The following is a 115,343-nucleotide window of genomic DNA, read 5'->3' on the forward strand; positions in this document are numbered from 1 at the left end:
CGGCTCGATATTGCCCTTGCTAATTAACAAGCCATGCATCAGGCCAAAGCCGGCGCCCAGGATCAGCGCCATGGCGATGCCCAGCACCAGCATGGTGATGGGCGCCAGGTCGCCGCCCGCCCCTTGCGCCAGCGCATTCATGAAATAAATCATGCAGCCGGCGATCAGGGCCGCCATGGAGCCGACGGACAGATCGATGCCGCCGGAAATGATGACGAAGGTCATGCCGACGGCGATGATGCCAATAAAAGCCGTGCGCGTGAGCACGTTCATCAGGTTGTCCAGGGTGGCGAAGTCGCCATTGAGCAAGGTGCCCGCGATGCACAGGGATAACAGGCCCAGCACGGGGCCGAAACCCTTGATGCGCGCGCCCAGTCTGGCGATGCTAGCGCCCGGGGCACCGGTGGAGACAGTGGTGTCAGTGCGTGCCGGTTGCATGGGCAATCAACTCCTCTTCGGTCAGGTGGTCAGCAGACAGGGTGGCTTGCAAGGTGCCGGCGCGCATCACGGCGACCCGGTGGCACAGGCCGATCAATTCGATCAGTTCGGATGAAATCACGATCACGGCGCGCCCTTCGGCGGCCAGGCGGTGGATCAAAAAGTAAATGTCGCGCTTGGCGCCCACGTCCACGCCGCGGCTCGGCTCATCGAGCACGACGACACGGGGGTCCGAATGCAGGTATTTCGCCAGCGCCAGCTTTTGCTGGTTGCCGCCCGACAGCATGCGCGCGCGGCTGTCCAGGTCGCCCGTGCGGATATTGAAGTCCAGCACCGCCTTGGCCAGCGCCTCCTTTTCCGCTTTCACGTCCAGCCACGGCCGCGCATAGCGCTCCATCGTCATCAGGGTGAGGTTTTCGCGCAAACCCAGATTCACATGTAGACCTTTTCCCTTGCGGTCTTCGCTCAAATACGTCATGCCATGCTGCATGGCCTGCTTGGGCGTGCGGATATCCACGGGCTGGCCATTGAGATAGATCAACCCCGCGCTGCGCGGACGCAAGCCCAGCAGCGCCTCGAACGATTCCGTGCGCCCCGCGCCCACCAGGCCCGCAAAGCCCAGCACTTCGCCGGCGCGCACCTCGAAGGACAAGTCCTTGGACCAACCCGGCACCGTCAGCCCCTCGACTTTCAGCAACACAGGAGCTTCTTTCGCCAGCGCCACTTTCGCGGGGAACATGTCCGACAATTCGCGCCCCACCATCAGGTTCGCCATCTGCTGGCGCGTCAGGCTGGCCGTCGGTTCGCGCGTGACGAAACGCCCGTCGCGCATGACGATGACCTCGTCCGTGTTGCGCTCCACTTCATCGAGCTTGTGGGAAATGTACAAAATCGTCACGCCGTCCGCTTTCAGCTGCGCCATCACGGCGAATAGGCGCTGGGTTTCCGACGACGTCAGGGTGGCCGTCGGTTCATCCATGATCAGGAAGCGGGCGCGGCGCGACAGGGCCTTGGCGATTTCCACAAGTTGCTTTTCAGCCACAATCAAATCGCGGATTTTCGTCTCGGGCGACACGTCCAGGCCCACCTGTTTCAAATAGCGCGACGCTTCTTCGCGCATGGCGCGCTCGTCGAGCAGCCAGCCGCGCGTCTGCTCGTGGCCGAGGAACATGTTTTGCGCCACCGTCAGGTGCTCGGCCAGGTTGAATTCCTGATGGATCAGCACGATGCCGGCGCTCTCCGCCGCGCGCGAACTGACAAAGCGCCGGGGCTGGCCATCGATCAGCAACTGGCCTTCGCTCACCGCCTCGTAGCCGGCGAGGATTTTCATCAGGGTCGACTTGCCGGCGCCATTTTCGCCCAGCAAACCATACACGCGCCCCGGCGCCAGGTTGAAACTGACGCCATGCAAGACGCGCACGGGGCCGAAATCCTTGCACACCCCCTCGAAACCGACGGCAACGCTCACTATGCACTCCCTCGCAAGACCAAGTTATGGTTAAGCAACACGCCCGGCACCTGCGCCGCCGGGTCCGCCAAGCGCTGCAGCAACAGTCTCGCCGCCGTCTCGCCCAGCTGGCGCATGGGCTGCGCGATGGTGGTGAGGCCCGGATCGATCTGCGCGGCGATGGCGATATCGTCGAAGCCGATCACGGCCACGTCTTCCGGCACGCGCTTGTTCAGCTGGCGCAGCGCGCTCAAGACGCCAATGGCCAGGGTGTCGGAGACGGCAAAGATGGCCGTGGGCGCGTCGGGCTGCGCCATCATCCGCAAGGTGGCGGCCGTGCCCGCTTCGTAATCGAGGCTTTGCACCGTGTGCACCCAGTGCGGCTGCACGGGCAGGCCGACCGCCGCCAGGGTGTCCAGATAGCCTTGCTGGCGTTGCCGCGCGTACAGATAGCGTTCATCCGAGTTGATCAGGCCGATGCGCGTATGGCCGCGCGCCAGCAGATGCGCGACGGCGTCGGAGGCGGCCCGGTGGTTGTCGATACCGACATAGGGCACGGCCACGGCGGGGTCGAATTCGCAGCAGGCCACCCACGGCAGGCTGACGGATTCATGCGACAAGGCATGCTGTACCGTGTCCGGATCGAGGCAGATGGCACCGTCGGCGCGGTGCATGCGCAGCAAGTCGAAATACGAGCGCTCGCGGCCCGCGTCGGCGCCCGTGTCGCACAGCAACACGAAATAGCCGTGTTCGCGCGCCACCGTGTCGATGCCGCGCACGATCTGCGCATAAAACGGGTTGCCCACGTCGGGCACCATGGTCAGCAGCATGCGGCTCTCGGCCGTGCGCAGGCTGCGCGCCAGATGGTTCATGCGGTAGCCCAGGGCCGCCACGGAAGCGAGCACCTTGTCGCGCGTGGGCGCCCGCACCCCGGCCTGCTCGTTCAGCACGCGCGACACGGTGGCCACCGACACGCCCGCATGCGCGGCGACGGCGCTGATGGAGACGGTTTCTGTCGGCAAAGGTGATGGAACGGCTGGCGGCATGAAGGTGCTCAATAAAATGTAATCGATTACATTTATAGGCCAGTCGCGCGCGCGATGCAAACATTATCGATGCTGCGATGCGCAAAAAAGAGGCAGGAATGCGGAGGAATGCGACAAAAAAAGGGCAAAAACGGCCCTGCCGGGCCGTCGGATACAGCTATTTCTGGGCTTGCAAGGCGCTTTGCTGCACGGCAAAACCGGCGCGCACGGCGGACAGGGCCGCCACCCACAGGATCAGGCCGGCACCGAGACAGCCGATGGGGTGCATGGGGCCATGGCGCACGGTCAGCGGATAGCCGATGGCCCACACGCACAGGGCCATGCCGATGGCCAGGTGGCGGCGCGCCTTGAACAGCCAGGCCAGCGGGAAGAAATGCAGGCCCACGATCAAAATGACGGCGGGAATGAACCACGCCTGCAAGCCCATGTTTTTCAGGACGTTGCCGACGATGAAGATGGCGATCCATTGCCCGGCGTTCACGATATTGAACAGCCGCCCCACGCGTTTCGCTTCCGGCGATTGTTCCGCCGCCGCATGCGCGGCGCGGTGGCGGCGGAACTGGCGCCACGCCAGCATGAACAGCAGGACGGTGACGCCGGCGACCGGCAGCAGCCTGAGCGGATGCGCGCCATACGTCTGCACGCACCAGGCGGCCACCCACAGGCCGCCAAACAGGGAAAAGAACATGGCGCCGATGGCGCTACGGGCCAGCGCGGCGGCGGGGTCGGGTTGCGGCAGGGTCATGGCATGGTCTCTCGGCAAGTAAAAATGCTTACTTCATCATCGCACAAAACGTCTCGGGATTGCCGTCAAGAATGACGCCGCTGGGCCAGCGGTGGCTGCGCTGCTGGGCGCGCAGCAGGGACGCGGCCAGGGCCGAGTCGCCATCGACGGCGTACACGAAGACGGGCATGTTCAGGCTGGCGGCATCAGCCAGCAGATTCGGATTGGCGTCCAGGCTGCGCGCATCCACATGCACGCCGGCGGGCATGCCGATCTGTTGCTGCACGCGCTGCAGCCATGGCTTGTCCAGCTTGGGCGGGCGGGCATTTTTCGCGATATAGCGGCTGACCCGGTTAGCGCCGGCCGCCTGCGCATTGCGCGCGTCAAACACGAGCAGGCCCAGGTAACCCTGCGGATCGGCGCGGCGCGCGCACGCCAGGTTGTTCGGCACGCCCGACGTCAAAAACCAGTTGCCGTGCTTGATGTTCGCGCGCAACTGTCCCACCAGGGTGGCGATCGGCGCGCACGACGACACCACATCCTTGATTTCCGCATTCAGGGTCTTGGCCGGGAAAGCCGTCGCCAGGTCGGCGACATCGGTGACGAACGGCGGCGTTTCCGGCGTGGCCACGCCGCGGTTCTTCATGCTGGCGGCGCGCCAGTCGTCGGCCGTCAATTGTTTCACGGTGCGGGGCGAGCCCGTGTCGACGACTCTTCCCGTCAGCAAGTCGTGGTGCACCACCCAGCTGCCATCGCCCAGCAGCTGCAAATCCGTCTCGACGCCGTCCCAAGTGCCGAAATACGTGTTGCGCAGCGCGCTCAGCGAGTTTTCCGGCGCATTGCCTGCGCCGCGGTGCGCATGCATCTTCATGCCCAGGCAATCGGCTTGCGCGACCGTGCTGGCCATGGAGAGCAGCAAGGCCAGCGCGGCCGCCTTATTTTTGTTGCGGGTGATAGCCATAGTGAATTCCCTGCAAAACATGGATGCGGATCGCTTCGTTGACGGGGTAGCTGTAGCCCTGCCCCACCGCCACGACGTGCGTGATATTGGCCAGGATGGCCTTGCCGGCGAGATTCCAGCGCGTGCTGTCGGGCTCGCCCTGGCGCGTCCAGTCCAGCATTTGCCGGAACAGCTCGCTACGCGTGACGTTGTTGTCCAGCACCGACAGCATGCCCCAGGTGCCCGCAAAGGCCGTCGCCAGCACGCCCGTGGCGATCCAGGCGGAGCGCCGGCTCAGCTGTCCATCGGCGCCCGCCTGCTCGCCACGGCGCATGGCCAGCAGCAATAGTACGACGGTCGCGATCAGATACAGCAATTTGGAAAAGTGGCCGATGGCGCCCAGCAGCGAGAAGAACAGGGCCACGGGCGGCACGATGGCGGCGCGCGCCGCTTCCTTGCCTTCGTGGAAGAACCTGCCGCCCGCTTCAAAATCCGTGCGGCTGGCACGGTATTCCACCAGTTTTTCCGCCGTCTGGCGATCCAGGAACTGGTCGAACAGGCGGCCGAACTCGGCCGGACTCGCATACGCGGCCTGCACCGTGGCGCTGGCCGGCAACTTCAACGCTTCGCGCAATTCCGCCTGCACGCCGGGGCGCGCGACAAAGGCGGCAAACGGCAAGCCCGGCGGGATGCGCTCGCCGCGCACGGAGACGCCCTTGCTGGCCGCCTCGGCCGCGTAACGGCGCTTGACGGCGGCGCGGAAGCCCTGCTCGTCGTCGGTACGCCAGTTGGCGGGCACGGGCACTTTCTTGCGCACATTGTTGACGACGGCAGCCTGGCGCCGCATCGGCACCGAATGCGGCTGCCAGCCGCGCCGCGACAGGCTGCTCACGTATTCCTGCCACGACGATTGCTGCTTGGCGCGCAAGCCGGCATCGCTGTCGGGGATGATGCCCGCATACAATTCCCACTTGCCGGCCAGCTCGCGCATGGCCTCTTGATATTTGTCATAGTAGCCGGACGGGCCGCCTGCCACCTGGCGCACATTGGCGCGCACCAGCTGCTCCTTGGCCGGTCCCATGCGCTCGTCGAGATGCCGCACCGAGACGGCCAGGAAGGGGAACAGGGCCAGGAAGGATTTCCCCTCGGGTTTGGCAAACAGGGTGGGATCGTCAACCAGGCCCTGCAGCTGCAAGCTGCCGCCTACCAGCGAACGCTGCAGCAGGGTGGTGTTGAAGGCCATGCGGCGAAATTCCGCGTCGCGCGTATTGACCAGCACATTCACCGTGGTTTTCAGCACGCCGAAGACGACGCCGGCCGTCACCACGCAGCAGACGAGGATCTTGGTCCAGCCCGGCCCGCTGCCATTGTTCTTCAGCCGGCGACGCCACATCAGCTGCAGCACCACCAGTGCGGCGGCGATGCCCGACAGGCTGCGGCCATAGAATTCCACCCCTTCCACGTCTTCCGGCTTGACGTTGCCTCCCACCACGTCGAGCAGGCGGGCATTGAAGCCCAGCTCGAAGCACAGATACATAATGGTAAGGACGATCAGGATCAAGGTCTGCCGGATTTGCAGACTGCGCAAGCTGGCGGCCATCCTATTTCCTCAAATCGATGACGACGGGCTTGATTTCTTCCGTCTGGAAACTCATGGCGGCCGGCACGCGCGAAGCGCTGTCGCCGGCACGCGCGGCCGGAGCTGCCGCTGCCGGGGCGCTTGGCACGGTGCGGGCTGGCGCGGGCGCTTCCTGCGCCACCTGGCGGCGGTTCCGGCTGGTGGCGCGCGTGGCGGGCTTGGTGGCGGCTGCCGGTGCGGCCGCCGGAGCGGCAGGAATCACGCGCCCGCTGTCGCTGCCCGGCACGGTGGCGATGACGGGGCCGGCGGCGCGCAAGGCATCGTCGGCAAACGGCTGCGCGCGCGTATCGACGCCGGGCGGCACGGGCACGCTGGCGTTGAGCAGCCGGCTGTCCGTGTAAATCATGCGCGCCAGGCGATTGTAATTGGGGAAGTCGATATTGAGCGATTTGCCATCGGCCGCCAGTTCCACGCGGGGGCGGTCGTTGCAATTGCCGACCGTCCACTGCAGCACGTCCGTGCCCTGGAACGCCAGCACTTCATAGCGGTAGGCGCAGCCGCGCTCCTGGGTTTCGACGATCACCACGGTGCGCTCGCCCACGTTTTCCACGCGCGCCACGCGGGCCGTGATGGCCTTGTCCAGCGGCACGACGCGAAACGCCTGCGACAGCTTGATCGAATACTTGCCCTTCGGATCCTTGCGCAAAGTGCCTTCCGTGCCATCGCGCAAGCGGAAGGTGGAAATCGGCGTGCCGAACAGCTCGGCCGTATCGAGGCCCATCAACACGCCGCCACGGCCATTCGGCGTCATGGCGCAGCCCGTCAACAGGACGCCGGCGGCCAGGCCCATGGCCAGTTTGCGCCAGTGCGCAGATGCAAAATTCTTATACGTTGCCATACTTGATAACTTTCTCTTATTTCGGGGTCAGGGATTGATCACGGCCAGCGGATTGCCCGGGCCTGGCGGCGGCAAGACTTTCTGGCGGTTGCGCGACAGCACGGTGAAGGCGCCCAGGGTGTCCGGTCCGGCGACGATTTCCAGCTGCTCGCGCTGCAGCCAGGTGCGGATTTCCGCCTCCGTGGCCTCGGCGCGGAACAGCACGCGCGTGCGCACGCCCGTCTCGACGCCGCTGCCCTGTGGAGCACCGTTGCGGAATTCCGCATTGCCGACGACGGCGCCCTCTTTCGGCAGGAACAGCCACGCCGACTGCACCACCATCACGCTGGCGGCCACGGCCGTGACAAGTTTGAGCCAGCGGCTGGAATTTGCCGCCTGCATTGGCACCTTCACCGGTGGCGCAGTAGCATCGGCCGGAGCGATCTGCAACTGCTGCAACCCCTGGCGCAGCAATTGCCGGTAGGCCACGCGGCCATCCTTGCCCAGCTCGCTCGACAAAGGCGTGCCCGTCAAGGCGTAATCGTCGCCCGGCAAGGCCACGCGGGCGATCACGCCCGGCGCGCTAGTGGCCCCGTTGGCGCGGCCATGCAGCTCCAGCCAGCGCGCCGCCTGCAGGCGCTCCTGGCTGAACACACCCAGGCAGGCGCCCAGGTCCGTCACGGCCAAGGTCACCGGCATGTCGCACAGCACCAGGCCCGCGCGCGGGTCGGCGGGCGCGTCGCGCTCTTCGACCACGAGGCCGCAGGCGTCCGCATACGATGTGTCCGGCGTGACGAGCCAGCCGCGCCAGCGCTGCCGCGTGCTGTCCCAGGCGTCGAGCAGCACGGCGCCGAAGCCGGGGCGGCGCGCCAGCAGGTGGATCTGTCCGCCCGCGATGGGCCGCCCGGCCAGCGGCGCGGCGTCGCTGCGGCGCGCGAAGCGTTGCATCAGGTGTTCCGGCACGGCGATGCCGCGCCAATCGGGGGTAGCGCCCGCCACCTCGTCGTCCAGCACGTCGATGGAAGACGGGGGCGACGGCAGGCGCGCGGCAACGATGGCCAGGGTGGGCGTCAATGCATTCATGCCGGTGGCCTTTCATCCGGGTTCGAAGGAGGGGACGCGGGGTCCAGGTGCAGGGATAACGCGGCCACGCACAAGATATCCAAAACTATTTGCGCCGCCTGCATGTCGCGCGCGGCCAGGGTATCGCCCACGCGCAACTTGAGCAGGCTCAAGACCCAGCTGCCCAGCAAGGTGGCGCGGTGGGCCGGCTCGACCACCTGGCGCCCCGCGCTGGCAGGCTCGCCCTTCTGCCTGTGGACCAGGCCCAGCTTGCCGCCGTGGTAGTGCGCGGAGGCAATCTGCTCGGCCAATTCCTTGACGGGCATGCCGCCGCAGCCGCAATGGCGCAGCAGCAAGATCAAGTCGCGGGGCAAGGTCGCGATAAAACTGTCGGCCGCCTCGCGCACTTGCTGCGGCGTGAGCTGGTAGTCGCGCAGCGGTTCCGCATAGGCGTCGGGCGCGCGCAACTCGCAGCCCTCTTGCGCATCGGCATCGTCGTCGTCACGCTGCTTGCGCAGCTGGTCGATGATGAAACGCTTGAAGTACAGAAACAGGGCACCGACGTGGTGGGGCGCGGCGTCGCTGTCGCTGTGCAAGACTTTTTCGATGAAGAACTGGTGGCGCAGATCGGCCAGGGAATCGCCCAGCGACGCCGCTTCGCGCGGGCGGCACGGGGTCAGCGCGGCGATGACGCGCTGGTAAAACTCGCCCAGTTCGCCTTGTGTCAGCTGCGGGCGGCGGGTCCAGAAAGCATGAATCCGTTCAAATTGTTCCGATTGCACAGCCGGTCCGATCGTGTGTTGGGCGCCACGCGCCACTGGCCGGCGGCGACGCGCACCGGCAAACAAGCAATACGCTGGCCAGACAAGAGAAACTTGTCAGTAAGGTAAAATGCATTTAAGCAATTTTCTCATATCACCGTCAAAATCGCTAACTTTTGTTACTTTCACGACAATTCCCGAGACGCCGATGCATCGCCTGATTTCCCTGTTTTTCAGCCTCATCTTTTTACTCTGCGGTAACGGCGTGCAAGCGGCCACGGGGAATGCCGCCAGCGGTCCCGGCAAGCGCATCGCGCTGGTGATCGGCAACGCGGCCTATCCGCAGCCCCTGTTAAATCCCGTGAATGACGCGCGCGCCATGGCCGAACGCCTGCGCCGCCTGGGCTTTGAAGTGCTGCTGCGCACGGACATCAATGCGGCGCAGCTGCAAAAGGCGTCGGCCGAGTTTTCCACGCAGGCGCGGGGCGCCGATATCGCCCTCGTGTTTTACGCGGGCCACGGCGCGCAGGCGGGCGAAGCCAATTATGTGTTGCCGCTGGGCGCCAACATGAATGCGCTGAGCGCGTCCGCCATCGCCGCGCAGGGTGTGTCCGTCTCCAGCCTGGCGGGCGACTTGCAGCGCACGGGCGCGCGCGGCGCCGTGCTGATCCTCGACGCTTGCCGCCAGGAATATACGCGCGGCGGCGCGGTGGTGGTTCCCGGCGGCAATGCGGCCAGCCACGGCTTTGCCGATACGGCCGCGCCGCGCGGCGTGGTGATCGCCTATTCGGCCGGTCCCGGCGCCCTGGCCCGCGATTTCTGGTCGCCCGATTCGCGCAACAGCCCCTACACGAGCGCCCTGCTCGACGCGCTGGACGCTCCGGGCCTGCCCATGGGCGACGTGTTTTCGCAAGTGGCGGCACGCGTCGCGGCCATGACGCACGACGTGCAAAAGCCCCGCGTGTCGTTCGGCGAAACGTCGGCGCGCCTGGTGCTGAACATGGGCAGCGGCAAGGGCGTCAGCCAGGCAACACCGGGCGTGCTGGCCTCGGGCAACAGCGGTATGCGCGCGCCAGCGCCAGCCATGGAAAAGCCGGCCGCACCGGGCGTCAAGATGTGGCCCGGCAACGTGCTGCAAGACATCAACTATGAAATCCGCATGCAGATCGCGGCCCGCCCGTTTCCCCGCCAGCAACTGGAAAAGCGCGCACGGGGCGGCGACCTGGTGGCGCTGACGGCCCTCGGCTATGGCATCGGCGGCGGCGACGCGGGCATCAAACAGCCGAAGGTGGGCATGCAGTGGCTGGAAAAGGCGGCCGCGAAAGATTTTCCGATTGCCCAGACCTATCTGGCCGAATTGCTGATGGTCAAGGGCGACCCTGCCTCGCTGAAACGGGCGGGCGCGCTGCTGGACGCCGCCTCGCAGGCGGGCTACACGGCCGCCCATGCGTATAAATTCGACCTGGCGCGGCGCACGGGCGCGCCGCCGCAGGATGCGGCCCGGCATTTGCAGGACGCGTTCATGGGCTTGATGAAGGATTACCAGGGCGCCGCCAAGGACATGATGCAGCCGCCCAAAAAATAATTTCAAATAATTTTGGATTTCCCTGAACTGCCCCCGTTATCCGTGGGTACATGCAATACAGCATGACAGTGACCAGGGAAATCCCATGCAAGCATCCAGCCCAGCAGCAATCACCACCGGCCAACGGGGCCGCATCCTCGCCTACCAAGCCAGCGGACAAGGTTCCGTCAGCGTGGCCGGCATTCAACATGCCTTCGACGTCGCCACCCACTGGCGCTCCGACGTGGCGCCCGCCATCAACGCCGTCGTCGACGTGCGCTTCAACGAGTCAGGCGGCCTCGACACGGTCAGCGCCGTGGCGACGCAGCAACTGGCGCAGGAAGAGATGGCCGGCGCGGCGAAACTGGCGCGCGACAAGGGCCAGCAGTTGTGGGGCCAGGCCGTCTCGGCGCTGGGCATCAAGGTGCTGGCCAGCCTGGGCGTGCTGATCGCCGGCGCCTTTGTCTTCAACACCATCGGCATCCGTTTGTTCGCCTCCGTCTCGCGCACTTACTGGCAGTTGCTGGGCCTGTCCGCGGACAGCCTGGAAAGCTTTGCCCGCGATGGCGGCGGCGGTTTTACCTCGGCACAATTTTTCTTCCTGCTGGCCATTGCCGCCTGCTGCGCCACCATGGCCAGCAATCACCCGAAAGCGGCGCTGGGCAAGTGCGCGCCGCTGCTGTTCGTCGTCCTCCACAGCAGTTTGCTGTTCATCAAGATCAAGGGCGCCGTCAGCGACGCGGGCAACGCCATGGGCGGCATCATGGGCAGCCGCGCGGCCCGCATGGCCGAGCAGATGGCCAGCGAAATGCTGGGCCAGGTGTGGCAAGGGCTCTCGTTCGGCATCGGCTTTTACCTCGTGCTGGCCGCCAGCATTGTCCTGGCCGCGTACGGCTATGGCGAATACAAGCGCAAAACCGTCGGCTAAGTCACCCCACACACTCACTAAAGGAAATATCATGCAACGTACCCTCCCCGCCCTGCTCGCCATCGCCGTGCTCCTGTCCGCCTGCGGCAAGACGGATAACGCCACACCAGCCACTTCTGCCCCCGTCGCCGCGAATGTCGCTGACCTGGCCGCCAAGGCGCAAGTGAAGGCGGCCGCCGCCAGCCTGCCGCAAGCGGACGCTGCCACACCAGCGTCCAGCTATGTCGACATCACCAGCGGCAACCAGTTGATGTACAGCTACATCGCCCTGTCCGGCGTGCCGCCCGACTACGCGGCCGTGGCGCAGCGCATCTCGCGCGAATATGCGGGCAGCAACGATGCCTTCCGCAAGCAGGAAGTGCTCGACGCCCTGAAACCGCAGATCGACGCCAAGGTCAGCGAAGCGAAAACCCGGCGCTACCTGCGCTACCAGATCAATGGCCAGGGCGCGCTGTCGCCGTACGCCATGAACAAGGCCGCCTTCCCGGCCAAGTTCGCCGACGCGGGCACGTATTACTACATGTACGACAATGGCGACTACAAGCTGGCGTTCACGAATGGCGATGGCTATTCGCTGCTGAAGGTGGACCAGGAGGCGGCCCGCAAGATCGAGGCGGCGCGCAGCGGCTACAAGGACTTCGCCATCGTCGTGTATGCCTACGCCCAGGAAGCGGACATGGCCAGCAACCAGGTCAAGGCGCAGATCGTCAAGGTGGCGATCAAGCTGAACGGGCAGGAAATTCCCGTCAGCCAGGCGCAGTAGAACGGGCTCGGTTACACTGTTCGCCACATTGCATCGGGATAGCGACATGGGCGAACAGACACTGGCGGAACAACATCTGGCAAACGGGCAACGGCTGCAACAGGCGGGCAAGCTGATCGAGGCGATCAATGCCTACCAGGCCGCGTACAAGCAAGACCCGGCCCTGGCCGAAGCGCAGCATTTCCAGGGCCTGGCCATGCTGGAATTGGGTCAGGGCGCCATCGGCCTGGGCCTGTTAAAACTGTCGCTCAAGCAACAGCCCGACAATGCCCTGTTCCACTACAACCTGGGCAACGTGCTGCGCGGCACGGATAGCGAGGCGGCGCTGGCCAGCTACGCCACGGCGGCGCGGCTGGCGCCGCACGAGCACGATTTCGCCATCAGCCATGCCGAACTGCTGATGGGAAAACAGCGTCTGCTGGAAACCATCGCCGAACTGGAACGGGCCCACGCCCTGCGTCCGCAGCGTTGGCAAACCCTGCAGGGACTGGCCGAGCTGTATTACCGCACGGGACAGCAGGAACTGGCGCTGGCGCGCTACGCGCAAGGCCTGGCGCTGCATCCGGCGCTGGCGCAAACGTGCTGCATCGGCTTTGCCAGTCCGCAAGCGGAACAGGCAGAAACATTGACGCCGCTCAATGTCGCGGACACCCTGCACGATTTTATCCGCGAAACGGACTTGCACATCCTCGACGATTTCCTGCCCGACCCGGCCGCCTGGCGCGCGCAGGCGCTGGCGTTGCCGTTCGAGCAACAGCGCTATGCGGGACAAAACTATCCGGGCAGCCAGACGGCGGGCCAGCCCAGTCAAGCCATCATGGAGCGCATCGCCACGGCCTTGGGCCGCCCCATCCGTTTCATTTCGCCCGACAATGGCTCGTACCGCCTCAGCTATGCGGACGCCATGGCGCGCACGGATATCCACGTGGACAATGAGACGGGCAACAATTTCAATTTCTATGCGGGCGTGCTGTATTTGAACCCGCCCGAGCAATGCCAGGGCGGCACCACCTTCTGGCGCCACCAGCCCAGCGGCTGGTACCGGAGACTGCCCGAGGCGGACGTCAAGGCGGGCGGCTACGCCAGCTTCAAGGATTTCCAGAAACGCTGGCTGCCGAACAGCAAAGTGCAGAAATTCAATGACTTGCAGGAACAACGCGACAGTTGGCAAGCCCTGCTGGAAGTGCCCATGCGCCACAACCGCCTGATCGTCTACAAGGGCCATTACTTTCACTCGATCAGCAATGTGTTTGGCGACACGCCGGAGAATGGGCGGCTGGTGCAGCTGTTTTTCTTTGAAGTGCCCGACTAGTACATATCCTGTGCCGTGGCGCGCACAGCTTTCAATAACATGTCCGCGCCCGGCGACAACAGATGATCCTGCTGGCGGATGATGCCGAACGCATCCATCTTGCACGGCAGCTCGATGGGTAAAATGCTCAGCACGTTCAACGATTCGTAGTAGTGCGCCACTTCCATCGGCATCACGTGCAGCGAGTCCGTTTGCTGCAGCAAGGACGTGATCAACAGCAAGGCCGTCGTATCGACCACGTCGACGGGCGGCTCCAGGCCCGCGCGGCGGAACATCATGTCGAAGCGGTGGCGCAGGATGCTGCCTTGCGGCGGCAAGATCCACGGCTGGCCCGCCAGGTCCTTCAACTGCAGATTCTTGCGCGACAGCAAAGGGTGGCCATTGCGCGCCACGGCGCTGGCCGGCTCTTCCGTCAATTCCTCGTAGATGAGACCGGCGCTGCTTTCCTTTTCCAGGATGCGCCCGATCATGAAGTCCAGGGTGCCATGCTGCAGCATGTCCATCAGGGTATTGCTGTGCTCCAGGTGCACGCCGATGCGCATCAAGGGCGCCTGCTGCTTGATGCGGGCAATCGCCCGCGGCAGCAAGGCCATGGCGGGCGTCATGATGACGCCCACTTCCACCTGGCCCGTCAGGCCCGACTTCAGGGCGACGATGTCGTCATGCGCCAGCGACAGGCTCGTCAAGGCCATGCGCGCGTGGCGTATCATCGTTTCGCCGTAGATGGTCGGCTCCATGCCGCGCGGCAGCCTGTCGAACAGGCGCACGTCCAGCATCTCTTCCAGGTCCTTGATTTGCTTGGACGCGGCCGGCTGCGTCATGTGCAATTCTTCCGCCGCGCGGTGGATGTTGCGCTGCTCGTCAAGGGCGATCAACAGCAGCAATTGCCGCGTCTTCAGGCGGGCTCGCAAGAACCAGTTGGGGTTGAGGGTATCCATGAATAAATCATATCATGATCGATATCGCTTTTAACTCAATATCGATGTTATAGATATCGGTGTGTCTCCTTTTTGTGTATCGTCAAGCAGTGTTCAGGATGCCTTGCAGACGGCGCTGGGGTTGGCCGCCGGACCGGCCGTTTGCGGGATGAAGTCGATGGTGCCGTCCGGCTTGTATTTCAGCTCTTCCACGGCGACGGAACGCCGGTATTCACCGCCGCCGGGCAATTTATCGTTGTGATAGAAGATATACGACTTGCCGTTGAATTCGATGATGGCCTGGTGAATGGTTTTTACGATGGCATTCTTGTCCATGATGGTGCCGCGGAAATGCCATGGCCCTGTCGGCGTGGGCCCCGTCGAATACGCCGTTTCCTCGGGGAAGTTGCGCGAGTACGACAGGTAATACGTGCCCGCATGCTTGTGCATATACGCCGCTTCCGTGAACGCATCCATGCCGAAGGTCAGGATCGGGCCGTCGAGCTCCGTCATATTCGCTTTCAGCTTGGCGTACTTCAAGACCGTGTTGCCCCAGTAAATGTAGGCTTGGCCATCCGTGTCGATGAAGACGGCCGGATCGATGTCGTCCCACGGGATCGCCGTCTGCTTCGTCATGTCGTTCGTGATCAGGGCGCTGCCGCGCGCGTCGACGAAGGGGCCCGTCGGGCTGTCGGACACGGCCACGCCGATGGCCTTGCCGGGGATGGTCTTGTGGTCGACGGTCGAATAGAAATAGTATTTATTGCCGCGCTTGACGATGTCGCCGGCCCACGCATCCTTGCCGGCCCAGGCGAAGGTGGAAAAGCGCACGGGCGAGCCGTGATCCGTCCAGTTCGCCATGTCGCACGAGGAATACACGCGCCACTCGTGCATGCGGTAATCCGTGTCCGTGGCGCTCGCTTCATCGTGGCCGACGTACAGGTACACCCTGCCATTGTCGACCAGCGCGGCCGGGTCGCCCGTGTAGATATCCTTGACGATGGGGTTGGCCGCCTGCGCGCCGAGTGGGGCGCAGGCGAGCGCCGCCGCCATGCCGATGGCTGCGGCACGTTTGTGTTGCTGGAACATCAGATTAACTCCCGTTGGTATTTTTCTGGCCCATGGCCATCAGTCTTTGCACGACGCAAAAGACGAACAGCAAGCCGCCGATGACGATCTTGGTCCACCACGAGCTGAGCGTGCCGTCGAAGGCGATCAGGGTCTGGATGGTGCCCAGCACCAGCACGCCCGACAGCGCGCCCGCCACGTAGCCGTAGCCGCCACTAAGCAGGGTGCCGCCGATGACGACGGCGGCAATCGCGTCCAGCTCCGTGCCTTGCGCATGCAAGCCATAGCCGGACAACATGTAGAACGAAAACAGCACGCCGCCCAGCGAGGCGCAAAAGCCGCTGAACGCATAGATCAAGACCTTGGTGCGGCCGACAGGCAACCCCATCATCAAAGCCGACTGTTCATTGCCGCCGATCGCATACACGGCGCGGCCGAATGGCGTCGCATGCGCCAGCCAGATGGCCAGCAGCAAGGTCGCCACGGCGATCACGACGCCGGGCGAGACGAAGCCGCCCAGGAATCCCAGCTGGGTCTGCGACATGGCCACGAACAGGGGGTCGGCTATGGTGATGGAATTGATGCTGATCAAATAGCACAGGCCCCGCGCCAGAAACATGCCGGCCAGGGTGACGATGAACGGCTGCAATTTGAAGTAATGGATCAGCGCGCCCATGCTGGCGCCGAATACGGTGCCCAGCGCCAGCACGGTGACGATCACCAGCAGCGGCGGCCAGTGCGCCACGTTGAGCAGCCAGGCGGCGATCATGGTCGACAGGGCCAGCACGGAACCGACGGACAGATCGATGCCGCCGGAAACGATGACGAAGGTCATGCCGACGGCGATCACCAGCAAAAAGGCGTTATCGATCAACAGGTTAAAGATCACTTGCGTCGACAGCAGGCCCGGATAGGCGGCGCCGCCCAGGCCCAGCATCACCACCAGCAGCAAGACCGTGACGAGCGAGGTGAAATACGGGGTGTGCAGCAAGCCCTTCATGCTTTTCTCCGATGCAGCAATTGCTTGAATTCCGACGATTGCGACAGGCAGACGAGGAAGACGACGACGGACTTGACGACCATGTTCACTTCCGGCGGCACGCCCAGCGAATAGATGGTGTACGTCAGGGTCTGGATGATGAGCGCGCCGATCATGCTGCCGACCAAGCTGAACTTGCCGCCAGCCAAGGAGGTGCCGCCCAGGGTGACGGCCAGGATGGCGTCCAGTTCCAGCATCAGGCCCGCATTGTTCGCGTCGGCGCTCTTGATGTTCGAGCTGATCATCAGCCCGGACAGGCCCGCGCAGGCGGCGCAAAAGACGTACACGAAGAAGATCAGGGTCGCCGTCCTGATGCCGGCCAGGCGCGCGGCGACGGGGTTGATGCCGACGGCCTGGATGAACAGGCCCAGGGCGGTCTTGCGCATCAGCACGGCCGTGATGAGGAACACGGCAGCGACGAGGAACAGCGAGAACGGCAAGCCGAACAAATAACCGCTGCCGATGAAGAAGAACGGTTGATAATAGACGGTGACGATCTGTCCATCCGTCAACAATTGCGCCAGGCCACGCCCCGCCACCATCAGGATCAGGGTGGCGACGATGGGCTGCAAGCCCAGGCCCGCCACCAGCACGCCATTCCAGGCGCCGCACAGCAGGGCCGCGCCCAGGGCGGCCGCCAGGGCCCAGCCCATGGGAATGTTGCTTACATAGGTCGGCACGCCATTGTCCATCACCATGGTACCGCCGATCAGCATGGCAGCCACGGTGCCGGACAGGGCCACGACGGCGCCCACGGAAATATCGATGCCGCGCGTGGCAATGACCAGGGTCATGCCCAGGGCCGCCAGCATCAGGGGAGCGGCGCGGTTGACGATGTCGATCACGCTGCCGTACAAATGACCGTCACGAATTTCCAGATGGAAAAATCCGGGGATGGCGAAGAAGTCGACCAGCAGCAGCAAGCACAGCGCGGCCAGGGGCCGGCTCAGAGGGTGATGTAAAACAGTATGCAAGGCGGACGTACCCGTAGTGGAAGCCGGACGCGCCAGCGGCGCGCTCGATGGCGTGGATAAACTCATGTGGCGTCTCCGGCGATCACTTGCAGCACGGAACTGTCGTCCAGCTCGCCACGCGCATAGTCGCCGCAGGCCTTGCGGTCGCGCATGACGACGATACGGTCGCTGCAGCGCAGCACTTCCGGCAGCTCGGAAGAGATGAACAGGATGGCCATGCCCTTGCGGCACAGCTTGCTTACATAGCTCATGATTTCCTGCTTGGCGCGCACGTCGATGCCGCGCGTCGGCTCGTCTAAAATCAGCATGGCGGGCGACGTCACCAGCCAGCGCGCCAGCAAGGCTTTCTGCTGATTCCCGCCCGACAGGCTGCCGATGGGGGTCTCGATGCTGGCCGTCTTGATGCCCAGCGCCTTCACATATTCGTCGGCCAGCGCCTGCTGGCGTTTGAACGGAATGGCGCGCAGCAATCCCGTGCGGGCCTGCAAGGCCAGGATGATGTTTTCGCGCACGGACAGCGACAGGATCGCGCCCTCGTGCTTGCGGTCTTCCGAGCAAAAACCGATATCGCGGGCAATCGCGTCGCGCGGCACGTGGAACTGGCGCGGCTTGCCTTGCATGGTGATGCTGCCGGAATCGGCCTTGTCGGCGCCGAACAGCAGGCGCGCCAGTTCCGTGCGGCCCGAGCCGAGCAAGCCGGCCAGGCCCAGCAATTCACCCTGGCGAATGTGGAAATCCATGGGCAGCAAGGCGCCCTTGCGGCCCAGTCCCGTCGCTTCCAGCACGGCGGGACCGAAACTGGCGGCGTCCGCTTCTTGCGCCAGATCAAGCTCTTGCGCCTGCGTGTCGGCCGCCACGCCGATCATCTTGTTCACCAGCGCCAGGCGCGACAGTTCGCTGCACGCGTATTCCCCTTCGCGCTCGCCGTTGCGCATGACGGTGATGCGGTCGGAAATGGCGTAGGTCTGGTCCAGGAAGTGGGTCACGAAAAGTATCGCCATGCCCTGCTCGCGCAGGCGGCGCAGCACGGAAAACAGCAGATTGACTTCCGCCTCGTCCAGGCTGGACGTGGGCTCGTCGAGGATCAGCACGCGGGCCGAAATGTTCAGTGCGCGCGAAATGGCCACCATTTGCTGGATGGCCAGCGGAAAGCTGGACAGTTGCGCCGTGACATCGATATCGATCTGCAATTGCTGCAGCAAGGCGCGCGCCTGTTGCTGCATGGAACGCCAGTCGATGGGGCCGAAGCGGCCGCCGAAGCGGCGCGGATAGCGGCCGATAAAAATGTTTTCCGCCACCGACAGGTTCGGGCACAGATTGACTTCCTGGTACACCGTGCTGATGCCCAGCAACTGCGCATCCGATGTGGAGGCGGGGGCGATGGGCTGGCCATCGAGCAAAATCTGGCCGCTGTCGGGCGTATAGACGCCCGTCAGCACCTTGATCAGGGTCGACTTCCCCGCGCCGTTTTGCCCCATCAGGGTGTGCACTTCGCCCGGATACAGGCGCAGGGCAACATCGCTGAGGGCTTTGACGCCGGGAAAGGACTTGCTGATGCCGCGCAACTCCAGCAAGGGAGCTGGCGCGGCATTGTGATGCGCTTGCGTCTTCATCATGCGGCAAGCTTAGTATTTACGGTTCGGGAATTCCTTGGCGGCCACCTCGGCAGGGAACACGCCTTCCACCGTCGTGATGCGCGCTGGCACGGGCTTGCCGGCCACCACGTCGCGGGCGATGGACATCAATTGCGGGCCCAGCAGCGGGCTGCATTCGACGGTCACGTTCAGCTTGCCGGCGATCATGGCCTCGAACGCGCCTTTGACGCCATCGATGGAGATGATGATGATGTCCTTGCCCGGTTTCATGCCCGCTTCTTCGATGGCCTGGATGGCGCCGATGGCCATGTCGTCATTGTGCGCATACAGCACGTTGATCTTCTTGCCTTCGGCCTTGAGGAACGCTTCCATCACTTCCTTGCCCTTGGCGCGCGTAAAGTCGCCCGTTTGCGAACGGATGATCTTCATCTTCGGATTCTTGCCCACCACTTCCAGGAAGCCCGCCTTGCGGTCGATGGCCGGCGCGGAGCCGACCGTGCCCTGCAGTTCGACGATGTTCAGCGTCGCATCCGGGGTTTTCTTGGCGTGTTCGAGCAGCCATTGCCCCGCGCGGCGGCCCTCTTCCACGAAGTCGGAACCGATGAAGGTGACGTACAGCGATTTGTCGGCCACGTTGACGGCGCGGTCCGTCAGAATGACGGGAATCTTGGCGGCCTTGGCTTCGCGCAAGACGGTATCCCAACCCGATTCGACGACGGGCGAGAAGGCGATCACGTCGACTTTTTGCGCGATGAACGAGCGCAGCGCCTTGACCTGGTTTTCCTGCTTTTGCTGGGCATCGGCAAATTTCAGGGTGACGCCATCTTTCTTGGCGGCATCCTTGATGGAGACGGTATTGGCGGTGCGCCATTCGCTTTCGGCGCCCACCTGCGAAAAGCCCATGACGAGGGGCTTGGCGGCGAAGGCGGAAGAAGTAGCCAAGGTGGTGGCAGAAGCGGCCAGCAGCATGGCGCTGGCGAGGAGGGTGCGGCGTGTCAATGTCATTCTTGTCTCCAGTTTTTTTTGGAATACCATCACAGCCGGATGCCGGATGGGCGGTTTTTTATGAACCCATGGTAGGAGAAAGCAACATAGCCATCCAATCAATTCTTTTTCGCTTGCGATACCGATTTGCGTATCGGTAGAACGAGCCGGGTCCTTCTGCCCTCAGCGCAACAGGCGCAGCCCGTACAGACCGCCCGCCACGGAATCCTTGCCGGCGACAAATTTCACGCTGAGTTTGCCGTTGCCAGCCGCCACCAGGGCCTGGGGAATGGCGATATCGAGCGTGTGCAGTTCCTGTGGCGCATCGGCCGCCACGGCGACCGTTTGCAGTTTCGTGCCGTTGAGCAAGACGTCAAATACGCGGCCCGCATCGAGGGTGGACAGGGTCAGGCGCAGGGTCTTCGCTTCGCCTTGCGGATCGCTCAGTACATAGCTGAACCAGCCCGTCGCATGGCGCCAGTGCCGGCCCTTGTTGACGCCGTTTTCTCCCCCTTCCGCCTGGAAGTTGTGGTCGGACTCCGGCTGCTGCTGTCCCGGCGCCACCTGGTCGATGGTGAGCGCGTCGAGCGCCAGACGCTCGGATTCCGCCTGGCGCGTGCTTTCCTGCAGCTGCGCCAGCCTGGCCGGCGTGGATACGGGCCAGTACAGCATGTAGCGAGAGTCATGCAGGCGGAAGAAGGGGATCAGTTTTATCTTCGCCGCATCCTTGCCCTGGATCAAGCCGGGCGCTGTAAACGTCAGCGGCTGGCCCTTCACGGGTTTGATCTTGCGCATGAAATCCTGCTCGTCGCTGACGAACAGCGGTGACGATTCCAGCGGACACACTTGCCCTTGGGCGATATGACCCATGCGGGTATCGTCGGCAAAATAGTTCAGTTGTTCATGGGCGAACGGCTGCGTCTTGGCGGCCAGCACGATGGGACCATGCAGCACGGCGTAATAATTCGACTGGTCCGGCATCTGTTCCAGGCGCGTCGTCATCGGCAGCACGACATCGACGCTGTCGCCGGTTTTCCACGCGCGCGTGATCGTCACGTACTCGCCCGGCACGCTATTCACGCGCAGCGCCTTGCCGTTGAGTTTGACGCGCAGCTTGCCCTTGGCTACCCATTGCGGGTAGCGGATCTTCAGGCTGAAGTTTGTATTGCCGCGCACCGTGATGCGCGTCGTGTCACGGTCGGGGAACTGGGTCGATTGGACGATCTTGACGCCCTGCTCTTTCCAGTCCAGCGTGGACGCCATGAACAGGTTCACGTACAGGGCGTCGCCGTCATGGGCGTAGATGAACTCGCCATACTTGGCCTGGCTTTCGATGCCGGAACCCACGCAGCACCACATGCCCTTGTCCACTTGCGAATACACGCGGTAGTGGTTCGGGCGCATGGGCGTAAAGTAGACAAAGCCGCCCGTGCCGGGGCGCTGCGACGACAAAATGTGGTTGTACAGGGCGCGCTCGTAGTAATCCGCGTAGCGCACCTGCTCGTCGCGCTGGAACAATTGCTCGGTGAGCTTGAGCATATTGTAGGTATTGCACGTTTCCGGCCCTTCGACCTCCTCCACCATCGAGGAAAAATCGTGCTCGTCGTGGAAATGTTCCTTGACGCTGTTGCCGCCGATGGCCACCGTGCGCTTGTCGTGCACGGTTTGCCAAAAGAATTGCGCCGCCTGCTGCCAGTCGCGCCGGCCCGTCAATGCACCGATGCGCTCGAAGCCGATCACCTTCGGGATTTGCGTATTCGCATGCAAGCCCGTCAATTTGTCCTGTTGCGCCACCAACGGTTGCAATATGGCCTGGTGCGAAAAGCGCACGGCCAGGTCCAGGTAGCGCTGCTCGCCCGTCATGGCGTAAACGTCGGCCAGCACTTCATTCATGCCGCCGTGCTCGGCGCGCAGCATCGCTTGCATCTGCGCATCCGTGAGCGAGGCCGACAGTTTCACGGCCCAGTCCGACAAGGCGATCAGCATGGTTTTTGCTTGCTCGCTGCCCGCCTGCTGATACGCGTCGCGCAAGCCGGCAAACACCTTGTGCAGGTTGTACCACGGCACCCAGCGCCCATTGACGGAAAAGGTGTCGGCCTGCATGTCTCCCTTGGCGATGGCTTGCCAGGCGGCGCTGCCGTCGGGAATGCCACCCAGGTAGCCGTTGCCATTGGCGTCCTGGCATTTTTTCAGCTCCGCCAGCATGTAGTCGAGCCGTTCGCGCGCCTGCGCATCGCCCGTGGACGCCACCATCAGCGCCAGCGCGGACAGATAATGCCCGCCCAGGTGGCCATCGAGGCCCGTCGATTCCCAGTTGCCATAGCTGGGCTGCACCTGCGGCAAGCCCGCCTCGCGGCGGAACGGCGCCAGCAATTTATCCGGCTCGAAGGCCAGCAGGTAGTGCAAGTCCGTCGTCTGCGCATCGAGGAACGGTCCCGCTCCCAGGCGCACGGACGAGAGGGGAAACAGCTCCGCTGCCTGCAGGACAGGCGTGGCCAGGCCGCCGGCGGCCAGCGCCAGCGTCAACACGGTTCTTTTCACGATGCGTCCTTACGGTTTGGCGGCCGGCAACTGGCGGCTGCGATAGCGGTTCAAGTCGCGGGGATCGACTTGCGGCCAGCCGTCCTTGTCCCACGTCATGGGCAGGATCTTGAGCTTCTGCAAGTAATTGTCCGCCGTTTCATACGCGTGCAGCACCAGGTAATCCTTGCCGTCAAACGTGTAGGCGCTGTTGTGGCCCAGGCCTTGCCAATCCTTGTCGCCTTTCAGTAGCACCGTGCCGCCGCCCTGCGCCATGTCGCGGCCATCCCTGTCCAGGTAAGGGCCCGTCACGCTGGTCGAGCGGCCCACGGCCAGGTGATACGTGCTTTTTTCCTTCTGGCAGCACAAGCCCCACGAGACGAACAAGAAGTAATCGTTGCCGCGCTGGAAGATGAACGGCGCTTCAATTTCCTCGGGTGCGGGCTTGAATTCGCCGGCCCTTGGCGGCAGCGGTGCGCGGCGCGCCAACGAGTGCCACTCTTGCGGTTCCGCAATACGGGTCCAGTCGGGCGTCAATTTCACCAGCTTGATGCCGTTCCAGAACGAGCCGAAGGACATCCACGGCGTGCCGTGCTTGTCCGTGATGATGTTCGAATCGATGGCGTTCCACTCGTCGCGCTCGGGCACGGATTGCAGCAGCATGCCCTGGTCCACCCAGCGGTAATCGGGCGAACGGGGATTCAAGGTGGTGTTGACGGTCACGCCGATGCCCGACGTATTCTTGCCGAAGCCGGACACCGAGTAGTACAGGTAATATTTTCCGTCATGAAATTGCACGTCGGGCGCCCAGATATGGTCGTCAAACGATGGCGCGGCCGTCCTGGCCCAGGTCGGCTGGCCCGCAAACACGCGCCCTTCCGGTTGCCAGTCGAGCATGTTTGTCGAGCTGTAAAAGGTAATGCCGGGACCCGTGCTGTACAGATAATACGTGTCGCCTTCCTTGGCCATCACGGGGTCGTGCACGCTGACCTGGGCCGCGTGCGCGGCAGCCATGATCGCCAGAGTGCTCAGGATGGCGGCCGCGCCGCGCGTCAACATGTGCATCGTCTTCTCCAAAATGGTCAGCCGGCCCATCATGCGGGCCGGCCGGATGAATGACAAGGGGTGAAGACTATTCGACAGCCACCACCACGACGGCCTTGGCGGGCACCGACACGGTCAGCTTGCCACCCTGCGCCTTGGCATTGAACGCCACCGGTTGTACGGCTTGCGGTTGCGCAAAGCTGTTGACGGCATCCATCTTGCCTGCGGTCAGCACGCGGCCCGTCACGCTGGCCACTTGCTTGCCGGCCAGCGCCACGCTCACGTCGACAGCCTTGTGCGGGTTGGTATTCACCAAGGACAAGTACACCTTGCCATCCTTGGCGCGCGCTGCCGAGGCGCTGACTTCAGGAATGCTGACCTTGCCCAGGCTGTACTTGCCATTGCCATTGATGGCGACCGGTAACGATGTGGCATCCTGGAACGGCACGTACATTTCAAACGCGTGATACGTGGGCGTGAGGAAATATTTATCCTTGTCGGTGATGATCATCGCCTGCAGCACGTTGACCATTTGCGCGATATTCGTCATGCGCACGCGGTCTGCATGGGAGTGGAAAATATTGAAGTTCAGGGCGGCGACGAGCGCATCGCGCAAGCTGTTTTGCTGGAACAAGAAACCCGTGTTGGTGCCCGGCTCCACGTCGTACCAGGTGCCCCATTCATCGACGTACAAGCCCGTCTTTTTCGATGGGTCGTTCTTGTCGATGGCGGCGATATTGTTCTTGATCAAGCTATCGATACGCAGGGTACGGCTCAGGGTGGAAATCCACTCATTTTCACCAAAGCCCGTGGCGGCGCCCTTCTTTTCCCACACGCCGGTCGGCACCGTGTAGTAGTGGAAACTGATGGCGTCCATCATGTTCGGCTTGATTTCGCGGCTCAGGGTGCTGGACCAGCTGGTGTCGTCGTCATTGCCGCCGCTGGCGATGAATTTCGGGCGCGCGCTTTCCGGCGTCTTCATGAAGGTGTGATAGTGCTTGTACAGATCGGCGTAGTACTGCGGGCGCATATTGCCGCCGCAACCCCAGGCTTCATTGCCGATGCCAAAGTAATCGACTTTATACGGCTGGGCGCGGCCATTCTTGCGGCGCAGTTCGGCCAGGGTGGACTTGCTGTCCGACGTCATGTATTCCAGCCATTCGGACATTTCCTGCGGCGTACCGGAACCGAGGTTGCCGTTGATATAGGTCTGTGCACCCAGCAACTCGGCCAGGTCGAAGAATTCGTGCGTGCCGACGGCGTTCGACTCTTCCACGCCGCCCCAGTTGGTATTGACCTTGGTCGGACGCTTCTCGCGCGCGCCGATGCCATCCTTCCAGTGGTATTCATCGGCAAAGCAGCCGCCCGGCCAGCGCACCAGGGGCACGTGCAACTGTTTCAGCGCGCCCAGCACGTCATTGCGCCAGCCTTTGGTGTTCGGAATGGACGATTCCGGCCCCACCCACATGCCTTCGTAGATGCCCGTGCCCAGGTGTTCGGCGAACTGGCCGTAGATGTTTTTATTGATCACGGAACCAGGCTTGGCCACGTCGATGGTGACGCTGACGGGCGCGGCAAAGGCGCTGCCGACGGCCATGGCCAGGCTGAGGGCCACGATGCTGGTGTTGATACATTTCATGCTGTCTCCTGTTTTTAAGTGAAAAGCAAGGGCCGGGATCGACCCGGCAATGGATGTGGCGATGCCTCTCCTGCCGCAGGGTTGGGGCGGCAAGAGCGGTATTTCAAAGGAGGGGGATGGCTGCGGGCAAACCCGCGGCCGACAAAACGCCCAGGGCTAGGCGCAGGGTCGCAGACAGTACGCTAGTACGGCAAGACCCTGCAACAACGCCCTGGACGTTTTGTCAGACCCAGCCGGCGTCGACGATGAATTCTTGACTGGAGCACATCGCGCCGTCATCGGAGGCGAGGAACAGCACCATGGCGGCAATGTCCTGTGGCATCAGCTTGCTTGGCAAGCATTGGCTTTTCTTGATTTCCACTTCCGCCGCATCGTCGACCCACAGGTCGATCTGGCGCTGCGTCATGACCCAGCCGGGCGTCACCGTGTTGACGCGGATATTGTGCGCGCCGTAATCGCGCGCCAGGCCCCGCGTGAGGCCCACGACGGCCGCCTTGGTGGTGGCATACACGGGGTAGCCGCCCGACTTCATGTGCCACGAGATCGAGCTGACGTTGATGATGGAACCGCCGCCCTGGCGCTTCATGCCCTCGAACACGGCCTGGCACGTGAAGAACATGGGACGTTGATTGATCGCAATGCGCTCGTTCCAGTATTCCAGGGTGACATCCTGCGCCTGGTGGCGCTGGTCGTTGGCGGCATTGTTGACGAGGATATCGAAGTCGCCCAGTTGATCGGCCAGTTCGGCCATGACAGCTTGCAGGGAGGCAATATCCGTGATGTCGCAATGGCGGAACACGGGTGCCGTCCAGCCCGCTTCAGCCAGTCGGCGGCACAGGGCCTCGCTCGCTTCCACGGCGATATCGACAAACGCCACCACGGCGCCCTGGGCGGCAAATTCCGCCACCAGGGATTCGCCGATGCCGCTGCCGCCACCCGTGATGAACACGCGCTTGCCCTGCAAGCTGCCATATTTCGCCAATTGCTTCATCTTGTCTCCACCTGTTTATTTTTTATGTACAACGTGCAACGCAAGCTGGCGCGGCAAGGCCATCGGCCCCGCCGCGCAGCAGGTTTTTACTCCTTGCCGAGAACGCCATCCTTGCGGCGCCAGATCCCCAGCGGATTATCGTCGCGCAGCGACTCCGGCAGCAAGTCCTGCAGCAGGTTCTGGTACGACACAGGGCGCAGGAAGCGGTTGATGGCCGCCGTGCCGACGGAGGTGCTGCGGCCGTCCGACGTGGCCGGGAACGGGCCGCCGTGCACCATGGCCGTCGACACTTCCACGCCCGTCGGGAAACCGTTGGCCAGGATGCGGCCCACGCGGCGTTCCAGCACGGGCAGCAAGCGGCGCGCGTCCGCCAGGTCGCCCGCATCCATCTGCAGGGTGGCCGTCAACTGGCCTTCCAGGCTTTCCGTAATCGCCAGCAATTGTTCCATGTCGCGGCAAGCCACCAGCAGCGAGGCGGGGCCGAAGACTTCGTCGCGCAAGTCGTGTTTGGCCAGGAAAGCCTCGCCCGACGTGACGAACAGGGCGGCGGCGCCCTTGCCCTCTTCTCCCGTATTCTGCACCAGCGGCGTCACGTCCGCGTGCTGCGCCAGGGCGGCGACGCCCTTGGCATAGCTGCTGGCGATGCCGGCCGTCAACATGGTGGCGGCCGGCGCGGGCGCCAGCGCTTCAGCGGCAGCGGCGGCAAAGGCCGTAAAGTCGGCGCCTTCCAAGCCCAGCACGAGGCCGGGATTGGTGCAGAACTGGCCCACGCCCATCGTCAGCGAGGCGGCAAAACCGCCGGCGATCGCCGCGCCACGGGCGGCCAAGGCTTGCGGCAGCACAAACACGGGGTTGATGCTGCTCATCTCCGCGTAGACAGGAATCGGTTGCGGACGCTCGGCCGCCACCTTCATCAGGGCGATGCCGCCCGAACGCGAGCCCGTGAAACCGACGGCCTGGATGGCCGGATGGGCGACCAACGCCTGGCCGATGCCATTGCCCGTGCCCGTCAGCAAGGCAAATACGCCGGCCGGCAGCTTGCAGATGGCAATCGCCTTGACGATGGCGCGCGCCACCAGTTCCGACGTGCCCGGATGGGCCGAATGGGCTTTCAGGACGACGGGGCAGCCGGCCGCCAGGGCCGAGGCCGTGTCGCCGCCAGCCACGGAAAAGGCCAGCGGGAAGTTACTGGCCGCAAACACGGCAACGGGACCCAGGCCGATCATGCGCAAGCGCAAGTCAGGACGGGGCGGCACGCGGTCCGGCAGCGGGCTGTCGATGCGCGCATCCGTCCACGAACCTTCGCGCAGCAAGCCGGCGAACAGTTTCAACTGGCCCACCGTGCGGCCGCGTTCGCCTTCCAGGCGCGCGCGCGGCAAGCCGCTTTCCGTCATGGCGCGCACGATCAGGTCGTCGCCCAGTTCGCCGATTTGCGCGGCGATGGTGTCCAGGAAGTCGGCGCGCTCCGCATCCGTGGTGGCGCGGAACGGATCGAACGCGGCTTGCGCCAGACGGCATGCTTCGTCGATTTGCGCTACGTCAACCATGTGGAAGGCGGGCGCGATGTGGGCGCGCGCGGCCGGGTCCCACGCTTCGAAGGAGCCGCCATTGCCCTTGACGGCCACGCCGCCGATCCATGCATCACCGGTGATATTCAAACTCATAATGTGCTCACTTTCGCAAATTCGGTTGGGAAGACGTCGAGGCGGTTGCGCAAGGCAGGGCCAAAGGCCGGCGCTTCGATTTCAAAGGTTTCGCCCGGCGCCACGCTGACGCCATCGGCAAAGCTCAGGGTAGCCGTGCCAAAGAAATGCACGTGCACGTCGCCGGGGCGCTTGAACAGCGGATACTTGAAGTGATGGTGTTCCAGGTTGGCAATCGTGTGCGACATATTCTCTTCGCCGCTGACGAAGGCCTTTTCCCAGCGCACATTACCCGCCGCGTCCAGCACGCGCGAAGTACCGGCGATGTGCGCGGGCAATTCGCCCACCAGCAGGGCCGGGCCCACGCTGCAGGCGCGCAGCTTCGAGTGGGCCAGATACAGATAGTTCTGGCGCTCCGTCACGTGATCCGAGAATTCATTGCCGATGGCGTAGCCGACCCGGTAGGGCTGGCCGTCATCGCCGATCACGTACAGGCCGGCGATTTCCGGCTCTTCGCCGCCATCGAGGGCAAAGTCCGGCATGCGCAGCGGCTGGCCGCCCGCGCGCACGATGGAGCCGTCGCCCTTGTAGAACCATTCCGGCTGCGCGCCGGCCGTGCCAGCGGCTGGCTTGCCGCCTTCCACGCCCAGGCGGAACATTTTCATGGAGTCGCTCAAAGACTCGGCGTCGCCGCCGATCTTCTTGTGCATGGCGTCGCGCGCGCCGGCGCTGCCCAGGTGGGTCAGGCCCGTGCCCGTCACGTAGCAGTGCGCCTCGTCCGCATGGTCGAGCGGTGGCAGCACGCGTCCGGCAGCGGCCACGTCCGCATAGGAATGCGTGGCGTTGCCGACGGTGGCGTTCACCAGCTCCGCCAGATTGACACGCTTGCGGATGGCGTCTTGCGCCAGCGCATATGTCGTGTTGTAGCCTTCGATGACGCGGATCACGTCGTCTTGCAGCAGGCCGACGAGGCGGCCGCCATGTTCATTCGTAAATTGCAGCAACAGCATGGAATTCTCCGCTTAGTGTGAATGGCGCGGCACGGCGGAACCGCGATTGCCGACCAGGAAGTCGAAATCGCAGCCTTCGTCGGCCTGCAACACGTGTTCGATGTACAGTTGCTGGTAGCCGCTCTTCGGTCCGGGCGCGCTGCCCAGTTCGCGGGCCGCCAGGCGCTCGGCGATTTCCGTGTCGCTGATGTCGATGTTCAGGCTGCCGTTGTGGCAATCGAGGGCGATCATGTCGCCATCGCGCACGATGCCCAGCGGGCCGCCCGCCATGGCTTCCGGCGCCACGTGCAAGACGACGGTGCCATAGGCCGTGCCGCTCATGCGCGCATCCGAGATGCGCACCATGTCGGTGATGCCTTGCGCCAGCAGTTTCGGCGGCAAGCCCATGTTGCCCACTTCCGCCATGCCCGGATAGCCTTTCGGGCCGCAGTTCTTCATGACCAGCACGGAGTTCGCGTCCACATCCAGGTCCGGGTCAAGAATGCGCGATTTATAGTGTTCGAAATCCTCGAACACGACGGCCTTGCCCCGGTGCTGCATCAAATGCGGCGAAGCGGCAGACGGTTTCAATACGGCGCCGCGTGGCGCCAGGTTACCGCGCAGCACGCAAATGCCGCCATCGGCCAGCAAGGGGTTGTCCAGCGTGCGCACCACTTCATCGTTGTAGATCGGCGCTTCGACGCAGTTGTCCCACAGCGACTTGCCGTTGACGGTCAAGGCATTCTTGTGCGGCAGCAAATCGCCTTCGCCCAGACGGCGTATGACGGCAGGCAAGCCGCCCGCATAGTAAAACTCTTCCATCAGGAAACGGCCCGACGGCAGCAAGTCGACGATGGTCGGCGTGCCGCGCCCTACACGGGTCCAGTCTTCCAGCTCCAGGGGCACGCCGATGCGGCCGGCAATCGCCTTCAGGTGGATCACGGCGTTGGTCGAACCGCCGATGGCGGCGTTGACCTTGATGGCGTTTTCAAACGCTTCGCGCGTCAGCACTTTCGACAGGCGCAAGTCTTCGTGCACCATTTCGACGATGCGGATGCCCGACATGTGCGCCAGCACGTAGCGGCGCGAATCGACGGCGGGGATGGCGGCATTGTGCGGCAGCGACGTGCCCAGCGCTTCAGCCATGCTGGCCATCGTCGAGGCCGTACCCATGGTGTTGCAGGTACCGGCCGAGCGCGACATGCCCGATTCGGCCGACATGAACTGGTGCAAGGTGATGGAACCGGCCTTCATCTGCTCGTGCAACTGCCATACGGCCGTGCCGGAACCGATGTCCTTGCCATTCAACTTGCCGTTCAGCATGGGGCCGCCGCTGACGACGATGGTGGGGATGTCGACGCTGGCCGCACCCATCAGCAGCGCCGGCGTCGTCTTGTCGCAGCCGACCAGCAGCACGACGGCGTCCATCGGGTTGCCGCGGATCGATTCTTCCACGTCCATCGAGGCCAGGTTGCGCGTCAGCATGGCCGTCGGGCGCAGATTCGATTCGCCGTTCGAGAAGACGGGGAATTCCACGGGGAAACCGCCCGCTTCCAGGATGCCGCGCTTGACGTGTTCGGCCAACTGGCGGAAATGGGCGTTGCAGGGAGTCAGTTCGGACCAGGTATTGCAGATGCCGATGATGGGCTTGCCGTGAAACTCGTGGTCAGGTATGCCCTGGTTTTTCATCCAGCTGCGGTACATGAAGCCGTTCTTGTCCTGCGAGCCGAACCACTCGGCAGAGCGCAGGGCAACCTTCTTTTTTGTCTCAGACATGCCATTCTCCTGGTTGTGCTATGCCGGATCTAATGTCGTCGGCCCGGGCAGCGATGTTGGAATACTAAAGAATCCTGCCATGCCTTTCCAATCAATTTTTAATGCGTTCCGATACCGAAAACGGTATCAACATGCCGTAATGAAAACGCCCTGCGGGCGCGTGGCGGCAGGGCGTGGGCTGTTTTCCCAGGGGTACTTACCCGGCGGAAAAGCGGTACACGGTGTGCGTCCGATATTCCTCGCCCGGACGCAAGATGCTGTTCGGGAAGTGGGACTGATTCGGCGAATCCGGGAAATGCTGGGTTTCCAGGCATAGCGCGCTGCGGTAGCCGTTGGCACGCAGCTTGCCGGGCTGGCTGCCGTCGAGGAAATTGCCGGAATAAAACTGAACGCCGGGCTCCTGCGTGTACACCTGCATCATCCTGCCCGATTGCGGATCGCGCACGGTGGTGGCCAGGCTGAGCAGCTGACCCGGCTGTTGATTCAGCACAAAGTTGTGATCGTAGCCACGGCCGATGCGGAGCTGCTCGTGCGGTAAATCGATACTGTCGCCGATGACGGTGCTCTGGCGCAAGTCGAACGGCGTGCCGGACACGTCCGCCAGTTCGCCCGTGGGAATCGAACCCGCGTCCACGGGCAGGTAGCGGTCCGCATTGATCGTCACCTCGTGGCCGAGGATATCGCCCTGCCCCGCCAGATTGAAATAGCTGTGATTCGTCAAGTTGACGGGCGTGGCCTGGTCCGTCACGGCGTGGTAGCGCAGGCTCAGGGCGTTGTCGTTGTCCAGTTCGTACACGACGGTCACGTCCAGCTTGCCCGGATAGCCGTCTTCGCCGTGCGGGCTGCTGCGCGTGAACGTGACGCCGACGGCATCGTCCCGGGTGAACGGCTCGGCCTGCCACATGACCTGGTGAAAGCCCTGGTTGCCGCCATGCAAGTGATTCGGTGCATTGTTGACGGCCAGCTGGTAATCCTTGCCGTCGAGGCTGAAGCGTCCCTCGGCAATGCGGTTGCCGAAACGCCCGATGACGGCGCCCAGGAAAGCGCCATTGGCCAGATAGGGTTCGAGGCGCTCGAAACCGAGCACCACGTCGGCCAACGTACCGTCGCGGTCCGGCACGTGGATTGCGCTGATGATGGCGCCAAAGTCGAGCACTTTGACTTGCATGCCCTGGCGGTTCGTCAGGGTAAACACGGTGACGTGCTGGCCACCGGGCAGGATGCCGAACGGCGCTTGCGTCACTGAAACAGAATCAACTGGGGTCATGGCGTCGGGTCCGAAACGTTACAGGGTCGATGAGCGGCCAAACACGGGCATGCCTTGCGCATCCCAGCGCAGCGGTTTGACGAACGTGTGGCGATCCGGGTTCCACAGCGGGTCGCCGACGATTTCCGTGTAGGTGCGGGCATGGTACACCAGCAATACGCCGTCGCCGTCCTCGGCCGTCGTGAAGCTGTTGTGGCCGGGGCCGTAGATGCCGTGCTCGTAGCAGGTGGCAAACACGGGCTCGGGCGACTTGCTCCACGAGAACGGGTCGAGCAAATCGGCTGACGCATCGGCCCACAGCAAGCCCATCGCATAATTTTCATCGGTGGCGCTGGCCGAATAGCTGATGAAGATCTTGCCATTGCGTTTCAACACGGACGGCCCCTCGTTGACCCAGAAGCCGCGGATTTCCCAGTCGAATTCCGGCTTGCTCAGCATCACGGGCGGACCGGCCAGCTGCCATGGCGTGGCCATCGGCGCGATATACAGGTTCGAATTGCCTTCGATGGCCACATCTTTCTGCGCCCACAGGTAGTACAGCACGCCGTCGTGCTCGAACGTGGTGGCGTCCAGGCAAAAGGTATCGATGCCCGTATCGATCTGTCCCATGAATTCCCACTCGCCTTCCAGCGGGTTGGCATTCGTATTGCGGATCGCATACATGCGGTGCTGGAACAATTTATGCTTGATTTCGCGGCTCGGCGCGGCGGCGAAATACACATACCAGGCGCCCTGGTTGAAGTGCAATTCCGGCGCCCACACCAGTTCGCTGTACGGCCCCGTGTCCGGCTTGTGCCACACGTCGACCGTGAGCGCATCGGCCAGGCCGGCGATACTGTCGGCGCGGCGCAGTTCGATGCGGTCGTACTGGGGCACGGAGGCCGTAAAGTAATAATAGCCGTCGCTGTGACGGTAGATATGCGGGTCGGCCCGTTGTTCGATCAGCGGTTTCAAGACGTCTGCCATGTTGCTTACTCCATTCAGTTATTCTTACGCGGCGACAAAACCGCGTTTGTGCATTTCCGACTTGACGCCGCTGTAGTACGCATCGCTGATGCGGTACTTGAACATCAGCAAGCCCATCAGCAAGTGGAAAAAGCCGGGGATGATCGACAGCATCAGGGCGATGCCGTTCAGGGCGAATTGCGTTTGCTCATGGTTGGGCTGGTAGTCGAAATACGCGAGCAGCACGCCCACCAGGCCGCCCGCCACCGCCATGCCCGCCTTCTGGCAGACGGAAATGCCGCCAAAGGCGAAGCCGGAGACGCGCTTGCCCGTCTTCACCTGTCCATAGTCGATGGTTTCCGCGATGGCCGACCAGAACACGGGCGCATGCAAGTCCACCACGAAGGACAGCAGGAAATACAGGGCGAAAGCCAGCACCGTATCGCTCGGTTTTACGAAGAAATAGATCGCCAGGCTGATCAGCGCGACGCCGATCTGCGTGTAGCGGAACAGTTTCACCTTGCAATAGAACTTGGTGATCCAGGTCGAGGCGATCATGGCCAGGATGGCGGCCACCACGCCCGTGGTCAAAAAGGCGGCCACCGTTTCCGTGCTGCCGCCCAGATAGTATTTCGCGTAATAAATGGCGACGGAACCGCGCACCACGTAGCCGATGGTACCCGTGACGCACACGCCGCACAGCACCAGCCACTGGTCGTTCTGCAACAGCACTTTCAATTGCGCCAGCAACGGTTGCTTTTCCACTACGTGCACGACCCGCTCGGTGGTGGAGAAATAGCAGAACAGGAACAGGGCCACGCCCATGACGGCCATCACGGCCATGGCTGCCTGGTAGCCGACGGCCGGGTTGCCGCCGCCCCAGCGCTGCGACAGGACCGGCACGACGATGGTCACCATGAAGGCGCCGATCTTGGCGAAGAACAAACGGTAGCCGTTGGCCGACAGGCGGTCCTGCGGGTCGCTCGTCAAGCCGCTGATCAGGGAAATATACGGGATGCCCACGCCGGCCGTCATGATCGTCATCAGGATATATGTGGAATATGCCCAGATCAGCTTGGCGTCATACTGCCACTCGGGCGTGCTGAAGACAAAGAAGACGCTGACGCCATACGGCACGGCCAGCCACAGCAGGTAGGGGCGGTAGCGGCCCGAGGCAAAGCTGTAGCGGTCCGTGATCTGGCCCATGACGAGATCGGCGATGGCGCCGATGACTTTCACGGCCACGAACAGCAGGGCCAGGTCCGTGGTTTTCAAGCCATAGATATCGGTATAGAAAAAGGTGATGATCAACATCATCGACGAAATGACGACATTGAGCGCCATGTCGCCGGCGCCGAAACCGACCTTTTCAACGGTGGATAATTTTTGCGTCTCCATGCTTTCCGTCCATTCTTTTTATGATGAATCGTGCGTGACTGTCCAACTGACAGGGGCGTTGCCGGCCGAAACCATGGCAACGCCCTTGATTTTTTACTGTGCGATCAACTTACATTTTCCAGCGTAAAGAGAGGCCAACTGTCCGGTCATAGCGGCGCGTATCGCGCGCATACACGCCAGGCTCGTTCCAGTAATCCTTGAACTTGGTATCGAGCAAGTTATTCCCATCGAAGGTCACGGTGAACTGCTCGTTGATCTTGTACGACAACGAACCGTCGAGCTGGGCCGTCGGCGCCACTTTCAAGTCCAGGCCAGGGCCGCCCTGGTTGTAGCTGTCGATGAATTTCGAGCGCCAGTTGTAGGCCAGGCGACCCGACCAGGCATCTTTTTCGTACAGCAACACCAGGTTGTAGGCATAGCGCGACACGCCCGTGATCGCATGGCTGCCCGTCTCGTCGTCGGTCGTGCCGCTCATGTAAGTGCCGTTCGCTTGCAAGCCCAGGCCGCTCAAGATGCCGGGCAAGCCGTCATAGAATTGCTGGTAGCCGATTTCCAGGCCTTGCAGCTTGCCGGCCGCCGTGTTGTACGGGCGGTCCACGTCATACGTCTTGCCGGCGATGGTTTCGCTGGAAATGCGTTGCTGGATATACCCGTCGAACTTGTGGTGGAACACGGTGGCGGTGACGGAACCGGCCGGCGCGAAATACCATTCCAGTGCCGCATCGACATTGTCGCCCACGACCGGTTTCAAATTCGGATTGCCGCCCGCGCCCGTCGCCTTCACCGTTTCCGTCGAGTTGACGAGGGCCACGCCCGGATTCAGCTGGGCAAAGCCGGGACGGCTGATGGTGCGGCCCGCCGCAAAGCGGCCGACCAGGTCGGCGCGCAGCTTGATTTTCAGGGCCACGCTCGGCAGCACATCGGTGCTGGACGTGTCGCTGATGACGGGCGTGTAGACGCCGTCCTGCGAGCTGTTGCCTTGCAAGCTTTGCTCCGTGCGCACGACGCGCACGCCCAGGGTGCCGTCGACGGGATAGTCAGCCAGCTTGAAGGCGACCTTTGCCTTGGTGTAGATGGAATACGTCTTTTCCGTGTCCTTGAAGAACGAACCCGGATCCATGGCGCGCGCCGCGCTGCTGCCCGTGACGGCCTGGCGCACGGTGCCCGTGTTATTGAGCAAGAAACTGGCGCATGGCGTGTACCACTGCTTCAAGCCGTAGTCGGGACCGCCGCTGGACATCGGTTCCGACAAGCAATTGAGGCCTGGAATCGACGTCACGCTCTGGCGGCCGAACGGAAATGCGGCGCCGGACACGTCCGGTGCTTCCGCATTGCCCTCGAAACTCTTGATCGATTCGGCTTCGCGCTTGACGCCGCGCAAGCCGACGCTGATTTCCTTGAAGATGCCGCCGGCACTCGGCGTGTACGCCAGGTCGGCGCGCACATCGTTCGAGCTGCCCTGGTCCTGGCCGTAGCGGTCGAAAAAGCCCTTCAAATAGTAATTCGACGGGTCTTGCAAGTCGATGCCCGTGTAATCGACGTGCAAGGTGCCGTTCTGGTTGGTATTGATAGTGGCGTTCGGCACTTGCGTGATGGCGTCGAGGATGGGGTTGCGCCATTTGAAGGTACTTTTGGTGCTGGCCACTTCCGACGTGAAACGCCATTCCGTGTTGATATCCCACAAACCACCGACGGCAAACTGGTGCGTTTTCGTCTCGTTCTTGTTCGCCTGCGTCGACATGATGGTGTTGACGTTGGTCGAGGTCAATGTTTGCAGCTGGTTGGTACCGGGAATTTTGGTGGCGGACACGGGCGTGCCCCACCATGGCAAGCCGACGAAGTAATCGGACTCGGCATCGAGCAGGAAGCGCGTGGCCATGCCTTCCGCGTACAGCTCGACGTCGGCGTTCGGACGCCATTGCAGCACGGCATTGGCGGTGCTGCGGCGGCGGTCGCCCTTGATCGGCAGCAAACCCACCTGGTCCGGCCCCGTCAAACCGGGCGACAGGAAACTTTTATCCACGGGCGCCGTGTTGAATGCGCGTTCCTCATGGTAACGGTGCTGCTGCTGCGACAAGCCCAGCAGCGCGCCCACTTCGCCGATGCCCGTCTTCCAGCGGTTCGCCACCATGCCGCTGATGTTCGGGTCGGTGGCTTTCGATTTGTCGCTGTAGACGGCGCGCGTATTCACGCTGGCCGTAAATTCCTTGAAGTCGAACGGGCGGTTCGTGCGCACGTCGATGATGCCGGCCACGCCGCCTTCGACCTGGTCCGCGCCCTGCGATTTGTACACGTCCACGCGCTGCAGCATGGTGGCGGGAATGTCGGCCAGGTTGACGTAGCGGCCCGTGGTGGTGAACAGTTCGCGGCCATTGAGCAGGGTCGTGACGTCGCGCAAGCCGCGGATCATGACGGCGCTGGCCTCGCCCGAATCGCGGCGGATCTGGATGCCGGAAATGCGCGCCAGGGTTTCGGCAACATTATTATCAGGGAATTTGCCGATGTCGTCGGCCACGATGGAATCGATGACCTGGTCCGAGCGCATCTTGATCTGCTGCGAATTTTGCGCCGAGCGGCGCACGCCGCTGACGGTCACGACCGACACTTCCGCAGCGGGCTCGGCACTGGCATCGGCCACCACCTCCTCCTGCGCCCATACCGAAGCCATGCTCAGCAAGCCAATACCGGCCAATGCCGCAACGGCTGCCTTCAAGGTGAATGGACGAGGGGAAGTGGCCGCGAGCGGACCGGTGGCGTTGCGCATCATGAATCTCCAGATATTGTATTGATATTTTTACACTGCTTGCATGTCGTTCGCATGCTCGGCGTTTATCTTAGGGGCTGGGCGATAATCTCTCCAATCAATTTTTCCACTGTTTCGATATCAATTTTGATATCGGTGGCTGGAGGACTTTGGAGGTTGTAAACAGACAACGGCAGAGGTGTCAGGGGCGTTTTCGGGTGTGCGACGCACATGGCATCCCCCGCAAGCTGGCAAGCAGCGATACAGACCTTGTCAGGCTTGCTGAAGTAATAGTGGGGATACAGCATGCAGCCGCATGGCAATGCCGGCTGGATAGAACGGGGGTCTTGAGTTGTCTGGTGCGGCTGGCGGGGATCGAACCCACGACCCTTGGCTTCGGAGGCCAACCTAAAATTTGTCAGTTGGCCTCGTTCAAGCGACAACTCCTTGATTTTACAGAATATGCCAATGAGCAACGTCAGACAACTAGCGGCGACAATGCAAAAAATTCATCGTTTTTCCCCCATTCCTCCCAGAAATTCAGTTCAGTATTTAAGGATACCGGTGTGCTACGAAACAAGGGTTGCCAATTTTCTACAGATGCTTTGCTTGGTCGCGGGGCGTGTAGGCAGCAGCAAATCTCGCTGCGGAGCCAAATGACGCTTCTAGATTGGTCAACTCCAGCTTACCCTCTGCCAAGGCGCAGTTTGCTTTTGACAACAACTCAGCCAGAGATATCCCGTCCGGCCCCCCCCTAGTATGCGCTACCTTTAATTTTTCAAAATCGTCGAGAATAACTACCAAATCTAACTCATTTACACCGTAGAGTTTCATTACGACAACATCAATTGCTGCGCGAATGAGCGCCCGCCTCCCTAACCAGACTGCCGTGTCTTTTGCCCCGTCTGAAGGGGATGACAGCATCCGCGCGGCCTCGACAAGCAGAGCTTCCTCCGTAGGATTCGCACCTCGGGTCGGCAACGGCATATTTTGCCAATAGAAATGGTTCACCGTCGTCGAGACGAAACGACGCATTAGCCAATCGACTACCAGAGAATTGGCCAGTGCAAGCCACAATAACTCGCCGTCAGGCCCACCCGAGTTAAGTTTAAGCACTGGAACTTTATTTCCACAAACACAATTTTTCGGCAATAACGCAGCCAAAAGAGTACGTTCATTCGCATGCCCGCTAATCTCACAGTACCCGACTCGAACTGTTGGCGTCCATCCACGTTTAACCAGGTAATCTTCAGGTATGAGGTAGTGTGGCCGAACATGACGCTCAGATATTGTTGGCACCCTCCAGGTCGCTGATCGCCCCTGTCCCGAAACGTGAATCTTCGCCACGCTATCAAACTGATGAACCATGCGTCCTTCATATACCGGTAAAAGCGCAACGATGGATCGACTTGACAACCAGCGGCCGTCCTCTTGAAGTGAGTAACCGCTCTTCCGCGCCGCTTCCACAGGAATGAAGGCGTCGGAGTCGTTAGTCATATCAACTTCTCTCCTGAAGCCGAAATCCCATCCGCTAGTCGGTTGAGCAACCACGGGATATCTTTGATAAATTCGTTTTATCATGTCACGCTCTCGAACCGAGCGAACCTCTGGAACTAGCAAATCAGGGCCACCAACTAGTTCGAGAAAATCCAGACTTAGTTCTACTGGGGCCGTTTCGTTACCTTCAACGGCCTCTCTACCAAAACTCGCTGCGTCAATTCCGCCTGCTTTTCCCTTTTCGAACAGGACGGTACAAAAACGGTACATCGAATGGATATCAAACAGTTTTTTTCGGTTTATATATTCGATAAGTTGCGTGACAGTACCTTGGGTGCGAAATAGACCTCGTAAGGCTGCTGAGCCTTGGGCACGTAGGACACCCGATGGTAGTAATAGCGCCGCGATTCCTTTGTCCGATAATAACGCTAACGAACGTTCGGTAAAATATTTGTAGAGGTCGGCGTCGCCGGCGCCGTCACGATTAAGCGAGTACTCGGCAGACTCACGGAGTGTGCGCGACAATTCGAGCGTTCTCTCAGCGTGCTCCACCCACGCCCCGCTCACAAGTTCGTCAAGATGCGCATCCAAATAGCGGCCGAGTTCAGTACCTTGATAAAGTCGAACTCGAGCGTCCATATGCTCAAAGAACTCGTGACGCAGTGGCCGGAGTTTGCTCCACGGCGGGTTGGTAATCACGGCAGTGAATCCGGCAGGGAAGACCTGAGGGAACCAGGCGTGGAAGTCCGACAAAGGTACACTAATGGAATCGGCTACACGAAGGTGCCGATCGAGCTCGTGCCCATCCCATTCGGGAAGCCCAACTTCTGCACGCAGCAACGCTCGCGTCGTCGCAATTGCGAGTGGGTCTATATCCACTCCGAAAATGCAATGTGACGCAATCGCCGCACGGATTTCCGGACGTGACATTTTGTTGAACCCTTTACGAACACACAAGATTTCAGATCCAATTCGCACAGCTGCTAACAAAAACGCACCGCATCCCACAGCAGGATCAATGACGGAAATATCGGCAAGGTCCTCTGCCGTGCGAACGTTTTTTAAAACCTTTGACAAGGCTTGTCTGACAATCGCCTCCGCCAGCGCGACCGGCGTGAAATAGATACCTTTCCCCCTACGCTCGGGCGATGTCTCAATGACAACTTCTCCATCGCTGTTGATCAGGAGGCGGGTTCCTCGAATCGTCTCAAACGCAGTGCCGAGATGCGCCGCGATTTGGTCGGCACCGCCGACCATTCCTCCGAGCGCTTCGTCAAACTGCGTCGACGCGTGCGAAGTTTGTTGTGTCGCTGCAGGGCTCGCCGGCAAGCCCAGTCTTCGAAAAACTCTGGACAACGCGGTGTCCATTGCTCGCGCGATTGCCAGCTCATGCAGGTCTGGAGGCTCTAAGACGTCCACTGCCATAGCCTGCTTCGCGTAATACACTACTAAGTTACCGACTGCTTCTTGTAGAGAAATCATTTCACTATTCATTCTTAAATTCTTAAAACTAGGGAGCTAATAGCGACTCAAGCGCCCTAGCCAGAGTCCTATCAATCTTTTCTAAATCTGCGTGAACGCGCAACTCGCTCAAGTCCAGCGCAAGCGCCCCAACTCGAAGCGTCGTGCCGAACGAGCTAATGGTCCAAGTATGAAGCTCGTGGTCGTTGAGGACGGAGTCACCAAGTACTCGAGGGTACACGAGTAGTCCACAACGACAATTGTGAGCGGTCATTGCCGCCACTAGCTCGTATACGTCCGCATTTACCGGCTTCCGATTTCGCATCCCCTCCGCGTCCGAGAGTCGCTTGTACTTTGCGTCGACTACAACTGAGGGCACCCCGTCTCTCAACACGAGGTTATCTGGGCGGGAAAAGAACCGTATTCTTGTTCCTGGCTGGGGCTCGGCGTAGGCCGTGGAAACTTGAGTTTGAGCACTATGACCTTGCTGAGCTAACTTCGAAACTGCGCGTGCGAGGGTGAGTTCAACAAAATGCTCGAACAGGCGCTCCATATTAAACACGAATGAATAACCTTGGGCAATCCCACGGCCTGTTGAATGCGACAAGCCGGATGATAGAAGCGCTGAAATTTCGAGCGCTTCCGTCCAGACCCGAAACTGCGGCGGCGGCTGTATGCGCCCCCCCTGTAGTGCTATTCTCCGGCTGGGCTTCCCCGGAATTCTCACCGCCAGGTCGGCCAACCTGCGGCGAAGGCTAGGCGCTCTAACGGCCGCTGCGAACGCCAACGCCGCCCATTTGAGCAGCCCGTTATATCCATTGTCAGAATCGAGTTCATCAACGTCGCATTCGAGCAAATGAGGTCTCGCGAAGACGGATTTCATCTGTCGAGGGAGGTTCAAGCGTCCGCGTAGAACAGGCAAACATTGGGGGCTTGTTCGGTAGGTCTGGATGGCTTGATCAGCCAGTCCGGCTTCGGTTGCGTCCGAAAAGGCCATAGCAAGCAAGTCGACGAAACTATGGCGCTCAACAGCCAAATGTCTAGCACGGTTAAGAGCCAAATCACGTTTCCTCGCATACTGCATGAGCAGTAACATACTTGCGGTCCAGTCTTGCAAACCGTTCCCGAGTGGCGTGAATTTGGGGGCGATATCAAACACCAGATCACCGACGCTCACAGTCCCCGCTATGCCTGAGGTACGAACTTCAATCGCACCGCCCATTCCACTTCGAAATGTGAACGGGTTCGCGCGTAATCCCAACTGTTTTCGGAATTTTTTCCCTAACGCTTCCAACGAAACTCGTAGCTTGTCCGGGTCCCCGCGATCTGCGGAAAAGCCGCAGTCCCAGGGTTCCCAGTCACCGTTTTCGAGAAGAAGGCGGTCTACCGATTTCACGACGAGAGCCTCCGACCTAAGGGAATCATGGGGCAATGCTTTCCGTTTCCGGAGCTCCAGCGAACCGTTGTAGAAATTTCAGGACGTCCCCCACCTGCGGCGCCGGCTCGGCGGACGCCAAGTATGCTATCGCCCCGGCCTCAGATTCATCAGAGTCAGGTTCATAAACCTGTACACCAGACCCTGTATCACTAGAATCAAGGCCCAGGAGTGCAATAAGAACCTCGGTGCGGCCATGAAAAAGTTCAATGAGCTGCGGAAGAATTCGAAACCGCCAAGTCTCGACCAGCGCACCCGGATTCGCGCTGCCCAGGTTTGCTTGTACCGATTGCAGATACCAATGACCCAGCATAAAGTCTTGTCCCAGATGAAGCCCGATTCCGCGGTTGAGCTTCTCCATGATGCGCACCGCCAGACGGGCGACACCTTCATTAGTTTTGATACTTCCGATTGAGTCAAGCGGGACATTGTCGTCGGCCGCCAGGCCGACCGCTGAACGAAGATCATCAGTGGATGGAAACAGATTGATCGTGTGGAATCTGCGTCGCAAGGCGGTATCAATCGGTGCAATGGACTTATCCACCGAGTTCATGCTTGCTAGCGTATAAACCCGCTCAGGCATAGCGAAATTTCGAGGAACTTCACGTTCCTCGCCGCTCGTGATTTGAATTTTGACACTCTCACCCGGCGCCAAATAAGGCAACGTCAGGGTAATAGTTTCCTGCGTCTCCTGGCCCGCAGCATCCAATCGCTTACTCGGCTCCATCAACGTTATGAATTCCCCGAAAATACGTGAAGTGTTCCCTCGATTTATCTCATCGATAAGCAGAAGACCAGCGCCTTCTTGGGCCTCAGCAGCAAGTTCCAACAGAACACCCGGACGCGGTAATAGCGAAAACCCACTGCCAGGCTCGGCATGAGGTCTAAGTCCCAAGATGAAATCTTCGTAAGAATAGCCCTGATGGAAAGTGACCCATCGACTAGGGGTCCGGGCAGCAGTACCTACGACTAACGGAACATCTTCTGCGTCAGTGTCGACGAAAATGCCCTGATCGACTGCCGCGCCATCGCTCTCGACATTAAATCGGCGAGCAACTTCGTTCATTAGATGCGATTTGCCAGTTCCGGGGGGACCGTATAGGAGGACGTTCTTGTGGCGACGAAGCGCATTGATAATCTCAGCAACTGTAACGCTCAATTTAAATTCTCCCATCCCACTTCGCTCTGATTGAGGATATTTTGAATATCCTGTGGAAGCGCACTAAAATCGGCATGATGTATCCATCGCGCGTGGAATTTCCCATTAGCGTCTCGAATTAGCAACATGAACTCGTTTGCATCATTTTTGAATACTTTGCTCGCCCCTCGTCCCGGACGCCACAACGGGTATGCCGTGCCCTTGCGTTGCGAGGGAATGTTCCAATCTTTTCGTCCGGAGGATTCGCCCATAAACCTAACCTTAATTGAGGTTCGCTCCACTGGGGATGGGCCCGTGAACGGTTCAAGTACCACTTTCAAAGTATAGCCCCCGAGTTCGGTAACGTCCTCCATGGCCACGCCAAGAAAGAAATTTTCGTAATCACGTTTAGTGAGTCGAATATCGTACTGCCCGGCAGATAAATCGTTGAGCGAATCGAAGGTAGCCTTATTGCATTTTCGCCATAGTATGGCACTCACACGCTTTAGCATTGACTTTTCCTAGCTCACGGCAAGATGGTAAATACGCTCGGCCACATTCGGCCCTTTATGAGGAAGTGCACTGCTCTTATATCGACGAAGAGACATTTCACGGAAGCCCACACTGCCATACCCCCCGAGCACGTCGAGAATCTGATCGTGCTCCATTTGGCCATCTTCATTGTAGCTTAAGAAGAAATGCTCACAGTCCATAACGCTCAAGAGGGCGTCCAATGCGCCGATAGCACGGCGCTTATAGCAGAAATCAGAGGCATGGGTTTCCCAGTTACGGAGGCCGGTAGAACCTATTAAAACCGGCTTATCATTGCGAACAATGGTTTCTAAAACGTGATAATAGGCTGCGTATTGTCGTTTCGTGTAAGGAGGGTCCGCATAAATGATTCGTGCCTTTGCTTGCGGAACGGCGTCATGGGCCTCCATCGATAATACCGAATGGCCGTTGCGACGACCATCAACAAACCCGCTCGGCCTCAGAACCAAGGGATTTAAAGCCCTCACCTTCCACTGCTTTAGGTAGCATCCAAAAGTGCCGGCGACGTTGCTGACTGCGCTGACCGCACGGACAAGGTCACTGATCAGTAAAGCATGTTCTGCATCTGTGAGCACTGGTCTCCAGGACTCGATTTGATCACGAACTACGTCAATTTTTTGGGCATTGATCTCTGTAAAATAACGACGCTCGGTCTCGATTTCGATCGCAGATGCAGGGGAAAAATTCTTATGGGCGAACCCCCCTGGTCTCAAGGGTAAATTATTGAGATGATCAAGAATTGCTTCATAGGGGCCCACGGCCGAATTCCTGCCGACAAGCGACGAGGAGAGACCCGCGAAGCTCGGCTCGGTATGGTTTAGTAGAACCGCAGATGTAAGGTTAAAGCATGTGGATAGATGGTCATTGGCAGTGACGGCGTAACCTAAGGTCTTGAATGCGGCTGAAACCACGCCCGTACCCGAAAAGAGGTCCAAAATCTCCTTCTCGCCACTACCACTCTCGTCCACGATAGTCCCAGCCACAAAATCGAGTAAAGCACGCTTGTTACCGATATATTCGGTGGCTAACGACGGCAGGGAGGATATTGCTTCGGCTAGATTAGACATCAATTCACTTAAAAAACGTTCGAGCATCTCCTTGCCAGTTTCGCTGCAGACCTTGGCCAAGATTGACAATGCATAGGGCGCGCCAATATGTTACGGCGCGGCTGGTCAGTGTATCAGATCAGTACTGTTTGCGAAGGATCTAGCAATCCAGTTTAGCTAGCTGTCAGGGGTCTCGAACTGCTAACGATGAAGTGACTAATTGGCATTACATCGCAAACGAATGAAACGAAGAAATACCTGATTTGTATAGAGGAAACTGGTGCGGCTGGCGGGGATCGAACCCACGACCCTTGGCTTCGGAGGCCAATACTCTATCCACTGAGCTACAGCCGCGTAGGGGGAATTTCTGAAGTGATGCGAAGGATACCGTTTTTCTTTACCTACGTCTACGGAAACTGTCGTATCGCTGGCAATTGCATGTCGCTGCTCAATTTTTGTGCCTATAATTGTGGGTTTCATAAAGGTTTACATACAAGCATGTAAAAATGCTACCTTACACGGCCATCAGTTTCAAATCTGGACTAAGGACATCATGAGCGACGCACATAACGAACAACAATCAGCGATCAAAACGCCTAAACAATTGCTTGCCGCCGTAGCTGGCTTCTTCCTCATCACCGTCATCGGCATCATCCTGCTGGTGCAGTTCGTCACGGCGCAAAAACTGACGGGCGCCGGTACGGACAGCCAGTCGCCGGAAGCCATCGCCGAGCGCCTGAGCCCAGTGGCCAACGCCGGCTTTACCTTCAAGGATGCCAGCGGTCCGAAAGTGCTGCAAAGCGGCGAAGCCGTCTACACGGCCACCTGCGTGGCTTGCCATGGCGCCGGCGTGGCCGGTGCACCGAAGTTTGGCGATGCAGGCAGTTGGTCGGCCCGCCTGGCCCAGGGCTACGATACGGTCCTGAAACACGCGATCGAAGGCTTGCGCGCGATGCCGGCCAAGGGCGGCAATCCCGACCTCGACGATGTGGAAGTGGCGCGCGCCGTGGTCTACATCGCCAACGCGTCGGGCGGCAAGTTCAAGGAACCGGAAGTGCCGGCACCGGCCGCTGCCGCTGACGGCGCCGCCGCGCCAGCCGCGGAACCTGCCAAGTAAGCAGCGCTGCAGTAGCAAGGAACCGCCCGCCAGGGCGGTTTTTTTTTACCCATCGTTTGCGCCAGATCACACGACGTAAAAAAGCCGCCCGGCTTGCGCGGGGCGGCTCGGTACTAGCGCGTCAGAACGGCTGTTACCACATGATGACGCGGTCTTTCGGCGGCAGATACATCTTGTCGCCCGGTTTCACGTCAAACGCCTGGTAGAAGCCGGGCTGGTTGCGCATGGTGCCGTTGGCGCGGAACTGGCCTGGCGAGTGCGGGTCCGTTTTCAGCAAGACCAGTTGCTGCGCTTCGCGCATCTTCATGCGCCAAACCTGGGCAAAGCCCGCATAGAAGCGCTGCTCGCCCGTGAAACCGTCGATGACGGGGGCTTTCTTGCCATTGAGCGACAATTTGTACGCTTTATACGCGATCGCCACGCCGGAATTGTCGGCGATGTTCTCGCCCAGGGTCAGTTCGCCGTTGACGAAGTGGCCCTTGACGGGGCTGAAACTGTTGTACTGCGCCACCAGCTGCTTGGTTTTCTTGGCGAAGTTTTTATGGTCGGCCTTGGTCCACCAGTCGCGCAAGTTGCCGTCGCCGTCGTACTGGGCGCCCTGGTCGTCGAAGCCGTGGCTGATTTCATGGCCGATCACGCCGCCGATGGCGCCGTAGTTGACGGCGTCGTCCGCGTTGGCGTCGAAGAACGGCGCTTGCAGGATGGCGGCCGGGAAGACGATTTCATTCAGTTCCGGGTTGTAATAGGCATTCACGGTCTGCGGCGTCATGCCCCACTCGTCGCGGTCGATAGGCTGGCCCAGCTTGTTCAACTCGCGGTTGTAGTTGAGCAAGTGCGAACGCTGGATGTTGCCCACCAGGTCGTCCGACTTGACGTCCAGGCCCGAGTAATCGCGCCATTTGTTCGGATAGCCGATCTTGGTGGTGAACTTGGCCAGCTTGATTTGCGCCTGTTTCTTGGTGACAGGGCTCATCCAGTCGAGCTTGTCGATGCTTTGCTGATAGGCCGTCATCAGGTTTTTCACCAGCGCTTCCATGCGCACCTTGCGCTCGGCCGGGAAATATTGCTCCACGTACAGTTGGCCCACGGCTTCGCCCAGCGCGCCTTCGACGGCGCCCACGCCGCGTTTCCAGCGCGGACGCATTTCCGTCACGCCCGTCAGGGTGGTGCCATAAAACGCAAAGTTTTCATCGACATACGCTTTCGGCAGGTAGCCGGCGTTGGCGTGCAGCAAGTGCCACTGGAAGTACGCTTTCCACGTTTCCAGCGGCGTCTTGTTGGCGATCTCGGCAAAACCCTTCAGGTAGCTGGGCTGGCTGACGATCACATAATTGACCTTGCCGGCGATGCCCGTGTCCTTCAGGTAGCGGGCCCAGTCGTAGCCTGGCGCCACGGCGGCCAGTTTCGCCAGTTCCACCTTGTTGTAGGTCTTGACGGGGTCGCGGTTCTGCACATTGCTCCATTGCGCCTTGGCCAGTTCCGTTTCCAGCGCGAGGATGGCTTTCGCATTCGCGGCAGCGTTCGCGTCGCCGGCCAGGCTGAGCATTTTCTCCACGTGGGCCAGGTATTTGGCGCGCGTGTCGGCCTTGCCTGCTTCCAGGTAGTAATCGCGGTCAGGCAAGCCCAGGCCGCTTTGCACGATGTCGGCCACGTATTTGGTGGAATCCTTGGCGTCCTGGTGGATGCCGAAGTCGTAAGGCGAGGTCACGCCCAGCTTGCTGAAGTGGGCGATTACAGCCGGCAATTCCGCCTTGTCCTGCAGCGCGGCGATCTTCGCCAGCTCCGCGTTCAACGGTGTCAAGCCCAGGCTTTCCAGCTTGGCTTCATCCATGAAGCTGTTATAAAAATCACCGATTTTCTGGGCATTCGAACCGGCCGCGCGGGCCTTGTCGGCGGCCGCACCTTCGACGATGCCGCGCAGCTGCGTTTGCGTATCGTCAGCCAGCTTGGCAAAGCTGCCCCAGCTCGACTTGTCGGCAGGAATGACCGTTTCCGCCAGCCATTTGCCATTCAGGTGCTGGAACAGGTCGTCCTGCGCGCGCACGGCAGGGTCGACGTATTCGACGGCGATGCCGGACGTCAGCGCGGCGGCCGCGACGGCCGTCGCGGGAGCGGCGGCAGCTTTCTTGGCCGTATCAGCGGCGCCAGCCATGCCGGACACGCCGGCCAGCAAACTCAGGGTCAATGCACTTAACAAATAACGATTCACGGTTGTCCTCTATATTGTATTGTGTGAAATATAAGGGTCAGAAGGCCCAGGGCTTCTGGCCCGGTTTTTGACTGTAGCATACCGGCCGAAACGACAGAAACAACTTTGACCGGAATGCAAAAAAGACCACGCGAGGTGGCCTTTTCTGTTGTTACAGTAGTACGTTTTTCACGACGACGCGCATGCGCTTACCAGATGATGACGCGGTTTTCCGGCGCAACATACATCTTGTCGCCCGGTTTCACGCCAAACGCTTCGTAGAAGCCAGGCTGGTTGACCATGGTGCCATTGGCGCGGTACTGGCCCGGCGAATGGGGGTCGGTCTTGATTTGCACGATCTGCTGCGCTTCACGCATCTTGCTGCGCCACACCTGGCCAAAGCCCATGTAGAAGCGCTGGTCGCCCGTCAAGCCGTCGAGCACGGGCGCCGACTTGCCGCCCAGCGAGATTTTATAGGCCTTGTACGCGATCGCCACGCCCGAGTTGTCGGCGATGTTCTCGCCCAGGGTCAGGGCGCCGTTGACGTGGTAGCCAGGCAATGGGCTGTAACCGTCATATTGCTTGGTCAGCGCGTCGGCCTTGGCGGCGAAATTCTTGCGGTCGGCCGGGGTCCACCAGTCGCGCAGGTTGCCGTCGCCATCGGACTGGCTGCCCTTGTCGTCGAAGCCGTGGCTGATTTCATGGCCGATGACGGCGCCGATGGCGCCATAGTTGACGGCGTCGTCCGCGTTGGCGTCGAAGAACGGCGGCTGCAGGATGGAGGCCGGGAAGACGATTTCATTCATCGTCGAGCTGTAATAGGCGTTCACCGTCTGCGGCGTCATGCCCCACTCTTCGCGGTCGATCGGCTTGCCCAGCTTGGCCACCTGGCGCGCGGAGCCGAAGTTGGCGGCGCGCATCATGTTGCCCACCAGGTCGCCCTGGACGATCTGCAGCTTCGTGTAATCGCGCCATTTGTTCGGATACGCGATCTTCGGCGTGAACTTGGCCAGCTTGGCTTGCGCTTCCTTCTTGGTTTCCGGGCTCATCCAGTCCAGGGTGTCGATGCTGTCCTTGTAGGCGGCCAGCACGTTTTTCACCAGTTCCTGCATGTGCACCTTGCGTTCCGCCGGGAAATATTGCGCCACGTACAGTTTGCCGACGGCTTCGCCCAGCACGCCTTCGACGGCGCCCACGCCACGCTTCCAGCGCGGCTGGTTTTCCGTCACGCCGCTGAGTACCGTGCCATAGAAGGCAAAGCTTTCATCGACGAAGTTTTTCGACAGGTAGCTGGCATAGCTGCGCAGCAACTGCCATTCGAAATACGCTTTCAGGGTGTCCAGATCGCTTGACGCCAGCACCTTGTTGTAGCCGGCCAGGTAGCTCGGCTGGTTGACGATGACGTAATCGACCTTGTTGGCGATGCCCAGGGCGGCCAGGCCGGACTTCAGGTCGTAGCCCGGGGTCAGCTCGTTCAGCTTGTTGATGTCGGTCTTGTTGTAGCGTTTGACGGGGTCGCGGTTCTCGACCTTGGTCCATTGCACTTCGGCCAGGGCCGTTTCCAGTGCCACGACAGCCTTGGCGCGGGCGGCGGCGTTCTTGTCGCCGGCCATGGCCAGCATTTTTTCCACGTGCGCCTGGTATTTTTCTTTCACACCAGCCTGCTTGGCTTCCAGGTAGTAGTCGCGGTCCGGCATGCCCAGGCCGCTTTGGCTCATGTAGGCTGCATATTTCGTCGAGGCACGGGCATCCTGGCCCACGTAGACGGCGTACGGCGTGGCCACGCCCGTCTGGCTCAGGTGGGCGATCAGGGCGGGCACGCCCTTCTTGTCGCGCAGCGAGCGGATGCGGTTCAGTTCGCCAGCCAGCGGCTTCGTGCCCAGCGCCTCGAGTTTGGCTTCATCCATGTAGCTGGCGTACAGGTCGCTGATTTTCTGCGCTTCGGAACCGGCTTTCCTGTTCTTGTCCTTTTGCGTGGCTTCGATGATGCCGCGCAACTGTGGCGTGGTGTCATCGCGCAGCTTGGCGAACGAACCCCAGCTCGACTTGTCGGCAGGGATCTCGGCCGTGGCCAGCCACTTGCCGTTCAAATGGGTAAAGAAGTCGTCCTGCACGCGCACGGCGGGGTCGATGTACTGCACATCGATGCCGGAAACGACGCCGGCGGCGGCAGGTGCGACACTGGGGGCCACGGTCGGGGCGGCAACGGCGGATGCGGGTTCGGCGGCATGGGCAAACGCAGCCAACAGGGTCAGGGTCAGACTGCTCAAGAGATAGCGATTCACGGATTGTCCTTATGGGGCATGTCAAAAAGACCGGGCGGATAGCTTCGGGCGGATAGCCTGCCGCGCCAGGCGCTGCAGGAATGTAGCACGCAAGCATGCCTTTTGGCCATCCTTGCCCCTTGCTTGCCCCCGCGCTTACCCCCTGCTTACCCTTAGTTGCCGGGCAAGGTGATACCGGCGCCCCCGCTGCCCATGCTCACGCCCGCGCCGCCCATGCCGCCCTTGCCACCGCCCTTGCGCCCGCCGTGCTCGCCACCGGGCGCGCCGCGCGACTCGCTGCGGGGCGCGGCGGCGTCCATCACGCGCGCCATCTGGCCGGCGATGAACTGGGCCACCATCTGGCGCTGGTTCTCGTCCAGAGCATCGTTGACGCTCAGCCACCATTCGCGCAGCTGCTTTTCTTCGGCCAGGCTCTGCGTGCTTTCCGTGTCCAGGCCGGCGAGCAAGTCACGCAGCTCCAGCCGGGGCGTTTGCAAACCCTGCGCCACGCCCGCTTGCAGGCGTTCGCGGCGCGCCTTGCGTTCGCGCAACAATTGACGCGATTTCCCTTCCACCTGCTGCCACAAGGTGGTCTGATTCGCATTGAGCTTCAATTCCGTCCTGAAATCGGGCGCCATCGGCAGCAAGTCTTCCAGGCGCATGTCGGCAATCGGCACGGCCGAGGCGGTCAAGGCGGTGGCGCCCAGCAGCAAGGCCAGGCTGAAACGGCGCACGGCGGGGAGAAAGGTCAACGAGGTCATGGGGGCTCCGGATAAAAAAAAGCCTGCGTCCGCAGACGCAGGCAAAACCACTTCGGGTCGAGAATGCGAGTCCACTATAGGGCCGCGGCACACGCTTTTTTTCGACTCTTACAAATGCTTACTCCCCTCAAGAGTAACTATACATCGCATACAAAACCGCAACATATGGCAAGCTGGCGAGCCCGTTTTCGCGCATAGACTGGGCCCAGGCACGCTTTTTCCACGGCCGGCCCACGCCGGCAGAGATTCAGGTCTATACTTTCAGGAAAGCGCCGCTCCACGGGGACTGGCGCTTGTGCAAGACACGCTAGCTGCAAAGGTGCAATGATGGGCAAACTCAAAAATACCGGCTTGATCGGCCTGGGCGTGGTGGCCGGCGTCGCCGTGTCGCTGCAATTTTCCGCCATGGCGCAAAAAAACGTCGAGCCGCCCCTGCCGCTGGAAGAGCTGCGCCAGCTGGCCGACGTGTTTGGCCTGATCAAGTCCGATTACGTGGAACCCGTCGAAGACAAGAAACTGCTGGAAGACGCCATTTCCGGCATGGTCGCCTCGCTCGACCCCCATTCCGCCTATCTGGACAAGAAAGCCTACGCCGAACTGCGCGAAGGCTCCGAAGGCAAGTTCGTCGGCCTGGGCATTGAAATTGGCCTCAGCGAAGACGGCTACATCAAGATCGTCTCGCCCATCGAGGATTCGCCCGCCTACCGCGCCGGCATCAAGGCAGGCGATCTGATCACCCGCCTCGACGGCCAGCCCGTGAAAGGCGTCAGCCTCGACGACAACGTCAAGCGCATGCGCGGCGAGCCGGGCACCAAGGTGTCGCTGACCATTGCCCGCAAGGATGAACCGCAGCCGCTGGCCTTCACCATCACGCGCGAGGAAATCCACCAGAAGAGCGTGAAGGCGAAGATGGTCGAGCCGGGCTACGCCTGGCTGCGCGTGTCGCAATTCCAGGAACCGACCGTCGACGACATGGCCGCGCAGATCACGGCGCTGTACAAGCAAGACCCGAACCTGAAGGGCATGGTGCTGGACCTGCGCAACGATCCGGGCGGCGTGCTGCAAGGCGCCATCGGCGTCTCGGCCGCCTTCCTGCCGAAGGATGCGGCCATCGTGTCGACCAACGGCCAGTTGCCGGACTCGAAGCAGGTGTTCTACGGCCGCGCCGAATACTATACGTTCCGCTCGGAAGGCGATGCCCTGGCGAAATTGCCGGCCGCCATCAAGAAAGTGCCGCTGGTGGTGCTCGTCAACACGGGTTCCGCCTCGGCCTCGGAAATCGTCGCCGGCGCCCTGCAGGATTACAAGCGCGCCACCATCATCGGCACGCAAACCTTCGGCAAGGGTTCCGTGCAAACCATCCGCCAATTGACTGCCGACACGGCCGTCAAGCTGACGACGGCCCGCTACTACACGCCGAACGGCCGCTCGATCCAGGCCAAGGGCATCGTGCCCGACCTGCTGGTCGATGAAAATGCGGACGGCGACGGCTTGAACGGCTTGCGCATCCGCGAAGCGGACCTCTCCAAGCACCTGAGCAACGACCGCGACAAGGAAAGCGCCAAGGCCGCCCCCGTCAACGACGAGATGGAAGAGCAATTGCGCATCATCGCCCTGGAAAAGACCCGCAAACCGCTGGAATTCGGCAGCCAGGACGATTTCCAGCTGCACCAGGCGCTGAACCACCTGAAAGGTTTGCCGGTGCAACTGGCCAAGGCCGAACCGGTGGTGGTGCAAGCCGACGTCAAGCAAGAACAGAAGAAGTAAGTAAGTAGCCAAATAGCGCCAGCAGCACAGCGGGGGGCGCAATGCCCCCCAGTTACCCCGTCCACGCGACAAAAATCAATCTTCCGCCACACTTCCCCCTGCCCCGCAACACGAAACTCTCTACAGTCGAGCCCGTTTGTGTAAAATTTGCTTCACTTATCGGCATCGCGCCGATTGCCAAATTTGAAAGTTTAACCATGAAACAAGTCGTCATCAGCGGTACCGGACTGTACACGCCGCCATTTTCGATCTCCAACGAAGAGCTGGTCACCTGCTTCAATGCCTACGCGGAAAAATTCAATGCCGACAATGCCGACGCGATCGCCGCGGGCACGGTGACGGCGCTGGACCTGTCCAGCGTGGCCTTCATCGAAAAGGCGTCCGGCATCAAGTCGCGCTTCGTGATGGAAAAGGAAGGCATCCTCGATCCGGCCCGCATGGTGTCGCGCATTGCGGAGCGTGGCGATGACGAACTGTCGCTGCAGGCGGAAATGGCCGTCGCCGCTGCGCGCGACGCCTTGGCGCGCGCCGGCCGCACGCCAGCCGATATCGACATGGTACTGGTCGCTTGCAGCAATATGCAGCGCGCCTACCCGGCCATGGCCGTGGAAGTGCAAGATGCGCTGGGCATTGACGGGTATGGTTTTGACATGAACGTGGCATGCTCGTCCGCCACCTTCGGCATCCAGCAAGCCGTCGCCGCCGTGCAAAGCGGCCAGGCGCGCGCCGTGCTGGTGCTGAACCCGGAAATCACCAGCGGCCACCTGAACTGGCGCGACCGCGACAGCCATTTCATTTTCGGCGACGCCTGCACCGCCATCATCGTCGAAGCGAAAGACACGGCCGTGTCCCAGCACCAGTTCGAGATCATCGGCACGGAACTGAAAACGCGCTTCTCGAATGCCATCCGCAACAATTTCGGCTTCCTCAACCGTTTTGACGAATCCGGCGTGGGCAAGGCGGATAAACTGTTCCGCCAGCAAGGCCGCAAGGTGTTCAAGGAAGTGTGCCCGATGGCCGCCGAGATGATCAAGGCGACCCTGGCCAAGGCCGGCGTGGAAGTGGCGCAAGTCTCCCGCTACTGGCTGCACCAGGCGAACCTGAACATGAACTTGCTGATCGCGCGCCTGATCCTGGGCCGCGATGCGGAAGCCAACGAAGCGCCCGTGATCCTCGACACCTACGCCAACACCTCGTCGGCCGGCTCCATCATCGCCTTCCATAAGTATCAGGATGACATGGCGGCGGGCGCCACGGGCGTCATCTGCTCGTTCGGCGCCGGTTATTCCATCGGCTGCGTGATCGTGCGCAAGGTGTAGAGACACGGGGTGGCATAGGGTGGAGTCCTTGAATTAGGCGAAGATCCGGGTGGATAACATGCGTTCGTGGCCACCTGGACGAAGATATAGCACCGGTTTTTTGCAATAAAGCCGCAGGAAATTTTCCGGCAGGGGCTTTGATGCGTTTATACTTGGTCGCTGAGCAACATCTTTTTCCATCCGCACGTCCCCATAAGGAACCCCACACGCATGCCCCATGACATCAGCCTAATCACCACCATCGCCGCCGCCCTCGGGTTCGGCCTCATCTTCGGCTTCATCGCCGCGCGCCTGAAACTGCCGGCCCTGGTCGGCTATCTGGCCGCCGGCATCATCATCGGACCGGCCACGCCCGGTTTTGTGGCGGATGCGGAAATAGCGGGACAATTGGCGGAAATCGGGGTGATGCTGATGATGTTCGGTGTCGGCCTGCACTTTTCCATCGAAGACTTGTGGGACGTGCGCAAGATCGCGCTGCCCGGCGCCATCCTGCAGATCGGCGTCGCCACGGCGATGGGCATGGGCCTGGCCCACTGGTGGGGCTGGACCCTTGGTGGCGGACTGATCTTTGGCCTGGCCTTATCGGTCGCCAGTACCGTGGTGCTGCTGCGCGCGCTGGAAGAACGGGGCATCCTCGATTCCCTGAATGGCCGCATCGCCGTCGGCTGGCTGGTGGTGGAAGACCTCGTCACCGTGCTGGTGCTGGTGCTGCTGCCGGCATTTGCCGGTGTGCTGGGCGGCAAGGTCGCACCGGATGCCGAGGCCGTCAGCCTGTGGCAAACCCTGGCCATTACCCTGGGGCAAGTAGCCGGCTTCATCGTCTTCATGCTGGTGGTCGGCCGCAAGCTGTTCCCGTGGATCCTGTGGCAAGTGGCCCGCACCGGCTCGCGCGAACTGTTCACCCTGTGCGTGATCGCCGCCGCTGTCGGCATCGCCTATGCGTCAACCAAGCTGTTCGGCGTGTCCTTCGCGCTGGGCGCCTTCTTCGCCGGCATGGTGCTGCGCGAATCGGAACTCAGCCACCGCGCCGCGGAAGAGTCGCTGCCCCTGCGCGACGCGTTCGCCGTGCTGTTCTTCGTTTCCGTCGGCATGCTGTTCGAGCCGAACATCCTCATCGAGAAGCCCCTGCAAGTGCTGGCCGTGTGCGCCATCATTATCTTCGGCAAGTCGATCGCCGCCTTCCTGCTGGTGATGGCCCTGCGCTACCCGCCGAAAACGGCCATCATCGTCTCGGCCAGCCTGGCGCAGATCGGCGAATTCTCGTTCATCCTGGCCGCCCTGGGCCTGTCGCTGGGCCTGATGCCGCAGGAAGGCCAAAGCCTGATCCTGGCCGGCGCCATCCTGTCCATCGCCTTGAACCCGCTCGTGTTCAGCATGGCCAAGCCGCTGCTGCGCGTGATGAGCAACAGCGATTTCGCGCGCAAGTTCGAACGCACGACCGACCCGCTGGCCGAGCTGCCGATGACGGTGCCGCAGGAAAAACTGTCGGGCCAGATCGTCCTGGTCGGCTATGGCCGCGTGGGCCGGCGCATCGCCGCCGCCCTGATGGAACGGGGCATCCACTTTGTCGTGGCCGAGGAAAACCGCGAAATCGTCGACCAGCTGCGCAAGCAGGGCATTCCGGCCGTGGCCGGCAATGCGGGCGAACCGGCCGTGCTGATCCAGGCGCACATCACGCACGCCACCATGCTCGTCATCGCCACGCCGGACACCTTCCACGTGCGCGCCATGATCGAGACGGCGCGCGCGCTGAACCCGAACATCATGACGGTGGTGCGCACGCACAGCGAGGAAGAGGCGGAATTGCTGCGCGCGGAAAACGCGGGCAAGGTGTTCATTGGCGAGCACGAACTGGCCAATGGCATGGCCGAGCACGTGCTGCAGAGTTTTGATGCGGCGAAGAAGGGGCATGGCGGGCATTAAGCCGGCGCCCTTTCCGTCCAGCAAGCCTGCCCGCTCCCCAGCCGGCAGGCTTTCTTTTTACAGGCTGGCGGCCAGTTCCGCGCCTTCCCGTATCGCCCGCTTGGCGTCGAGTTCGGCCGCCAGCGCGGCGCCGCCGATTTTATGGAAGCGGGGGCCGCCTGCCGCCAGCGGCTTGCCATCCTTGCCCATGTCCGGCATGAGCTCCGTCAAGCTGTCCTGGCCCGCGCAGATGACCACGTTGTCCACCGCCAGCAGGCGCTGCTCGCCGCCCACGGTGATGTGCAAGCCCTGCTCGTCGATCTTGTCGTAGCTCACGCCGGCCAGCATGGCCACGCCATTTCTCGCCAGCGCCGCGCGGTGCACCCAGCCCGACGTCTTGCCCAGTCCCGCGCCCACTTTCGACGTCTTGCGCTGCAACAGGAAGATTTGCCGCACGGGCGCAGGCGCCACGGGCGGCACCAGGCCGCCGCCAGTGGCCGCATCCAGGTCCACGCCCCACTCGCCCGCCCAGGTGGCCACGGGCAGCGGCAGCGGGTGCGCCGGGTCGTGCAGCAGGTATTCGCCCACGTCGAAGCCGATGCCGCCCGCGCCGATGATGGCCACGCGCGCGCCGACAGGCTTCTTGCTTTGCAGCACATCCAGATACGACAACACTTTCGGGTGGTCGATGCCGGGAATGGCCGGCAGGCGCACCTTGATGCCGGTGGCGACGATGACGTCGTCATAGCCGCCGGCCAGCAATTGCTCGCGCGTCACGCGCTGGCCCAGGCGCAGCTTGACTTCCAGCAGTGCCAGCCGGCGGGCAAAATAGCGGATGGTTTCCGTGAATTCTTCCTTGCCGGGAATTTGCATGGCCACCTTGAACTGGCCGCCCACGCTGTCGCTGCTGTCAAACAGGGTCACCTCGTGCCCGCATTCGGCCGCCACGCAGGCGGCGGACAGGCCGGCCGGGCCGGCGCCGACGACGGCCACCCGGCGCGGCACGGCCTTTTTCGCGTACACGAGTTCCGTTTCATGGCAGGCGCGCGGGTTGACGAGGCAGCTGGCGCGCTTGTTGGCGAACGTGTGGTCCAGGCACGCCTGGTTGCAGCCGATGCAGGTGTTGATCTCGTCCGTGCGCCCGGAGGCGGCCTTGGCGACAAAATGGGGGTCGGCCAGGAACGGGCGCGCCATCGACACCAGGTCGCAGTCGCCCCGCTCCAGGATGGCATTCGCTTCGTGCGGCATGTTGATGCGGTTCGACGCCACCACGGGAATGCCGACTTCGCGGCGCAGCCGGCCCGCCACGGAGGCGAAGGCGGCGCGCGGCACGGAAGTGACGATGGTGGGCACCCTCGCCTCATGCCAGCCGAAGCCCGTATTGAGAATCGTCACGCCCGCGTGCTCCAGGGCTTTGGCCACCGCCACCACGTCATCCCAGGTATTGCCGCCCTCGACCAGGTCGAGCAGGGAATGGCGGTACATGATGATGAAGTTGGGGCCGACGGCGGCGCGGATGCGGCGCACGATGTCCACGGGCAGGCGCATGCGGTTTTCGATGCTGCCGCCCCAGCGGTCCTGGCGCAGGTTCGTGCGCGCGCACAGGAACTGGTTCAACAGGTATCCTTCGCTGCCCATCACTTCGATGCCGTCATAGCCGGCCTTTTGCGCCAGGCGCGCGCAGCGCACGTAGTCGCAGATGGTGCGCTCGATGCCCCGTTCGCTCAGGGGACGGGGGCGGAATGGCGAAATCGGCGATTTCTTCGCCGACGCCGAGACGACGAACGGCTGGTAGCCATAGCGGCCCGCATGCAGGATCTGCATGACGATCTTGCCGCCCTCCTCGTGCACGGCGCGCGTCACCTTGCGGTGGTTTGGCACGTCGCCGAGGAAATTGAGCGTGCCGCCAAACGGCAGCAGCCAGCCCTGGCGGTTCGGCGAGATGCCGCCCGTGACGATCAGCCCCACGCCGCCGCGCGCCCGTTCGCGGTAAAACGCGGCAAGCTTGCCATAATGATAAAAACGGTCTTCCAGGCCCGTATGCATGGACCCCATGATGACGCGGTTGCGCAAAGAGGTAAAACCCAGGTCGAGCGGGGCCAGCAGGTGGGGATAGGCAGTCATGGTGATCGGTCCGGTAGAGGTGGTATGCAGGCCGTACGGTAGCAAGCATTGCCGCTCGCCGCAGCGTATTTCTCTAGACCGGGAGTTCTAAATCGCCCGGCGCACGGGCCGGCGATGCGTACAGCTTGTGCCGGGCGCAAGTTTCCCGTAGGCTAGGTGCATGACGCGACTCTTCCTTTGCCTGCTGATGCTGTGCGCCGTCCCCGCTACCGCGCTGGCGCAGGCGATACGCCTGGACAAGCTCAAGGTCGACGTCAAGCGCATCGAGGTCGACGGGCAGCGCATGTATGAAGTCGATGCCAGCGGCAGCGTGCAGGCGCCGCCGGCGTCCGTCTGGAAGACCCTGACCACCTACGAGCGCATGCATGAATTCGTGCCGGACTTGAGTTCCTGCCGCGTGCTGTCGCGCAACGGCAATGAGGTCATCATCGAACAGCAGGGCATGGCGCGCTTCCTGTTCATGAACCACCCCATCCACCTGGTGGTGCGGGCCACGGAAACGCCGTTCACGGCCATCGACATCGCCCTGATCTCCGGCGACATGCGGCATTACGAATCGCGCTGGAATCTGTACCCCATCGCCGAAACGGGCGGCACGCGCATCGTCTTTTCCAGCCGGCTGATGCCGGGCTTCTACGTGCCCGGCATGCTGGGCACGACCATGATACGCGGCGATATCGAGCGCATGATGGCGGCCGTGCTGGCCCGCATCGACAGCCAGTACGCCGATAAATCCGGATAAAACTACGCCAGGTAGGTATCGCGGTCGCGGATTTCCGCGAAGTTTTCCAGGCTGCCCAGCTTTACCGTGACGGGATTCAGGCTCGCCTGCGGCTGCATCGAGCGCCAGGCGAACAGCCATTCCTGTTCCAACGCTTCGGCGCGCGTCTTGGTGAAGGCGGCGCCCAGGGCAGCGCGCTGGCCATACTCGACCAGGCCATCGATGCCGGCCCAGCTGGGCAAGGTGCGCTGCACGGCGCGGTGCAGGCGTTCGCCGAATTCTTCCGTATTGTGGATGATCAAACAGGCGTCGGCCGGGGCGAACAGGTCGAACAGTTGCTTGTCCCACACTTGCGAAAAGCTCAGGGTCAGACAATTGCCTGCAGGCATCAGGCGGAACTGGCCCAGGCTCAGCGCCAGCTCGAGTTCGCTGCGCTGGCCGTAGCGGTGCAGGGTGGGGGGACGTTTGTAATCGTGCATGCTGGACTCGTTCTTCAATAGTAGGGTAAAACCGGCGTGCCGCTTAACGTGGCGGGCGGATATGGCGCCGGATGCGCTGGGCCGTCGCGGCCAGATAAATTTCGCGCAGTAAATAAATAAAACAGCCGATCAGGCAAATCACGGCCAGCACAAAGAAGGCCGCGATATATTTATCCAGGGTCAGGTTCAGAATATCGCCCAAAAACAGCATGGCGATGATGACGCAGACGAAGAAACCGCACGCCGTGCTGAGCGAAATCGAGTAATTGATCAGATGGGTACGCCGATACAAGGTATCTAGCTCATCCATATAGAAATCGTTATAGCCGATGTCGAGCCGGTCTTCCAGCACGCGCGTGCGGTCGATGATGCGGCCCAGGCGGTTGGTCAGCACCACCAGCATGGTGCCGATACCGGTCAACAGGAAAACCGGCGCAATCGCCAGCTGGATGATATGGCCGATGTCGCCGATCTGTATGTTCATGGATAAAAAGTCGTGGGTTTACACCGGCGCCCGACCGTGGCGCCAGCACAGGCCATAGTGTAGCAGGTGGCGCACGCCGGCTGGCCGCTTTGCCAACCGGCGGGCTCTGGCGTCATGCGAAACCGCGCCCCGGCACGAAGCGCTCGGTGGCGCGCACCAGCGCCGAAGCGATGCCGTGCTCGAGCGCGCCATGGCCCGCATCCGGGATCATTTCCAGCTGCGCGCCCGGCCAGGCTTGCTGCAGGCGGTAGGCCGACAGCGGCGGGCAGATGGCATCGTAGCGGCCTTGCACGATGACGGCCGGCAAATGCGCGATGCGCGCCATGTTGCGGATCAGCTGGTCTTCCTCGAAGAAACCCAGATTGGCCATGTAGTGCGATTCGAGCCGGCCCACGCCCAGGTCGAGCGCATCGTTCGGCGCATCTTCCGGCTGCGGCATCAGGTAGACGCGGCGGCCTTCGAAGCGGCTCCAGGCGCGCGCGGCGGGCCAGTACACGGCGGGATCGCTGCTGAGAATGCGTTTCACGTAGGCCGCCAGCAAGTCGCCCCGTTCCTCTGCGGGAATAGGCGCGGCGAATTCCGCATACAGTTCCGGATAGAACCAGCGCACGCCCTCGATGAACCAGTCGATTTCCGCCTGCGTGCACAGGAAAATGCCGCGCAGCACGAAACCGAGGCAAGCCTCGGGGTGGGCCTGGCCATACGCCAGCGCCAGGGTCGAACCCCACGAGCCGCCAAACACCAGCCATTGGTCGATGCCGAACTGGGCCCGCAAGCGTTCGATATCGGCGATCAGCAGCTGCGTCGTATTGTTGCGCCATTCGCCCAGCGGCGTGGACTTGCCCGCGCCGCGCTGGTCGAACAGGATCACGCGGTAGCGCTGCGGGTCAAAAAAGCGGCGGTGCTGCGGCGACAGGCCCGCTCCTGGGCCGCCGTGCAGGAACAGCACGGGAATGCCGTCGGGGTTGCCGCACTCTTCCCAATAAATGGTGTGGATGTCATCGACCGCCAGCATGCCGTGCCGGTTTGGCGACAGGACGGGAAACAGGGGGGACAAAGAATCGGGCATGGCGGTCCTCAGAATGGCAGTCGGGGCGCCAGGCACGAGTCCTGGCAACTGTTCCAATTATAGTGCGCCGCCGGCGCCTCAGGCCAGCAGCAAGGGCAGGCGGTTCGACGACTTGATTTCGCGCATCGACAGGCTGGACTGGATTTCCGCCACGCCAGGCAGGCGGCGCAGCACGGTCGAGACGAATTCGCCATACGCTTCCAGGTCGCGCGCCACCACTTGCAGGAAATAATCGGCTTCACCCGCCACATTGTGGCACGACAAGATCTCGGGAATCGTCGCGATCGCCTGCTCGAACTGCGACGGCTGTTCGCCGCCATGGTTGGCAAACACGACCCGTACGAACGCCACCAGGCCGATGCCCAGCTTCTTGCGGTTAAGCAAAGCCTGGTAGCCGGTAATGAAACCTTCCTCTTCCAGGCGGCGCAAGCGGCGCCAGACGGGGGTTTCGCTCAGTTTCAAGCGCTCGGCCAGGCGCGCATTCGACAGCCGTCCTTCATCCTGCAACAGCCTGAGTATCTGCAAATCGGTGGCGTCGAGGCTAACTTCTGAAATTTTCATCTAATTTTTGTTTTTATGGGGGTGGAATCTACCCGAATACTAGGGCATACAGGGCAGGAAAAGCAAGCACATTTCATCGCTGCAAGAACATAATGGGACCCGGCGAGCAGGCCGCACCGTGTGCATGCTCCCGCTTTTCTTTTCGACCGAGCCATGTCCGATTCTACCTTCCTGATGTACCTGCTGGCACTGGCCGGCGCCTTTTTATTACCGGGTCCCGACATGGCGCTGGTGCTGGCGACGGGCGCCGCGCGCGGCGTGGCCACGGCGCTGGTGACGGCCGTGGGCATCGCCGGCGCGCGCGCCGTCCACGTGGCGCTGTCGGGCGCGGGCCTGGCGGCGCTGATGGTGACGCATCCGCAGGCCTTACAGTGGGTCAAATGGGCGGGCGCCGCCTACCTGCTGTACCTGGCGCTGCGCCTGCTGCAGTCGGCCCTGTCGAGCAAAACGGCACAGGAAGCGGCCGCCCCCGCCACGGCGCATGGCGCCCGCGCCAGCCTGGTGCGCGGCTTCCTGACGAATCTGCTCAATCCGAAGGCACTGCTGTTTTGCAGCATGTTCCTGCCGCAATTCGTCGTCGGCAGCGAGCAGGTCGGCATGCAATACCTACGCCTGGGCACCGTCCTGGTGCTGGTGGGCCTGCTGTTCGACGCCCTGTACGCCGTGCTGGCCGCGCGCCTGGCGCGCCGCCTGCGCGGCAAGCCTTCGCCTTACGGCAAGTTCGTGCTGCCTGCCGTGTTCGTGCTGTTGGCCGGGCGGCTGGTGCTGGGCTGATCGGCCATCGCATCCATGAAGAAGGCCGGGTAATCGGCCAGCAGGCTGCGCTCAAAGTCGTTGACCTTGCGAAATTGCCGCAGACCTGGCGCCATGGCCCGGCCCGCATCCCAGCTGCGCCAGGCATTCGGCGCATCGAATTGCGCCACCAAGGCGTCGCCCAGGTCCTGGTACACGGCCGCCATGTGCGGCTTGGCTTGCAACACTTGCAGATACAAGGCCGTCGCTTCCGGCCATTGGCCCAGCTTGGCGCGCAAATTGCCTTCGAACAGGGCCAGGACGGGCTGCTGCATCCCCGTTTGCGTCCTGGCTTCCTGCACGGCGGCCAGCGCGGCCGCGACACCCTCTTTATCCTTGGCCAGCAGCGCGCGCGTCAAGTCGTGAATGGGCTGGCACTCCTGCATGGCCCGCTGTTGCTCACGCGACAGCTTGTCGACCAGCGCGCCCGTGGAAAAATGGTCTTCCAGCAAGGTCAAGAAAGCCTCGAAGGGTTTTTCTGCCGCAAACAGGTGCTCCGCCTCGGCGCGCAGCGCCGGATGCGCCTGGGGACTCAGCGGCGGCAACAGCGCCGCCTGCGCCAGCACGCGTTCGAGCGGCGGCGCGCCGGCCGCCAGCGGACGTGGCCGGTACGCGGCCAGGGAATACGTGGCGGGCGCCCCCGCCGTCATGGCGCCGATGCGGAAATGGCGCGTGGCCGTGCCGCCCACCTCCTGGTAATGCAAGGTAAAGTCGGCGGGAATGCGCTTGCCATCGGCCAGCATCTTCAGCACCAGCGGGTGGCCGCCCCAGGTATAGCGCAGGAACTGGGCAAACGCCGTCGCATCGGCGCCGCTGACGGGGCTGCCTGCTATCCCCAGGCGCAGCAGGGGCTGCCCGTCGAGCGACCACAGCACGGCGCCGTCGAGCACTTGGGGGGTCAGCGCGCCGCGCCGCCTGGGCGCCAGCACCGATAAAGTCTGCTCTTCATACACGGGCAAGGTCGCATGCTGTTCCAGCTTGCCGGCCTGCAGCATGCCGGCGATGCCCTGCCGGTGGCGCAACTCGATGGCGCGAAAGCCGACGGCGTCGAACAGCGAATAACCGTCATAGGTTGCCGCCGCCGTATCGATGAGGTAGCGGCGGCGCGTGGCAAAATCGAACATGGACAAGCTCATGCCATCGCGCACGCTCAGGTAATGGGGGCCCAGCACGACATCGCTTTCCTGCGTCTCGCGCGCGGGCAGGCTGGTTTTCACGCCGGGTTTGACGACCCGTTCGGTCACCACCGTGACGTGGAACGTGACGCTGGCCTGGGCCGCACTGGCGCCCAGGAAAAGGATGGCGGCCACGCTGGCGCGGCGCAAGGCGGGAACTAGGGTCATGGAGATGATGCAGTGGAGAAATACTGATTTTAAGGCAAATCCGGCGAGTCCCTTGTTTTGCTTGCAAGCATAAAAAAAGACAGCCGCAGCTGTCTTTTTGTTTTACCTCAACAACGATTACGACATGTGCTGGCCGCCGTTGATCGAGATGTTGGCGCCCGTGACGAAGGCGGCTTCATCGGAAGCCAGGTAAGCGACCAGGCCGGCTACTTCTTCCGGCTTGCCCAGGCGCGCCATCGGAATTTGCGGGATGATTTTGCTGTCGAGCACTTCCTGCGGAATCGCCATGACCATCTTGGTGCCGATGTAGCCTGGCGAGATGGTGTTGACGGTAACGTTCTTGCGCGCCACTTCCAGCGCCAGCGACTTGGTGAAACCATGCATGCCGGCTTTCGCGGCCGAATAGTTGGTCTGGCCGAAGGCGCCCTTCTGGCCATTCACGGACGAGATATTGATGATGCGGCCCCAGCCGCGTTCCACCATGCCGTCGCAGACGGGCTTGGTCATGTTGAAGACGGAATCGAGGTTGGTGCCCATCACGGCGTCCCAGTTCGGCTTGTCCATCTTCTTGAACGTCATGTCGCGCGTGATGCCGGCGTTATTCACCAGCACGTCGACAGGACCGATTTCCGCTTCCACGGCCGCCACGCAGGCCGCCGCCGAATCGTAGTCGGCCACGTCGCACGGATACGCCTTGAAGTCGTAGCCCATGTCCTTGGTCGTCGCCAGCCATTCCGCGACCTTCGGATTGCCTGGGGAATATGTGGTCACCACGCGATAGCCGAGCGCCGCCAGCTTGAAACACACTGCTTCGCCCAGACCACCCATGCCACCAGTTACCAATGCAACTCTTGCCATTTTCATCCCCTCAGTGTCGTTCTGTTGCTAAAAAATTAATAATTTAATGAAAGCAATCCAGCTCCGCCGCGTGACGGCGGCGTACCGCACCCAGTCGTCACGCACAGCGCGCGACGGCTTGGGTGCGGCGCTCTAGCGATTAATCCCGCTCGATGGCTAAAGCTACACCCATGCCGCCGCCGATGCACAGTGCGGCCAGGCCTTTCTTGGCGTCGCGGCGTATCATTTCGTGGATCAGGGTGACCAGGATGCGCGCGCCGGACGCGCCGATCGGGTGGCCGATGGCAATCGCGCCGCCGTTCACGTTGATCTTGCTGGTATCCCAGCCCATTTCCTTGTTGACGGCAATCGCTTGCGCGGCAAACGCTTCGTTGATTTCCATCAAGTCCAGCTCTTCATGCGTCCAGCCGGCTTTTTTCAGGCACAGGCGCGATGCGGAGACGGGGCCCATGCCCATGACGGCAGGGTCCAGGCCCGACGAGGCGTAGGCCTTGATACGTGCCAGCGGCTTCAAGCCCAGTTCCTTCGCTTGCGAGGCGGACATCATGATGACGGCGGCGGCGCCATCGTTCAGGCCGGAAGCGTTGCCGGCCGTGACGGTGCCATCCTTGGCGAACGCGGGGCGCAGGCCGGCCAGCGATTCCAGGGTCGAACCGGGCTTGATGTATTCGTCGCTGTCGAAGACGACCGTGCCTTTTTTGTTGGCGATTTCCAGCGGCAGGATTTCATCCTTGAACTTGCCCGCCTTTTGCGCCGCTTCCGCCTTCAGTTGCGACTGCAGCGCGAATTCATCCTGCTCGGCGCGCGTCACTTCGTATTTCTTGGCGACGTTTTCCGCCGTGATGCCCATGTGGTACTGGTTGTACACGTCCCACAGGCCGTCGACGATCATGGTGTCGATCATCTTGAAGTCGCCCATGCGGAAACCGTCGCGCGAGCCGTTCATCGCGTGCGGCGAAGCGCTCATGTTTTCCTGGCCGCCGGCGATGATGATGTTGGCGTCGCCGCACTTGATCGCTTGCGCCGCCAGGTGCGTGGCCTTCAAGCCGCTGCCGCATACCTTGTTGATGGTGAATGCCGGAATGCTGCTCGGCAGGCCAGCCTTGATGACGGCCTGGCGCGCGGCGTTCTGGCCGACGGCAGCCGTCAGCACCTGGCCCAGGATCGCTTCGCCGATCAGGTTCGGGTCGATGCCGGTTTGTGCCAGCAAGCCCTTGATTACATGCGCGCCCAGTTCGGACGCAGGAATCTTGGCCAGACTGCCACCGAATTTGCCGACTGCGGTACGGCCGGCGGCCACGATTACGACATCATCCATTTATTTCTCCGATATGCTGGCCACGAGGGCCAAGGTCAAGGTGCTAATAGAATCCCATTGGAATCCTGTGAATCCGGGAAGACACAGCAAGCTGTGTTTCATTCTAGCGCGGCATGCGCCGCAGTTCCAGCGCCGCACCGCAGGCGGCGGCGATGACAGCCTGCCTGCGGTGGCGGCGGGCGGCCTGGCGCGGCGGATAGCCGCTGCCGGGCCGCAACGCGCTTACGCCTGGCGAGCAGGACGCGTGTTTTTATTTTTATCATACCCTTCATCGGCGCCGCCGAAAGTGGTTTTTAGAAAATTATTGAAGGGAATAATCAGGGGTACGGGCGTTTGCTTTACCACCTGCAACAGCTCGCCAAATTTTTGACGCGATGCAGCAAACTCACCCTTTGTCACAGTGTCGAATTTCTCCTGGGTTTCTTGAGCAACATCCTTTGCCTGGCGGCTATATGCACCGATGCGTTCGATGGCCAGTTGCGACTGCGTGCGCGACAGTTCCAGCAGCGCTTGCGGGTCCTTCGCGGACAGCAGCTGATTGCCCGCCACAGTAGCGGCCGCCAGCGCCGTGCGGGCCGCATCGAGCTGCAATTCCAGCACGCTGGCGCCGCTGTCGACAGCGGCCTGCGCATACGCTTGTGCGCTGATCAATTGTGCTTCCACCACGGCCTTGCCGGCCCGTGCCCATTGTTCGGAAAATGAAAACATCGTGTTCCTCCCCAAAGAGTAGGCAGCGCATGTTGCGCCGCACAGTGCTCAACTGTAAGCGGTGGTTCATTGCTGAACCTTGATATTTATCAAACTTTGCTGTTGGTTTGTTTCCAACCCAACGCTGGTCAGGACAACAACTTGATACCGTCCAGCGAGGCCGCGCATTGCTCGCGTATCACGCTGACGAAATCGCGCACATACGCCTTGTCCTGCAGATGCTCGGGCACGGACACGTACAAGTCGCTCCACAAGCCGTGCTCGCCCACCGGGCGCGCCACGACGTAATCGTAATCGACGTAATTCTTGATGGCCCAGTTCGGCAAGGCGGCAATGCCGCGCCGGCTCGCCACCAGTTGCAGCACGGCCACTGTCAATTCGGCCGTGCGGCGTTCAAACGCGATGCCGGCCGGCCGCAGCACTTCGCGGATCAGGTCGATGCGCTCTTCCGGCACGGGATAGGTAATTAATGTCTCGCCCGTGAAGTCGGCCGCCGCCAGCCGGCGCTGCGCCTGCAACCGGTGCTTTTGCGCCATCACCACCAGCATTTCAAAGCGGAACAGGGGAAACACGGTGAAATCGGGGCCGTACGGCGAGCCGATCACGAGGTCCGCCTCGCCCGAACGCAGCAAGTCCGCCGGTTCGCTGTGAAAGCCGGAAACCAGGTCGATCTCCACTTCCGGCCAGCGCTGGCGGAAGGCATCCATCACCGGCATCAGCCAGTCGAAACAGGTATGGCATTCGAGCGCCACGCGCAGCTGTCCCTTGTCGCCCTGCGACAGGCGCGCCACGTCGCGCTCGGCCAGCTCGATCTCGGGCAGCAGCTTGTCGGCCAGGGCCAGCAGCCGGCTGCCCGTGGCCGTAAACGCGATCGGCATCGACTTGCGCTCGAACAATGGCGCCTTGTAGCGCTCTTCGAGCAAACGGATCTGGTGCGACAAGGCCGACTGGGTCAGGTTGAGCAGCTGCGCGGCGCGCACCAGGCTGCCGGACGAACGCAGGGCACTCAAGGTGCGCAGGTGACGGATTTCTAGCATCGGAGAAATGGATTCTGTGCGTGAATTATTTTCATGTTATTCGGCAAAATGTTTCGTTTTGATTATAGATCAAGTTGCCGCACACTCTAGCGCATTCACATTAAATCTCGATGACATCATGACCATTCGTACCCACGTCCTTGGCTTTCCCCGTATCGGCGCCGCGCGCGAACTGAAACTGGCGCTGGAAAGCCACTGGCGTGGCGACCTGTCCGAGGCGGACCTGGAAGCGACGGGCCGGCAACTGCGCGCGCGCCACTGGGCCCAGCAGCGCGACGCCGGCCTCGATTACGTCACCGTGGGCGACTTCGCCTTTTACGACCAGGTGGCCAACCATATCCAGCTATTGGGCTGCGAACCGGCCCGCTTCCACTTTGCGCCAGAGCAATCGCCGCTGGCGCGCTATTTCACCATGGCGCGCGGCGCAGACACACACGCCGCCCATGCCGGCTGCGGCCACGCGCACCATGCACACGCCGCAGGCACTGCCGCGCTGGAAATGACCAAGTGGTTTGACACCAATTACCATTACCTGGTGCCCGAACTGTCGCCCCACACCCGCTTTTCGCTCGCTTGCGAGCGCCTGCTGGCGGAAGTGGCCGAGGCGCAGGCGCTGGGCCACCCGGTCAAGGCGGCCCTGATCGGCCCCCTCACCTTCCTGTGGCTGGGCAAGGAAAAGACGCCAGGCTTCGATCGCCTGGCCCTGCTGGAACAATTGCTGCCCGTCTACGGCGCCCTGCTCGACCGCCTGAAGCGGCAAGGCGTCACCTGGGTGCAGCTCGATGAGCCGATCCTGGGCCTGGACTTGCCCCATGCGTGGCGCAGCGCCTTCGAAAGCACGTATTGGCAGTTGAACCAGGTGGGCGTGAATATCCTGCTGGCCACGTATTTCTCGCCGCTGGAAGAAAACCTCAGCCTGACGTGCCGCCTGCCCGTGGCCGGCCTGCACGTGGACGGCATCCGCGCGCCGCATGAATTGATCAGCGTGACGGACTGGCTGCCCGCGCATAAAGTCTTGTCGATTGGCATCGTCGACGGGCGCAATATCTGGCGTACCGACCTCGACGCTGCCCTGGCCGTGCTGCAGCCGCTGGCGGCCAAACGCGACGGCCATTTGTGGCTGGCGCCGTCGTGCTCGCTGCTGCACGTGCCGTTCAGCCTGGAAGCGGAAACGGAGCTCGACAGCGACATCCGCAACTGGCTGGCGTTTGCCACGGAAAAACTGGCGGAGATCGCCATCCTCAAGGGCGCGCTCGCCGGCCACCCCGATGACGCCGCACTGGCACAGTCCCGTCTGGCTGTCGCCGGGCGGCGCGCCAGTCCCCGCGTGCACCGCCCGCAAGTGGCGCAGCGCCTGCAAGCGCTGTCTCCCACCGTCGACCGCCGCGATTCCAGCTTCCCGCAGCGCCAGGCCATGCAGCGCGCGCGTTTGCAACTGCCCGATTTCCCCACGACGACCATCGGTTCCTTCCCGCAGACGCCGGCCATCCGCGCCGCCCGCGCCAGCCACAAGCGGGGCGAACTGGCGAGCGCCGAGTATGAACGGCAGATGCGCGCCGAAATCGCCCGCGCCGTGGAGCGCCAGGAAACGCTGGGCCTGGACGTGCTCGTGCATGGCGAAGCGGAACGCAACGACATGGTCGAATACTTCGGCGAACAATTGGACGGTTTTGTCTTCACGCGCCACGGCTGGGTGCAGTCGTACGGCTCGCGCTGCGTCAAGCCGCCCGTCATCTACGGCGACGTGCAGCGCCCGGCCGCCATGACGGTGGCCTGGACGGTGCACGCGCAAAGCCTGACCAATAAACCGATGAAGGGCATGCTGACGGGTCCGGTGACGATATTGCAATGGTCGTTCGTGCGCGACGACCAGCCGCGCGCCACCACGGCGCTGCAGATCGCCCTGGCCATGCGCGACGAGGTAGCCGACCTGGAAGGGGCCGGCATCGGCATCATCCAGATCGACGAGCCGGCCCTGCGCGAAGGCTTGCCGCCGCGCCGCGGCCAGTGGGACGCCTACCTGGACTGGGCCACGCGCGCCTTCCGCATCGCCGCCTGCGTCGTTGGCGACACGACGCAGATCCACACCCACATGTGCTATGCGCAGTTCAACGACATCCTGCCGCAGATTGCCGCCATGGACGCCGACGTCATCACGATAGAGACGAGCCGCTCCGACATGGCGCTGCTGGCGGGCTTTGGCCAGTTCCAGTATCCGAACGAAATCGGCCCCGGCGTATACGACATCCACTCGCCGCGCATCCCCTCGACCCTCGACATGGTGACATTGCTGCAAAAGGCCAGCGCCGTCATTCCCCCGGCGCATTTATGGGTCAACCCGGACTGCGGCTTGAAGACGCGGGGCTGGGCGGAAACGGAGGCGGCCTTGCAAAACATGGTCGCGGCGGCACGGCAGATGCGCGCGGCGTGATGAAAATATGACAAGGTCATGCAAGGCCTGACAAAACCGTAGCGAGCGGAAGAAAGTTGTGCTTGAGAAGCGCAACTGTATGAAGGTACAGTGAGCATCGCAGACCGCAAATTACGATGCGCAGCAGGTTTTGATAGGCGGACTCAAGCCGCATTCTCGGCTGCTTTCGGGGCGGCGCACCGGTTTTCCGGGGCGCCGTCCGTTTTTTTTGACATGAAGTAGGTGTTGCCCTGCGGAATAGCACGCGCCAGGCCCCTGATGCCGATTTTTTTGCAGTAGAATGCAAGAAATTTACTGCTCCCATTGTTGCCGTACGGAACATCTGGCCTGCCGCAGTTTCACTTTGATAAATGTTTATGTCCAAAAGCCCGTCGCAGAAGCCTATCGAAATCAAGATTTCCACCGTCGTTGCCGTCTCCGCCATTCTGCATAGCGCCGATACGCAGGCACTCGATGCCGCCTTGCGCGACATGACGGGAGGCGTGGCGGACTTTTTCGAGGACGACCTGGCCGTGCTGGACGTGGCGGCCTTGCCGCCCGGCAGCGTGCCCATCGACTGGGCCGCCCTCGTGGCCCTGCTGAAAAAATACCGTTTGAATGCCGTGGCCGTGCGCAATGCGCCGGCCGACATGCATGACGCCATCCTGGCGCAAGGCTTGAGCCTCGACAGCGGCAAGACGCGCGACGATGCGCCGCCCAAGGATGGTCCCAAGGATACCCCCACTGCCGCCGCCCAGTCGGGCGCCGACGCCCAGGTGATGGTGATCGACACGCCCGTGCGGGCCGGCCAGCGCATCTATGCGCGCGGCTGCGACCTGATCATCACCGCCGTCGTCAACAATGGCGCCGAAATCATCGCCGACGGCAGCATCCACGTATATTCCTCGCTGTACGGCCGCGCGCTGGCTGGCGCCTCGGGCAATGCCCAGGCGCGCATCTTCGCGCTGGCCATGGAACCGGAACTGGTCTCGATCGCCGGCGTGTACCGCACGTTCGAGGATGGTTTCCCCGCAGAAATGGCGCGCGGACCCGCGCAAATTCGTTTGGCTGGAGACAGAATCGATATACACTCTGTCAATCCGGTCACTCCCGTGAACCGCTCTTAAGCTGCACAATTCAAGAGATATCTGAAAAGGATTATTTGTGGCAAGAATTATTGTTGTGACGTCCGGCAAGGGCGGTGTCGGCAAGACGACCTCTAGCGCCAGTTTTTCCACTGGCCTGGCCATGCGCGGCCACAAGACAGCCGTGCTCGACTTCGACGTGGGCCTGCGTAACCTCGACCTGATCATGGGTTGCGAGCGCCGCGTCGTCTATGACCTGATCAATGTGATCAACAAGGAAGCAACCCTGAACCAGGCCTTGATCAAGGACAAACACTGCGACAACCTGTTCATCCTGCCAGCCTCGCAAACGCGCGACAAGGATGCCTTGTCGGAAGAAGGCGTGGAACGCGTGTTGAACGACCTGATCAACATGGGCTTCGAATTCATCATCTGCGATTCGCCGGCCGGCATCGAGCATGGCGCGCTGATGGCGCTGACGTTTGCCGATGAAGCCATCATCGTCACCAACCCGGAAGTGTCGTCGGTGCGCGATTCGGACCGCATCCTGGGCATCCTGCAAGCCAAGTCGCGCCGCGCGCAGACGGGCGGCGAGCCCGTCAAGGAACATTTGCTGATTACCCGCTACTCGCCGAAACGCGTGGAATCGGATGAAATGCTGTCCTACCAGGACGTGCAGGAAATCCTGCGCATCCCGCTGGTGGGCATCATTCCGGAATCGGAGCAAGTGCTGGCCGCCTCGAACCAGGGCAACCCGGCCATCCATTTCACGGGTACGGACGTGGCGCAAGCCTATGAAGACGTGGTGTCGCGTTTCCTCGGCGAAGATGTCGAGTTGCGCTTTACCAACTATGAAAAGCCTGGATTACTCCAGCGCATTTTTGGGGCGAAGTGATATGGCCTTGCTTTCTTTCCTGTTCCCCCCCAAGCCGAAGACGGCCACCGCGGCCAAGGAACGCCTGCAGATCATCATCGCCCGCGAACGCAGCGGACGCGATGGTCCGGACTTCCTGCCCGCCCTGCACAAGGAATTGATCGCCGTCATTTCCAAGTACACCAAGGTCAATGCCGACGATATCAAGATTTCGCTGGACCGCCAGGGCAACCTGGAAGTACTCGACGTCAACGTGGTGCTGCCGGACGCGTAAGGCCTAATCCGGCCTGACCGTAAGCAATTCCTGCGCCACCGCGGCGCAGGCGTTCACGTGCTGGTTGCCGATCTGGCGGAATACGGCGTAGCCGATGGCTGCCGCCACCGCCTGGCCGGCGAACGGCACGAAGCGCGCCACCTGCTTGGTGGCAATCTTGACGCCACTGCGCTTGAGCAGCTGGAGGATCAGTTCGCGCGACACCAACTTTCCCACCAGCATGCCGCCCATGCCCACCGCCGCGCGGTAGGCCATCATCTTGAACTGCGGGTTCAGGCGCTCGATCTGCTCGGGCGTGAGGCCGAATTCGTGGTTGATATCGTTGATCAGCATGGAAAACAGGCCTACATCGGACATCAGGTCGATGCCGGGAATGGGGATGGCCGAGGCGCCCGCCGACATCATGGCACGCCGCTGCACCAGGCGCCGGCAACGCTCGCGCACTTGCTCGATGTCGGCATGGCTGGCCGGTATCAGGGTCCAATCGGTGGTGCTCTTGTCTGCCATGGCCGTTTCTCCGCGAGTGATGGGTAGATGAACAAGTGTAACGTAAAGGCCTCAGCTGCCGATTTCACTGGACACAGTTGCAATCTCTGTTATATTTCACTTGAGCATTCCTTAACATTACGATAAGCAGAGCGGACCGTCTGTTTGTTGCTACACACTCCAGCCAATTATGCGAATTGCCGTACTCGATAGCGACCATAGCCAGGCAGAACTGATCTGCCAGGTGCTCACCGCCGCCGGCCACGCTTGCCACGAGTTTCAGAGTGCCAAGGACATGCTGGGGCAACTGCGCAAGGACAGTTGCGACATGCTGATCCTCGACTGGCATGTGAGCGATCTGGACGGCGCGGAAGTATTGCGCCGTGCCCGGGAAAAACTGGCGCCCAAGGCGCCCGTGTTGTTTATGACCAACAGTTCCGGCGAAGACGACGTGGTAGCGGGCATGACGGCCGGCGCCGACGACTACATGATCAAGCCCTTGCGGCGCAGCGAACTGACCTTGCGCACCCAGGCGCTGCTGCGCGTGGCGTACCCGGCCCAGAATGGCGCCGAAACCTTGCAATTCGGTCATTACACGTTTGAAACCCGCCCCGGCCGCCTGCTGCGCGATGGCGAAGTGCTCGACGTGACGCACAAGGAATTCGCCCTGGCGCTGCTGTTTTTCCGCAACCTGGGCCGTCCATTGTCGCGCGCCTACATCCACGAAGCCGTGTGGCAGCGCGACACGGCCCTGCCGTCGCGCACCATGGATACCCACGTCTCGCGCGTGCGCAACAAGCTGCAGCTGAAACCGGAACACGGCTACAGGCTGGTACCCGTCTACAGTTATGGTTATCGCCTGGAAAAACTGGGCGGCTGAACGGCGGCAAACGGCTGACCTGCTCAAAGCACGGGCACAAAGCGTTATAATGTCGGCATAAGCCATCCCAACAGCCCTGAAATGCAACTGCTCGCCGTAGGCCTCAACCATACCACCGCCCCAGTGTCGCTCCGCGAACAGCTGGCGTTTGCGCCTGAGCACTTGGGCCAGGCGGTGATGGCGGCGCGCACCTGGTTCCAGCGCATCGACTTGCGCGACAACGACGAAGCGGCCATCCTGTCGACCTGCAACCGCACCGAGCTGTATGCGGCCAGCCACGTGCCCAATCCGCTCGACGCGGGCGCGCATTTCCTGGCCGATTATCACAAGCTCAACTACAGCGAGCTGCGCCCCCACTTATATATGTTGCCGCAGCACGATGCCGTGCGCCACACCTTCCGCGTCGCCTCCGGGCTCGATTCGATGGTGCTGGGCGAAACGCAGATCCTGGGCCAGATCAAGGACGCCATCCGCACGGCCGACGAGGCGGGCGGCCTGGGCACGTATCTGCACCAGTTGTTCCAGCGCAGCTTTTCCGTCGCCAAGGAAGTGCGCAGCAGCACGGAAATCGGCGCCCACAGCGTGTCGATGGCGGCCGCCGCCGTGCGCCTGTCGCAGCGCATCTTCGACAAGATTGCCGAGCAGAACGTGCTGTTCATCGGCGCCGGCGAAATGATCGAATTGTGCGCCACGCACTTTGCGGCGCAAAACCCGAAAAGCATCACCATTGCCAACCGCACCATGGAGCGGGGCGAGGAACTGGCGCACCGCTTCAACGGCAAGGCCATCCGCCTGGCCGACTTGCCGGAGCAATTGCACCAGTTCGACATCGTCATCTCGTGCACGGCGTCATCGTTGCCGCTGCTGGGCCTGGGCCTGGTCGAGCGCGCCATCAAGGCGCGCCGCCACAAGCCCATGTTCATGGTCGACCTGGCCGTGCCGCGCGACATCGAAGCGGAAGTGGGCCGTTTGAACGACGTCTTCCTGTACACGGTCGACGACCTGGGCAAGGTCGTGCAGACGGGCCTGGAAAGCCGGCAAGCGGCCGTGGCGCAAGCCGAAGCCATCATCGAGACGCGCGTGCAATCGTTCATGAGCTGGGTCGACGACCGCGCCATGGTGCCCGTCATCCAGCATTTGCATGAAAACAGCGAATCCTTGCGCCTGATGGAAGTGGAACGGGCGCGCAAGATGCTGGCCAAGGGCGCCGACATCGACGCCGTCCTGGAAGCGCTGTCGAAAGGCTTGACGGCCAAGTTCCTGCACGGCCCGCAGCAAGCGCTGCACCACGCGCAAGGCGACGAGCGCAAGCAGCTGGTCACCCTGTTGCCGAAACTGTTCCGCCCCCGCCGTTAGCGCAGCCCCGCTGGCCGCCCGCGCGGCCGCCCCTGCCCGCCTGCCGGGCCCGTATCATCCCTACACCTTTTACCGCGAATCGCTATGAAACCATCCATGCTGGCCAAACTCGATCAACTGGCGAACCGCCTGGTCGAACTCGACGAACTGCTGATGCATCCGGACGCCACGTCGAACATGGACAGCTACCGCAAGATGACGCGCGAGCATGCCGAACTGGGCCCGCTGGTGGCCCTGTATCACTCCTACCAGGAAGCGGGCAACGATATTGCGACAGCGCAAGAGATGCTGGGCGATCCCGACATGAAGGAATTCGCCCAGGAAGAAATCGAGGCGGCCAAGACCACCATGGCGCGGCTGGAACGCGAATTACAAACCATGCTGCTGCCGAAGGATGTCAACGACGAGCGCAATATCTTCCTGGAAATTCGCGCCGGCACGGGCGGCGATGAATCGGCCCTGTTCGCCGGCGATTTATTGCGCATGTACACGCGCTTTGCCGAGCGCAACCGCTGGCAGGTGGAACTCGTGTCCTCGTCCGACTCCGACCTGGGCGGCTACCGCGAAGTGATCGTGCGTATCGTCGGCAATGGCGCGTATTCAAAACTGAAATTCGAGTCGGGCGGCCACCGCGTGCAGCGCGTGCCGGCCACGGAAACGCAGGGCCGCATCCACACGTCGGCCTGCACGGTGGCCGTGATGCCGGAAGCGGATGAAGTAGAGGACGTCAACATCAACCCGGCCGACCTGCGCATCGACACCTACCGCGCCTCGGGCGCGGGCGGACAGCACATCAATAAAACGGATTCCGCCGTGCGCATCACTCACTTGCCGACCGGCATCGTGGTGGAATGCCAGGATGACCGCAGCCAGCACAAGAACAAGGCGCAGGCCATGAAAGTGCTGGCCGCGCGCATCAAGGACGTGCAGCTGCGCGAACAGCAGTCGAAGGAAGCGGCCACCCGCAAGAGCCTGATCGGCTCGGGCGACCGCAGCGAGCGCATCCGCACGTATAATTTCCCGCAAGGCCGCCTGACAGACCACCGCATCAATTTGACCTTGTACAAGCTGGACTTCATCATGGATGGGGATTTGACGGACTTGACGAATGCCTTGGCGGCAGAGCACCAGGCGGAGCTGCTGGCAGCGCTGGGCGATTAAAAAGCGTCCATGGCGGCGTTGCATCGCCTTGCCCTGAACACTTGTTAAAGTATCCAGCCAAATCAAGGGTTTAAGTAGCGGCTAAGCAATAAAAATCCGGCCTTGTGCGAAAATGACCAGCTCGATTCCATCCACCTCACCGTGTCGCCCATGAAAAATTCACGCACCGTCCTCCTGTTGACCGCCGCCCTGTGTTTCCTGATGCTGGGCGTGGCCATGTATTTGCAGCATGCCATGAACATGGCGCCGTGCCCGCTGTGCGTGATCCAGCGCTACCTGTTCCTCGCCATCGGCATCGCCTGCCTGGCCGGCGCGGCGGCCAACCGGCCGAAGATCGGCGCGGGCGTCGGCGTGCTGGCGGCCCTGGGCGGCCTGGGTGTGGGCGCCAAGCACCTGTACGTGCTGGCCAACCCCGGCTTTTCGTGCGGCATCGACCCGGTGGAAACGGCGCTGAACAAGGTCTTCACGGCCGAACTCATGCCCTTCATGTTTGAATCGTATGGCGCCTGCGAAAACGCGGGCGAGCCATTCTTCGGCCTGTCGATCCCGCAATGGGCGTTCATCTGGTTCGCCATCTTCGCCCTCACCTTGCTGTGGACCTTGCTGCGCCGTCAGAAATAATTGAAAGCACTATGCCAGAAACACTGATCCCCGCCGGCAGCACTGTCGGCGCCCTGCAAATCCGTCCCCTGCTCGATCCGCTCGACAACCGCATCCTGCTGGGCCACGCGCTGGGCCTGTCGCGCGTGAGCCTGATCACGCAATCGGAGCGAGTCCTCACTTCCGACGAAGCGGCGCGGTTGTCAGCCTTGCTGGCACGCCGCCTGCAAGGCGAGCCGATCGCCTACATCGTCGGCCAGCGCGAGTTTTTCGGCCTGCCGTTCGAAGTGAACGACGCCGTGCTGATCCCCCGCCCCGACACGGAAGTGCTGGTGGAACTGGCGCTCGAACGCCTGCCGCCCGGCGGACGGGTGCTCGACATGGGCACGGGCAGCGGCGCCATCGCCGTCGCCCTCGCGCACACGCGGCCCGACGCCGTCGTCACGGCACTCGATGTGAGCAGCACGGCGCTGGCCGTGGCGCGCCGCAACGCCAGCGCCAACGGCGTCAACATCACCTTCATGGCCAGCGACTGGTTTGAGGCGCTGGGCACGGAAAAGTTCGACCTGATCGTCTCGAATCCCCCCTACATCGCCAGCGGCGACCGCCACCTGGCCGAAGGCGATCTGCGCTTCGAGCCGGCCGGCGCGCTGACCGACCACGCGGACGGCCTGTCGGCCCTGCGCACCATCGTCTCCGGCGCCGCGCGCCACCTGGCGTCAGGCGCCTGGCTGCTGATGGAACACGGCTACGACCAGGCGGCATCCGTGCGCGGCTTGCTGGCCGACGCCGGCTACAACAAAGTGCAAAGCTGGCGCGACCTGGCCGGCATCGAACGGGTCAGCGGCGCCCGCCACGGCTGACCGCCATTCGCTGCGCAAAGCTTGATCCGGCAGCGCGCCAGATCCCCCGCAGTTTGTTAAAATATCAAGCGAATTCCTGACCGAAGCGCCGTCCCTGTTCCCCGGGGCGGACGCTGGCGACGCGGCGTTTTTTGGGCCGGCGCCGACGCATTTGCCAAAATTCGGTTAATCTCAGCACAAATTATTTATATGCTGCACAAGAAAGGAAGCTCAAATTGCCCAACCTGTTGACTCGCCGCCTGGCATTGCTGACCGAAGATGCCAACCGCGCGCTGCTGGGCGGCTTGCGCGGCATCGAGCGTGAAACCCTGCGCGTCGACCATGCCGGCCATCTGGCTTCCACGCCCCACCCCGCCGCCCTGGGCTCGGCGCTGACGCACCCTGAAATCACCACCGATTACGCCGAAGCGCTGCTCGAATTCATCACGCCGGCGGAACAGGATATCGCCACGACATTAAGCAAACTGGACACCGTGCACCGCCACGCCTACAGCCGCCTCGGCGACGAGCTGCTGTGGAGCCAGTCGATGCCGTGCCAGCTGCCGCCCGAAGCGGACATCGAAATCGCCAACTACGGCAGCTCGAACATGGGCATGCTCAAGCACGTCTACCGGCGCGGTCTGGCCTTGCGCTATGGCAAAGCCATGCAATGCATCGCCGGCATCCACTACAACTACTCGCTCGACGAGCAGCTGTGGCAAGCGCTGGCCGGCAATCCTGACACCAGCGCCAGCCCCACCCACGCGGCGGCCACGCCGAAAGACGTGCAGTCGGAAAGCTACCTGGCGACGATCCGCAATTTCCGCCGCTACAGCTGGCTCCTGATGTACCTGTTCGGCGCTTCGCCTGCCCTATCCAGCGGTTTCCTGCGCGGCCGCGCGCACAAGCTCGACACCCTGTCCGACGACACCCTGTTCCTGCCGTACGCCACCAGCCTGCGCATGAGCGACCTCGGCTACCAGAACGACGCCCAGTCCGGCCTGCGCCCGCACGAGAACAGCCTGGACGACTACGTCAACGCGCTCACGCACGCCGTCAACGACCCGTATCCGCCGTACGCGGCGCTGGGCACAAAGAAGGATGGCGAGTGGATTCAGCTCTCCACCAACGTGCTGCAGATCGAAAATGAATACTATTCGACCATCCGTCCGAAACGCGTGATCCGCACGGGCGAGCGCCCGATCCAGGCCCTGTGCCTGCGCGGCGTGCAATACATCGAAGTGCGCTGCATGGATGTCGACCCGTTCGAACCGGTCGGCATCAGCCTGGAAACGGGCCGCTTCCTCGATGCCTTCCTGCTGTTCTGCGCGCTCGACGACAGCGGCCCCATCTCGGCCGAGCAAAGCGCGTGCTATACGAACAATTTCGCCCGCACCGTCAAGGAAGGCCGCAAGCCTGGATTGACCCTGCGCCGCGACGGCGAAGAGATCACCCTGCAGGCCTGGGGCGAAGAGTTGCTGGCGCGCATCGCGCCCGTGGCGGCCTTGCTCGACGCGCGCCTTGGCGGCACGCAGCACGCGGACAGCCTGGCCGCGCAAGCCCGCAAACTGGCCAACCCGGATGCGACGCCATCGGCGAAGGTATTGGCCGAACTGCGCGCCAACGGCGGCTCGTTTGCCGCCTTCGGCCTGCGCCAGAGCGAACGCCACGCCGCCTATTTCCGCGCGCAGCCGGCAACGCAGGAACAAAGCGCGTACTTCGACGAGATGGCCGCCAGCTCGCTGGCCGAGCAGCGCGCCATGGAAGCGGCGCCAGCCGGCAGCTTCGACGATTTCGTCGCCGCCTACCGCGCCAGCACCCTGTGCTCGCACACCTGAGTCTGACCTTGCGCAAAGCGCCCCCATGCTGACCTTCTACAATGAATTGCACAGCCAGCACCGGGGCCGCTTCGAAATGTTTCGCGGCACCCTGGTGCCCTGCTTCGAGACGCCCGAGCGGGCCGACATGGTGGTGGCCGAGCTGGGACGGCGCAACCTGGGCCGCATCGTCACGCCGCACGGCGTGCCGCTGACGTCGCTCGAGCGCATCCACACGCCCCGCTACCTGCATTTTTTGCGCCACGCCTGGCACGACTGGCTGGCGCTCGATCCCGACAACGCGGGCAAGGACGCCTTGCCATCCGTGTGGCCCGTGCGCACCTTGCGCAGCGATATCGAACCGGATGACTTCACGGCCAAGCTGGGCCTGTACTCGATGGACAATGGCACGCCGCTGACGGCCGGCACGTGGACGGCGGCCAAGACGGGCGCCGACTGCGCCGTCAATGCGGCCCATGCGCTGCGCCTGGGCGAGCGGGCCACGTTCGCCCTGACGCGCCCGCCGGGCCACCATGCGGGCAGCGATTTCTTCGGCGGCTACTGTTTTCTGAACAACGCGGCGCTGGCCGCGCAGCATCTGCTCGACGACGGCGCGCGCAAGGTCGCCATCCTCGATATCGATTACCACCACGGCAACGGCACGCAAAGCATCTTTTACCAGCGCGACGACGTGCTGTTCGCCTCCCTGCACGCCGACCCGCGCAGCGAATATCCGTTTTATCTGGGCCACGCCGATGAAACGGGCAGCGGCGCGGGGCTCGGCTACAACGTCAACTTGCCGCTGCCCCCGGGCACGTCCACGGCCAGCTGGTTCGCCGCGCTGGAAACGGCTTGCCTGCGCATCAATATGTATGCGCCCGACGCGCTGGTGGTCTCGCTCGGCGTGGACACCTTTGCCGGCGACCCGCTGTCGCACTTCGCCCTGCAAAGCGGCGACTACCTGCGCGTGGGCGAGCGCCTCGCGCATCTGAACCTGCCCACCGCCTTCATCCTCGAAGGGGGCTATGCCGTGAAGGAAATCGGCATCAATGTCGTCAACGTGCTCGAAGGCTTTGAAACGGCCGATTAAGCCAGCCTACATATTCCGGAACAGCGCCATGAACGGCTGGCTCACGGCCAGGGTTTCCGGCCGCGTTTTCAGGCGCAAGGCGCCACGCCCCACCTCGTCGCGCGTGACGGACGCCACCATCTTCATGTTGACGATGGTGGAGCGGTGGATCTGCTTGAAGATGGCCGGGTCGAGCACGTCGAGCAGTTCGCGGATCGGCTTGCGCAGCAGCGCCTCGCCTTCCGCCGTCATGACGGCCGTGTACTTGGTGTCGGACTGAAAATAGGCGATGTCTTCCACCATGATCAGCCGCGTATCCTTGCCGCTGCTGGCCGTCAGCCACACCAGCGGCGGCGACTTGGCCGCCGCCGGCAAGGCGCTGCTCAATTGCTGCAGCAGGCCGGCCAGCGCGCCGTCGCCCGCCTGGTTCTTGCCGGCCCGTGCCTGCACGCGCTGCACGGTCGCCTGCAGGCGCTCGCGGGCTATCGGTTTCAATAAATAATCGACGGCGCCGTTATCGAAGGCGTCGATCGCGTACTGGTCGTAGGCGGTGACGAACACCACCTGCGTGGCGGGACTCGCTTCCAGCGCGCCGGCCGCCACTTCCAGCCCCGTCAAGCCCGGCATGCGGATATCGAGGAAGGCGATGTCGGGGCGCAGGGTGGCGATGGCCTCGAGCGCCGCGCCGCCGTCGTCGCAGGCGGCGACGATGCGCAAGCCGGGCCACTCTTCTGCCAGCAGGGCCACCAGCGCGTCGCGCAGCAGGGCTTCGTCTTCGGCGATAACGCAAGTCATCTCAGGCTGATGCATAGGAAACTCCTTGCGCCGTGCTGTCTGGCACCGTGATGGTGGCCGTCACGCCATCGGGGAAATTGGCGACAATGGCGAACGCGGCGGCATTGCCGTAGGTCAGGCGCAGGCGCTCGCGCACATTGCGCAGGCCGATGCCCGTGCCGGCGCCGTCGTCGCTGAGCCCCTTGCCATCGTCGGCCACCGTGACGATCACCGTGCCGTTGCCGCTGCGCGCCATGATCCAGATGGTGCCGCCGCCGCTTTTCGGCTCCAGGCCATGCTTGATGGCGTTTTCCACCAGGGTTTGCAGCATCATCGGCGGCAGTTCCGCCTGGCGCAGGTATTGCGGCACCTCGATTTGCAGGTTCAGACGTGCGCCCATGCGGATTTTCAGGATATCGAGGTAGGCGCGCGCCCGTTCCAGCTCCGTGCCCAGGGTCGACATGGCTTGCTCCGTGCGCGGCAGCGAGTGGCGCAGGTACAGGATCAGGTTGCCGAGCATTTCGTCGGCACGCACGGGGTCGCTGCGCGTGAGCAACTGCGCGCTGGCCAGGGTGTTGTACAGGAAGTGCGGCTCGACCTGCGCATGCAGCAGGCTCAGCTTGGCCACCGTGAGTTCCTTTTCCGTCACCGTCTGGCGCGCCTCGGCCTGCTCGCCGCGGCGGCGCTGCGCCACCCGGCGCGTCATCGCCCGCGTCACCGCTTCCGCGTTTTCCAGGTTGCTGCCATGGTCGACGAGGAACCAGTCGGTCCAGGCGTTGCGCGCCGGTTCGCAGATCAGGGTGACGCTGCCCGCTTCACCATTCGGCGTGACGGTGGCGAGAATCTGGTTCGGCCGCGGCTCCAGGAAGCCCAGCAGGCGCATGCGGGGCAAGCCCGTGTGCGTGTAGGGCGCGGCGCGGCGCACGCGGGCCTGCACCTGCAGGCTGTCGCGTGCGCTTTCGACCACTTCGCTGCCCGGCAGTTCGCGGATGGCCGCGTCGATCATGTCGAACGCCTCGCCCGCCTCGAACGGAATCTCGATCTGGCGCCGCTGGCGGCTCGACAGGGTGCCGGCATTGACGGCGCCGGCGATCAGGCGCACGCGCCGCACGTGCGAAAACGCATTCGTGACGACGGCGCTGGCCAGCAGCGCGCCGACGATGACAAAAAAGCCTTCCGTCTGCCCGAAGACATGGCGCAGGAAATTCTCGACCAGAATCGCCGTGGCGATGATGTAGGCGACCATCGTGGCCACGGCGATGCGCAGGATAAAGAAGAGGCTGGTCATGATTTTTCCTTGGGGAGTGAAGTGGGGCCAAGCATAACTATCGGCGCCAGCGGCGGTGGCCATTATGCGATGGAAGGGCAATACTGGCGACAAAGGCAAGAAAATAAAGCTTCAATCCGCGCCACGCGCAAATAAAATCGCTTGCAATTAAATAGCGCACGATATATATTGTGTACATGGACGCCGCACACCGCTTCTTCAGACGGGCATCCTGGGGCACCAGCCCACGAAACAAGTAGCACACTATTTAGTAGTCAACTATTTAATCAACTCAAGGAAAACCATCATGTCGATCAAACAAGTCCTGTACCGCGCTCAAGCTACCGCCACCGGAGGCCGCGAAGGCCGTGCCGTGTCGTCCGACAATGTGCTGGACGTCAAGCTGACCACGCCGAAAGAACTGGGCGGCAATGGCGCCGTCGGCACCAATCCGGAGCAACTGTTCGCCGCCGGCTACTCGGCCTGCTTCATCGGCGCCATGAAATTCGTCGGCGGCCGCGACAAGATCGCCTTGCCGGCGGACCTGTCGATCGAAGGCAACGTCGGCATCGGCGCCATCGAGACGGGCTTCGGCATCGAAGTGGAACTGAAGATCTCGCTGCCAGGCATGGATCGCGCCGCCGCCGAAGCGCTGGTCGCCGCCGCCCACATCGTGTGCCCGTACTCGAACGCCACGCGCGGCAACATCGACGTCACCCTGACGATCGTGTAATCCCCACCGCCTTGGGGCGCATCCCCGGCCGCGCCCCCAGGCGCCGCCGGGGATTTTTTTCAGCGCAGCGCCTGCAGCAGCTGGTCCGCCAGGGCCGGCGCCGAGGCGGGATTCTGCCCCGTGATCAGTTCGCGGTCGACCACCACGTTGCTGCTCCACGGCGCCTGGTTCTGCACATACTGCGCGCCGGCCGCCTGCAAGCCCGACTGCGGATAGAACTTCATCGTGCCGCCGCCGAGCGCGCCCTGCGCCGCCGCCTCTTCCTGGTTGCTGATCACCGTCATGCGGTAGCCGCCGTAGATCCAGCCGGCGGGCGCGGGCGGCGTCTGGCCCGCTTCCAGCGCGGCCGTAAATTGGGCCGCCTGCGGCAGGGCCGACAGCAGGGCGATGGGGCCGTGGCACAGCAGCGCCGTCGGCTTGCCGTCCGCGTGGAACTGGCGCAGCAAGGCGCCCAGGCTGGCATCCTTCAACAAGTCCTGCATGGGCGCGTGGCCGCCCGGCACCAGCACGGCCGCATAGTGGCCATAGCCGATCTGCGCCACCCGTTTCAGGCTGATCACGGGCGAGCGGCCCGGCACCGTCAGCGCCAGCTGGTCCAGCAGCGCCTTGTGCGCCGCGTGCGCGGCCGCGTCGCCGCCAAAGTAGGCGGCCGTATCCGAGCTGGCGTCCAGCGTGGGCGCCTGGCCCTGCGGCGTGGCGAACGTCACCGTGTGGCCCGCGTCGAGCAGCTTTTTGACGGGTTGCATCAATTCATTCAGATAAAAGCCCGTCGCGAAGACCTTGCCATCGCGCAGTTCGAGGTGGTTCGCGTCGGACAGCACGACGAGAACGTCGGCCGCCTGGCTGATGGAAAAGGCGGCGAACAGCACACTGCTTAAGAGTAATTTTTTCATCATGAGGATTCCAGTAGAGAAGCCGCCAGCATATTCCGAATCAAAATGGAGAAAAATGATGAATAATGCAGCTGACTAATGCCGAATACGACCGAATTGGAATGAAATGGATAAATTGCAGGCGATGCAGCTGTTCCGCCGCGTGGCCGAGCTGGGCAGCTTTCGCCGCGCGGCCGATGAACTGGACCTGTCGGCCTCGTATGTGAGCCGGCGCATCGGCCAGCTGGAGCAGGAACTGGGCGGTCGCCTGATGACGCGCACCACGCGCCAGCTGGCCCTGACGGAAACGGGCGCCGCCTACCTCGAGCACTGCCGCAAGCTGCTCGACGAACTGGCGCAGGCCGAGGACATGGTGGCCCACTCGACGGCCCACGTGACGGGCCGCCTGCGCATCAACGCGCCACTATCGCTGGGCGTGGGCGAGCTGGCCGAGGGCCTGGCCGATTTCATGGCCGAGTGGCCGGCCTTGCGCCTGGACGTCGACCTGAAGGATGAATACGTGGACCTGGCGGCGGCCAACTACGACCTGGGTTTCCGCGTCACCACGGCGCTCACCGATTCGAGCTATGTGGCGCGCCACATCCACGACTACCGCCTGCACATCTGCTGCGCGCCCGCCTACCTGGAACGCCACGGTCCCCTGCTGGACCCCACGGACCTGACGCGCCAGCGCTGCTTCATCTACAGCCACGCCCTGTTCGGCAGCCGCTGGCCGCTGCGCCATGCGGGGCCGCACAGCGACATCGAAGTGCCGAACTGGGTGCGCACGAATAACACCCTGTTCATGCGCAGCCTGATCCTGCGGGGCCTGGGCATCGGCATCCTGCCCACCTTTGTCTGCCGCGAAGAACTGGCCAGCGGCGCGCTGGTCGAACTGTTTCCCGACGTGGAGCGCCCCAGCCTGGCGCTGTTTGCCATCTACCCGTCGCGCCAGCTGGTGGCGCCCCGCGTGACGCGCTGCATCGAGCACCTGAAGCAGTGGTATGCGCAGCGCTATCCCGCGCCGGCGGCGTGAAGCCGGTAAAATCATGGCCACTCTCAATCAAGGATGACCCATGATCAGCTGGCAATGGAACACGTTCGACGAACTCGGCCCCCACGATTTGTACCAGGTGCTGGCCTTGCGCCAGCGCGTGTTCGTCATCGAACAGCAGTGCATTTACCCGGACCTCGATGGCCATGACCAGCAAGCCATGCATTTGCTGGGCTGGCAAACGGTCGACGGCCAGCGCCGGCTGGCCGCCTATCTGCGCGTGCTGGCGCCGGGCGCCAAGTATGTGGAAATGTCGCTGGGCCGCGTGCTGACGGCGCCCGAGGCGCGCACCACGGGCACCGGCAAGCAGCTATTGCTTGAGGGCATCGCGCGCGCCGAACGCCAGCACCCGGGCCACGCCATCCGCATCGGCGCGCAGCATTACCTGGAGCGCTTCTACCAGTCCTTCGGCTTTGTCACCGTCAGCGCACCCTACGATGAAGACGGTATCCAGCACGTCGACATGCTGCGCGCCGTGCAGCCGGGCGCGGCGGCATGACGACGGCCCTGATTTCCTGGAGCGGCGGCAAGGATTCCTGCCTGGCCCTGTGGCGCGCGCGCAACGCCGGCACGAGCGTGCCGCTGCTGATCACGGCCATGGATGAAGATGGCCGAAAATCGCGCTCGCACGGCGTGCCGCCGGAGCTGCTCGAGACGCAGGCAACCAGCCTGGGCGCGCGCCTGCAGCGCTATCACGCCAGCTGGGCCAGCTACGAGGAGCAATTCATCGCCATGCTGCGCGCGGCGAAAGACGCAGGCATAGAACACGCCATCTTCGGCGACATCGACTTGCAGCCGCACCGCGACTGGGAAGAAAAAGTCTGCGCCGCGGCCGGCCTGACGGCCCATTTACCCCTGTGGGGCGGGGATCGCCGCGCGCTGGTCGATGAATTTCTCGCCGCCGGCTTCAAGGCCATCGTCGTCTGCATCAATGGCCAGCACCTGCCGCGCGAATTTTGCGGACGCGAGTTCGACGCCGCCTTCCTGGCCGACCTGCCGCCCGGCGTCGACGCCTGCGGCGAAAACGGCGAATTCCACACCTTCGTCTACGACGGCCCCGCCTTCAGCGCACCGGTGGCGCTGCGCCGCACGCAAGTGCTGCAATATGACGCGCCGGCCAATCTGGGCGGCGCCACGTATTACTTCCAGGAACTGGCACCAGTTTGAATTGGCCGCAAAAGCAAAAAGGGCGACTCCATGGAGTCGCCCTTTGTCCGTGCACCTTGCGCGTGCTTACTTTTTTTCCACTTTTTGCAGCGTGATATCGAACACCAGGCCGGCGTAAGGCGGGATCACCACCGCACCCGACTTGTCGCGGGTGCCGCTCACGCCATAGCCCAGGTCATACGGAATGACCAGGCGGCGCGTGCCGCCTTCCTGCATGCCGACCAGGCCGCGGTCCCAGCCCAGAATCACTCTGCCGATGCCGAGGATAAACGTAAAAGGCTGGAGAGGGAGCGACGTTTCGAATTGCACGCCTTTGCCGTCCGGCTTGCTCGCGTCATACAGCCAGCCCGTATAGGCCACCGTCAAGGTATCGCCCGCCGCAGCGGCCGTGCCGGTGCCTTTCACCAGGTCGGGAAAGAGGAGTTCCTTCACTTGCGTATTCGGGTCAAGCACGACCGGCTTCTGGGTGTTGGCAGCAGCGCCGCAAGCGGTCAGGGCCACGGCGCAAGCGAGGGTGGCGATCATTTGAAATACCGATTTCATGGTTTCCCTTTAAATATTGGTGTGTGGCTAAGCCCGTACGGTGCGGACCGGTACGGGCTGGAGTTTAACAGGACTCGCGTAGCCCATTTGTAAGCAGACGTAAGCAAGGCAATAAATGTGCCTAAATGCAACGTTGACACAATATCTATATTTCTACCTGCGTGCCCAGTTCGATCACCCGGTTGCTCGGAATCTGATAGTAGTCGGCCGCCGTGCGCGCATTACGCGACATGGTGACGAACAGGTGCTCGCGCCACGGCATCATGCCGGCACCCGGCGTCGAGATGATGGTCTGGCGGGCGATGAAGAACGACGTTTCCATCATCTCGAAGTCCAGTCCCTGCTGGGCGCACTGCGCCAGCGCAGCCGGAATGTCCGGTTCATCCTTGAAGCCGTAATGCACATTCACCTGGTAGCACTGGTGGCCCAGGTCCAGCACGCGCACGCGCTCCGATGGCGCCACCCACGGCTCTTCATGCATGAAGACGGTGAGGAAGATCACCCGTTCATGCAACACCTTGTTGTGCAGCAAGTTATGCAGCAGCGCATGCGGCACGCCATCCGTTTCGCCGCGCAGGAAGATGGCCGTGCCGGGCACGCGTAGCGGCGGCGCGATGAACAGCGACGAGAGGAAATCGTCGAGCGGAATCGCATGCTTTTCCAGGTTCTGGAACACCAGCTGGCGGCCCCGCTTCCAGGTCAGCATGACGATGAACAAAATCGAACCCAGCAGCAGCGGGAACCAGCCGCCGTGGAACAGTTTCAGGGCCGTGGCCGACACCAGGTTGACGTCGATGATCAGGAAAAAGCCCGTGGCGGCCCAGCACAGGGCCAGGTTCATCTTCCAGCGGTAGCGGATGACGAAGAAGGTCAGGATGGTCGTCGACAGCATCGTGGCCGTCACGGCGATGCCGTAGGCGGCGGCCAGGTTTTCCGAGGAACCGAAACCGATGACGGCCAGCAGCACCACGGCAAGTTGCAGCCAGTTCACGGCGGGGATGTAGATCTGCCCGATTTCGCTTTCCGACGTGTGGCGCACGCGCATGCGCGGCAGGAAGCCCAGCGCGATCGCTTGCTTGGTCATCGAGAAGGTGCCGGAAATGGTCGCCTGCGAGGCGATCACGGTGGCCATGGTCGACAGGATCACCAGCGGATACACGCTCCACGCGCCCAGTTGCTGGTAAAACGGATTCGAGACGGCTTCCGGATGCGCCAGCAGCAAGCCGCCCTGGCCCAGGTAGTTCAGCGCCAGCGCGGGAAAGGCGATCAGGAACCAGGCCAGGCGGATCGGCTTCTTGCCGAAGTGGCCCATGTCGGCGTACAGCGCCTCGGCGCCCGTCAGCGCCAGCACCACGGCGCCCAGGGCGACGAAGGCGACGAAGCCGTTATTCATCAGGAAAGTGGCTGCGTGCAGGGGATTGAGCGCGGCCAGGATGGCCGGCGACTTGATGATGTTGACCACGCCCATGCCGGCCAGCGCGGCAAACCACAGCACCATGACGGGAGCAAAATAGCGGCCGATACCGGCCGTGCCGTGCGACTGCACCGAATACAGGCCCACCAGCACGGCGATCGTCAGCGGCACCACGTAGGGACTGAAGGCGGGCGTGGCCACTTCCAGGCCTTCGATCGCCGACAGCACGGAAATGGCCGGCGTGATCACGCTGTCGCCATAGAACAGGGTGGCGCCGAAGACGCCGATCACCATCAGCGGGAAATGCCAGCGCGACAGGCGGCTGACGGACGACAGCACCAGCGCCATCAGGGCCATGATGCCGCCCTCGCCGCGGTTGTCGGCGCGCAACACCAGGGTCACGTACTTGAGCGAAACGATCAGGGTCAGGCCCCAGAAAATCAGCGAGACGATGCCCAGCAGATTCTCGTGCGAGAGCAGCAGGCCGTGGGCCGGGTCGAAGACGGTCTTCAGGGTGTACAGCGGACTGGTGCCGATATCGCCGTAAACGATGCCGACGGCCGCCAGCGTCAAGCCGGCAAGGCCGCTTTTTTTATGTTCCGACGTCAAGGTTGCACCCGTTTTTGTTTTGTTGCATCGCACAATATGATAGGTATTAGCAAATAGCAAGAGTATTTTTGCATGGTTCCGCAGCTGCCCCAAGGTCGTGGTTTTGTGCCGCTCCGCCTTGCTGCGCGGACATGCGGCCATTGATTTGTTGCCATTCTACGCCTCGCCAGCGGCGCCGGGCAGCCCCCGATGTTTTCAGCCATAATGACAGACTGTCTACTCTCCAGCGAAGCCCATCATGAATCCAGGCATGCTCTACGCCTCCCTCGCCTTCCTGTGCTGGGGCCTGTTCCCCCTGTACTTCCACGCCATCGGCGAGATCGCGCCGCAGGAAATCCTGGCGCACCGCATGGTCTGGTCGCTGTTGTTCCTGGGCGTCGTACTGACCGTGCGCCGGCAATGGAGCTGGTTGGGCAGCCTGAAGGCGCAGCCCAGGGTCGTGGCCAGCTTCGTCGCCAGCGCATTTTTGCTCTCCGCCAACTGGTTCATCTATATCTGGGCCGTCAACAACGGCCACGTGGTCGACGCCAGCCTCGGCTACTTCATCACGCCCCTGATCAATGTCATGCTGGGCTTTTTGCTGCTGCACGAGCGCCTGCGCCGCCTGCAGTGGCTGGCCATCGGCCTGGCCGCCTGCGGCGTGGCCTGGCTCACTTGGCAAGCGGGACAGGTGCCGTGGATCGCCCTGCTGCTGGCGGCCACCTTCGGCGGCTATGGCTTGCTGCGCAAGACGGCCGCGCTGGGCGCGCTGGAAGGCCTGTCGTTCGAAACACTGATTTTATTTCCCCTGGCGCTGGCCTACATGCTGTGGCTGGCGTGGCATGGCCAGAGCGGCTTCGTCAACACGGATTCCACCGCCACGCGCGCGCTGCTGCTGGCGTCCGGCCCCATCACGGCCATTCCCCTGCTGCTGTTTGCGGCCGGCGCGCGCCGCCTGCCGCTGGCCGTGCTGGGGCTATTGCAATACATCGCCCCCACAGGCCAGCTCTTGATCGGCGTGTGGGTCTTCCACGAATCGTTCACGCCCGAGCGTATGCTGGGCTTCCTCGTCATCTGGACGGCGCTGGCCCTGTACGCGGCCGAAGGGCTGTGGACGGCCCGCAAGGCGCGCGCCGCCTAGTCCTGCCCCTGGCGTCCGTTTCCGCAGCGCGCAGCGCTGGCCGGAAGCGGGCGTTTACCGTATCCTGTCCGTCTTTGTATATCACCCGAGATTTCTAATGGCAAATTACGTCTACACCATGAATCGCGTGGGCAAAATCGTCCCGCCCAAGCGCCAGATTCTGAAAGATATTTCCCTGTCCTTCTTCCCAGGCGCGAAGATCGGCGTGCTGGGCCTGAACGGCTCCGGCAAATCGACCCTGCTGAAAATCATGGCAGGCATCGACACCGACATCCAGGGCGAAGCTGTGCCGATGCCGGGCCTGAACATCGGCTATCTGCCGCAGGAACCGCAGCTGGACCCGGCAAAAACCGTGCGCCAGGAAGTCGAGTCGGGCCTGGGCGAAGTGTTTGAAGCGCAAGCCAAGCTGGAAGCCGTGTACGCCGCATATGCCGAGGAAGACGCCGATTTCGACGCCCTGGCCACGGAACAGGCACGCCTGGAAGCGATCATTTCGACCTCCGACGGCGGCAATCTGAATCTGCAGCTGGAAATGGCCGCCGACGCGCTGCGCCTGCCGCCATGGGACGCCACCATTGGCGTGCTGTCCGGCGGTGAAAAGCGCCGCGTGGCGCTGTGCAAGCTGCTGCTGTCGAAACCCGACATGCTGCTGCTCGACGAGCCGACCAACCATCTGGATGCGGAATCGGTCGACTGGCTGGAACAATTCCTGCTGCGCTTCCCCGGCACCGTGGTGGCCATCACCCATGACCGCTACTTCCTCGACAACGCGGCAGAGTGGATCCTGGAACTGGACCGCGGCCACGGCATTCCATGGAAGGGTAACTACTCGACCTGGCTGGATCAGAAGCAAGCCCGCCTGAAGCAGGAAGAGGCGACGGAATCGGCGCGCCAAAAGGCGCTGCAGAAGGAATTGGAATGGTCGCGCCAGAACCCGAAAGCGCGCCAGGCCAAGTCGAAAGCCCGCCTGGCCCGCTTCAACGAGCTGTCCGAGCACGAATACCAGAAGCGCAACGAAACGCAGGAAATCTTCATTCCCGTGGCAGAACGCCTGGGCAATGAAGTCATCGAGTTCAAGAACGTGTCGAAAGCGTTCGGCGACCGCCTGCTGATCGATAACCTGAGCTTCACCGTGCCGCCAGGCGCCATCGTCGGCATCATCGGCCCCAACGGCGCCGGTAAATCGACCCTGTTCAAGATGATCACCGGCAAGGAAACACCGGACAGCGGCGAAGTGGCCATCGGCCAGACGGCGCGCGTGTCCATCGTCGACCAGAACCGCGATAGTCTCGCTGACAACAAGTCCGTGTTCGAAGACGTCTCCGGCGGCGCCGACATGCTGACGGTGGGCCGCTTCGAAATGCCGTCGCGCGCCTACCTGGGCCGCTTCAACTTCAAGGGTTCGGACCAGCAGAAGCAAGTGGGCAACCTGTCCGGCGGTGAACGCGGACGTCTGCACCTGGCGAAAACCCTGCTGATGGGCGGCAACGTCCTGCTGCTCGATGAACCGTCGAACGATCTGGACGTGGAAACCTTGCGCGCGCTGGAAGACGCCCTGCTGGAATTTGCCGGCAGCGTCATGGTCATTTCCCATGACCGCTGGTTCCTCGACCGTATCGCCACGCACATCCTCGCTTTCGAAGGCAACTCGCAGGTCACCTTCTTTGACGGCAACTATCAAGAATACGAAGCCGACAAGAAGAAACGCCTGGGCGAAGAAGGCGCGAAACCGAAACGTATCCGCTACAAGCCCTTGACCACGTAATTTCGGTCCGGCCATGCAAAAAGGCAGTTACCTCGCGGCAACTGCCTTTTTTTTCAGCACACTTCCAGTTTTTAAAACCGTAGCGAGCGGCAACGAATTGTGGCTGAGAAGCGGAGCTGTGCTCTAGCACAGTGAGCATCGGAGGCTACAAAGCGTACCGCGCAGTAGGTTTTTAGAAGTTGTAGCGTGCGCCCAGTGCCAGGCCGGTAGCCTTGCGGCCCTGGTCGGCGCTCTTGCCGAAGTGTTCCACTTCCGCCGTCAGCGAGACTTTCTCGTTGATTGCGTATTGGGCGCCGACGGAGGCGTACACGCCCGTCTTGTCGTTGCCGCTGATGCCGGTCGACAAGCCCGTGCCGCTCAAGCTGTTCTTGACCTTGGCTACGCCCAGCTTGCCGAACACGCCGACTTTGTCGGTCACGGGCATGGTGGCCTTGCCGGCCAGGTAGTAGCCGTGCGAATCGCTTTTCACGGAACCGTTGCCGGCGCCGGTGACATAGCTGTAATCCTTGCTGCCGAAATCGGCATAGCCGCCTTCGATTGCCCAGGTTTTATCGAAATCGTAACCGGCGAAGATCTTGGCGCCAGCCTTGTAGCCGCTGTGATTATCGGCGCTGGTGGCGCCAGGAATATCGAAGTTATAACGGTTGCCTGTGACGCCGGCACCCACATACGCGCCTTCGGCGTGGGCGGCGCTCATGCCGGTCAGTGCGGTAACGGATGCGATCATTGCAAACAGGATTTTCTTCTTCATCATGTTCTCTCTCTCAATTAGTGAATGGTGCCTGGATTCGCAGTTCAGCGAAGTGCGATGACTACACAATAACAGCCGAAAAAAGCTACGTCTTTCTCCATTCCGTAAGAACTGTGACAAGATGTAAGCTGACATTGCAAACTGACAATAACCGTAAAATGCGCACCGTTGAGCGAACTTAAGATAGACTTAAGAGCATTAGCGATTTTCAGTCCAGAGGAGAAGTGCATGCACAAACGCCAGTTTCTCGCCGCCGGCATGGCCGCCGCGGCCTTGCCCGCAATCGCCCGGGCGGCGCCCGCCGGCCTGCGCGGTCCCGCCCTGCTGACCATCACGGGCAGCATCGACAAGCCGAACCGGGGTCCGTTCGACGCCGTGCGCGACCAGATGATGCACAAGCAAAAGATCAGTTTTGAGCGGGCGCGGGCCTTCGACTTTGCGGCGCTGGCGAACTTGCCGGCGCGCACCATCCACCCCACCCTGGAATACGATGGCAAGGCGCATGCCCTGCGCGGGCCGCTGCTGGTCGAGGTATTGAAGGCGGCCGGCGCGCCCGAGGACGATGCCGTGCGGCTACTGCTGCGGGCCGTGGATGGCTATGCGGCGGCGCTGACCATGGCGCAGGCGCGCGCGCAGCGTTTTATCGTCGCCACCCACCTGGACGGGCAGGCGATGGCGCTGGGCGGCCTGGGGCCCCTATGGGCGATCCACGATGCGGACCGCATCGCCGCCGTGGCGGCCCTGCCCCTGGCCGAACGGTTCGCCAGCTGCCCGTGGGCGCTGTATCACATTGGTGTGGAGGCGGGTTGACGCTACTTAAAACAACGCCAAACAGAACCGTAGCGAGCGGAAGGGAGAGGTGGCTGAGAAGCGGAGCTGTGCTAATGCACGGGGCCGCCGAGGCAGTGAGCATCGCAGGCCGCCTATACCGACGCGCAGTAGGTTTTGATAGGCGTTTAGGCGTAGGCTTCCGCCATCGACATGACGCGCGGCGAGATGGTGATGCCGTGTTCCTCGAACAGCGCCGTGATGGCCGCCAGGTTATGCGTGCATTCCTCGGTTTTCCAGCCCTTGAAGATGTCCGTGCCATCCTTCTGGAAATGCAGGTCCAGCACCTTGCCCGCATCCTTGTGCAGGTAGGGCGAACTATAGGTGTTCTCGAAGCCGAGCGCCTTCAATTGTCCCAGCAAGGCATGCGGTGGATGGTCGGGATCGGTGGCGAGAAAAATGCCGAAGGTCTTGCCCGGTGGTTTCGCAGCGATGTCGACCTCGTAGATGCCGGGGGCCTTGCTGACGGACGTACTCTTTAAAAATAACATACAACACTCCCTGCGCGTAATGTCCCGCGCCTGAAACGGGCGGCAAGACAGGGGCGGTGCGCAATGATTCCCCTCGTCAAATCTTATTGCTAATTTGCATCTTTGTCGACAAATCGGCACTTTTATTTGGTAAGTCGTGGTTATCTTGTCGCGTTCGCCAAGGTAAATTGTCAATAAAGCCAGTTATCATTGCGCCAATACCCGGCCTGCTGCATACTTTTGGCTTGCGTCAAGATTGCCTTCCCGCCGGCCACCCCTCGTCTCCATGCGTCTTCTGTCGATCAAGTACCGCCTGCTCATACTCCTGACCCTGATCCTGGGGGCGGGCTTCATGGCCACCAGCCTGGCCAGCTACCTGGCTTCGCGCCAGGCCATCGAGCACGGCATCGCCGACCAGACCTTGCCATTGACGGGCGACAATATCTATTCCGAAATCCAGAAGGACATGCTGCGCCCCGTCTTCATCTCCTCGCTGATGGCACACGACACCTTCGTGCGCGACTGGATACTCGCCGGCGAAAACAAGCCGGAACAGATCGTGCGCTACCTGGCCGAGGTCAAGAAGAAGTACGGCGCCATCACCAGCTTTCTCGTCTCGGACAAGAGCAGCAAATATTACTATGCGGAAGGCACCCTGAAATCCGTCAGCCCGCAAGCGACGCGCGACATCTGGTACTACCGCGTGCGCGCCATGGACACCACCGACTATGAAACGAATGTCGACGTGGACATGGCCAACCGCGACAGCATGACCATCTTCATCAATCACCGCGTCTACGACTACGACGGCCAGTTCATCGGCGCCACCGGCATCGGCCTGACCCTGGCCACCATGAGCCACATCATCGACCGCTACCAGGCGCGCTTCCACCGCAACATCTATTTTGTCGACGGCGCCGGCGCCCTGGTGCTGGCGGGCAAGACCATGCGCAACGGGCACGGCAATATCCGCAGCCTGCCCGGCGTGAACGCCATTGCCGAGCAAATCATCAACCGCCAGAGCGAACCGACGCACCTGTCGTACCAGCTGGGGCGCGCGCAAATCCTCGTCAACTCGCGCTTCATTCCCGAACTGGGCTGGTATTTGGTGGTCGAGCAGAATGTCAGCGATGAAGTCCAGTCGCTGCAGCGCGTGTTCATCTTCAACCTGGCCATCAGCTTTGGCGTCACCCTGCTGGTGCTGGTTTTGACCCTGCTGACGGTGAACCGCTACCAGCGCCGCATCGAACGCATCGCCTCGACGGATGCGCTGACGGGGCTATTGAACCGCCAATCGCTGGAATTGCTGTTCCAGCGCGCCATGCTCTTGTCCAAACGCAACGAACAACCGATGTCCGCCATCCTCTTCGACATCGACTTCTTCAAGCGCGTCAACGATACCCACGGCCACCTGTGGGGCGACAAGGTGATCCGTGGCGTGGCCGACGTGGCGCGCGCCACCGTGCGCGAAAGCGACGTCATCACGCGCTGGGGCGGCGAGGAATACCTGGTACTGCTGAACAATTGCAGCCTGGCGCAAGCGGCGGAAGTGGCGGAAAACCTGCGCGCCGCCGTCGAGCGCCACGATTTCGGCCTGCCCGCGCCGCAACTGCCCGTGACGATCAGCCTGGGCGTGGCCGAGTACCGGCCAGAGGAAAGCGAATCGGCCTTCTTCTCGCGCGCCGACAGCGCCTTATATCAGGCCAAGCATCACGGCCGCAACGGCGTGCACGCCGCCTGAGTCATCCCCCGCGCTTGCGCCTGGCCAGATCCTGCGTAGGCGCCACCAGCGCCCGGTACAACTCGCCCGTGGCGGCATCCCAGCTTTGCACGGCCAGCTGCTGGCGTTGCACGGTGGCAGAGTCGCCGCGCGCGATGGGGCCGGACAGCGCGGGCGCGGCGCCCAGGCGGAACACGTTCGCCACCGCTTCCGTCACCAGGGGCTGCGCCAGTTCGCGCGCCACGGGCTCGGGAATGCCGGCCGCCTGGTAGGCGCGCAAGGCGGCGTCGAGCACCGTCACCAGGTAATTGCTGGCGAAGACGGCGGCGGCGTGATACAGGGTCTTGGCGGCCGGGTCGATGGGCACAGGACGCGCGCCGATGGCGTTCAAGGCGGGCGTGAGGAAGGCCAGCGCCAGCGGATCGCCTTCGACGCCGCAAAACGTGCCGTCGAAGGTGGCAGCCACCTGCTGCGGGTCGGCAAAGCTGCGGATCGGATGGGCGCTGGCGACAGAGGCGCCCGCCTGCGTGGCGGCCAGCAGCACGTTCGAGGCCAGCGCGCCGCTGCAGTGGAACACGATGGCGCCCGCCTGGCGTCCCTCGGCCACCAGCGCCGCGCAGGCCGGGCCGATCTGGTCGTCGGAGACGGCCAGCATGGTGACGTCGGCGCGCCGCAAGGCCGCATAGCTGGCGACGGGAGTGCCGGCACCGATGAAATCGACGGCAGCCTGCGCCGACGTCATCGAGCGCGTCAGCACATCCTGCACCAGGATTGCTCCGCCCTGCGTGCCATCCACGCGGGCGAACAAACGGCCCAGCACACGGCCCACATGGCCGGCGCCGATGATATTGAGGGTAACGTTCATGGCGATTTTCTAGAAGCTCGATCCCGGCTGGCGCAAAAATTCCAGCTCTTGCGGCGTGGAGGCGCGGCCGAGGATGGCGTTGCGGTGCGGGAAGCGGCCAAAGCGGGCGATCACTTCCTGGTGGCGCTCGGCGTAATCGAGCATGCCGTCAAAGCCGGGCTGCGCCTGCGACAGCAGCTGGAACAGCTCGACGGCGCGCGCCTGCATGGCCAGGTCTTCCGCGTGTTCGAGCGGCAGGTAGACAAAAGCACGCAGCATCGGCGGCAGCTGGCGGTCCTGCCCCGCGTCCGTCAAGGCGACGGCCAGGGCCAGCGCCTGGGCGTCGCCGGCAAAGGCGCGCGGCGTACCCCGATAGACGTTGCGCGTGAATTGATCGAGCACGATCAGGCGCGCCAGCGCACCGTGCGGCGTCGCATCCCACGCGCGCAAGCCGCCCTCGATGGCGGCATCGATCAGCGCGCCGAAACGCGCGCGTATCTGCGCGTCGAAGCCGTCATCCTTGCGGAACCATTCCACGCGCGACTGGCCGTAGTCGGGGTTATCCGGCGGCAGGAACCAGAAATCGAGTACCTCTTGAGCCTGTGCATCCATGTCCATCCTCTCGGCAACCGTATCAGTTGCGGGCATGCGACAGCTGGAAGCCGGCGATGCCTTCGAAGGCGGCCAGTTCGGCCGACATGGCCGACAGGCTGGCGCCCGTGTTCTTGCCATGCGCGATGGCGACAAAACGCCATTCCTGCATGCCGTCCGTGCTGCCGATGGTCAGCGAGCCGCCGGCAATGTCGTAGCCGCGCTTGGCCGCCATGCGCCGCAGCGCATCTTCGCGCGGAATGAAATCGCGCTTGAAACGCATGGTGATGGCCACCGCGTGGCGCGACGGCAGCCAGTTCTCCAGTTTTGACAGGAAAATCATCGCCATCGCACACAGGAAGGCCAGGCCCATGGCCGACAGATAAAAACCGATGCCGACCATGATGCCGATCACGGACGAAGCCCAGATCGAGGCAGCCGTCGTCAGGCCGCTGATATTGAAGCCCTCGCGCATGATCACGCCGGCGCCGAGGAAACCCACGCCCGTGACGATGCCCTGAATGACCCGCGTGGGGTCGCTGCCGACGATGGCGCCATGGCCGCCGTACCAGAACTCCGGATAGCCGCCCAGCACCGTCAGCGCGGCCGACGCCATGCACACGAGGCTGTAGGTGCGCATGCCGGCCGCGCGCCCGTGATACGAGCGCTCGTAACCCACCAGCAAGCCCAGCAGCAGTGCGCCAAGCAGGTTCAGCAGGATCACGCCATTCGTCGCCAGCTCGGCCGGCGACCAGTAGGCGCGCAGGAAGTCGATGGTCGGCATTTAGTCCTGGGGCTTTTTCGTCAGCTGCTTTTCAAACGCCACGTCGAGCTTGCTGACGCGGCGCGCCTTTTGCGGTCCCAGGCCATTCACGAAGGCGACAAAGGCGTCCAGTTCCAGCGGCGGGCACAGGGGCGGCAAGCCGGGGCCTTCCGTGAGAAAGAACAGTTCATCGCCCGTGCGCGCCATCGTGTACAGGCGGTGGCCGGTGCGTTCCTTGAGCCGCTCGATGGCGGACGTGGCGCGGGTCGAGCGCATCAGATGGCTCCCGTGCGCTGTTCCAGCCACGCCAGCGCAGGCGCATCGGCCGGCGCGGCCAGGTGCGGCGCCAGGCGCGCACGCACGGTGGCGTGATAGTCGTTCAGCCAGGCCGCTTCGTCATCGCGCAGCAGCGAGCGTTCCACGCAGCGCGTGTCGATCGGGCACAGGGTCAAGGTTTCGAAGCGCAGGAATTCGCCGAAGGGCGTCGTCCCCGCGGGAACGTTCAGCACCAGGTTCTCGATACGGATGCCCCACTGGCCGGGACGGTAGATGCCCGGCTCGACGGAGGTGATCATGCCCGGTTCCATGGCTGTCTGCGGCTCCGGCATGGCGGACTGCGAAATCGATTGCGGTCCTTCGTGGACGTTGAGGAAAAAGCCCACGCCGTGGCCCGTGCCGTGGCCAAAGTCGATGCCCTCGGCCCACAGGGGCGCGCGGGCGATGGAATCGAGCATGGGCGACTTCACGCCGCGCGGGAATTGCGCGCGCGACAGCGCGATCATGCTGCGCAAGACCAGGGTGAAATCGCGCCTGTGCTCGGCCGTGATCGCGCCGACGGGGACCACGCGGGTGATATCCGTGGTGCCGCCCCAGTACTGGCCGCCCGAGTCGATCAGCAACAAGCCATCGCCTTCGATAGTGGCGGCCGAATCTGCATGGGCGTGGTAATGCATGATGGCGCCATGCGCATTGAAGCCGGCGATGGTGCCGAAACTGGGGCTGACAAACCCGGCGCGGCGGGCGCGGGCAGCCGTCAGGTGCTCGTCGACGCCGATTTCCGTCAACGGCGCGCGCTGCGGGTCGGCCAGGGTGCTATCCAGCCAGCTGAAAAACTCGCACAGGGCGACGCCATCCTGCTCCATGGCGGCGCGCACGTGCGCCGCTTCGCCATCCGTCTTGCGCGACTTGGCCAGGGTGGTCGGATTGATGGCTTCCACCACCTGCACGCCATCGGCCACGGCCTGGCGCGTGCCGAAGGTGATGCGGCGCGGGTCGAGCAGCAAGGTGGCGCCGGCCGGCAAGGCGGCCAGCGCGGCAGCCGTGCGGTCATAGGCGGCCACGTCCACGCCCTGCTCTTCCAGGATGGCGCGCAGGGCCGCCGGCACCTTGCCGTCGGCGACGAACAGGGTGGCGCGCTCGGGTCCCACCAGCGCATGCGCGAGGAAGACGGGGTTGTAGTTGACGTCCGCGCCGCGCAGGTTGAACAGGTAAGCGATATCGTCGAGGGTGGAAATCACATGGTGGCTGGCGCCCTGGGCCGCCATGCTGGCGCGCAGGGCCGCCAGTTTTTGCGTGCGCGACAGCGAGGGATACGCGGCCGCATGTTCAACCACGGGGGCGGCGGGCATGGCCGGACGCTGCGGCCACACGGCTTGCAGCACATCGGTGTCCGTGCGCAGGGTGACTTGCGCGCCCAACGCCTGCTGCAGCAGGCGCGCATTGGCCAGGCCCAGCACGGCGCCATCGACGGCTACCGTCTGCCCTGGCCGCATGGTTTCGCCCAGCCAGTCGATATACAGCACGCTGGCGCCGGACGGGATTTTCTTCAGGACGATGCCGCTGCCGGCCAGTTCGTCTTCCGCCTGTTCCCAGTAGCGGCCATCGGTCCATACGCCGGCAAACTCCTGCGTCACGACCAGGGTGCCGACCGACCCCGTAAAGCCCGACAGCCACTCGCGGCCCTGCCAGCGGGCCGGCAAGTACTCGGACAAATGCGGGTCGGCCGAGGGCACGATGCAGGCGTCGATATGCTGCGCGCGCATGGCGCTGCGCAGTTGCGACAAACGGGAGGCGGGAGTGGCTTGGTCAGGTGTCTGCATGGGTGCGAAAATGGAGCGGTGCTGGGAAGTGTCTATGATACCGCGATTAGCAGCCGGGCTGCACTCAGTGCAGCGCCAGCAGCACCCCGGCGGTAGCGGCGATTTTTTCCAGCAGCGCCTCGTCGTAAGGCAGCCACGGCACGGCGGCCAGCTTGTTCCCCTTCGCGACCACCTCGGCCGCCACCTCGGCGCCGTCCAGCGTGACCCTGCCGGTGGTCAAGTGGATGGCGTGCCTGCCCACCAGCAGGTGACGGGGCTCGAGCGCCATGCGCCCTGTTTCGATCTGCTGCGCAAACACCTGACGCAGCACGATGCGCCGCATGCCCGCCATCGGCCCCGGGGGCAAGTTGGCCAGGTAAGACAAGCGCTCTTCGCGCTGCACGCTTTGCTCCTCTTCCACCAGCGCCAACGCGCTGGCGCTGACCAGCAGATCCACCGCGCGGCACGCTTCCGAATAGGCCACAGGCGCCAGCGGCATCATCTGCGCGGGCGCCAGCCCGTTGGACGTGCAGGCGCCGCCCGCGCCTGGATAGACGCGTCCCTCGAGGCGCAGCAATACGCGCCAGGCGCCGAACCCGCGCGACAAGCCTTCATCGTCGTCCAGCCGCCAGCCTTCGCGGCGGGCCAGTCCCAGCAAGGTAGGCAGCGACAGCTGGTAACCGGAAAATGGGGCGCTGCCGTCGCCGGGCGGTGCATATATTTCACGATACACCTGGCGCAGCGGCTGGCGCACGCGCCGCTGTGCGACCAGCGCCTGCCAGGCGGCGCGCTGCTCTCCGCTGCCGTGCAGGGGATGCCACAGGCCGATTTCGCCTTCGCCCTGCAGCGGCACATCCGCCGGCTGCCCCCATGCATCGATGGCTCCCTCGCCATCGAGCATGAAAGCCTGGCCGTCACCCGTGCGCCAGACCAGCGCACGCGCCACCGTATCGATATCGGCATCGTCGCGCAAGGCGCGCCATTGATCCAGCCCCAGACGCACATCGCTGGCATAGCCCGCTTCCAGGCGGCGCGCCAGCATGGCCTGGCGCCGCTTGCCCATGGGGCCGGGCATGCCGATCCGCCAGGCGATATCGGGCCGTTCGGCCAGCGCCCGTTCGGCCGGTTTCAGATTGCGGTCCAGCTTCTTGCGGATGCCCGCATGGCGCACCTGCGCCAGCGCCGTGCGCAGGGCCAGCAAGCTTTCCGGCGTGGGGATGGTTTCCACCGCATGGCCCAGCGCCATCGCCAACGACTGCGACGGCGCGCTCTTGGCCGTGCCGGGCGCGACGCATACCAAGGGCAGCAAGACGGTGATCACGGGCCTGAACCATGCATCATCGCGATAGGCGGCGACCCGCGCGGCGCGCGCCAGCACTTGAGAGTCTGCCGTGGCAAAGGCGGCATCGGCCGCATACGGCACGCCGCCGTCATGGATGGCGGCGATATGGCGTGCCGCCTGTTCCAGTATCGTGCACGCAAATTCGACATACGCCGCATCGTCGGCCAGCACGACGGCGGGATCGGCCTCGCCGATACTGTCGCGGCTCCAGTGGCCGCTGTAGCGCGAGCCGGCCAGCGCCAACAGGGACGCTTGCGCCAGCTGCGGCAGCAATTCCAATTCATGCAAGGTCAATGGCATCGGATAAAGGGCGTGACGCTCCTCCATTGCCTGCGCAAATTGCGCAGGGGCGTCGCCGCCAGCAAGGCGCGCCAGCAGGTAGGCCTGGTAGGGGCACTCGGCCCAGCCCGAGGTTTTGCCGAGAATGCGCCGCGCCTGCCCCGCCGTGCCTGCCGGTGCCTCGCCCTGCAGGCAGGCCAGGCAGCCGATGACATACTCCCATTCCCGGTTGTAATCGCCGGCCGCGTCCAGCGCATCGAGGAACATGTCGCCTGCCAGCGCCGGTGCCAGGTTCATGCTGGTCGCTTGTGCCAATAGCGCCGTCGCCAGCTCGCGCCGCGCCGTATCGTCATGGCCGAAGCGCGCCGCGCGATGCAACGCCCCCCAGATGGCGCCCAGTTCTTCCGGTGTCCAGTCGTTGAAATCGACGGGCGGCCCCGTGAATCGCGCATACTCGACAAAGCCGCCTTCGAGGCGTACGCGCAGGGCTGCGGCACGCGTGTTCTCAGATGGCATCATCGGCCTCGTAGCGGCGCAAGCCTTCCAGGTCCAGCACGCGGATGCCGCCGTAATCGAGACGCAGCAAGCCTTTTTTTTCCAGCACCTGCAAGGCCTGGTTGGCGCGCTGGCGCGAAGATCCCGACAGCAGGCCGATTTCCTCCTGCGACAGCTGCACCAGCGTCTCCACGCCAGGGTACAAATGCGAGTTGAACATCGACGCCAGGCAGCGCGCCACGCGCGTGTTCAGGTCCAGCAAGCGTTCGTTTTCCACCATGCCGATGAACTGCCCCAGGCGCTCGTTGAGCTGCATCAGCAGGAAGCGCGTGAACGGCAAGCTCGTTTCCAGCAGCCAGTGGAAGGTGGCGCCGGGCAGGCGCGCCACGCGCGTGTCGCGCAGGGCCATGGTGTCGTATTTGCGGATTTCATTCTTCAGCAATGAACCTTCGCCGAACCAGCTGCCGGGCGGCACGCCGATAAAGGTCATGGCCTTGCCGGAGGCGGAAAAATTATTCATCTTGACCATGCCGCTGATGACGCCGATCCAGTTGTCCACCGGCTCGCCCTTGCGGCAGACAAAGCCGCCTTTCGGCACGAAAGTCTCGAACACATCCGCCTCGACCCGGGCCATTTGCACGGGATCGAGCAGCTGTGCCCAGTTGGCCGCGCGCACGGCATCCTTGAGACTGATATCAGGGTAGGTCATTGTGCGATGCACCATCGAAAAGTGGGTAAATGTCCCCGAAAAGACAACTTGGCAAACTAACGCAAGCTACTATCATTGCACAAACGCCTTACACATAAAAAACACAGAGCGCCATCCAACGAGGTGGGGCCTGAGACAAGCAACAGGGAGACACTGGTGCAAACGAATACCACAGCAACAATGCCGACTTTTCCGCGGCGCTTATTGCAACACGGGACCGTACGATCCGACAAGCCCGCCTTTCGCGAAAAACACCTGGGCATCTGGCAAACCTGGACCTGGCGCGAGGTCAACGACGAGGTGCGCGCGCTGGCCTGCGGCCTGGCCGCCATCGGCTTCCAGCGTGGCATGAACCTGGCCATCATCGGCGACAACCGTCCCCGCCTGTACTGGGCCATGCTGGCTGCGCAAAGCCTCGGCGGCGTGCCCGTGCCACTGTACCAGGACGCGCCGGCCGCCGACATGGCCTATGTGCTGCAGGATGCGGAAATCCGCTACGCCATCGTCGAAGACCAGGAGCAGGTCGACAAGCTGCTCGAACTCAAGGCCCTGTATCCGCACGTCGCCCACATCGCCTATGACGATGAACGGGGCATGCGCCATTACCGCCAGCCGGAACTGATGTCGTTTGCCGCACTGCAGACGCTGGGCCGCGCGTACGACCGCGAACACCCGGGCTTTTTCGACGCCGCCGTGGCAGCGGGCCAGGGCAGCGACTCCGCCGTGATCCTGTACACCTCGGGCACCACGGGCAAGCCGAAGGGCGTGTGCCAGAGCCACACGGCGCTGCTGGCCGCAGGCGTTGGCGGCGTCGCCTTCGACCAGCTCACCGACGAGGAAGACATCCTGTCCTACCTGCCCATGGCGTGGGTCGGCGACTGCCTGTTCTCGCTGGCGCAAGCCATGGTGGCCGGCTTCACCGTCAACTGCCCCGAATCGGGCGACACGGTGATGATCGACATGCGCGAAATCGGCCCCACCTGCTACTTTGCGCCGCCGCGCGTGTTCGAGAACATGCTCACCAGCGTGATGATACGCATGGAAGACGCCAGCAGCATCAAGCGCCACATGTTCAGCCATTTCATGGACGTGGCCAAGCGCTGCGGCGCGCAGATCTTGGATGGCAAGCCAGTCTCGCTGGCGGACCGCCTCAGCTACAAGCTGGGCGAGCTGCTCGTCTACGGCCCCCTGAAAAACGTGCTGGGACTGTCGCGCGTGCGCGTCGCCTACACGGCCGGCGCCGCCATCGGCCCCGACCTGTTCCGCTTCTACCGCTCCATCGGCGTCAACCTCAAGCAATTGTACGGTTCCACCGAAACCTGCGCCTATGTATGCCTGCAACCGGACGGCAATATCAAGTTCGACAGCGTCGGCTTGCCGGCGCCGGGCGTGGAAGTCAAGCTGGCGGCCAATGGCGAAGTGCTGGTGAAGTCGCCCGCCACCATGAGCGGCTACTTCAAGCGGCCCGACGCCACCGCCGAAGTGATCGACGACGACGGCTATTTCCATACGGGCGACGCGGGCGTCTTCGACGGCGAAGGCCACCTGAAGATCATCGACCGCGCGGCCGACGTCGGCAAGATGAATTGCGGTGCCATATTCGCGCCCAACTACATCGAAAACAAGCTCAAGTTCTTCCCCTTCATCAAGGAAGTGGTGGCCTTCGGCCATGCGCGCGACCAGGTGTGCGCCTTCATCAACATCGACATCGAAGCGGTGGGCAACTGGTCCGAACGGCGCGGCATCGCCTACTCCGGCTACACCGACCTGGCGGCGCGCGCCGAGACCTATGGCCTGATCCGCGACTGCATCGAGCAAGTAAACGCGGAACTGGCAGCCGACCCGCTGATGGACCGCACGCAGGTGCACCGCTTCCTGGTGCTGCACAAGGAACTCGACCCGGACGACGATGAGCTGACCCGCACGCGCAAGGTACGCCGCAAATTCATCGCCGAAAAGTACGCGGTGCTCATTTCCGCCCTGTATGAGGGCAAGGCAACGCAATACATCGAGACCCAGGTGAAATTCGAGGATGGCCGCCTTGGCTCAACCAGCGCCGACCTGCAGATCTGGGACAGCAAAACGTACCGGCCCCAGGGCCTGGCCACATGATGGAGCACAGCACGATGCAAATGAACGAACCCGACGCCCATTTCGGCACGGCCCGCAAGACGGGTCCCGTGATCCTCGACCTGAAGAACATCTCGCTGTCGTTCGGCGGCGTGAAAGCTCTGACCGACATCTCGTTCGACGTCAAACAGCATGAAATCCGCGCCATCATCGGCCCGAACGGCGCGGGCAAAAGCTCGATGCTCAACGTGATCAATGGCGTGTACCGCCCGCAGCAGGGAGAAATCATCTACCGGGGCGAACACCGGCGCGGCATGGACTGCTACCAGGCTGCCAAGTCCGGCATCGCGCGCACCTTCCAGAACATCGCCCTGTTCAAGGGCATGACGGTGCTGGATAACATCATGACGGGGCGCAACCTGAAGATGAAGTCGAATTTTCTGCTGCAAGCCCTGTACTGGGGCCCGGCGCGGCGCGAGGAAATCGAGCACCGCAAGAAGGCCGAGGAAATCATCGACTTCCTGGAAATCCAGGCCATACGCAAGACGCCCGTGGGGCGCCTGCCCTACGGCCTGCAAAAGCGGGTGGAGCTGGGCCGCGCACTGGTGGCCGAGCCCGAGATTTTACTGCTCGATGAACCGATGGCCGGCATGAACGTGGAAGAAAAGCAGGACATGTGCCGCTTCATCCTCGACGTCAACGACCAGCTGGGCACGACCATCGTGCTGATCGAGCATGACATGGGCGTGGTGATGGATATCTCCGACAGGGTCGTGGTGCTCGATTACGGCAAGAAGATCGGCGACGGCACGCCCGACGAGGTGCGCAGCAACCAGGATGTCATCAACGCCTATCTCGGCGTGGCGCACTAGACGAGGAATAGCAATGAATATCAATTTTTTCTTTGAAGTGCTGATCGGCGGCCTGCTGTCGGGCGTCATGTACGCGCTGGTGGCGATCGGCTTCGTGCTGATCTACAAGGCTTCGGGCGTATTCAATTTTGCCCAGGGAGCGATGGTGTTTTTCGCTGCCCTCACCTGCGTCGGCATCATGGACAAGTTCGGCCTGTCGCTGTGGCTGGCGATCCCGCTGACGATGCTCACCATGATCGTACTGGGCATGGCGATTGAAAGAGTGGTGTTGCGCCCGCTCGTCAACCAGCCCGAAATCACGCTGTTCATGGCCACCATCGGCCTGACCTTTTTCATCGAAGGCCTGGCACAGCTGATGTGGGGCTCGCAAGTGCACAAGCTGGACCTGCCCATCGAAGACGTGCCGATGCAGTTTTTGATGGACCGCTTCGACATCAACATCTCGCAGTTCGACCTGATGGCGGCCGGCATCTGCGCGCTGCTGGTGATTTGCCTGGCCTTGCTGTTCTCGAAAACCAAGGTGGGCCGCGCCCTGCGCGCCGTCGCCGACGACCATCAGGCGGCACTGGCGGTCGGCATCCCGCTGCAGCGCATCTGGGCTGTGGTGTGGGGCGTGGCGGGCCTGGTGGCCATGGTGGCCGGCTTGCTGTGGGGTGCGCGCAACGGCGTGCAATTCGCCCTCACCTTCATCGCCTTGAAAGCGCTGCCCGTGCTGATCCTCGGCGGCTTTACCTCGGTGCCGGGCGCCATCGTCGGTGGCCTGATCATCGGCGCGTCGGAAAAGCTGGCCGAAGTCTACCTCGGCCCCATGGTGGGCGGCGGCATCGAAGGCTGGTTCCCGTATGTGCTGGCCCTGCTGTTCCTGCTGGTGCGTCCGGAAGGCCTGTTCGGCGAGAAGATCATCCGGCGCATCTGACGCCGCACCGCCGCCGCATGATGCATACGACGCACCCATCACAAAGGACACGCCATGATTTACCGTGAAGCAGGACAATTCAAGACCAGCTACCAGGCTGACAACCAGATTTTCCCGATCCGACAAGACCGCCTGGCGCTGACGGCCACGCTCCTCGTCGCCGTCTTCCTCCTGCCGTATTTCGCCTCGCCCTACATGCTGTCGGCGATCCTGATCCCCTTCCTGATCTTCGCCCTGGCGGCGCTGGGCCTGAACATCCTGACCGGTTACGCGGGCCAGCTGTCGCTGGGCACGGCCGCCTTCATGGCCGTGGGCGCGTTCGCCTCGTATAACTTCATGGCCCGCCTGCCGGGATTGCCGCTGCTCGTGTCGTTCATCCTCGGCGGCCTGTGCGCGGCCATGGTGGGCATTGCCTTCGGCCTGCCCTCCCTGCGCATCCGCGGCTTTTACCTGGCCGCCTCCACCCTGGCGACGCAGTTTTTTGTCGTCTGGTGCCTGACCAAGATCCCGTACCTCACCAACTACAGCTCCTCGGGCGTCATCACGGTGCAGAAGATGACCATCCTCGGCTACCAGTTCGATACGCCGCAAAGCAAATACCTGCTGGTGCTGGCCATCGTGGCCGGCATGGCGCTGCTGGCCAAGAACATGATCCGATCGAACGTGGGCCGCTCCTGGATGGCCGTGCGCGACATGGACATGGCGGCCGAGGTGATCGGTTTCCGCCTGATGCGCACCAAGCTCCTGGCGTTTGCCGTCAGCTCGTTCTACTGCGGCGTGGCCGGCGCGCTGTATGCATACGCCTACCTGGGCACGGTGGAACCGGAAGCGTACAACCTGGACCTGTCCTTCCGCATCCTGTTCATGATCATCATCGGCGGCGTCGGTTCGATCCTCGGTTCCTTCCTCGGCGCGGCCTTCATCGTGCTGTTGCCCGTCTTCCTGAACACCATCGCGCATGGCCTGGCATTGCCGACCAGCGTGGCCTCGAACCTGGAACTGATGGTGTTCGGCGCGCTGATCATCTTCTTCCTGATCGTCGAGCCGCACGGCCTGGCCAGGCTGTGGCAGATCGCGAAGGAAAAGTTGAGACTCTGGCCCTTCCCCCATTAAGTTTTTGCAGTCGATGTCGGTTCACTTGAATACCAAATAAAACAAGAGGAGACACACAATGAAACACATCAAATCGCTCATGCTGGCCGCCGCCATCGCCAGTGCCGCACTCACCATGGCCGGCAGCGCGCAGGCGCAGGACAAGGAGCAGTACATCGCCCTGCCATCCTACCGCGTGGGTCCCTACGCGGCCGGCGGTTCCGGTTTCTACGGCGGCATCATCGACTACTTCAACCTGGTCAACCAGGCCGGCGGCGTCAACGGCGTGAAGATCAGCTGGGAAGAATGCGAAACCGAATACAACCCCTCGCGCGGCGTCGAATGCTATGAACGCCTGAAAACCAAGCAGGGCGGCGCCACCCTGGTCGAAACCCTGTCCACGGGCGTCGCCTACGGCATCCTGGACCGCGTGGCGCAAGACAAGATCCCCATGACGATGATCGGCTACGGCCGCTCGGACGCCGCCAACGGCAAGGTCTTCCCCTACGTATATCCGCTGATCTCCAGCTACTGGAGCCAGGCTGCCGCCATGATCAAGTACCTGGGTGACAAGGATGGCGGCATGGACAAGCTGAAAGGCAAAAAAATCGTCCACCTGTACCACGATTCGGCCTTCGGCAAGGAGCCGCTGCCCGTGCTCGAAGCGCTGTCGAAACAGTACGGCTTCGAACTGGTGAAAATTCCCGTCGCGCCGCCTGGCAGCGAACAGCAATCGCAATGGCTGCAAATCCGCCAGGCCAAGCCGGACCACGTGATCCTGTGGGGCTGGGGCGTCATGAACTCCGTGGCCATCAAGACGGCGCAGCGCAACGGCTTCCCGCGCGACAAAATGCTGGGCGTCTGGTGGGCCGGCTCCGAGGAAGACACGATTCCATCGGGCGACGCAGCCAAGGGCTACACGGCGATGACCTTCAATACGCCAGGTAACTACCCCGTGCTCGACGACATCCGCAAGAAACTCTACGCGTCCGGCAAGGGCAACCTGTCCGACCAGTCGCGCATCGGCTCCGTCTACCACATGCGCGGCGTGACGGCCGGCATCCTGTGGGTGGAAGCGATCCGCACGGCGCAGGAAAAATTCGGCAAGGGCAAACCGATCACGGGCGAACAGATGCGCTGGGGCCTGGAAAACCTGAACGTCGACGATGCGCGCCAAAAAGCAGTGGGCGCGCTGGGCATGTTCCCCACCGTGAAGACCAGCTGCGACGACCATGAAGGCTCGGGCGCCGTGAAGGTGCAGCAGTGGGATGGCAAGAAGTGGACCGCCATCACGCCGAAGTGGATCGTCGGCGACAAGGCCCTGGTGCGCAAGCTGGTCGAGGAATCCTCGAACAAGTACGCGGAAGAGAAAAAGATCACGCCGGCGTGCATGAAGTAATGCCGTAGGCGAGAGGAACCGCACCGGCCAACGCCGGTCCCGTGTTGAACATTTTAAAGAAGCAGCCATGACCCACACTGCCACGCAAGCCCCGACCCAGGCGGAAACGCCGCCGCCCTACCTGTCGGTGAACAATATCGAAGTCATCTACGACCACGTGATCCTGGTCCTGAAGGGCGTGTCGCTGCAAGTGCCGCAAGGCAAGATCGTGGCGCTGCTGGGCGCCAACGGCGCCGGCAAGTCGACCACCCTGAAAACCATCTCGACCCTGCTGCGCGGCGAACGGGGCGACGTCACCAAGGGCGAAGTCCAGTTCAAGGGCGAGCGCGTGGATCAATTGACGCCGAATGAACTGGTGAAGCGGGGCCTGTCGCAAGTGATGGAGGGACGCCACTGTTTCGGCCACCTCACCATCGAAGAAAACCTGCTGACGGGCGCCTACACGCGCAGCCTGTCGCGCGGCGAGCTGAAAGACGCGCTGGACAAGGTGTATCACTACTTTCCGCGCCTGAAAACGCGGCGCAGCAGCCAGGCCGGCTACACCTCGGGCGGCGAACAGCAGATGTGCGCCATCGGCCGCGCGCTGATGGCCAAGCCGTCGATGATTTTACTGGATGAGCCGTCGATGGGCATCGCGCCGCAGATCGTCGAAGAGATCTTCGGCATCGTCAAGGACCTGAACCACAAGGAAAACGTGTCTTTCCTGCTGGCCGAGCAGAACACCAACGTGGCGCTGCGCTACGCCGACTTCGGCTACATCCTGGAAAACGGACGGGTCGTGATGGAAGGACAAGCCCAGGAACTGGCCAGCAACGAAGACGTCAAAGAGTTTTATCTGGGCGTGTCCAGCGCCGGGCGCAAGAGCTTCCGTGACATGAAGTTCTACCGCCGCCGCAAGCGCTGGCTGGCCTGACATAGGGAGTCGCCGTCATGGACCTGGAATGGGCGAAGCAAGTGTGCTGCGGCTTTCCCGGCGCGACGCAAGACATCAAATGGAGCAACGTGCTGGCGTTTTGCGTCGGTGGCCGGATGTTCGCGCTGTGCGGCGCGGAAGCGCACAGCACGCGCGGCATGAGCTTCAAGGTCGATGCGGAACGCTTCCTGGAATTGACGGACCGCCCCGGTTTTCGCCCGGCGCCCTACCTGGCGCGGGCCAAATGGGTGCTGGTCGCCAGTCCCGACGCCCTCGACGACGACGAAATGGCCGCCCTGCTGCAGCGCTCATACAGCCTGATTGTTGCGGGGCTGACGAAAAAATGCAACGTGACATTGGAGAATCCGCAACATGACCGATACGCTCGACAGTCTGGAAGCACGCGCCCCCGAGGCGCGAGAACGCGAATTGATGGCCGGCCTGCCGCAGCTGATCGCGCGCGCACAACAGGCGCCGGGCTGGGCCCGCATCCTCGATGGCGTCAATGCAGCCGACATCACCAGCCGCGCCGCGCTGGCGCAGCTGCCCGTGACGCGCAAGTCCGACCTCAAGCAATTGCAGCACGCGCAACTGCCGTTCGGCGGCTTGAACACGACGCCGAAAAACGCCCTGTCGCGCGTGTTCGTCTCGCCCGGTCCCATCTTCGATCCCGAAGGCCGCGGCCCCGACTGGTGGCGCTTCGCGCGCCCCATGTATGCGGCCGGCGTGCGCGCCGGCGGCCTGCTGCAGAACTGTTTTTCGTACCACTTCACGCCGGCCGCCTTCATGGTCGAAGGCGGCGCCGCGCGCATCGGCTGCACCGTCATCCCGGCCGGCATCGGCCAGACGGAAATGCAGGTGCAGGCGATGGTCGACCTGAAGCCCGACACGTATATCGGCACGCCGTCATTCCTGAAACTGATCATCGAGAAGGCGCGCGAAATGGGCGCCGACATCAGCAGCGTCACCAAGGCCGTGATGGGCGCGGAAGCCTTGCCTGAATCCTTGCGCAGCTGGTTTGCCGCAAATGGCGTGCCGCACGTGTTTCAGACCTATGCCTCGGCCGACATCGGCAGCATCGCCTATGAAACGGCCAGCAATGGCAAGCTCAATCCCGGCATGGTCGTTGACGAAAACGTGCTGCTCGAAATCGTCCATCCGGGCAGCGGCATTCCCGTCGCGCCGGGCGAAGTAGGCGAAGTGGTCGTCACCGTCTTCAATGCCGACTACCCGCTGATCCGCTTCGCCACGGGAGACTTGTCCGCCGTGCTGACGAACGCGCCGGAGTCGCCGTGCGGCCGCACGAATACGCGCATCAAGGGCTGGATGGGGCGCGCGGATCAAACCACCAAGGTGCGCGCCATGTTCGTGCATCCGTCGCAGGTGCATGAAATTGCACGCCGCCACCCGCACATCAAAAAAGCACGGCTGGTGGTATCGGGGCGCATGGCCAACGACGAGATGACTTTACATTGCGAAGTCGACGATCCGCTCGACACCAGCGGCACCGAAGCCATCATCGGCTCGATCCGCGAACTGACCAAGCTGCGCGGCGACGTGGTGCTCGTGGCCGTGGGCAGCCTGGCGCAGGATGGGAAAATCATCGACGACATGCGCGATTACAAATAAGACCGATTTGCGGGATAATACCGGCATTGACCATCAGCCCCATTCATCGCCATGCAAGAGTCCATGCAAGAATTTCATCACAACCGTGCCCGTGACCTGATCAAGAACGCGGAACTGCTGTTCGACCAAGACGCCGTGCAGGCGTCGATCACGCGCATGGCCGATGTGCTCAACACGCGTTTCAACGCCGAGGATTCGAAAGAGTTCCCGCTGGTGCTGGGCGTGATGGGCGGCGCCGTCGTATTTACGGGCAACCTGCTGCCGCAACTGAGCTTTCCGCTCGAATTCGACTACATCCACGTGAGCCGCTACGGCGACGACGACAAGGGTGGCGAAGTGGTGTGGAAAGTCATCCCCCGCTCGAATGTAGCGGGCCGCACCGTCATCGTGCTCGACGATATTCTCGACGAAGGCGAAACCCTGGCACACGTCAAGCAGCGCCTGCTGGACATGGGCGCTTCGGAAGTGATCCTGGCCGTGTTTGCCGACAAGGCCATCGGCAAGAAAAAACCGGTTCAAGCCGACATCGTCGGCCTGGTGATCCCGAACCGCTTCGTCGTCGGCTTCGGCATGGATGCCTATGGCTACTGGCGCAACCTGCCAGGCTTGTGGGCCATCAAGCCTGAGGATTTGAAGCAGGAATAAGGATGGCTTGGATGACGCGGCATGCCGCGTCATCCGGCAGCAGCAGAGTTACAGCTTCAACCGCGCGCGCGCCGCATCATATTCGGCTTTCAGGCGCGCCACCATCTCTTCCACGCTCGGCACGTCATCCATCAAGCCCACGCCCTGCCCCGCGCCCCAGATGTCGCGCCAGGCCTTGGCGCTGCCCGAGCCGAAATTCATCGCGCTCTTGTCCGCTTCGGGCAAGGCTTCCGGATCGAGTCCGGCCGCTTCGATCGATTTTTTCAGGTAATTGCCGTGTACGCCCGTAAACAGGTTCGTGTAGACGATGTCCGCCGCGCTGGAATCGACGATGGCGTCGCGATAGCCGTCGCTGACGTTCGATTCCTTGGTCGCCAGCCAGCGCGAGCCGATGTAGGCAAAGTCGGCGCCCATCGCTTGCGCGGCCAGCACGGCGTCGCCCGTGGCGATGGAACCGGACAACGCCAGCGGGCCGTCGAAGAATTTGCGCACCTCGCCCACCAGCGCGAACGGCGACAGGGTGCCCGCGTGGCCACCGGCGCCGCTGGCGACCAGGATCAAGCCATCGACACCCGCTTCCAGTGCCTTTTTCGCGTGCCGGATCGAAATCACGTCATGCAGCACGATGCCGCCATAGCTGTGGATAGCATCGAGCATTTCCTTGGGCGGCGCGCGCAACGAGGAAATGATGATGGGGATCTGGTGTTTCACGCACACTTCCACGTCGTGCGCGAGGCGGTCGTTCGACTGGTGCACGATCTGGTTAACGGCGATCGGCCCGACTTTCTTGTCCGGGTTGGCGGCCTGGAAAGCGGCCAGCTCGGCCTGCAAGTCCGTGAGCCAGGTGTCGAGCAATTCAGCGGGACGCGCATTCAGGGCCGGGAAGGAACCGACGATACCGGCCTTGCACTGCGCCGCGACGAGGGCCGGGCCGCTGGCGATGAACATCGGCGAGGCGATAACGGGTAAGGAGAGGTTTTGCAACGCAACAGGCAATGCCATGGCGGACTCGCTGGAAAGTTGATCGGACGTAAAAAACACTGAACGTTGATTATAGTGCAGAAAAAGTACGATCGTGCTGAATTTATCGCACCGCCGCTTCAACCCTCGTTGAGCAAGTACTCACCCTCGACGCGCGCCGCTACGGCCCTCACCAGCTGGGACACGGCCCATTCGGCCAGCGCGGCCGCCTCCTGGCGCAGAAAGCGCCGGTTGGCTTCTTCGAAGATTGGCATGCCGCGCAGCAGGGCCGGTATCTCGGCGAGGGCGATGCGCTGGCGTTCCAGCAGCAGAAATTTCAGCAGCACCTTCACGGCGTTCTGCGCATTGCGCACGGGATCGGACGCCAGGTAATCGAGGCGCGAATACGCGCGCTGCAGGGCGCCGGCGGCATCCGTGAATGGCCGCCCGTGGCCGGGGATCACCACGCGCACGTCCAGGCTGGCGATCAGGTCCAGGGTGGCACGCGCTTCCAGAAAGCCGGAGCCGCCATCGAGTTCAGGAAAGATCACGCCGAAGCCGTTTTCCCACAGCGCGTCGGCGGAGATCAAGATGCCCTCCTGGCCGCAGTAAAAAATCAGCGAGTGCGGGTCGTGGCCCGGTGCGCCCAGCGCCTGCCAGGCCAAGTCGGCCAGGGTCAACGTGTCGCCGGGCGAGACGGTGGCGTCAAAGCCGAAGCGCGGGCACTGCTGGCCCGTGGCCTGGAAGCTGAGGGCATCGACATCCCAGGCGCGCACCTTGTCCGCTTCCGATACGGGAATGGCCGTATGGCAGCCGTATTCGGCTTGCAGCAGCGCGTTGCCGCCGCAATGGTCGGAGTGCAGGTGCGTATTGAACAAGCGGTCCAGCGGCCGGCCTGCCAGGCTGTGGCGCAGCAGGGCCAGGGTTTGCGGCGCATGCGTGACATAGCCGCTGTCGATCAGGGCCGTGTCGTCCCTGCCCTGGACCAGGATGTTATTCGACGACAGCCAGCCGCGTTCGAACACCTGAATGGAATCGGGGAACAGCGCTGGCGATCGCGGCATGGGCTTCCTCAGTAATCGGGCTCGAAGTCGAGCAGGGATTCGCGTCCAGGCAATTCGGCCAACACGGCGCGCTTGAAGTCGTCGTCGGCCTTGCTCCAGGCGATGATCTCGTCGAGCGTGCGCAGGCAGCCTTCGCACAAGCCGCTGCCGCGGTTCATCTTGCACAGGCTGACGCAGGGCGACGGTACCGGCGACGGCAAGGGGAGCGGAACGGCTGGCGGAGTATCGACCATCATGGAGCGGCATCGGTAAACGTGAAGGCTTTCATTATGCCGCGAAACCGCGCCGGCGAGTCGGCGGCATCGCCCTGCAATGACACTGTCAACATATTTTCCGATGAAAAAATAATCAAAAATATATCTTTTTAAAATTTATTTTATGCCCCGTCTCACTCTGCGGGAGCCCGTCCTACAGCGTGATCAGGCCAGATCCTGCTTGACTTGAGATATTTCAGAACTATAATACCATCCATACAGATGGCAATTGGATGCCACGTGGAGTTTTTGGAGAGATATGGCCAAGCAAGACAGCAAGCCCAAAATTGGGGAATCCGAGAAAATCACGATCAACCTCGGCTTGATCGACCTGGGGCAGATTGATCTGCTGGTCCAGGAGGGATTTTATTCCAACCGCACGGATCTGATCCGTACGGCCATACGCAATCAACTCAATACGCACGCCGACGTGGTGAAACAAACCGTCGCCCGTAAAAGCCTGGTATTGGGCATGCAGCATTATTCGCGCGCCGACCTGGAAGCGATCCAGGCAGCCGGCCAGCGCCTGCAGATACAGGTGCTGGGACTGGCCAGCATCGCCAGCGACGTCTCCGTGGAGCTGGCACTGGCCACCATCGAGTCGATCTTCGTATTAGGTGCCCTGCACGCCAGCACCGTCGTCAAGACGGCGCTCGCAGGGCGAATTCACTAGCGTATTGGTTCGCGGCGATGACCCGGCCGATGCGCGGCACCGTTAAGGATGGTCATGAAACTACCTCTCAACATGTTGGCGCAGATGCGCGCCGCAACCCGCAATCTGTTGGGCAGCGGTCCCGCCGCCGCCACCGAAGCGATCCAGCAGGCGCTGTCCGCCGCCGGCCTGGCGCCGCAGGCGGCGTCCACACAGCAGCCGCCGATGCGCGATATCAATCAGCCACCTGCGCCACCATCTGCGGCAGCGCAACCGCAAGCTGACGCCGCGCCCCCCACACCAGCGCAGGCGGCGCAGGACTTCGCGCAGGATTTCATGGCGCGCCTGGGCGTGCCGGCAGGCCTGGGCCAGCACAGCTTCGACATGCCCAGCTTCGAGCTGCCGAACTTCCACCCGTCCGGCTTCAACGCGCCGGCCGCCACGCCAGCGGAGATACCCGCCGGCGCGCAATTCATCGACGGCGTGTACCGCAACCATGCGGGCACGCGTTCGTACAAGCTGTATATCCCCAGCAGCTATCATGGCCAGGCCATGCCGCTGATCGTGATGCTGCACGGCTGCACGCAAAATCCCGACGATTTTGCCGCCGGCACGCAAATGAATGCGCTGGCAGAAGAAAAGGAGTGTTTTGTCGTCTACCCGGCGCAGACGCAGGGCGCCAACAGTTCGCGTTGCTGGAACTGGTTCAACGCCATCGACCAGCAGCGCGACCAGGGCGAACCGTCGCTGATCGCCGGCATCGCCCAGCAAGTCATCGACGACTACCCGGTCAACGAGCGCGAAGTGTTTGTCGCCGGCCTGTCGGCGGGCGGCGCCATGGCCGTCATCGTCGGCACCCTGTACCCCGACCTGTTTGCCGCTGTCGGCGTGCATTCGGGTCTGCCCTTCGCTTCGGCGCAG

Annotated in this window: 102 protein-coding genes, 1 tRNA gene and 1 pseudogene (2 of these 104 cut by a window edge); 40 read left to right on the forward strand and 64 right to left on the reverse strand. The window is 62.6% G+C overall.

The features are described from left to right. From O0879_RS21125 to O0879_RS21165, 9 genes are all read right to left on the reverse strand, one after another. A protein-coding gene (locus tag O0879_RS21125; protein ID WP_289918569.1) for an ABC transporter permease crosses the window boundary here: on the reverse strand, window positions 1–438 show its 5' end (the start). The gene continues 588 nt to the left of window position 1, outside the view; the window shows 438 of its 1,026 coding nt (coding positions 1–438); the start codon lies at window positions 436–438; its stop codon lies beyond the left edge, outside the window. Further along, window positions 419–1,906: a sugar ABC transporter ATP-binding protein gene (locus O0879_RS21130; RefSeq protein WP_289918570.1), complete on the reverse strand. Its 1,488-nt coding sequence runs from the start codon at window positions 1,904–1,906 to the stop codon at window positions 419–421. Before O0879_RS21130 ends, O0879_RS21125 begins: the two co-directional genes overlap by 20 nt. Beyond that, window positions 1,906–2,931 (reverse strand): LacI family DNA-binding transcriptional regulator, encoded by a 1,026-nt coding sequence (locus O0879_RS21135; RefSeq protein ID WP_289918572.1) that lies wholly within the window; start codon window positions 2,929–2,931, stop codon window positions 1,906–1,908. Before O0879_RS21135 ends, O0879_RS21130 begins: the two co-directional genes overlap by 1 nt. A 157-nt stretch (window positions 2,932–3,088) precedes the next feature. Beyond that, on the reverse strand, window positions 3,089–3,676 hold the full coding sequence (locus tag O0879_RS21140) for a hypothetical protein (RefSeq protein ID WP_099665844.1): 588 nt from the start codon (window positions 3,674–3,676) through the stop codon (window positions 3,089–3,091). A 28-nt stretch (window positions 3,677–3,704) separates the two neighbouring features. After that, a complete protein-coding gene (locus O0879_RS21145; protein ID WP_289918573.1) occupies window positions 3,705–4,616 on the reverse strand; it encodes a glycerophosphodiester phosphodiesterase family protein in 912 nt (303 codons plus the stop codon). After that, window positions 4,591–6,195 (reverse strand): hypothetical protein, encoded by a 1,605-nt coding sequence (locus O0879_RS21150; RefSeq protein WP_289918578.1) that lies wholly within the window; start codon window positions 6,193–6,195, stop codon window positions 4,591–4,593. The genes O0879_RS21145 and O0879_RS21150 overlap by 26 nt, the downstream gene beginning before the upstream one ends. Window position 6,196: 1 nt before the next feature. Continuing rightward, window positions 6,197–7,072 carry a hypothetical protein gene (locus O0879_RS21155; protein WP_289918579.1) on the reverse strand — a complete coding sequence of 292 codons (876 nt, stop codon included), beginning with the start codon at window positions 7,070–7,072 and terminating at the stop codon, window positions 6,197–6,199. Between the two features lie 27 nt (window positions 7,073–7,099). Beyond that, entirely contained in the window at window positions 7,100–8,134 is a 1,035-nt protein-coding gene (locus tag O0879_RS21160; protein ID WP_289918580.1) for a hypothetical protein, read from the reverse strand. Beyond that, the gene (locus O0879_RS21165) at window positions 8,131–8,895 is read right to left on the reverse strand and encodes a hypothetical protein (protein WP_289918583.1); all 765 of its coding nucleotides are present in this window, start codon (window positions 8,893–8,895) and stop codon (window positions 8,131–8,133) included. The genes O0879_RS21160 and O0879_RS21165 overlap by 4 nt, the downstream gene beginning before the upstream one ends. A gap of 187 nt (window positions 8,896–9,082) precedes the next feature. On the opposite strand from O0879_RS21165, the gene O0879_RS21170 reads away from it, so the two are divergent. The 4 genes from O0879_RS21170 (at window position 9,083) to O0879_RS21185 (ending at window position 13,441) form a co-directional block, all read left to right on the forward strand. Beyond that, complete coding sequence (locus O0879_RS21170) at window positions 9,083–10,459, forward strand: caspase family protein (protein WP_289918584.1); 1,377 nt, start codon at window positions 9,083–9,085, stop codon at window positions 10,457–10,459. Between the two features lie 85 nt (window positions 10,460–10,544). Then, window positions 10,545–11,366 (forward strand): hypothetical protein, encoded by an 822-nt coding sequence (locus O0879_RS21175; RefSeq protein WP_289918585.1) that lies wholly within the window; start codon window positions 10,545–10,547, stop codon window positions 11,364–11,366. 31 nt (window positions 11,367–11,397) lie between these two features. Then, window positions 11,398–12,129, forward strand: a complete 732-nt coding sequence (locus O0879_RS21180; protein WP_289918587.1) for a hypothetical protein — start codon at window positions 11,398–11,400, stop codon at window positions 12,127–12,129. A gap of 46 nt (window positions 12,130–12,175) precedes the next feature. Then, window positions 12,176–13,441: a DUF6445 family protein gene (locus O0879_RS21185; protein ID WP_289918589.1), complete on the forward strand. Its 1,266-nt coding sequence runs from the start codon at window positions 12,176–12,178 to the stop codon at window positions 13,439–13,441. On the opposite strand, the gene O0879_RS21190 is transcribed toward O0879_RS21185, so the two are convergent. From O0879_RS21190 to O0879_RS21300, 24 genes are all read right to left on the reverse strand, one after another. Continuing rightward, window positions 13,438–14,379 carry a LysR family transcriptional regulator gene (locus O0879_RS21190; RefSeq protein ID WP_289918606.1) on the reverse strand — a complete coding sequence of 314 codons (942 nt, stop codon included), beginning with the start codon at window positions 14,377–14,379 and terminating at the stop codon, window positions 13,438–13,440. The two genes, O0879_RS21185 and O0879_RS21190, sit on opposite strands and share 4 nt — an antisense overlap. 93 nt (window positions 14,380–14,472) lie before the next feature. Continuing rightward, window positions 14,473–15,447, reverse strand: coding sequence for a glycoside hydrolase family 43 protein (locus O0879_RS21195; protein ID WP_289918607.1), 975 nt, complete (start codon window positions 15,445–15,447; stop codon window positions 14,473–14,475). 4 nt (window positions 15,448–15,451) lie between these two features. Beyond that, on the reverse strand, window positions 15,452–16,426 hold the full coding sequence (gene yjfF / locus O0879_RS21200) for a galactofuranose ABC transporter, permease protein YjfF (RefSeq protein ID WP_289918609.1): 975 nt from the start codon (window positions 16,424–16,426) through the stop codon (window positions 15,452–15,454). Further along, window positions 16,423–17,505, reverse strand: a complete 1,083-nt coding sequence (locus tag O0879_RS21205; RefSeq protein ID WP_289918612.1) for an ABC transporter permease — start codon at window positions 17,503–17,505, stop codon at window positions 16,423–16,425. Before O0879_RS21205 ends, yjfF begins: the two co-directional genes overlap by 4 nt. Beyond that, the gene (locus O0879_RS21210; protein ID WP_289918614.1) at window positions 17,502–19,055 is read right to left on the reverse strand and encodes a sugar ABC transporter ATP-binding protein; all 1,554 of its coding nucleotides are present in this window, start codon (window positions 19,053–19,055) and stop codon (window positions 17,502–17,504) included. Before O0879_RS21210 ends, O0879_RS21205 begins: the two co-directional genes overlap by 4 nt. 9 nt (window positions 19,056–19,064) lie before the next feature. Beyond that, on the reverse strand, window positions 19,065–20,039 hold the full coding sequence (locus O0879_RS21215) for an ABC transporter substrate-binding protein (protein ID WP_077398584.1): 975 nt from the start codon (window positions 20,037–20,039) through the stop codon (window positions 19,065–19,067). A 162-nt stretch (window positions 20,040–20,201) separates the two neighbouring features. Then, entirely contained in the window at window positions 20,202–22,559 is a 2,358-nt protein-coding gene (locus O0879_RS21220) for a glycoside hydrolase family 127 protein (protein ID WP_289918615.1), read from the reverse strand. Window positions 22,560–22,568: 9 nt separating this feature from the next. Beyond that, on the reverse strand, window positions 22,569–23,603 hold the full coding sequence (locus tag O0879_RS21225) for an arabinan endo-1,5-alpha-L-arabinosidase (RefSeq protein WP_289918616.1): 1,035 nt from the start codon (window positions 23,601–23,603) through the stop codon (window positions 22,569–22,571). 67 nt (window positions 23,604–23,670) lie between these two features. Further along, window positions 23,671–25,221 carry an alpha-L-arabinofuranosidase C-terminal domain-containing protein gene (locus tag O0879_RS21230; RefSeq protein ID WP_289918617.1) on the reverse strand — a complete coding sequence of 517 codons (1,551 nt, stop codon included), beginning with the start codon at window positions 25,219–25,221 and terminating at the stop codon, window positions 23,671–23,673. Window positions 25,222–25,444: 223 nt separating this feature from the next. Then, a complete protein-coding gene (locus O0879_RS21235) occupies window positions 25,445–26,212 on the reverse strand; it encodes an SDR family oxidoreductase (protein ID WP_289918618.1) in 768 nt (255 codons plus the stop codon). An 86-nt stretch (window positions 26,213–26,298) separates the two neighbouring features. Then, a complete protein-coding gene (locus O0879_RS21240; protein WP_289918861.1) occupies window positions 26,299–27,870 on the reverse strand; it encodes an aldehyde dehydrogenase (NADP(+)) in 1,572 nt (523 codons plus the stop codon). A 2-nt stretch (window positions 27,871–27,872) separates the two neighbouring features. After that, entirely contained in the window at window positions 27,873–28,865 is a 993-nt protein-coding gene (gene araD1 / locus O0879_RS21245; RefSeq protein ID WP_289918619.1) for an AraD1 family protein, read from the reverse strand. Window positions 28,866–28,877: 12 nt separating this feature from the next. Continuing rightward, entirely contained in the window at window positions 28,878–30,620 is a 1,743-nt protein-coding gene (locus O0879_RS21250; protein WP_289918620.1) for an IlvD/Edd family dehydratase, read from the reverse strand. A gap of 196 nt (window positions 30,621–30,816) precedes the next feature. Beyond that, the gene (locus O0879_RS21255; RefSeq protein ID WP_289918621.1) at window positions 30,817–31,887 is read right to left on the reverse strand and encodes an aldose epimerase family protein; all 1,071 of its coding nucleotides are present in this window, start codon (window positions 31,885–31,887) and stop codon (window positions 30,817–30,819) included. Between the two features lie 18 nt (window positions 31,888–31,905). After that, window positions 31,906–32,853: a glycoside hydrolase family 43 protein gene (locus O0879_RS21260; protein WP_251349502.1), complete on the reverse strand. Its 948-nt coding sequence runs from the start codon at window positions 32,851–32,853 to the stop codon at window positions 31,906–31,908. A gap of 24 nt (window positions 32,854–32,877) precedes the next feature. Then, window positions 32,878–34,230, reverse strand: a complete 1,353-nt coding sequence (locus O0879_RS21265) for an MFS transporter (RefSeq protein WP_289905915.1) — start codon at window positions 34,228–34,230, stop codon at window positions 32,878–32,880. Between the two features lie 109 nt (window positions 34,231–34,339). Next, window positions 34,340–36,997, reverse strand: a complete 2,658-nt coding sequence (locus O0879_RS21270; RefSeq protein WP_289918622.1) for a TonB-dependent receptor — start codon at window positions 36,995–36,997, stop codon at window positions 34,340–34,342. A gap of 62 nt (window positions 36,998–37,059) precedes the next feature. Continuing rightward, entirely contained in the window at window positions 37,060–37,281 is a 222-nt protein-coding gene (locus O0879_RS21275) for a hypothetical protein (RefSeq protein ID WP_289918623.1), read from the reverse strand. Window positions 37,282–37,567: 286 nt separating this feature from the next. Continuing rightward, window positions 37,568–39,964 carry an N-6 DNA methylase gene (locus O0879_RS21280; RefSeq protein WP_289918624.1) on the reverse strand — a complete coding sequence of 799 codons (2,397 nt, stop codon included), beginning with the start codon at window positions 39,962–39,964 and terminating at the stop codon, window positions 37,568–37,570. 16 nt (window positions 39,965–39,980) lie between these two features. Beyond that, window positions 39,981–41,153 (reverse strand): hypothetical protein, encoded by a 1,173-nt coding sequence (locus O0879_RS28585; RefSeq protein ID WP_354670197.1) that lies wholly within the window; start codon window positions 41,151–41,153, stop codon window positions 39,981–39,983. Window positions 41,154–41,352: 199 nt separating this feature from the next. Next, window positions 41,353–42,432: an AAA family ATPase gene (locus O0879_RS21285; RefSeq protein WP_289918625.1), complete on the reverse strand. Its 1,080-nt coding sequence runs from the start codon at window positions 42,430–42,432 to the stop codon at window positions 41,353–41,355. A gap of 89 nt (window positions 42,433–42,521) precedes the next feature. Further along, a complete protein-coding gene (locus tag O0879_RS21290) occupies window positions 42,522–43,016 on the reverse strand; it encodes a hypothetical protein (RefSeq protein ID WP_289918626.1) in 495 nt (164 codons plus the stop codon). A gap of 9 nt (window positions 43,017–43,025) precedes the next feature. Continuing rightward, on the reverse strand, window positions 43,026–44,183 hold the full coding sequence (locus tag O0879_RS21295) for a DNA adenine methylase (RefSeq protein WP_289918627.1): 1,158 nt from the start codon (window positions 44,181–44,183) through the stop codon (window positions 43,026–43,028). A 197-nt stretch (window positions 44,184–44,380) separates the two neighbouring features. Beyond that, a tRNA-Arg gene (locus O0879_RS21300) sits at window positions 44,381–44,456 on the reverse strand. 199 nt (window positions 44,457–44,655) lie between these two features. On the opposite strand from O0879_RS21300, the gene O0879_RS21305 reads away from it, so the two are divergent. After that, the gene (locus O0879_RS21305; protein WP_099665866.1) at window positions 44,656–45,219 is read left to right on the forward strand and encodes a c-type cytochrome; all 564 of its coding nucleotides are present in this window, start codon (window positions 44,656–44,658) and stop codon (window positions 45,217–45,219) included. Between the two features lie 133 nt (window positions 45,220–45,352). Here O0879_RS21305 and O0879_RS21310 read toward each other — a convergent pair whose 3' ends face one another. The 3 genes from O0879_RS21310 to O0879_RS21320 all read right to left on the reverse strand — a co-directional run bounded on the left by O0879_RS21310 (window position 45,353) and on the right by O0879_RS21320 (window position 50,432). Beyond that, window positions 45,353–47,428, reverse strand: coding sequence for a M13-type metalloendopeptidase (locus O0879_RS21310; RefSeq protein ID WP_289912503.1), 2,076 nt, complete (start codon window positions 47,426–47,428; stop codon window positions 45,353–45,355). Between the two features lie 188 nt (window positions 47,429–47,616). Then, window positions 47,617–49,692 (reverse strand): M13-type metalloendopeptidase, encoded by a 2,076-nt coding sequence (locus O0879_RS21315; protein ID WP_289918628.1) that lies wholly within the window; start codon window positions 49,690–49,692, stop codon window positions 47,617–47,619. A 152-nt stretch (window positions 49,693–49,844) separates the two neighbouring features. Further along, entirely contained in the window at window positions 49,845–50,432 is a 588-nt protein-coding gene (locus O0879_RS21320; protein ID WP_289918629.1) for a hypothetical protein, read from the reverse strand. 324 nt (window positions 50,433–50,756) lie between these two features. Here O0879_RS21320 and O0879_RS21325 point away from each other — a divergent pair, with 324 nt between their 5' ends. The 3 genes from O0879_RS21325 to ybaL all read left to right on the forward strand — a co-directional run bounded on the left by O0879_RS21325 (window position 50,757) and on the right by ybaL (window position 55,441). Next, a complete protein-coding gene (locus tag O0879_RS21325; protein WP_099665870.1) occupies window positions 50,757–52,199 on the forward strand; it encodes a S41 family peptidase in 1,443 nt (480 codons plus the stop codon). A 197-nt stretch (window positions 52,200–52,396) separates the two neighbouring features. Beyond that, on the forward strand, window positions 52,397–53,518 hold the full coding sequence (locus O0879_RS21330; protein WP_289899626.1) for a beta-ketoacyl-ACP synthase III: 1,122 nt from the start codon (window positions 52,397–52,399) through the stop codon (window positions 53,516–53,518). A gap of 210 nt (window positions 53,519–53,728) precedes the next feature. Next, window positions 53,729–55,441: a YbaL family putative K(+) efflux transporter gene (gene ybaL / locus O0879_RS21335; RefSeq protein ID WP_176381492.1), complete on the forward strand. Its 1,713-nt coding sequence runs from the start codon at window positions 53,729–53,731 to the stop codon at window positions 55,439–55,441. Window positions 55,442–55,498: 57 nt separating this feature from the next. Here ybaL and O0879_RS21340 read toward each other — a convergent pair whose 3' ends face one another. Continuing rightward, entirely contained in the window at window positions 55,499–57,544 is a 2,046-nt protein-coding gene (locus O0879_RS21340; RefSeq protein ID WP_289918630.1) for an NADPH-dependent 2,4-dienoyl-CoA reductase, read from the reverse strand. 160 nt (window positions 57,545–57,704) lie between these two features. Between O0879_RS21340 and O0879_RS21345 the strand changes: the two genes are divergently transcribed. Then, window positions 57,705–58,286 carry an SRPBCC family protein gene (locus O0879_RS21345; protein WP_289918631.1) on the forward strand — a complete coding sequence of 194 codons (582 nt, stop codon included), beginning with the start codon at window positions 57,705–57,707 and terminating at the stop codon, window positions 58,284–58,286. Between the two features lie 2 nt (window positions 58,287–58,288). Here O0879_RS21345 and O0879_RS21350 read toward each other — a convergent pair whose 3' ends face one another. The 4 genes from O0879_RS21350 to O0879_RS21365 all read right to left on the reverse strand — a co-directional run bounded on the left by O0879_RS21350 (window position 58,289) and on the right by O0879_RS21365 (window position 60,858). Further along, a complete protein-coding gene (locus O0879_RS21350) occupies window positions 58,289–58,744 on the reverse strand; it encodes a hypothetical protein (RefSeq protein WP_251349513.1) in 456 nt (151 codons plus the stop codon). A gap of 43 nt (window positions 58,745–58,787) precedes the next feature. Continuing rightward, a complete protein-coding gene (locus tag O0879_RS21355; protein ID WP_034783716.1) occupies window positions 58,788–59,228 on the reverse strand; it encodes a DUF2721 domain-containing protein in 441 nt (146 codons plus the stop codon). 112 nt (window positions 59,229–59,340) lie between these two features. Further along, window positions 59,341–60,297: a prolyl aminopeptidase gene (gene pip, locus O0879_RS21360; RefSeq protein WP_077398515.1), complete on the reverse strand. Its 957-nt coding sequence runs from the start codon at window positions 60,295–60,297 to the stop codon at window positions 59,341–59,343. Window positions 60,298–60,375: 78 nt separating this feature from the next. Then, a complete protein-coding gene (locus tag O0879_RS21365; RefSeq protein ID WP_034752896.1) occupies window positions 60,376–60,858 on the reverse strand; it encodes an Lrp/AsnC family transcriptional regulator in 483 nt (160 codons plus the stop codon). Between the two features lie 153 nt (window positions 60,859–61,011). Between O0879_RS21365 and O0879_RS21370 the strand changes: the two genes are divergently transcribed. Continuing rightward, on the forward strand, window positions 61,012–61,632 hold the full coding sequence (locus tag O0879_RS21370; RefSeq protein ID WP_253192754.1) for a LysE family translocator: 621 nt from the start codon (window positions 61,012–61,014) through the stop codon (window positions 61,630–61,632). On the opposite strand, the gene O0879_RS21375 is transcribed toward O0879_RS21370, so the two are convergent. The 5 genes from O0879_RS21375 to O0879_RS21395 form a co-directional block, all read right to left on the reverse strand. After that, window positions 61,569–62,993, reverse strand: a complete 1,425-nt coding sequence (locus O0879_RS21375; protein ID WP_289918633.1) for a hypothetical protein — start codon at window positions 62,991–62,993, stop codon at window positions 61,569–61,571. The genes O0879_RS21370 and O0879_RS21375 overlap by 64 nt on opposite strands. Window positions 62,994–63,110: 117 nt before the next feature. Continuing rightward, window positions 63,111–63,851, reverse strand: a complete 741-nt coding sequence (phbB, locus tag O0879_RS21380; protein ID WP_035823615.1) for an acetoacetyl-CoA reductase — start codon at window positions 63,849–63,851, stop codon at window positions 63,111–63,113. A 139-nt stretch (window positions 63,852–63,990) separates the two neighbouring features. Continuing rightward, window positions 63,991–65,169 (reverse strand): acetyl-CoA C-acetyltransferase, encoded by a 1,179-nt coding sequence (locus O0879_RS21385; RefSeq protein ID WP_034783723.1) that lies wholly within the window; start codon window positions 65,167–65,169, stop codon window positions 63,991–63,993. Between the two features lie 222 nt (window positions 65,170–65,391). After that, window positions 65,392–65,877 (reverse strand): phasin family protein, encoded by a 486-nt coding sequence (locus tag O0879_RS21390; protein WP_077398509.1) that lies wholly within the window; start codon window positions 65,875–65,877, stop codon window positions 65,392–65,394. Window positions 65,878–66,005: 128 nt separating this feature from the next. Continuing rightward, on the reverse strand, window positions 66,006–66,914 hold the full coding sequence (locus O0879_RS21395) for a LysR family transcriptional regulator (RefSeq protein ID WP_099665877.1): 909 nt from the start codon (window positions 66,912–66,914) through the stop codon (window positions 66,006–66,008). 118 nt (window positions 66,915–67,032) lie between these two features. On the opposite strand from O0879_RS21395, the gene metE reads away from it, so the two are divergent. The 4 genes from metE to minE all read left to right on the forward strand — a co-directional run bounded on the left by metE (window position 67,033) and on the right by minE (window position 71,557). Then, window positions 67,033–69,345: a 5-methyltetrahydropteroyltriglutamate--homocysteine S-methyltransferase gene (gene metE, locus O0879_RS21400; protein ID WP_289918634.1), complete on the forward strand. Its 2,313-nt coding sequence runs from the start codon at window positions 67,033–67,035 to the stop codon at window positions 69,343–69,345. Window positions 69,346–69,701: 356 nt separating this feature from the next. Beyond that, window positions 69,702–70,451 (forward strand): septum site-determining protein MinC, encoded by a 750-nt coding sequence (gene minC / locus O0879_RS21405; RefSeq protein ID WP_035828495.1) that lies wholly within the window; start codon window positions 69,702–69,704, stop codon window positions 70,449–70,451. A gap of 37 nt (window positions 70,452–70,488) precedes the next feature. Then, window positions 70,489–71,304 (forward strand): septum site-determining protein MinD, encoded by an 816-nt coding sequence (gene minD, locus O0879_RS21410; protein ID WP_034783730.1) that lies wholly within the window; start codon window positions 70,489–70,491, stop codon window positions 71,302–71,304. 1 nt (window position 71,305) lies between these two features. Continuing rightward, entirely contained in the window at window positions 71,306–71,557 is a 252-nt protein-coding gene (gene minE, locus O0879_RS21415; protein ID WP_034752886.1) for a cell division topological specificity factor MinE, read from the forward strand. A 3-nt stretch (window positions 71,558–71,560) separates the two neighbouring features. On the opposite strand, the gene O0879_RS21420 is transcribed toward minE, so the two are convergent. Next, window positions 71,561–72,064: a hypothetical protein gene (locus O0879_RS21420; RefSeq protein WP_099665879.1), complete on the reverse strand. Its 504-nt coding sequence runs from the start codon at window positions 72,062–72,064 to the stop codon at window positions 71,561–71,563. 169 nt (window positions 72,065–72,233) lie between these two features. Here O0879_RS21420 and O0879_RS21425 point away from each other — a divergent pair, with 169 nt between their 5' ends. The 7 genes from O0879_RS21425 to O0879_RS21455 all read left to right on the forward strand — a co-directional run bounded on the left by O0879_RS21425 (window position 72,234) and on the right by O0879_RS21455 (window position 79,789). Further along, entirely contained in the window at window positions 72,234–72,923 is a 690-nt protein-coding gene (locus O0879_RS21425) for a response regulator transcription factor (protein WP_099665880.1), read from the forward strand. 81 nt (window positions 72,924–73,004) lie between these two features. Next, entirely contained in the window at window positions 73,005–74,279 is a 1,275-nt protein-coding gene (gene hemA, locus O0879_RS21430; protein WP_077398499.1) for a glutamyl-tRNA reductase, read from the forward strand. Between the two features lie 84 nt (window positions 74,280–74,363). Further along, a complete protein-coding gene (prfA, locus tag O0879_RS21435) occupies window positions 74,364–75,440 on the forward strand; it encodes a peptide chain release factor 1 (RefSeq protein ID WP_077398497.1) in 1,077 nt (358 codons plus the stop codon). A 150-nt stretch (window positions 75,441–75,590) separates the two neighbouring features. Continuing rightward, window positions 75,591–76,061 (forward strand): disulfide bond formation protein B, encoded by a 471-nt coding sequence (locus O0879_RS21440; protein ID WP_077408913.1) that lies wholly within the window; start codon window positions 75,591–75,593, stop codon window positions 76,059–76,061. An 11-nt stretch (window positions 76,062–76,072) separates the two neighbouring features. Further along, window positions 76,073–76,903 carry a peptide chain release factor N(5)-glutamine methyltransferase gene (prmC, locus tag O0879_RS21445; RefSeq protein WP_099665882.1) on the forward strand — a complete coding sequence of 277 codons (831 nt, stop codon included), beginning with the start codon at window positions 76,073–76,075 and terminating at the stop codon, window positions 76,901–76,903. Between the two features lie 215 nt (window positions 76,904–77,118). Next, window positions 77,119–78,720, forward strand: coding sequence for a glutamate--cysteine ligase (gene gshA, locus O0879_RS21450; protein WP_289918635.1), 1,602 nt, complete (start codon window positions 77,119–77,121; stop codon window positions 78,718–78,720). A gap of 25 nt (window positions 78,721–78,745) precedes the next feature. Next, the gene (locus tag O0879_RS21455) at window positions 78,746–79,789 is read left to right on the forward strand and encodes a histone deacetylase family protein (protein ID WP_099665884.1); all 1,044 of its coding nucleotides are present in this window, start codon (window positions 78,746–78,748) and stop codon (window positions 79,787–79,789) included. A 6-nt stretch (window positions 79,790–79,795) separates the two neighbouring features. Here O0879_RS21455 and O0879_RS21460 read toward each other — a convergent pair whose 3' ends face one another. Both O0879_RS21460 and O0879_RS21465 read right to left on the reverse strand, forming a co-directional pair. Next, window positions 79,796–80,578: a LytTR family DNA-binding domain-containing protein gene (locus tag O0879_RS21460; protein WP_289918636.1), complete on the reverse strand. Its 783-nt coding sequence runs from the start codon at window positions 80,576–80,578 to the stop codon at window positions 79,796–79,798. Continuing rightward, the gene (locus O0879_RS21465; protein WP_289912517.1) at window positions 80,565–81,830 is read right to left on the reverse strand and encodes a histidine kinase; all 1,266 of its coding nucleotides are present in this window, start codon (window positions 81,828–81,830) and stop codon (window positions 80,565–80,567) included. The genes O0879_RS21460 and O0879_RS21465 overlap by 14 nt, the downstream gene beginning before the upstream one ends. Before the next feature lie 286 nt (window positions 81,831–82,116). Between O0879_RS21465 and O0879_RS21470 the strand changes: the two genes are divergently transcribed. Next, entirely contained in the window at window positions 82,117–82,542 is a 426-nt protein-coding gene (locus O0879_RS21470; RefSeq protein WP_100428703.1) for an organic hydroperoxide resistance protein, read from the forward strand. 59 nt (window positions 82,543–82,601) lie between these two features. Here O0879_RS21470 and O0879_RS21475 read toward each other — a convergent pair whose 3' ends face one another. Continuing rightward, complete coding sequence (locus O0879_RS21475; protein WP_289918637.1) at window positions 82,602–83,438, reverse strand: type 1 glutamine amidotransferase domain-containing protein; 837 nt, start codon at window positions 83,436–83,438, stop codon at window positions 82,602–82,604. Window positions 83,439–83,541: 103 nt separating this feature from the next. On the opposite strand from O0879_RS21475, the gene O0879_RS21480 reads away from it, so the two are divergent. Genes O0879_RS21480 through O0879_RS21490 form a run of 3 tightly spaced genes read left to right on the forward strand, consistent with a single transcriptional unit; the run spans window position 83,542 to window position 85,635 of the window. Next, window positions 83,542–84,450 (forward strand): LysR family transcriptional regulator, encoded by a 909-nt coding sequence (locus tag O0879_RS21480; RefSeq protein ID WP_289918639.1) that lies wholly within the window; start codon window positions 83,542–83,544, stop codon window positions 84,448–84,450. A 40-nt stretch (window positions 84,451–84,490) separates the two neighbouring features. Next, window positions 84,491–84,967, forward strand: a complete 477-nt coding sequence (locus O0879_RS21485; RefSeq protein ID WP_289918640.1) for a GNAT family N-acetyltransferase — start codon at window positions 84,491–84,493, stop codon at window positions 84,965–84,967. After that, the gene (locus O0879_RS21490) at window positions 84,964–85,635 is read left to right on the forward strand and encodes a diphthine--ammonia ligase (RefSeq protein WP_289918643.1); all 672 of its coding nucleotides are present in this window, start codon (window positions 84,964–84,966) and stop codon (window positions 85,633–85,635) included. Before O0879_RS21485 ends, O0879_RS21490 begins: the two co-directional genes overlap by 4 nt. Before the next feature lie 66 nt (window positions 85,636–85,701). Here O0879_RS21490 and O0879_RS21495 read toward each other — a convergent pair whose 3' ends face one another. Further along, window positions 85,702–86,178 carry an FKBP-type peptidyl-prolyl cis-trans isomerase gene (locus O0879_RS21495; protein ID WP_289912522.1) on the reverse strand — a complete coding sequence of 159 codons (477 nt, stop codon included), beginning with the start codon at window positions 86,176–86,178 and terminating at the stop codon, window positions 85,702–85,704. Between the two features lie 145 nt (window positions 86,179–86,323). Then, entirely contained in the window at window positions 86,324–88,201 is a 1,878-nt protein-coding gene (locus tag O0879_RS21500) for a potassium transporter Kup (RefSeq protein ID WP_289918644.1), read from the reverse strand. Window positions 88,202–88,439: 238 nt separating this feature from the next. Between O0879_RS21500 and rarD the strand changes: the two genes are divergently transcribed. Both rarD and ettA read left to right on the forward strand, forming a co-directional pair. Further along, window positions 88,440–89,321, forward strand: coding sequence for an EamA family transporter RarD (gene rarD, locus O0879_RS21505; protein ID WP_289918648.1), 882 nt, complete (start codon window positions 88,440–88,442; stop codon window positions 89,319–89,321). Between the two features lie 97 nt (window positions 89,322–89,418). Next, window positions 89,419–91,086 (forward strand): energy-dependent translational throttle protein EttA, encoded by a 1,668-nt coding sequence (gene ettA, locus O0879_RS21510; RefSeq protein ID WP_034752850.1) that lies wholly within the window; start codon window positions 89,419–89,421, stop codon window positions 91,084–91,086. A 172-nt stretch (window positions 91,087–91,258) separates the two neighbouring features. Here ettA and O0879_RS21515 read toward each other — a convergent pair whose 3' ends face one another. Beyond that, window positions 91,259–91,840 (reverse strand): porin family protein, encoded by a 582-nt coding sequence (locus O0879_RS21515; RefSeq protein WP_099665893.1) that lies wholly within the window; start codon window positions 91,838–91,840, stop codon window positions 91,259–91,261. 225 nt (window positions 91,841–92,065) lie between these two features. Here O0879_RS21515 and O0879_RS21520 point away from each other — a divergent pair, with 225 nt between their 5' ends. After that, entirely contained in the window at window positions 92,066–92,647 is a 582-nt protein-coding gene (locus O0879_RS21520) for a molybdopterin-dependent oxidoreductase (RefSeq protein WP_289905939.1), read from the forward strand. 146 nt (window positions 92,648–92,793) lie between these two features. On the opposite strand, the gene O0879_RS21525 is transcribed toward O0879_RS21520, so the two are convergent. Next, on the reverse strand, window positions 92,794–93,156 hold the full coding sequence (locus tag O0879_RS21525; protein ID WP_251349529.1) for a hypothetical protein: 363 nt from the start codon (window positions 93,154–93,156) through the stop codon (window positions 92,794–92,796). 265 nt (window positions 93,157–93,421) lie between these two features. Here O0879_RS21525 and O0879_RS21530 point away from each other — a divergent pair, with 265 nt between their 5' ends. After that, window positions 93,422–94,876 (forward strand): sensor domain-containing diguanylate cyclase, encoded by a 1,455-nt coding sequence (locus tag O0879_RS21530; RefSeq protein ID WP_289918649.1) that lies wholly within the window; start codon window positions 93,422–93,424, stop codon window positions 94,874–94,876. A 1-nt stretch (window position 94,877) separates the two neighbouring features. On the opposite strand, the gene O0879_RS21535 is transcribed toward O0879_RS21530, so the two are convergent. The 7 genes from O0879_RS21535 to O0879_RS21565 all read right to left on the reverse strand — a co-directional run bounded on the left by O0879_RS21535 (window position 94,878) and on the right by O0879_RS21565 (window position 101,881). Continuing rightward, a complete protein-coding gene (locus O0879_RS21535; RefSeq protein WP_289918652.1) occupies window positions 94,878–95,720 on the reverse strand; it encodes a Rossmann-like and DUF2520 domain-containing protein in 843 nt (280 codons plus the stop codon). 9 nt (window positions 95,721–95,729) lie between these two features. After that, a complete protein-coding gene (locus O0879_RS21540) occupies window positions 95,730–96,317 on the reverse strand; it encodes a DUF924 family protein (protein ID WP_289918862.1) in 588 nt (195 codons plus the stop codon). A 16-nt stretch (window positions 96,318–96,333) separates the two neighbouring features. Further along, window positions 96,334–97,074, reverse strand: coding sequence for an MgtC/SapB family protein (locus O0879_RS21545; protein ID WP_099665898.1), 741 nt, complete (start codon window positions 97,072–97,074; stop codon window positions 96,334–96,336). Continuing rightward, complete coding sequence (locus O0879_RS21550) at window positions 97,075–97,329, reverse strand: hypothetical protein (RefSeq protein WP_077398459.1); 255 nt, start codon at window positions 97,327–97,329, stop codon at window positions 97,075–97,077. It abuts the gene before it with no gap. Beyond that, a complete protein-coding gene (locus O0879_RS21555; RefSeq protein WP_289918653.1) occupies window positions 97,329–99,152 on the reverse strand; it encodes an aminopeptidase P family protein in 1,824 nt (607 codons plus the stop codon). The genes O0879_RS21550 and O0879_RS21555 overlap by 1 nt, the downstream gene beginning before the upstream one ends. 64 nt (window positions 99,153–99,216) lie before the next feature. Continuing rightward, window positions 99,217–101,271, reverse strand: coding sequence for a DUF4132 domain-containing protein (locus tag O0879_RS21560; RefSeq protein ID WP_289918655.1), 2,055 nt, complete (start codon window positions 101,269–101,271; stop codon window positions 99,217–99,219). Then, window positions 101,258–101,881: a Crp/Fnr family transcriptional regulator gene (locus O0879_RS21565; RefSeq protein ID WP_251349718.1), complete on the reverse strand. Its 624-nt coding sequence runs from the start codon at window positions 101,879–101,881 to the stop codon at window positions 101,258–101,260. The genes O0879_RS21560 and O0879_RS21565 overlap by 14 nt, the downstream gene beginning before the upstream one ends. A 255-nt stretch (window positions 101,882–102,136) precedes the next feature. Here O0879_RS21565 and O0879_RS21570 point away from each other — a divergent pair, with 255 nt between their 5' ends. The 9 genes and pseudogenes from O0879_RS21570 (at window position 102,137) to O0879_RS21610 (ending at window position 111,492) form a co-directional block, all read left to right on the forward strand. After that, on the forward strand, window positions 102,137–104,068 hold the full coding sequence (locus O0879_RS21570; protein WP_289918657.1) for an AMP-binding protein: 1,932 nt from the start codon (window positions 102,137–102,139) through the stop codon (window positions 104,066–104,068). 14 nt (window positions 104,069–104,082) lie between these two features. Further along, window positions 104,083–104,898 carry an ABC transporter ATP-binding protein gene (locus O0879_RS21575; RefSeq protein ID WP_251349535.1) on the forward strand — a complete coding sequence of 272 codons (816 nt, stop codon included), beginning with the start codon at window positions 104,083–104,085 and terminating at the stop codon, window positions 104,896–104,898. A gap of 19 nt (window positions 104,899–104,917) precedes the next feature. Further along, a complete protein-coding gene (locus O0879_RS21580; protein WP_198521486.1) occupies window positions 104,918–105,814 on the forward strand; it encodes a branched-chain amino acid ABC transporter permease in 897 nt (298 codons plus the stop codon). 54 nt (window positions 105,815–105,868) lie between these two features. Next, window positions 105,869–106,927, forward strand: coding sequence for a branched-chain amino acid ABC transporter permease (locus tag O0879_RS21585; protein WP_034752817.1), 1,059 nt, complete (start codon window positions 105,869–105,871; stop codon window positions 106,925–106,927). A 58-nt stretch (window positions 106,928–106,985) separates the two neighbouring features. Beyond that, window positions 106,986–108,305, forward strand: a complete 1,320-nt coding sequence (locus tag O0879_RS21590) for an ABC transporter substrate-binding protein (protein WP_099665905.1) — start codon at window positions 106,986–106,988, stop codon at window positions 108,303–108,305. A 67-nt stretch (window positions 108,306–108,372) separates the two neighbouring features. Next, window positions 108,373–109,218, forward strand: coding sequence for an ABC transporter ATP-binding protein (locus O0879_RS21595; RefSeq protein WP_289918659.1), 846 nt, complete (start codon window positions 108,373–108,375; stop codon window positions 109,216–109,218). A gap of 17 nt (window positions 109,219–109,235) precedes the next feature. Continuing rightward, window positions 109,236–109,478 (forward strand): annotated as a pseudogene (locus tag O0879_RS21600) (MmcQ/YjbR family DNA-binding protein); the annotation flags it as partial. 112 nt (window positions 109,479–109,590) lie between these two features. Further along, on the forward strand, window positions 109,591–110,847 hold the full coding sequence (locus O0879_RS21605) for an AMP-binding protein (protein ID WP_289918660.1): 1,257 nt from the start codon (window positions 109,591–109,593) through the stop codon (window positions 110,845–110,847). Between the two features lie 63 nt (window positions 110,848–110,910). Next, window positions 110,911–111,492, forward strand: coding sequence for a hypoxanthine-guanine phosphoribosyltransferase (locus tag O0879_RS21610; RefSeq protein ID WP_099377742.1), 582 nt, complete (start codon window positions 110,911–110,913; stop codon window positions 111,490–111,492). 48 nt (window positions 111,493–111,540) lie between these two features. On the opposite strand, the gene O0879_RS21615 is transcribed toward O0879_RS21610, so the two are convergent. The 3 genes from O0879_RS21615 to O0879_RS21625 form a co-directional block, all read right to left on the reverse strand. After that, window positions 111,541–112,494: a nitronate monooxygenase family protein gene (locus O0879_RS21615; protein ID WP_099665909.1), complete on the reverse strand. Its 954-nt coding sequence runs from the start codon at window positions 112,492–112,494 to the stop codon at window positions 111,541–111,543. A 98-nt stretch (window positions 112,495–112,592) separates the two neighbouring features. Continuing rightward, entirely contained in the window at window positions 112,593–113,516 is a 924-nt protein-coding gene (locus O0879_RS21620) for an MBL fold metallo-hydrolase (protein WP_289918665.1), read from the reverse strand. Window positions 113,517–113,524: 8 nt separating this feature from the next. Next, entirely contained in the window at window positions 113,525–113,752 is a 228-nt protein-coding gene (locus O0879_RS21625) for a DUF1289 domain-containing protein (RefSeq protein WP_354670195.1), read from the reverse strand. A 277-nt stretch (window positions 113,753–114,029) separates the two neighbouring features. Between O0879_RS21625 and O0879_RS21630 the strand changes: the two genes are divergently transcribed. Both O0879_RS21630 and O0879_RS21635 read left to right on the forward strand, forming a co-directional pair. Next, a complete protein-coding gene (locus tag O0879_RS21630; RefSeq protein ID WP_289899651.1) occupies window positions 114,030–114,443 on the forward strand; it encodes a CopG family transcriptional regulator in 414 nt (137 codons plus the stop codon). A 54-nt stretch (window positions 114,444–114,497) separates the two neighbouring features. Next, window positions 114,498–115,343, forward strand: the 5' portion of a protein-coding gene (locus O0879_RS21635) for a PHB depolymerase family esterase (protein ID WP_289918666.1). The gene runs 396 nt beyond the window's last position; 846 of the gene's 1,242 nt are visible here — the first part of the coding sequence; its start codon is at window positions 114,498–114,500; its stop codon lies beyond the right edge, outside the window.

Source organism: Janthinobacterium sp. SUN120, from assembly GCF_030397735.1.
Taxonomy (GTDB): Bacteria; Pseudomonadota; Gammaproteobacteria; order Burkholderiales; family Burkholderiaceae_D; genus Janthinobacterium; species Janthinobacterium kumbetense.

What these genes read in the sequence shown, in the direction of transcription:
- O0879_RS21150 (WP_289918578.1), bottom strand. Translation starts at nt 6,195, where the DNA reads ATGGCCGCCAGCTTGCGCAGTCTGCAAATCCGGCAGACCTTGATCCTG.
- O0879_RS21610 (WP_099377742.1), top strand. Translation starts at nt 110,911, where the DNA reads ATGCAAGAATTTCATCACAACCGTGCCCGTGACCTGATCAAGAACGCG.
- O0879_RS21170 (WP_289918584.1), top strand. Translation starts at nt 9,083, where the DNA reads ATGCATCGCCTGATTTCCCTGTTTTTCAGCCTCATCTTTTTACTCTGC.
- O0879_RS21485 (WP_289918640.1), top strand. Translation starts at nt 84,491, where the DNA reads ATGATCAGCTGGCAATGGAACACGTTCGACGAACTCGGCCCCCACGAT.
- O0879_RS21280 (WP_289918624.1), bottom strand. Translation starts at nt 39,964, where the DNA reads ATGAATAGTGAAATGATTTCTCTACAAGAAGCAGTCGGTAACTTAGTA.
- ybaL (WP_176381492.1), top strand. Translation starts at nt 53,729, where the DNA reads ATGCCCCATGACATCAGCCTAATCACCACCATCGCCGCCGCCCTCGGG.
- O0879_RS21250 (WP_289918620.1), bottom strand. Translation starts at nt 30,620, where the DNA reads ATGTCTGAGACAAAAAAGAAGGTTGCCCTGCGCTCTGCCGAGTGGTTC.
- ettA (WP_034752850.1), top strand. Translation starts at nt 89,419, where the DNA reads ATGGCAAATTACGTCTACACCATGAATCGCGTGGGCAAAATCGTCCCG.
- O0879_RS21550 (WP_077398459.1), bottom strand. Translation starts at nt 97,329, where the DNA reads ATGCGCTCGACCCGCGCCACGTCCGCCATCGAGCGGCTCAAGGAACGC.
- O0879_RS21495 (WP_289912522.1), bottom strand. Translation starts at nt 86,178, where the DNA reads ATGAAATCGGTATTTCAAATGATCGCCACCCTCGCTTGCGCCGTGGCC.
- O0879_RS21365 (WP_034752896.1), bottom strand. Translation starts at nt 60,858, where the DNA reads ATGAAAATTTCAGAAGTTAGCCTCGACGCCACCGATTTGCAGATACTC.
- O0879_RS21630 (WP_289899651.1), top strand. Translation starts at nt 114,030, where the DNA reads ATGGCCAAGCAAGACAGCAAGCCCAAAATTGGGGAATCCGAGAAAATC.
- O0879_RS21535 (WP_289918652.1), bottom strand. Translation starts at nt 95,720, where the DNA reads ATGAACGTTACCCTCAATATCATCGGCGCCGGCCATGTGGGCCGTGTG.
- O0879_RS21570 (WP_289918657.1), top strand. Translation starts at nt 102,137, where the DNA reads ATGCCGACTTTTCCGCGGCGCTTATTGCAACACGGGACCGTACGATCC.
- O0879_RS21595 (WP_289918659.1), top strand. Translation starts at nt 108,373, where the DNA reads ATGACCCACACTGCCACGCAAGCCCCGACCCAGGCGGAAACGCCGCCG.
- O0879_RS21605 (WP_289918660.1), top strand. Translation starts at nt 109,591, where the DNA reads ATGACCGATACGCTCGACAGTCTGGAAGCACGCGCCCCCGAGGCGCGA.
- O0879_RS21160 (WP_289918580.1), bottom strand. Translation starts at nt 8,134, where the DNA reads ATGAATGCATTGACGCCCACCCTGGCCATCGTTGCCGCGCGCCTGCCG.
- O0879_RS21525 (WP_251349529.1), bottom strand. Translation starts at nt 93,156, where the DNA reads ATGTTATTTTTAAAGAGTACGTCCGTCAGCAAGGCCCCCGGCATCTAC.
- O0879_RS21480 (WP_289918639.1), top strand. Translation starts at nt 83,542, where the DNA reads ATGGATAAATTGCAGGCGATGCAGCTGTTCCGCCGCGTGGCCGAGCTG.
- O0879_RS21325 (WP_099665870.1), top strand. Translation starts at nt 50,757, where the DNA reads ATGATGGGCAAACTCAAAAATACCGGCTTGATCGGCCTGGGCGTGGTG.
- O0879_RS21260 (WP_251349502.1), bottom strand. Translation starts at nt 32,853, where the DNA reads ATGGCAGACGTCTTGAAACCGCTGATCGAACAACGGGCCGACCCGCAT.
- O0879_RS21565 (WP_251349718.1), bottom strand. Translation starts at nt 101,881, where the DNA reads ATGGCCCGGGTCGAGGCGGATGTGTTCGAGACTTTCGTGCCGAAAGGC.
- O0879_RS21275 (WP_289918623.1), bottom strand. Translation starts at nt 37,281, where the DNA reads ATGCTGTATCCCCACTATTACTTCAGCAAGCCTGACAAGGTCTGTATC.
- O0879_RS21140 (WP_099665844.1), bottom strand. Translation starts at nt 3,676, where the DNA reads ATGACCCTGCCGCAACCCGACCCCGCCGCCGCGCTGGCCCGTAGCGCC.
- O0879_RS21255 (WP_289918621.1), bottom strand. Translation starts at nt 31,887, where the DNA reads ATGACCCCAGTTGATTCTGTTTCAGTGACGCAAGCGCCGTTCGGCATC.
- O0879_RS21385 (WP_034783723.1), bottom strand. Translation starts at nt 65,169, where the DNA reads ATGGATGATGTCGTAATCGTGGCCGCCGGCCGTACCGCAGTCGGCAAA.
- O0879_RS21320 (WP_289918629.1), bottom strand. Translation starts at nt 50,432, where the DNA reads ATGACCTCGTTGACCTTTCTCCCCGCCGTGCGCCGTTTCAGCCTGGCC.
- O0879_RS21345 (WP_289918631.1), top strand. Translation starts at nt 57,705, where the DNA reads ATGACGCGACTCTTCCTTTGCCTGCTGATGCTGTGCGCCGTCCCCGCT.
- O0879_RS21330 (WP_289899626.1), top strand. Translation starts at nt 52,397, where the DNA reads ATGAAACAAGTCGTCATCAGCGGTACCGGACTGTACACGCCGCCATTT.
- O0879_RS21470 (WP_100428703.1), top strand. Translation starts at nt 82,117, where the DNA reads ATGTCGATCAAACAAGTCCTGTACCGCGCTCAAGCTACCGCCACCGGA.
- O0879_RS21370 (WP_253192754.1), top strand. Translation starts at nt 61,012, where the DNA reads ATGTCCGATTCTACCTTCCTGATGTACCTGCTGGCACTGGCCGGCGCC.
- pip (WP_077398515.1), bottom strand. Translation starts at nt 60,297, where the DNA reads ATGCCCGATTCTTTGTCCCCCCTGTTTCCCGTCCTGTCGCCAAACCGG.
- araD1 (WP_289918619.1), bottom strand. Translation starts at nt 28,865, where the DNA reads ATGCTGTTGCTGCAATTTACGAATGAACATGGCGGCCGCCTCGTCGGC.
- O0879_RS21185 (WP_289918589.1), top strand. Translation starts at nt 12,176, where the DNA reads ATGGGCGAACAGACACTGGCGGAACAACATCTGGCAAACGGGCAACGG.
- minC (WP_035828495.1), top strand. Translation starts at nt 69,702, where the DNA reads ATGTCCAAAAGCCCGTCGCAGAAGCCTATCGAAATCAAGATTTCCACC.
- hemA (WP_077398499.1), top strand. Translation starts at nt 73,005, where the DNA reads ATGCAACTGCTCGCCGTAGGCCTCAACCATACCACCGCCCCAGTGTCG.
- O0879_RS21575 (WP_251349535.1), top strand. Translation starts at nt 104,083, where the DNA reads ATGCAAATGAACGAACCCGACGCCCATTTCGGCACGGCCCGCAAGACG.
- O0879_RS21520 (WP_289905939.1), top strand. Translation starts at nt 92,066, where the DNA reads ATGCACAAACGCCAGTTTCTCGCCGCCGGCATGGCCGCCGCGGCCTTG.
- O0879_RS21440 (WP_077408913.1), top strand. Translation starts at nt 75,591, where the DNA reads ATGAAAAATTCACGCACCGTCCTCCTGTTGACCGCCGCCCTGTGTTTC.
- O0879_RS21555 (WP_289918653.1), bottom strand. Translation starts at nt 99,152, where the DNA reads ATGCAGACACCTGACCAAGCCACTCCCGCCTCCCGTTTGTCGCAACTG.
- O0879_RS21135 (WP_289918572.1), bottom strand. Translation starts at nt 2,931, where the DNA reads ATGCCGCCAGCCGTTCCATCACCTTTGCCGACAGAAACCGTCTCCATC.
- O0879_RS21155 (WP_289918579.1), bottom strand. Translation starts at nt 7,072, where the DNA reads ATGGCAACGTATAAGAATTTTGCATCTGCGCACTGGCGCAAACTGGCC.
- O0879_RS21475 (WP_289918637.1), bottom strand. Translation starts at nt 83,438, where the DNA reads ATGATGAAAAAATTACTCTTAAGCAGTGTGCTGTTCGCCGCCTTTTCC.
- O0879_RS21490 (WP_289918643.1), top strand. Translation starts at nt 84,964, where the DNA reads ATGACGACGGCCCTGATTTCCTGGAGCGGCGGCAAGGATTCCTGCCTG.
- O0879_RS21465 (WP_289912517.1), bottom strand. Translation starts at nt 81,830, where the DNA reads ATGACCAGCCTCTTCTTTATCCTGCGCATCGCCGTGGCCACGATGGTC.
- prfA (WP_077398497.1), top strand. Translation starts at nt 74,364, where the DNA reads ATGAAACCATCCATGCTGGCCAAACTCGATCAACTGGCGAACCGCCTG.
- O0879_RS21395 (WP_099665877.1), bottom strand. Translation starts at nt 66,914, where the DNA reads ATGCTAGAAATCCGTCACCTGCGCACCTTGAGTGCCCTGCGTTCGTCC.
- O0879_RS21615 (WP_099665909.1), bottom strand. Translation starts at nt 112,494, where the DNA reads ATGGCATTGCCTGTTGCGTTGCAAAACCTCTCCTTACCCGTTATCGCC.
- metE (WP_289918634.1), top strand. Translation starts at nt 67,033, where the DNA reads ATGACCATTCGTACCCACGTCCTTGGCTTTCCCCGTATCGGCGCCGCG.
- O0879_RS21375 (WP_289918633.1), bottom strand. Translation starts at nt 62,993, where the DNA reads ATGACCCTAGTTCCCGCCTTGCGCCGCGCCAGCGTGGCCGCCATCCTT.
- O0879_RS21585 (WP_034752817.1), top strand. Translation starts at nt 105,869, where the DNA reads ATGATTTACCGTGAAGCAGGACAATTCAAGACCAGCTACCAGGCTGAC.
- O0879_RS21290 (WP_289918626.1), bottom strand. Translation starts at nt 43,016, where the DNA reads ATGCTAAAGCGTGTGAGTGCCATACTATGGCGAAAATGCAATAAGGCT.
- O0879_RS21145 (WP_289918573.1), bottom strand. Translation starts at nt 4,616, where the DNA reads ATGGCTATCACCCGCAACAAAAATAAGGCGGCCGCGCTGGCCTTGCTG.
- O0879_RS21425 (WP_099665880.1), top strand. Translation starts at nt 72,234, where the DNA reads ATGCGAATTGCCGTACTCGATAGCGACCATAGCCAGGCAGAACTGATC.
- O0879_RS21180 (WP_289918587.1), top strand. Translation starts at nt 11,398, where the DNA reads ATGCAACGTACCCTCCCCGCCCTGCTCGCCATCGCCGTGCTCCTGTCC.
- O0879_RS21235 (WP_289918618.1), bottom strand. Translation starts at nt 26,212, where the DNA reads ATGAAGCAATTGGCGAAATATGGCAGCTTGCAGGGCAAGCGCGTGTTC.
- O0879_RS21515 (WP_099665893.1), bottom strand. Translation starts at nt 91,840, where the DNA reads ATGATGAAGAAGAAAATCCTGTTTGCAATGATCGCATCCGTTACCGCA.
- prmC (WP_099665882.1), top strand. Translation starts at nt 76,073, where the DNA reads ATGCCAGAAACACTGATCCCCGCCGGCAGCACTGTCGGCGCCCTGCAA.
- O0879_RS21625 (WP_354670195.1), bottom strand. Translation starts at nt 113,752, where the DNA reads ATGATGGTCGATACTCCGCCAGCCGTTCCGCTCCCCTTGCCGTCGCCG.
- O0879_RS21530 (WP_289918649.1), top strand. Translation starts at nt 93,422, where the DNA reads ATGCGTCTTCTGTCGATCAAGTACCGCCTGCTCATACTCCTGACCCTG.
- O0879_RS21195 (WP_289918607.1), bottom strand. Translation starts at nt 15,447, where the DNA reads ATGTTCCAGCAACACAAACGTGCCGCAGCCATCGGCATGGCGGCGGCG.
- O0879_RS21270 (WP_289918622.1), bottom strand. Translation starts at nt 36,997, where the DNA reads ATGATGCGCAACGCCACCGGTCCGCTCGCGGCCACTTCCCCTCGTCCA.
- O0879_RS21560 (WP_289918655.1), bottom strand. Translation starts at nt 101,271, where the DNA reads ATGATGCCATCTGAGAACACGCGTGCCGCAGCCCTGCGCGTACGCCTC.
- O0879_RS21210 (WP_289918614.1), bottom strand. Translation starts at nt 19,055, where the DNA reads ATGATGAAGACGCAAGCGCATCACAATGCCGCGCCAGCTCCCTTGCTG.
- O0879_RS21340 (WP_289918630.1), bottom strand. Translation starts at nt 57,544, where the DNA reads ATGACTGCCTATCCCCACCTGCTGGCCCCGCTCGACCTGGGTTTTACC.
- O0879_RS21265 (WP_289905915.1), bottom strand. Translation starts at nt 34,230, where the DNA reads ATGGAGACGCAAAAATTATCCACCGTTGAAAAGGTCGGTTTCGGCGCC.
- minE (WP_034752886.1), top strand. Translation starts at nt 71,306, where the DNA reads ATGGCCTTGCTTTCTTTCCTGTTCCCCCCCAAGCCGAAGACGGCCACC.
- O0879_RS21225 (WP_289918616.1), bottom strand. Translation starts at nt 23,603, where the DNA reads ATGCACATGTTGACGCGCGGCGCGGCCGCCATCCTGAGCACTCTGGCG.
- O0879_RS21355 (WP_034783716.1), bottom strand. Translation starts at nt 59,228, where the DNA reads ATGAACATACAGATCGGCGACATCGGCCATATCATCCAGCTGGCGATT.
- rarD (WP_289918648.1), top strand. Translation starts at nt 88,440, where the DNA reads ATGAATCCAGGCATGCTCTACGCCTCCCTCGCCTTCCTGTGCTGGGGC.
- O0879_RS21230 (WP_289918617.1), bottom strand. Translation starts at nt 25,221, where the DNA reads ATGAAATGTATCAACACCAGCATCGTGGCCCTCAGCCTGGCCATGGCC.
- O0879_RS21545 (WP_099665898.1), bottom strand. Translation starts at nt 97,074, where the DNA reads ATGCCGACCATCGACTTCCTGCGCGCCTACTGGTCGCCGGCCGAGCTG.
- O0879_RS21420 (WP_099665879.1), bottom strand. Translation starts at nt 72,064, where the DNA reads ATGGCAGACAAGAGCACCACCGATTGGACCCTGATACCGGCCAGCCAT.
- O0879_RS21590 (WP_099665905.1), top strand. Translation starts at nt 106,986, where the DNA reads ATGAAACACATCAAATCGCTCATGCTGGCCGCCGCCATCGCCAGTGCC.
- O0879_RS21620 (WP_289918665.1), bottom strand. Translation starts at nt 113,516, where the DNA reads ATGCCGCGATCGCCAGCGCTGTTCCCCGATTCCATTCAGGTGTTCGAA.
- yjfF (WP_289918609.1), bottom strand. Translation starts at nt 16,426, where the DNA reads ATGAAGGGCTTGCTGCACACCCCGTATTTCACCTCGCTCGTCACGGTC.
- O0879_RS21390 (WP_077398509.1), bottom strand. Translation starts at nt 65,877, where the DNA reads ATGTTTTCATTTTCCGAACAATGGGCACGGGCCGGCAAGGCCGTGGTG.
- phbB (WP_035823615.1), bottom strand. Translation starts at nt 63,851, where the DNA reads ATGGCAAGAGTTGCATTGGTAACTGGTGGCATGGGTGGTCTGGGCGAA.
- O0879_RS21175 (WP_289918585.1), top strand. Translation starts at nt 10,545, where the DNA reads ATGCAAGCATCCAGCCCAGCAGCAATCACCACCGGCCAACGGGGCCGC.
- O0879_RS21190 (WP_289918606.1), bottom strand. Translation starts at nt 14,379, where the DNA reads ATGGATACCCTCAACCCCAACTGGTTCTTGCGAGCCCGCCTGAAGACG.
- O0879_RS21460 (WP_289918636.1), bottom strand. Translation starts at nt 80,578, where the DNA reads ATGCATCAGCCTGAGATGACTTGCGTTATCGCCGAAGACGAAGCCCTG.
- O0879_RS21285 (WP_289918625.1), bottom strand. Translation starts at nt 42,432, where the DNA reads ATGAACGAAGTTGCTCGCCGATTTAATGTCGAGAGCGATGGCGCGGCA.
- O0879_RS21540 (WP_289918862.1), bottom strand. Translation starts at nt 96,317, where the DNA reads ATGGACATGGATGCACAGGCTCAAGAGGTACTCGATTTCTGGTTCCTG.
- O0879_RS21305 (WP_099665866.1), top strand. Translation starts at nt 44,656, where the DNA reads ATGAGCGACGCACATAACGAACAACAATCAGCGATCAAAACGCCTAAA.
- O0879_RS21205 (WP_289918612.1), bottom strand. Translation starts at nt 17,505, where the DNA reads ATGAGTTTATCCACGCCATCGAGCGCGCCGCTGGCGCGTCCGGCTTCC.
- O0879_RS21350 (WP_251349513.1), bottom strand. Translation starts at nt 58,744, where the DNA reads ATGCACGATTACAAACGTCCCCCCACCCTGCACCGCTACGGCCAGCGC.
- O0879_RS21215 (WP_077398584.1), bottom strand. Translation starts at nt 20,039, where the DNA reads ATGACATTGACACGCCGCACCCTCCTCGCCAGCGCCATGCTGCTGGCC.
- O0879_RS21455 (WP_099665884.1), top strand. Translation starts at nt 78,746, where the DNA reads ATGCTGACCTTCTACAATGAATTGCACAGCCAGCACCGGGGCCGCTTC.
- O0879_RS28585 (WP_354670197.1), bottom strand. Translation starts at nt 41,153, where the DNA reads ATGGGCGGTGCGATTGAAGTTCGTACCTCAGGCATAGCGGGGACTGTG.